This window comes from Streptomyces sp. NPDC107517 (assembly GCF_055582645.1).
Genome location: NZ_JBVJPM010000012.1, coordinates 113,861 through 228,194, shown reverse-complemented (window position 1 = coordinate 228,194; position 114,334 = coordinate 113,861). Strand labels below are relative to the sequence as shown.

96 protein-coding genes (2 of these 96 cut by a window edge) are annotated in these 114,334 nt (G+C 71.3%); 31 read left to right on the top strand and 65 right to left on the bottom strand.

Annotation, left to right across the window (positions count from 1 at the left end; translation table 11 throughout):
• Nucleotides 1-40, bottom strand: the 5' portion of a protein-coding gene (locus ACZ67T_RS26880; protein WP_227297114.1) for a hypothetical protein. It extends 284 nt beyond the left edge of the window; 40 of the gene's 324 nt are visible here — the first part of the coding sequence; it begins with the start codon at nucleotides 38-40; the stop codon falls past the left edge of the window.
• A gap of 163 nt (nucleotides 41-203) precedes the next feature.
• A complete protein-coding gene (locus tag ACZ67T_RS26875) occupies nucleotides 204-2,423 on the bottom strand; it encodes an ATP-dependent DNA helicase UvrD2 (RefSeq protein WP_469987536.1) in 2,220 nt (739 codons plus the stop codon).
• Between the two features lie 267 nt (nucleotides 2,424-2,690).
• On the opposite strand from ACZ67T_RS26875, the gene ACZ67T_RS26870 reads away from it, so the two are divergent.
• Nucleotides 2,691-2,954: a mycoredoxin gene (locus ACZ67T_RS26870; protein WP_469987535.1), complete on the top strand. Its 264-nt coding sequence runs from the start codon at nucleotides 2,691-2,693 to the stop codon at nucleotides 2,952-2,954.
• 468 nt (nucleotides 2,955-3,422) lie between these two features.
• Here the strand turns inward: ACZ67T_RS26870 and nudC are convergent, their stop codons facing one another.
• The 5 genes from nudC to ACZ67T_RS26845 form a co-directional block, all read right to left on the bottom strand.
• Nucleotides 3,423-4,373 (bottom strand): NAD(+) diphosphatase, encoded by a 951-nt coding sequence (gene nudC, locus ACZ67T_RS26865; protein ID WP_469987534.1) that lies wholly within the window; start codon nucleotides 4,371-4,373, stop codon nucleotides 3,423-3,425.
• Between the two features lie 85 nt (nucleotides 4,374-4,458).
• Complete coding sequence (locus ACZ67T_RS26860; protein WP_469987533.1) at nucleotides 4,459-5,871, bottom strand: dipeptidase; 1,413 nt, start codon at nucleotides 5,869-5,871, stop codon at nucleotides 4,459-4,461.
• Between the two features lie 10 nt (nucleotides 5,872-5,881).
• Complete coding sequence (locus tag ACZ67T_RS26855; RefSeq protein ID WP_469987532.1) at nucleotides 5,882-9,601, bottom strand: ATP-dependent DNA helicase; 3,720 nt, start codon at nucleotides 9,599-9,601, stop codon at nucleotides 5,882-5,884.
• Between the two features lie 58 nt (nucleotides 9,602-9,659).
• Nucleotides 9,660-12,995 carry an ATP-dependent helicase gene (locus ACZ67T_RS26850; protein WP_469987531.1) on the bottom strand — a complete coding sequence of 1,112 codons (3,336 nt, stop codon included), beginning with the start codon at nucleotides 12,993-12,995 and terminating at the stop codon, nucleotides 9,660-9,662.
• Between the two features lie 276 nt (nucleotides 12,996-13,271).
• Entirely contained in the window at nucleotides 13,272-13,646 is a 375-nt protein-coding gene (locus tag ACZ67T_RS26845; RefSeq protein ID WP_469987530.1) for an MGMT family protein, read from the bottom strand.
• A gap of 162 nt (nucleotides 13,647-13,808) precedes the next feature.
• Here ACZ67T_RS26845 and ACZ67T_RS26840 point away from each other — a divergent pair, with 162 nt between their 5' ends.
• The 3 genes from ACZ67T_RS26840 (at nucleotide 13,809) to ACZ67T_RS26830 (ending at nucleotide 20,235) form a co-directional block, all read left to right on the top strand.
• Complete coding sequence (locus tag ACZ67T_RS26840; protein WP_469987529.1) at nucleotides 13,809-16,724, top strand: lysylphosphatidylglycerol synthase domain-containing protein; 2,916 nt, start codon at nucleotides 13,809-13,811, stop codon at nucleotides 16,722-16,724.
• Nucleotides 16,725-16,959: 235 nt separating this feature from the next.
• The gene (locus ACZ67T_RS26835) at nucleotides 16,960-18,504 is read left to right on the top strand and encodes an alpha/beta hydrolase (RefSeq protein ID WP_469987528.1); all 1,545 of its coding nucleotides are present in this window, start codon (nucleotides 16,960-16,962) and stop codon (nucleotides 18,502-18,504) included.
• Between the two features lie 141 nt (nucleotides 18,505-18,645).
• Nucleotides 18,646-20,235, top strand: a complete 1,590-nt coding sequence (locus tag ACZ67T_RS26830; protein ID WP_469987527.1) for an alpha/beta hydrolase — start codon at nucleotides 18,646-18,648, stop codon at nucleotides 20,233-20,235.
• A gap of 106 nt (nucleotides 20,236-20,341) precedes the next feature.
• Here ACZ67T_RS26830 and moeZ read toward each other — a convergent pair whose 3' ends face one another.
• The 7 genes from moeZ to ACZ67T_RS26795 form a co-directional block, all read right to left on the bottom strand.
• Nucleotides 20,342-21,520: an adenylyltransferase/sulfurtransferase MoeZ gene (moeZ, locus tag ACZ67T_RS26825; RefSeq protein ID WP_383088543.1), complete on the bottom strand. Its 1,179-nt coding sequence runs from the start codon at nucleotides 21,518-21,520 to the stop codon at nucleotides 20,342-20,344.
• Nucleotides 21,521-21,583: 63 nt separating this feature from the next.
• A complete protein-coding gene (locus tag ACZ67T_RS26820; RefSeq protein WP_469987526.1) occupies nucleotides 21,584-22,333 on the bottom strand; it encodes a spherulation-specific family 4 protein in 750 nt (249 codons plus the stop codon).
• Nucleotides 22,321-23,280 carry an NAD-dependent epimerase/dehydratase family protein gene (locus ACZ67T_RS26815; RefSeq protein ID WP_356276855.1) on the bottom strand — a complete coding sequence of 320 codons (960 nt, stop codon included), beginning with the start codon at nucleotides 23,278-23,280 and terminating at the stop codon, nucleotides 22,321-22,323. Before ACZ67T_RS26815 ends, ACZ67T_RS26820 begins: the two co-directional genes overlap by 13 nt.
• Before the next feature lie 213 nt (nucleotides 23,281-23,493).
• A complete protein-coding gene (locus ACZ67T_RS26810; RefSeq protein ID WP_469987525.1) occupies nucleotides 23,494-24,729 on the bottom strand; it encodes a hypothetical protein in 1,236 nt (411 codons plus the stop codon).
• 395 nt (nucleotides 24,730-25,124) lie between these two features.
• Nucleotides 25,125-26,993: a DUF3492 domain-containing protein gene (locus ACZ67T_RS26805; protein WP_469987524.1), complete on the bottom strand. Its 1,869-nt coding sequence runs from the start codon at nucleotides 26,991-26,993 to the stop codon at nucleotides 25,125-25,127.
• Between the two features lie 367 nt (nucleotides 26,994-27,360).
• Complete coding sequence (locus tag ACZ67T_RS26800; protein WP_469987523.1) at nucleotides 27,361-28,890, bottom strand: DUF3152 domain-containing protein; 1,530 nt, start codon at nucleotides 28,888-28,890, stop codon at nucleotides 27,361-27,363.
• Entirely contained in the window at nucleotides 28,877-29,896 is a 1,020-nt protein-coding gene (locus tag ACZ67T_RS26795; protein WP_469987522.1) for an alpha/beta fold hydrolase, read from the bottom strand. The genes ACZ67T_RS26800 and ACZ67T_RS26795 overlap by 14 nt, the downstream gene beginning before the upstream one ends.
• A 147-nt stretch (nucleotides 29,897-30,043) precedes the next feature.
• On the opposite strand from ACZ67T_RS26795, the gene ACZ67T_RS26790 reads away from it, so the two are divergent.
• From ACZ67T_RS26790 to ACZ67T_RS26775, 4 genes are all read left to right on the top strand, one after another.
• Complete coding sequence (locus ACZ67T_RS26790; protein WP_100596648.1) at nucleotides 30,044-30,262, top strand: hypothetical protein; 219 nt, start codon at nucleotides 30,044-30,046, stop codon at nucleotides 30,260-30,262.
• Nucleotides 30,263-30,406: 144 nt separating this feature from the next.
• Nucleotides 30,407-31,048 (top strand): TetR/AcrR family transcriptional regulator, encoded by a 642-nt coding sequence (locus ACZ67T_RS26785; RefSeq protein WP_100596647.1) that lies wholly within the window; start codon nucleotides 30,407-30,409, stop codon nucleotides 31,046-31,048.
• Nucleotides 31,049-31,197: 149 nt separating this feature from the next.
• The gene (locus ACZ67T_RS26780; protein ID WP_469987521.1) at nucleotides 31,198-31,425 is read left to right on the top strand and encodes a DUF3107 domain-containing protein; all 228 of its coding nucleotides are present in this window, start codon (nucleotides 31,198-31,200) and stop codon (nucleotides 31,423-31,425) included.
• A gap of 205 nt (nucleotides 31,426-31,630) precedes the next feature.
• A complete protein-coding gene (locus ACZ67T_RS26775; protein WP_469987520.1) occupies nucleotides 31,631-31,897 on the top strand; it encodes a hypothetical protein in 267 nt (88 codons plus the stop codon).
• A 28-nt stretch (nucleotides 31,898-31,925) separates the two neighbouring features.
• Here ACZ67T_RS26775 and ACZ67T_RS26770 read toward each other — a convergent pair whose 3' ends face one another.
• Nucleotides 31,926-32,660 (bottom strand): ferritin-like fold-containing protein, encoded by a 735-nt coding sequence (locus ACZ67T_RS26770; protein WP_469987519.1) that lies wholly within the window; start codon nucleotides 32,658-32,660, stop codon nucleotides 31,926-31,928.
• Nucleotides 32,661-33,178: 518 nt separating this feature from the next.
• Between ACZ67T_RS26770 and ACZ67T_RS26765 the strand changes: the two genes are divergently transcribed.
• Nucleotides 33,179-35,326, top strand: a complete 2,148-nt coding sequence (locus ACZ67T_RS26765; protein ID WP_469987518.1) for a DEAD/DEAH box helicase — start codon at nucleotides 33,179-33,181, stop codon at nucleotides 35,324-35,326.
• A gap of 138 nt (nucleotides 35,327-35,464) precedes the next feature.
• Nucleotides 35,465-36,346: an alpha/beta fold hydrolase gene (locus tag ACZ67T_RS26760; protein ID WP_469987517.1), complete on the top strand. Its 882-nt coding sequence runs from the start codon at nucleotides 35,465-35,467 to the stop codon at nucleotides 36,344-36,346.
• Between the two features lie 24 nt (nucleotides 36,347-36,370).
• Here ACZ67T_RS26760 and ACZ67T_RS26755 read toward each other — a convergent pair whose 3' ends face one another.
• Complete coding sequence (locus ACZ67T_RS26755) at nucleotides 36,371-37,270, bottom strand: NYN domain-containing protein (protein ID WP_469987516.1); 900 nt, start codon at nucleotides 37,268-37,270, stop codon at nucleotides 36,371-36,373.
• Between the two features lie 263 nt (nucleotides 37,271-37,533).
• Here ACZ67T_RS26755 and ACZ67T_RS26750 point away from each other — a divergent pair, with 263 nt between their 5' ends.
• Nucleotides 37,534-37,686, top strand: coding sequence for a hypothetical protein (locus tag ACZ67T_RS26750; protein ID WP_165914635.1), 153 nt, complete (start codon nucleotides 37,534-37,536; stop codon nucleotides 37,684-37,686).
• Between the two features lie 122 nt (nucleotides 37,687-37,808).
• On the opposite strand, the gene ACZ67T_RS26745 is transcribed toward ACZ67T_RS26750, so the two are convergent.
• From ACZ67T_RS26745 to ACZ67T_RS26730, 4 genes are all read right to left on the bottom strand, one after another.
• On the bottom strand, nucleotides 37,809-38,414 hold the full coding sequence (locus tag ACZ67T_RS26745) for a MarC family protein (RefSeq protein ID WP_376257925.1): 606 nt from the start codon (nucleotides 38,412-38,414) through the stop codon (nucleotides 37,809-37,811).
• Nucleotides 38,415-38,538: 124 nt separating this feature from the next.
• A complete protein-coding gene (locus ACZ67T_RS26740; RefSeq protein WP_469987515.1) occupies nucleotides 38,539-39,402 on the bottom strand; it encodes a PHP domain-containing protein in 864 nt (287 codons plus the stop codon).
• Nucleotides 39,403-39,497: 95 nt separating this feature from the next.
• The gene (locus tag ACZ67T_RS26735; protein WP_469987514.1) at nucleotides 39,498-40,136 is read right to left on the bottom strand and encodes a DUF6758 family protein; all 639 of its coding nucleotides are present in this window, start codon (nucleotides 40,134-40,136) and stop codon (nucleotides 39,498-39,500) included.
• A gap of 170 nt (nucleotides 40,137-40,306) precedes the next feature.
• Nucleotides 40,307-40,903 (bottom strand): suppressor of fused domain protein, encoded by a 597-nt coding sequence (locus ACZ67T_RS26730; RefSeq protein WP_469987513.1) that lies wholly within the window; start codon nucleotides 40,901-40,903, stop codon nucleotides 40,307-40,309.
• A 462-nt stretch (nucleotides 40,904-41,365) separates the two neighbouring features.
• Between ACZ67T_RS26730 and ACZ67T_RS26725 the strand changes: the two genes are divergently transcribed.
• Both ACZ67T_RS26725 and ACZ67T_RS26720 read left to right on the top strand, forming a co-directional pair.
• Nucleotides 41,366-42,481, top strand: coding sequence for a magnesium and cobalt transport protein CorA (locus ACZ67T_RS26725; RefSeq protein WP_469987512.1), 1,116 nt, complete (start codon nucleotides 41,366-41,368; stop codon nucleotides 42,479-42,481).
• 91 nt (nucleotides 42,482-42,572) lie between these two features.
• Complete coding sequence (locus ACZ67T_RS26720) at nucleotides 42,573-43,073, top strand: hypothetical protein (RefSeq protein ID WP_469987610.1); 501 nt, start codon at nucleotides 42,573-42,575, stop codon at nucleotides 43,071-43,073.
• A gap of 19 nt (nucleotides 43,074-43,092) precedes the next feature.
• Here ACZ67T_RS26720 and ACZ67T_RS26715 read toward each other — a convergent pair whose 3' ends face one another.
• Nucleotides 43,093-43,842 (bottom strand): hypothetical protein, encoded by a 750-nt coding sequence (locus tag ACZ67T_RS26715; protein ID WP_469987511.1) that lies wholly within the window; start codon nucleotides 43,840-43,842, stop codon nucleotides 43,093-43,095.
• Nucleotides 43,843-44,019: 177 nt separating this feature from the next.
• Here ACZ67T_RS26715 and ACZ67T_RS26710 point away from each other — a divergent pair, with 177 nt between their 5' ends.
• Genes ACZ67T_RS26710 through ACZ67T_RS26700 form a run of 3 tightly spaced genes read left to right on the top strand, consistent with a single transcriptional unit; the run spans nucleotide 44,020 to nucleotide 47,045 of the window.
• Nucleotides 44,020-45,306, top strand: a complete 1,287-nt coding sequence (locus ACZ67T_RS26710; protein WP_469987510.1) for a magnesium transporter MgtE N-terminal domain-containing protein — start codon at nucleotides 44,020-44,022, stop codon at nucleotides 45,304-45,306.
• A complete protein-coding gene (locus tag ACZ67T_RS26705) occupies nucleotides 45,293-45,868 on the top strand; it encodes a DUF1003 domain-containing protein (protein WP_469987509.1) in 576 nt (191 codons plus the stop codon). Before ACZ67T_RS26710 ends, ACZ67T_RS26705 begins: the two co-directional genes overlap by 14 nt.
• A 43-nt stretch (nucleotides 45,869-45,911) precedes the next feature.
• Nucleotides 45,912-47,045: an Mrp/NBP35 family ATP-binding protein gene (locus ACZ67T_RS26700; RefSeq protein ID WP_326774235.1), complete on the top strand. Its 1,134-nt coding sequence runs from the start codon at nucleotides 45,912-45,914 to the stop codon at nucleotides 47,043-47,045.
• A 66-nt stretch (nucleotides 47,046-47,111) separates the two neighbouring features.
• Here ACZ67T_RS26700 and ACZ67T_RS26695 read toward each other — a convergent pair whose 3' ends face one another.
• From ACZ67T_RS26695 to sigE, 6 genes are all read right to left on the bottom strand, one after another.
• A complete protein-coding gene (locus ACZ67T_RS26695; protein WP_469987508.1) occupies nucleotides 47,112-47,771 on the bottom strand; it encodes a hypothetical protein in 660 nt (219 codons plus the stop codon).
• Nucleotides 47,772-48,005: 234 nt separating this feature from the next.
• Nucleotides 48,006-48,449 (bottom strand): sec-independent translocase, encoded by a 444-nt coding sequence (locus ACZ67T_RS26690; protein WP_469987507.1) that lies wholly within the window; start codon nucleotides 48,447-48,449, stop codon nucleotides 48,006-48,008.
• Between the two features lie 283 nt (nucleotides 48,450-48,732).
• Nucleotides 48,733-50,301, bottom strand: coding sequence for a S1C family serine protease (locus ACZ67T_RS26685; RefSeq protein ID WP_469987506.1), 1,569 nt, complete (start codon nucleotides 50,299-50,301; stop codon nucleotides 48,733-48,735).
• A gap of 17 nt (nucleotides 50,302-50,318) precedes the next feature.
• Entirely contained in the window at nucleotides 50,319-50,630 is a 312-nt protein-coding gene (locus ACZ67T_RS26680) for a hypothetical protein (RefSeq protein WP_469987505.1), read from the bottom strand.
• A gap of 377 nt (nucleotides 50,631-51,007) precedes the next feature.
• Complete coding sequence (locus ACZ67T_RS26675) at nucleotides 51,008-51,991, bottom strand: zf-HC2 domain-containing protein (RefSeq protein ID WP_469987504.1); 984 nt, start codon at nucleotides 51,989-51,991, stop codon at nucleotides 51,008-51,010.
• Nucleotides 51,988-52,761: an RNA polymerase sigma factor SigE gene (gene sigE / locus ACZ67T_RS26670; RefSeq protein ID WP_469987609.1), complete on the bottom strand. Its 774-nt coding sequence runs from the start codon at nucleotides 52,759-52,761 to the stop codon at nucleotides 51,988-51,990. The genes ACZ67T_RS26675 and sigE overlap by 4 nt, the downstream gene beginning before the upstream one ends.
• A 156-nt stretch (nucleotides 52,762-52,917) precedes the next feature.
• Between sigE and ACZ67T_RS26665 the strand changes: the two genes are divergently transcribed.
• Nucleotides 52,918-53,616, top strand: a complete 699-nt coding sequence (locus tag ACZ67T_RS26665) for an O-methyltransferase (RefSeq protein WP_100596628.1) — start codon at nucleotides 52,918-52,920, stop codon at nucleotides 53,614-53,616.
• A gap of 116 nt (nucleotides 53,617-53,732) precedes the next feature.
• On the opposite strand, the gene ACZ67T_RS26660 is transcribed toward ACZ67T_RS26665, so the two are convergent.
• Nucleotides 53,733-53,900 (bottom strand): DUF3117 domain-containing protein, encoded by a 168-nt coding sequence (locus ACZ67T_RS26660; RefSeq protein ID WP_003966491.1) that lies wholly within the window; start codon nucleotides 53,898-53,900, stop codon nucleotides 53,733-53,735.
• Nucleotides 53,901-54,211: 311 nt separating this feature from the next.
• Between ACZ67T_RS26660 and chcB the strand changes: the two genes are divergently transcribed.
• Nucleotides 54,212-55,015, top strand: coding sequence for a 2-cyclohexenylcarbonyl CoA isomerase (gene chcB / locus ACZ67T_RS26655; RefSeq protein ID WP_469987503.1), 804 nt, complete (start codon nucleotides 54,212-54,214; stop codon nucleotides 55,013-55,015).
• Between the two features lie 38 nt (nucleotides 55,016-55,053).
• On the opposite strand, the gene ACZ67T_RS26650 is transcribed toward chcB, so the two are convergent.
• Nucleotides 55,054-55,647, bottom strand: a complete 594-nt coding sequence (locus ACZ67T_RS26650; RefSeq protein ID WP_469987502.1) for a DNA-3-methyladenine glycosylase I — start codon at nucleotides 55,645-55,647, stop codon at nucleotides 55,054-55,056.
• A complete protein-coding gene (locus tag ACZ67T_RS26645) occupies nucleotides 55,644-56,003 on the bottom strand; it encodes a DivIVA domain-containing protein (protein ID WP_469987501.1) in 360 nt (119 codons plus the stop codon). The genes ACZ67T_RS26650 and ACZ67T_RS26645 overlap by 4 nt, the downstream gene beginning before the upstream one ends.
• Nucleotides 56,004-56,153: 150 nt before the next feature.
• Between ACZ67T_RS26645 and folP the strand changes: the two genes are divergently transcribed.
• Nucleotides 56,154-57,014, top strand: coding sequence for a dihydropteroate synthase (folP, locus tag ACZ67T_RS26640; protein ID WP_469987500.1), 861 nt, complete (start codon nucleotides 56,154-56,156; stop codon nucleotides 57,012-57,014).
• Nucleotides 57,015-57,032: 18 nt separating this feature from the next.
• Here the strand turns inward: folP and ACZ67T_RS26635 are convergent, their stop codons facing one another.
• Nucleotides 57,033-57,782 (bottom strand): LOG family protein, encoded by a 750-nt coding sequence (locus tag ACZ67T_RS26635; protein WP_469987499.1) that lies wholly within the window; start codon nucleotides 57,780-57,782, stop codon nucleotides 57,033-57,035.
• A 73-nt stretch (nucleotides 57,783-57,855) separates the two neighbouring features.
• Entirely contained in the window at nucleotides 57,856-58,935 is a 1,080-nt protein-coding gene (dapE, locus tag ACZ67T_RS26630; protein ID WP_326711321.1) for a succinyl-diaminopimelate desuccinylase, read from the bottom strand.
• A gap of 62 nt (nucleotides 58,936-58,997) precedes the next feature.
• Between dapE and ACZ67T_RS26625 the strand changes: the two genes are divergently transcribed.
• Together ACZ67T_RS26625 and ACZ67T_RS26620 are read left to right on the top strand one after the other, a co-directional pair.
• On the top strand, nucleotides 58,998-59,924 hold the full coding sequence (locus tag ACZ67T_RS26625; protein WP_469987498.1) for a heavy metal transporter: 927 nt from the start codon (nucleotides 58,998-59,000) through the stop codon (nucleotides 59,922-59,924).
• Nucleotides 59,925-60,224: 300 nt separating this feature from the next.
• Nucleotides 60,225-60,683 carry an ATP-binding protein gene (locus ACZ67T_RS26620; RefSeq protein ID WP_469987497.1) on the top strand — a complete coding sequence of 153 codons (459 nt, stop codon included), beginning with the start codon at nucleotides 60,225-60,227 and terminating at the stop codon, nucleotides 60,681-60,683.
• Nucleotides 60,684-60,778: 95 nt separating this feature from the next.
• Here ACZ67T_RS26620 and ACZ67T_RS26615 read toward each other — a convergent pair whose 3' ends face one another.
• Complete coding sequence (locus tag ACZ67T_RS26615) at nucleotides 60,779-61,882, bottom strand: bifunctional succinyldiaminopimelate transaminase/glutamate-prephenate aminotransferase (protein ID WP_469987496.1); 1,104 nt, start codon at nucleotides 61,880-61,882, stop codon at nucleotides 60,779-60,781.
• 115 nt (nucleotides 61,883-61,997) lie between these two features.
• Nucleotides 61,998-62,318 (bottom strand): ferredoxin, encoded by a 321-nt coding sequence (fdxA, locus tag ACZ67T_RS26610; RefSeq protein ID WP_030573070.1) that lies wholly within the window; start codon nucleotides 62,316-62,318, stop codon nucleotides 61,998-62,000.
• A gap of 140 nt (nucleotides 62,319-62,458) precedes the next feature.
• Here fdxA and ACZ67T_RS26605 point away from each other — a divergent pair, with 140 nt between their 5' ends.
• Both ACZ67T_RS26605 and ACZ67T_RS26600 read left to right on the top strand, forming a co-directional pair.
• The gene (locus ACZ67T_RS26605) at nucleotides 62,459-63,484 is read left to right on the top strand and encodes a GNAT family N-acetyltransferase (protein WP_469987495.1); all 1,026 of its coding nucleotides are present in this window, start codon (nucleotides 62,459-62,461) and stop codon (nucleotides 63,482-63,484) included.
• 11 nt (nucleotides 63,485-63,495) lie between these two features.
• Complete coding sequence (locus ACZ67T_RS26600; protein WP_469987494.1) at nucleotides 63,496-64,335, top strand: transglutaminase family protein; 840 nt, start codon at nucleotides 63,496-63,498, stop codon at nucleotides 64,333-64,335.
• A 4-nt stretch (nucleotides 64,336-64,339) separates the two neighbouring features.
• Here the strand turns inward: ACZ67T_RS26600 and ACZ67T_RS26595 are convergent, their stop codons facing one another.
• The 8 genes from ACZ67T_RS26595 to ACZ67T_RS26560 form a co-directional block, all read right to left on the bottom strand.
• Nucleotides 64,340-64,954: a response regulator transcription factor gene (locus ACZ67T_RS26595; protein ID WP_127831307.1), complete on the bottom strand. Its 615-nt coding sequence runs from the start codon at nucleotides 64,952-64,954 to the stop codon at nucleotides 64,340-64,342.
• Nucleotides 64,951-66,123, bottom strand: a complete 1,173-nt coding sequence (locus ACZ67T_RS26590) for a sensor histidine kinase (protein WP_469987608.1) — start codon at nucleotides 66,121-66,123, stop codon at nucleotides 64,951-64,953. The genes ACZ67T_RS26595 and ACZ67T_RS26590 overlap by 4 nt, the downstream gene beginning before the upstream one ends.
• A 5-nt stretch (nucleotides 66,124-66,128) precedes the next feature.
• Nucleotides 66,129-66,869, bottom strand: a complete 741-nt coding sequence (locus ACZ67T_RS26585) for an ABC transporter permease (RefSeq protein WP_469987493.1) — start codon at nucleotides 66,867-66,869, stop codon at nucleotides 66,129-66,131.
• Nucleotides 66,866-67,786: an ABC transporter ATP-binding protein gene (locus ACZ67T_RS26580; protein ID WP_469987492.1), complete on the bottom strand. Its 921-nt coding sequence runs from the start codon at nucleotides 67,784-67,786 to the stop codon at nucleotides 66,866-66,868. The genes ACZ67T_RS26585 and ACZ67T_RS26580 overlap by 4 nt, the downstream gene beginning before the upstream one ends.
• Nucleotides 67,787-67,930: 144 nt before the next feature.
• Nucleotides 67,931-69,877 carry a hypothetical protein gene (locus ACZ67T_RS26575; RefSeq protein WP_469987491.1) on the bottom strand — a complete coding sequence of 649 codons (1,947 nt, stop codon included), beginning with the start codon at nucleotides 69,875-69,877 and terminating at the stop codon, nucleotides 67,931-67,933.
• A 143-nt stretch (nucleotides 69,878-70,020) separates the two neighbouring features.
• Nucleotides 70,021-70,500: a DUF6113 family protein gene (locus ACZ67T_RS26570; protein WP_469987490.1), complete on the bottom strand. Its 480-nt coding sequence runs from the start codon at nucleotides 70,498-70,500 to the stop codon at nucleotides 70,021-70,023.
• Complete coding sequence (mshB, locus tag ACZ67T_RS26565; RefSeq protein ID WP_469987489.1) at nucleotides 70,500-71,393, bottom strand: N-acetyl-1-D-myo-inositol-2-amino-2-deoxy-alpha-D-glucopyranoside deacetylase; 894 nt, start codon at nucleotides 71,391-71,393, stop codon at nucleotides 70,500-70,502. Before mshB ends, ACZ67T_RS26570 begins: the two co-directional genes overlap by 1 nt.
• Before the next feature lie 30 nt (nucleotides 71,394-71,423).
• A complete protein-coding gene (locus ACZ67T_RS26560; protein ID WP_100596611.1) occupies nucleotides 71,424-71,618 on the bottom strand; it encodes a hypothetical protein in 195 nt (64 codons plus the stop codon).
• 165 nt (nucleotides 71,619-71,783) lie between these two features.
• Here ACZ67T_RS26560 and ACZ67T_RS26555 point away from each other — a divergent pair, with 165 nt between their 5' ends.
• The gene (locus tag ACZ67T_RS26555) at nucleotides 71,784-73,919 is read left to right on the top strand and encodes a S9 family peptidase (protein ID WP_469987488.1); all 2,136 of its coding nucleotides are present in this window, start codon (nucleotides 71,784-71,786) and stop codon (nucleotides 73,917-73,919) included.
• A gap of 156 nt (nucleotides 73,920-74,075) precedes the next feature.
• Here the strand turns inward: ACZ67T_RS26555 and ACZ67T_RS26550 are convergent, their stop codons facing one another.
• From ACZ67T_RS26550 to ACZ67T_RS26490, 13 genes are all read right to left on the bottom strand, one after another.
• On the bottom strand, nucleotides 74,076-75,149 hold the full coding sequence (locus ACZ67T_RS26550; RefSeq protein ID WP_469987487.1) for an ABC transporter ATP-binding protein: 1,074 nt from the start codon (nucleotides 75,147-75,149) through the stop codon (nucleotides 74,076-74,078).
• Nucleotides 75,142-76,116: an ABC transporter ATP-binding protein gene (locus ACZ67T_RS26545; RefSeq protein ID WP_469987486.1), complete on the bottom strand. Its 975-nt coding sequence runs from the start codon at nucleotides 76,114-76,116 to the stop codon at nucleotides 75,142-75,144. The genes ACZ67T_RS26550 and ACZ67T_RS26545 overlap by 8 nt, the downstream gene beginning before the upstream one ends.
• Nucleotides 76,117-76,122: 6 nt before the next feature.
• On the bottom strand, nucleotides 76,123-77,136 hold the full coding sequence (locus tag ACZ67T_RS26540) for an ABC transporter permease (RefSeq protein ID WP_469987485.1): 1,014 nt from the start codon (nucleotides 77,134-77,136) through the stop codon (nucleotides 76,123-76,125).
• A complete protein-coding gene (locus tag ACZ67T_RS26535) occupies nucleotides 77,129-78,052 on the bottom strand; it encodes an ABC transporter permease (RefSeq protein ID WP_469987484.1) in 924 nt (307 codons plus the stop codon). The genes ACZ67T_RS26540 and ACZ67T_RS26535 overlap by 8 nt, the downstream gene beginning before the upstream one ends.
• A gap of 63 nt (nucleotides 78,053-78,115) precedes the next feature.
• Nucleotides 78,116-79,750, bottom strand: a complete 1,635-nt coding sequence (locus ACZ67T_RS26530; RefSeq protein ID WP_469987483.1) for a peptide ABC transporter substrate-binding protein — start codon at nucleotides 79,748-79,750, stop codon at nucleotides 78,116-78,118.
• 84 nt (nucleotides 79,751-79,834) lie between these two features.
• Nucleotides 79,835-81,148 (bottom strand): serine hydrolase domain-containing protein, encoded by a 1,314-nt coding sequence (locus ACZ67T_RS26525; protein ID WP_469987482.1) that lies wholly within the window; start codon nucleotides 81,146-81,148, stop codon nucleotides 79,835-79,837.
• A 141-nt stretch (nucleotides 81,149-81,289) separates the two neighbouring features.
• Nucleotides 81,290-82,420, bottom strand: coding sequence for an ABC transporter ATP-binding protein (locus ACZ67T_RS26520; RefSeq protein ID WP_469326229.1), 1,131 nt, complete (start codon nucleotides 82,418-82,420; stop codon nucleotides 81,290-81,292).
• Nucleotides 82,421-82,447: 27 nt separating this feature from the next.
• On the bottom strand, nucleotides 82,448-83,509 hold the full coding sequence (locus tag ACZ67T_RS26515) for an ABC transporter ATP-binding protein (RefSeq protein ID WP_469987481.1): 1,062 nt from the start codon (nucleotides 83,507-83,509) through the stop codon (nucleotides 82,448-82,450).
• A 10-nt stretch (nucleotides 83,510-83,519) separates the two neighbouring features.
• Nucleotides 83,520-84,497, bottom strand: coding sequence for an ABC transporter permease (locus tag ACZ67T_RS26510; protein WP_469987480.1), 978 nt, complete (start codon nucleotides 84,495-84,497; stop codon nucleotides 83,520-83,522).
• A 109-nt stretch (nucleotides 84,498-84,606) separates the two neighbouring features.
• A complete protein-coding gene (locus ACZ67T_RS26505; RefSeq protein WP_469987479.1) occupies nucleotides 84,607-86,403 on the bottom strand; it encodes an ABC transporter substrate-binding protein in 1,797 nt (598 codons plus the stop codon).
• Nucleotides 86,404-86,507: 104 nt separating this feature from the next.
• Complete coding sequence (locus ACZ67T_RS26500; RefSeq protein ID WP_266673792.1) at nucleotides 86,508-87,539, bottom strand: ABC transporter permease; 1,032 nt, start codon at nucleotides 87,537-87,539, stop codon at nucleotides 86,508-86,510.
• Nucleotides 87,540-88,453: 914 nt separating this feature from the next.
• Nucleotides 88,454-90,328, bottom strand: a complete 1,875-nt coding sequence (gene typA / locus ACZ67T_RS26495) for a translational GTPase TypA (protein ID WP_469987477.1) — start codon at nucleotides 90,326-90,328, stop codon at nucleotides 88,454-88,456.
• 337 nt (nucleotides 90,329-90,665) lie between these two features.
• A complete protein-coding gene (locus ACZ67T_RS26490) occupies nucleotides 90,666-93,140 on the bottom strand; it encodes an ABC transporter family substrate-binding protein (protein WP_469987607.1) in 2,475 nt (824 codons plus the stop codon).
• Between the two features lie 435 nt (nucleotides 93,141-93,575).
• Between ACZ67T_RS26490 and ACZ67T_RS26485 the strand changes: the two genes are divergently transcribed.
• From ACZ67T_RS26485 to ACZ67T_RS26470, 4 genes are read left to right on the top strand one after another with little or no spacing between them, the layout of a single operon-like run.
• Nucleotides 93,576-93,863, top strand: coding sequence for a hypothetical protein (locus tag ACZ67T_RS26485; RefSeq protein WP_469987475.1), 288 nt, complete (start codon nucleotides 93,576-93,578; stop codon nucleotides 93,861-93,863).
• 20 nt (nucleotides 93,864-93,883) lie between these two features.
• On the top strand, nucleotides 93,884-94,711 hold the full coding sequence (locus ACZ67T_RS26480; protein ID WP_469987474.1) for a hypothetical protein: 828 nt from the start codon (nucleotides 93,884-93,886) through the stop codon (nucleotides 94,709-94,711).
• A gap of 17 nt (nucleotides 94,712-94,728) precedes the next feature.
• On the top strand, nucleotides 94,729-96,657 hold the full coding sequence (locus tag ACZ67T_RS26475) for a fumarate reductase/succinate dehydrogenase flavoprotein subunit (RefSeq protein ID WP_469987472.1): 1,929 nt from the start codon (nucleotides 94,729-94,731) through the stop codon (nucleotides 96,655-96,657).
• Nucleotides 96,654-97,427 (top strand): succinate dehydrogenase/fumarate reductase iron-sulfur subunit, encoded by a 774-nt coding sequence (locus tag ACZ67T_RS26470; protein WP_469987470.1) that lies wholly within the window; start codon nucleotides 96,654-96,656, stop codon nucleotides 97,425-97,427. Before ACZ67T_RS26475 ends, ACZ67T_RS26470 begins: the two co-directional genes overlap by 4 nt.
• Nucleotides 97,428-97,433: 6 nt before the next feature.
• On the opposite strand, the gene ACZ67T_RS26465 is transcribed toward ACZ67T_RS26470, so the two are convergent.
• The gene (locus ACZ67T_RS26465) at nucleotides 97,434-98,126 is read right to left on the bottom strand and encodes a hypothetical protein (RefSeq protein WP_469987468.1); all 693 of its coding nucleotides are present in this window, start codon (nucleotides 98,124-98,126) and stop codon (nucleotides 97,434-97,436) included.
• Between the two features lie 124 nt (nucleotides 98,127-98,250).
• Here ACZ67T_RS26465 and ACZ67T_RS26460 point away from each other — a divergent pair, with 124 nt between their 5' ends.
• Both ACZ67T_RS26460 and ACZ67T_RS26455 read left to right on the top strand, forming a co-directional pair.
• The gene (locus tag ACZ67T_RS26460) at nucleotides 98,251-100,347 is read left to right on the top strand and encodes a TPM domain-containing protein (protein WP_469987467.1); all 2,097 of its coding nucleotides are present in this window, start codon (nucleotides 98,251-98,253) and stop codon (nucleotides 100,345-100,347) included.
• Between the two features lie 54 nt (nucleotides 100,348-100,401).
• A complete protein-coding gene (locus ACZ67T_RS26455) occupies nucleotides 100,402-101,115 on the top strand; it encodes a PspA/IM30 family protein (protein WP_469987465.1) in 714 nt (237 codons plus the stop codon).
• Between the two features lie 20 nt (nucleotides 101,116-101,135).
• Here ACZ67T_RS26455 and ACZ67T_RS26450 read toward each other — a convergent pair whose 3' ends face one another.
• The 6 genes from ACZ67T_RS26450 to ACZ67T_RS26425 form a co-directional block, all read right to left on the bottom strand.
• Entirely contained in the window at nucleotides 101,136-103,829 is a 2,694-nt protein-coding gene (locus ACZ67T_RS26450) for a SpoIIE family protein phosphatase (RefSeq protein ID WP_469987464.1), read from the bottom strand.
• Nucleotides 103,830-104,130: 301 nt separating this feature from the next.
• Entirely contained in the window at nucleotides 104,131-104,613 is a 483-nt protein-coding gene (locus ACZ67T_RS26445) for an ATP-binding protein (RefSeq protein ID WP_469987462.1), read from the bottom strand.
• Between the two features lie 135 nt (nucleotides 104,614-104,748).
• Nucleotides 104,749-105,144, bottom strand: a complete 396-nt coding sequence (locus ACZ67T_RS26440) for a (deoxy)nucleoside triphosphate pyrophosphohydrolase (protein ID WP_469987460.1) — start codon at nucleotides 105,142-105,144, stop codon at nucleotides 104,749-104,751.
• A 31-nt stretch (nucleotides 105,145-105,175) separates the two neighbouring features.
• On the bottom strand, nucleotides 105,176-105,367 hold the full coding sequence (locus ACZ67T_RS26435; RefSeq protein ID WP_469987458.1) for an SPOR domain-containing protein: 192 nt from the start codon (nucleotides 105,365-105,367) through the stop codon (nucleotides 105,176-105,178).
• Nucleotides 105,368-105,568: 201 nt separating this feature from the next.
• A complete protein-coding gene (locus tag ACZ67T_RS26430; RefSeq protein ID WP_469987456.1) occupies nucleotides 105,569-107,254 on the bottom strand; it encodes a purine-cytosine permease family protein in 1,686 nt (561 codons plus the stop codon).
• A 154-nt stretch (nucleotides 107,255-107,408) separates the two neighbouring features.
• Nucleotides 107,409-108,161 carry a GntR family transcriptional regulator gene (locus ACZ67T_RS26425; protein ID WP_469987455.1) on the bottom strand — a complete coding sequence of 251 codons (753 nt, stop codon included), beginning with the start codon at nucleotides 108,159-108,161 and terminating at the stop codon, nucleotides 107,409-107,411.
• A 308-nt stretch (nucleotides 108,162-108,469) separates the two neighbouring features.
• On the opposite strand from ACZ67T_RS26425, the gene ACZ67T_RS26420 reads away from it, so the two are divergent.
• Entirely contained in the window at nucleotides 108,470-111,139 is a 2,670-nt protein-coding gene (locus ACZ67T_RS26420; RefSeq protein WP_469987454.1) for a glycosyl hydrolase family 65 domain-containing protein, read from the top strand.
• An 81-nt stretch (nucleotides 111,140-111,220) separates the two neighbouring features.
• On the opposite strand, the gene ACZ67T_RS26415 is transcribed toward ACZ67T_RS26420, so the two are convergent.
• The 3 genes in view from ACZ67T_RS26415 to ACZ67T_RS26405 are tightly spaced (at most 30 nt apart) and all read right to left on the bottom strand, a layout consistent with a single transcriptional unit that may run on beyond the window.
• A complete protein-coding gene (locus ACZ67T_RS26415) occupies nucleotides 111,221-112,648 on the bottom strand; it encodes a sodium:solute symporter family protein (RefSeq protein WP_469987453.1) in 1,428 nt (475 codons plus the stop codon).
• Nucleotides 112,645-112,875 (bottom strand): hypothetical protein, encoded by a 231-nt coding sequence (locus tag ACZ67T_RS26410; RefSeq protein ID WP_469987451.1) that lies wholly within the window; start codon nucleotides 112,873-112,875, stop codon nucleotides 112,645-112,647. The genes ACZ67T_RS26415 and ACZ67T_RS26410 overlap by 4 nt, the downstream gene beginning before the upstream one ends.
• 30 nt (nucleotides 112,876-112,905) lie before the next feature.
• Nucleotides 112,906-114,334, bottom strand: partial view of an amidase gene (locus ACZ67T_RS26405; protein WP_469987449.1) — the 3' portion only. 23 nt of this gene lie beyond the right edge of the window; 1,429 of the gene's 1,452 nt are visible here — the last part of the coding sequence; the start codon falls outside the window, past its right edge; the stop codon is at nucleotides 112,906-112,908.

Below are 114,334 nucleotides of genomic sequence, written 5' to 3'. Positions count from 1 at the left end.
TTTTGGCGGTGCTGATGAAGCTGGCGTTGATGCTGATCACTGGAATTCGCCTCCTCTCGGCGTCTCTGGGACCGGGGTGAACCGGTCCGACGGCTTTAGTACAGCACGGAACCAGGGCCTCGGAGAAGAGGCGCTGTTCCCGTGCTTAAGAACCTATGGGGATTGCTGGGGCATGCGCAAACTATTTTTTCGACGAGTTTGCATCAGTCGTCCTCGTCGACTCCTCCAACGCCCGCATCCGGGTCCCCACCTGCGCAGATGGTGAGCACGTCGGTGCCGAACCGGTTGAGCTTGCGCATGCCGACGCCGGGGATGCGGGCGAGTTGGGCCGCGTCTTCGGGCATGGCTTCGGCGATGGCGATGAGGGTCTTGTCGGTGAAGACGCAGAAGGCGGGCTGTCCGAGCTGTTGTGCCTGGTCGGCGCGCCAGTCGCGGAGTCGCTCGTAGAGGCCCTCGTCCATGTCGGAGGGGCAGTCCTCGCAGCGCATGAGCTTCATCTCGCCGGCGTCGGTGAGGGTGCGGCCGCAGACGTGGCAGCGGGCGACGGTTCGGGCGGTGCGGCGTCGGACGGGTCCGGTGGTGGTGCGGGGCGTTGAGGGTGTGCCGTGTTCGATGCCGCCTTGTCCGGTGCCGGTGGTGCGGGCCGCGGCTCCTGAGGTGCCTGGCCGGATGCCGTCGAGGAAGCGGCTGGGGCGTCGGTTGGGGCGGCCGCCGGGTGAGCGGGAGAGGGCCCAGGACAAGCTGAGGTGGTGGCGGGCCCGGGTGACGCCGACGTAGAGGAGGCGGCGTTCTTCCTCGATTTGTTCGTCGGTCTTGGCGTAGGTGATCGGCATCATGCCTTCGGCGAGGCCGACGAGGAAGACGGCGTCCCATTCGAGGCCCTTGGCGGCGTGCAGGGAGGCGAGGGTGATGCCTTCGACGGTGGGTGCGTGTTGGGCGGCGGCGCGCTCGTCGAGTTCGGCGACGAGGTCGGTGAGGGTGGCGGTGGCTTTGGCGCGCGCGAAGTCTTCGGCGAGGCGTACGAGGGCGGCGAGCGATTCCCAGCGTTCGCGCACGGCTCCGGAGCCCTCGGGGGGTTGGCTGGTCCAGCCTTCGCCGGAGAGGACGGCTCGGACCTGGGAGGGCAGGTCGACGGCGTCGTCGAGGAGGGAGTCGTTGTTTCCGAAGCGGGCGGCGCTGCGGAGGGCGTGGCCTGCTTTGCGTACTTCCGCGCGCTCGAAGAAGCGTTCTGCGCCGCGTAGCTGGTAGGGGATGCCGGCGTCGGCGAGGGCTTGCTCGTAGGTCTCGGACTGTCCGTTGGTGCGGAACAGGATGGCGATTTCGCCGGCGGAGACGCCGCTGTCGATGAGGGTGCGGATGCGGCGGGCGGTGCCTTCGGCCTCGGTGGGTTCGTCGGCGTAGTCGGTGTAGGCGGGTTCTGGTCCTCGGTCCCGTTGGGAGATGAGTTCCAGGCGGTGTTCGGCGGCACGGCCCTTGGCGTGGGAGAGGAGGGTGTTGGCGAGGTGGACGACCTGGGGGGTGGACCGGTAGTCGCGCACGAGTTTGACGACGGTGGCGCCGGGGTGGCGGGTGCGGAAGTTGAGCAGGTGGTCGGGGGTGGCGCCGGTGAAGGAGTAGATGGTCTGGCTGGCGTCGCCGACGACGCAGAGGTTGTCGCGGTCGCCGAGCCAGAGGTCGAGGAGTCGCTGCTGGAGGGGGCTGACGTCCTGGTATTCGTCGACCACGAAGTGCTGGTACTGGGAGCGGACCTGTTCTGCGATGTCGTGGCGGTCCTGGAGGATGCCGACGGTGAGCAGGAGGACGTCCTCGAAGTCGATGAGGGTGCGGTCGCGCTTGAGCGTTTCGTAGGTGGCGTAGATCTGGGCGGTCTCTGCGTTGTCGCGGGGCGTGAGGCGTCCGGTTTTGGCGGCTGCTGCGGCGTAGTCGGCGGGGACGGTCTGGGTGACTTTGGACCATTCGATTTCGGCCGTGACGTCGCGGAGCTCGCCGCGCTCGAGGCGGATGCGGCAGGCGGCGGCCGCGTCGGCGACGAGCTGGATCTTGCGGTCGACGATGCGGGGGAGTTCGCCGCCGACTGCTTTGGGCCAGAAGAACTGGAGCTGGCGCAGGGCTGCGGCGTGGAAGGTGCGGGCCTGGACTCCGCCGGCGCCGAGATGGCGGAGTCGGCCGCGCATTTCGCCTGCTGCGCGGTTGGTGAAGGTGACGGCGAGGATGCTGTTGGGCTGGAGGATGCCTGAGCGGACGCCGTAGGCGATGCGGTGGGTGATGGCGCGGGTCTTGCCTGTGCCCGCGCCGGCGAGGACGCACACCGGTCCGTGCAGGGCGGTGGCGACGGCGCGCTGTTCGGGGTCGAGCCCGTCGAGCACCGCGTCGGCCGTGTCCGGAACCTGCGGGAAGAGGGTGGAGTGCGTTGCTGCTGTCACCCCGCCATGCTGCCAGGTCGGTGGGGGCGGGTGCGTCGCGTTGTCCACAGGGGGCGGGTGCAGTCGTATTAATGCGGCGCGTGTCACGTCCGCGGGTGTGGTGAGCGTCACGCCGGGGCGGTGGCGGGTGCTCGGGCGGGGGCGGTGGTGGGGGTTCGGGCACGGGCGATGGTGGGGTGCTCGGGCGGGTGCGGGAATGGTGGCCGGGTCACGTACGTTCGAGTCACTGCGAACAAGCATTCCGAGCCGTGAAGGAGCATGAGGAACATGCCGGGGACTGTGACGATGTACAGCACGACGTGGTGCGGCTACTGCCGTCGGCTGAAGGGCCAGATGGACCGCGAGGGCATCGAGTACAACGAGGTCAACATCGAGCAGGACCCGGATTCTGCGGCGTTCGTCGAGAAGGCGAACGGCGGAAACCAGACGGTTCCGACCGTTCAGGTCCTTCCCGCCAATGGTGGGGCCGAGGTCATCATGACGAACCCGAGCCTGGCCCAGGTCAAGCAGGCGCTGGGCGGCGCCGCCTGATCGCTCCGTCCGTACAGACTGGCCCCTGCTTCGGCGGGGGCCTTCTGCATGTCGTGGTCGCATTCCCTTTGGCCTGTCCCGGGTCAGCGTCCGCCTCCAGGGGGTAGCCGATCTTGGTCGCCTATGGCGCGAGACCGACGATGAACAGTGGCGCACGGGAGATCCGGAGCCGTTCCTCGTCGAAGCGATCTGGTCCGTGTCCGACCAGGTGCGGCTGTACGAGGAGTACCGCTCGTCGTCCGGGTTCAGTACCGCTTCCAGCGTCGCGATCGAGCGGCACAGGTCCCGCAGTGTCGGGATGTCGGGAAGGCCGCGAGCTACGTCGTGAACGGTCATGCGGCCCATCCGAGCGGATGCCCTGTCTGATCCGGCCTGGGTGGCGGCCTGGGTGGCGGCCTGATGCGGCCTGCCCGGTTGAGCCCCGGGGCAGGCCGGATCAGATCAGGTCAGATCTCATTCGAGCTGGGCTCATACGGCGTCGCCGGGCTTGGGGAGGGGCTTGCCGTACCAGAGTTCGATGAGGCGGGCCGCGATCGAGATCCCGTAGGGGGGCATGACCTCTCCGGACTCGAACGCGGCGCGCAGGTCTTCGCGGGAGAACCAGCGGGCCTCGTGGATCTCTTCGCCGTCGACGTTGATCTCGGACGAGGTGGCGCGGGCCATGAAGCCGAGCATGAGGCTGGAGGGGAACGGCCAGGGCTGGCTGGCGACGTACTCGACGTCGGGTCCGACGACGACTCCGGCTTCTTCGAAGACCTCACGGCGTACGGACTGCTCGATGGACTCTCCGGGCTCGACGAAGCCGGCGAGGGTGGAGAAGCGGCCCTCGGGCCAGTGGACCTGGCGGCCGAGGAGTGCGCGGTCCTCGTCGTCCGTGACGAGCATGATCACTGCGGGGTCGGTGCGGGGGTAGTGCTCGGCCCCGCAGGCCTGGCAGCGGCGGATGTGGCCCGCGGCGGCGATGACGGTGCGTTCGCCGCAGCGGGAGCAGAAGCGGTGCAGGCGCTGCCAGTTCTCGAGGGCGACGGCGTGCACCATGAGGCCGGCGTCCCGGGGGGACAGGAGGAGTCCGGCTTCGCGCAGGCCGGCGGGGCGCGCGGACTGGTCGATGCGGCCGGGGAGGGTGTCCTTCTGGAGGGCGAAGTAGCTGATGCCGTCGTCGTCGGTGCCCAGGAAGTAGCGGTGGGCTTCGGTGAGGGGCGCTTCGAAGGACGGGGTCATGACCAGTTCGGTGGCGCCGTCCGGCGTCTCGTCGATCAGTACCTGTCCACCGGAGACCACGAAGACGCGGGTGGTGGGGTGGCTCCAGGCTGCGGCGAGCCAGGCCTCGTCGAGGCGGTGGTGTGCGGCGCGGTCGATGCCGCTGGGCGCGGAGAGCGAGAGCGGACGGTCGGCTGTGCGGTCGGTCCAGGTGGTCACGGGTGCTTCCAACTCCCCCGGTGGAATGGGTGTTTCGGTGGGACGGTTCGGCTGAGCGGGTGCGTGGTGCGGCCGGTGGGGTGGCTCAGTGTGCATCGCGCCAGTTCTCCGCGAGGTCGCCCCACAGGTGGGCGGCGGTTTCGACGCCCTTTTTGAGGAGGTCGAGTTCGACTTTCTCGTTGGGTGCGTGCCAGCCGTCGGAGGGGACGGAGATGCCGAGGAAGAGGACGGGTGCGTCGAGGACGTCCTGGAGGTCGGCGGCGGGGCCGGAGCCTCCTTCGCGCGTGAAGCGGATCTTCTGGTCGAAGGCGAGGTTCATGGCGCGGACGACGGACTGGAGGGCGGGGTGGTCGAGGGGGGTGAGGCAGGGGCGGGTGGCGGCGCCGAAGGTGATGGTGTGGCGGATTCCGGCGGGGAGCTGTTGGGCGACCCAGTCGGTGACGGCCTTTTCGACGTGGTCGGGGTCCTGTCCGGCGACGAGGCGGAAGGACAGCTTCAGCGTGGCTGAGGAGGGGACGATGGTTTTGCCGCCGGGGCCTTGGTAGCCGCCGCCGATGCCGTTGACCTCGGCGGTGGGGCGGGCCCAGATCCGTTCGAGGGTGGTGTGGCCGGCCTCGCCGTGGGTGGCGTGCGACTTGGCGGTGCGCAGCCATTGGGCTTCGTCGAAGGGGAGCTCGGCGAAGAGTTCCCGTTCGCGGTCGGTGAGGGGGGTGATGCCGTCGTAGAAGCCGGGGACGGCCACACGTGCGTGGTCGTCGTGGAGGGCCGCGACGAGGCGGGCGGCGGCGGTGGCGGGGTTGGGTACGGCGCCGCCGAAGGATCCGGAGTGGATGTCCTGGTCGGGGCCGTGGAGTTCGATCTCGCAGTCGGCGAGGCCGCGCATTCCGGTGCAGACGGTGGGGGTGTCCTCGGACCACATGCCGGTGTCGGAGACGATCACGGCGTCGGCGGTGAGGCGGTCCCTGTGCTGCTCGACGAGGGCGCGGAAGTGGGGGGAGCCGGATTCCTCTTCGCCTTCCACGAGGAGCTTGAGGTGGACGGCGGGGGTGGTGCAGCCGGTGGCGGCGAGGTGGGCGCGGACGCCGAGTGTGTGGAAGAACACCTGTCCCTTGTCGTCGGCCGCTCCGCGCGCGTGGAGACGCTTTCCGATGACGACGGGTTCGAAGGGGTCGGTGTTCCAGCCGTCCTCGCGGGCCGCGGGCTGGACGTCATGGTGCCCGTAGACGAGGACGGTGGGGGCGTTCGGGTCGTCGGAGGGCCAGTCGGCGAAGACGGCGGGGGCTCCGGGTGTTTCCCAGACCTCGGTGGTCGGGAAGCCGGTCTCCCGGAGTTTGGCGGCGAGCCAGTCGGCGCTGCGGCGTACGTCGGGTGCGTGGTCGGGCTGGGCCGACACGGACGGGATTCGGAGCCATTCGGCGAGGTCCTGGAGGAACGCGTCGTGGTGGGTCTCGATGTACGCACGGACGGTGCTGACGGCGTTGTCAACGGGCTTGCTCATGCTCCCGAGCCTATCCGTCCGCCGGGGCGTGCTCGTGCGGTGGTTCCGGTGCCCTCCGGTCGCCGGGGCCGGGGGTCGGGTCTTCGAGGAGGAGACGTTCCAGTTCGGTGCGTCCGGGGAGGTCGCGGGGGGTGACGGTTTCGCCGTCGCGTACGTAGACGAAGGTCGCCTTGACGGCCTCGGGCGCGAGGCCGTGCTGCTCGGCCCAGGCGAGTCGGTAGACGGCGAGCTGGAGGGGGTCGGCGGTGCGGCCTCGGGTGGTCTTCCAGTCGACGATCTCGTACGTGGTGTCGTCGCCTTCGTCTTCTTTGTAGACGGCGTCGATGCGGCCGCGGATGACGCGGCCGGCGATGGCGAGCTGGAAGGGCGTTTCGACGCGGTGGGGGGTGCGGTGGGCGTAGGGCGTGCGGTCGAAGGCTTCCTTGAGGGCTTCGAGGTCGCGTTCGTCGGCGATGTCGGCTTCGCTGCCGGGGAGCTCTTCGGGGTCGTGCATGGGCAGGCGGAGCTCTTCGAAGCGGGATTCGACCCAGGCGTGGAAGCGGGTGCCGCGGCGGGCGGCGGGCTGGGGCGGGCGGGGCATGGGGCGGGCCAGGTCCTGGGCGAAGCCGTCGGGGTCGGCGGCGAGGCGCAGGAGCTGGGAGGCGGTGAGGGTGGTGGGGAGGGGGACGTCGCGGACGGCCTGGCGGGAGCGCAGGAGTTCGCCGGTGAGGGCGTCGAGGTCGCGGTCCCAGGAGGCGAGTGTGCGGGTCTCCTCCGGGGTGAGCGGGTGGCGCTCCGGGGGCGCGGTCTTTGTGGGCGCCGGGTCGGGGTGGGGGCGGGGGTCGGCGTCCCGGGGCGGGGTGGGGTGCGGGATGGCACCCCGGGGGTGCGCGTCGGCGGGCGCGTGCGGGGCGTCGTGCACGGGCGCGGACGGAGCACCGGGCGTGGGGCGGGCGTCGTCCAGGTGGGGGTGCGCGTCGTTGTGCGGGGCGTCCGCCGCGGGCTGCGCGGGCGTGCCGGTCGGGTGCGGGAGCGTGGGGCGTTCGTGCGGCAACGCGTCCCAGTCGTCCCACTCGTCCCAGTCCGGTCCGGGTCCGTCCTCCGGCGAGCTGAAGAAATCGCCCTCTTCATCAAGAGGCTCGTCTTCGTGAAAGGGCTCGTCTTCGTAGAGCGCCCCTTCGTCCGGCGGGGCCGGCCAGTCCGGGTCGGTGTAAGTGGCCGGGTGGGCCGTCTCGTGGGTGCGGTCGTCGGCCGGGGTTTCGAGGTGGGCGAGGACCGTGGCCGCGGCCGCGCGGCGGCGCGCCATGGCCTCGTCGTCGAGCGGGAGCGGCCACGCGTGTTCGGCAGATGCCTCCTGGAGCGCGGGGTTCTCCTCGTCCTGTGCCGGTTCGTCGGCCCAGGCCTCGATCTCCCCGTGTCCGGCGGCGCAGTGGTCGTACAGCGCCTGGAGGAAGTCGGAGGGGCCGCGGGAGCGCTTCTGGGCGGGGCCCCACCAGTGGCCGGAGCCGAGGAGGAGGCTGCGGGGGCGGGTGTAGGTGACGTAGCCGAGGCGGAGTTCCTCGATGCGCTGGTGTTCCTTCATCTCTTCGTGGAAGGCCTTCATGCCCTTGGAGTCCCACGCTTCGATGTCGGGCAGTGTGGCGGCGTCTCCGCGCAGTTCGTGCGGAAGGACCTTGCTCTGGGCGGTCCATTTCTCGCGGCCCTGGGCGCTGGGGAACGTCCCGGTGACGAGGCCGGGGACGGCGACGACGTCCCATTCCAGGCCCTTGGACTTGTGGGCGGTGAGCACCTTCACGGTGTTCTCGCCGCCGGGCAGCGCGTTGTCGAGGCCCTTTTCGTACTGGGCGGCGGTGCGCAGGAAGCCGAGGAAGGCGAGGAGGGTCGCGGAGCTGTCGTTCGCGGCGAACGAGGCGGCGATGTCGAGGAAGTTGGACAGGGTCTCGCGGCGGCGGGCGGCCAGGGCGTGCGGTGAGGCGGCCAGTTCGACTTCGAGGCCGGTGACGGCGAGGACGCGGTGGAGTACGTCCATCAGCGGGTCGGCGAGTGAGCGGCGCAGGTCGCGCAGCTCGGTGGCGAGGCGTGCGAAGCGGACGCGGGCCTGCGGCGAGAAGGGCAGCTTGTCGTCGGCCGGTTCGTCGAGGGGCGTTTCGAGGAATGTGTCGAGGGCGTCGGCGAGCGATATCACTTCGGAGGGGTCGACCCCCTCGACGGCTTCGGCGAGACGGCGGTCGAGGTCGTCGTCGGGGCCTCCGCGCGCGTGGGCGACGAGGAGGCGGGCGCGGCGGCCGAGGAGGGCGAGGTCCCGGGGGCCGATGCGCCAGCGGGGGCCGGTCAGGAGGCGGACCAGTGAGGCGTTGGCGCCGGGGTCCTGGAGGACTTCGCAGACGGCGACGAGGTCGGCGACCTCGGGGAGGTGGAGGAGGCCGGAGAGGCCGACGACCTCTACGGGGATGTCGCGTGCGACGAGGGCGCCCTGGATGGCGGCGAAGTCGGTCGCGGTGCGGCACAGGACGGCGATCTCGCCGGGGGCGGTGCCGGTGCGCACGAGGTGGGCGAGGGAGTCGCCGAGCCAGTCGATCTCCTCGGCGTGGGTGCGCAGGAGGGCGCAGCGGACGATGCCGTCGCGTTCGGCGCCGGGGGCCGGGCGCAGGGCTTCCACGCCGGCGTGGAGTGCGCGCAGGGGCTGGGCGAGGCCGTTGGCGAGGTCGAGGAGGCGGCCGCCGCTGCGGCGGTTCTCGCTGAGGGAGAGGCGGGTGGCGGGGCGGCCGTCGGCGTGGGCGAAGTGTTCGGGGAAGTCGTCGAGGTTGGCGACGGAGGCGCCGCGCCAGCCGTAGATCGCCTGGCAGGGGTCGCCGACGGCGGTCACGGGGTGGCCGGTCCCCGCTCCGAAGAGGCCGGCCAGGAGGATCCGCTGAGCGACCGAGGTGTCCTGGTACTCGTCGAGGAGGACGACGCGGAACTCGTCCCGGAGGATGGCGCCGACCTCGGGGCGGGTGCGGGCGAGGGTGGCGGAGAGGGCGATCTGGTCGCCGAAGTCGAGGAGGTCGCGGGCGCGCTTGGCTTCGCGGTACCGGGTGACGAGGCCGGTGAGGTCGAGGCGGGCGGCAGCGGCCTCGGGGACCTTGCGCAGGTCGGCGTTGGTGAGTTTGCGGTCTTCGAGTGCGTGCAGCAGGCGGGTGTCGTAAGCGCGGAGTTCGTCGGGGTGGACGAGGTGTTCGGCGAGCTCGCCGTCGAGGGTGAGGAGGTCGCTGACGAGGTCGGCGAAGGAGCGGGTGAGGGCCGGGTAGGGGCCGGGGGCCTCGCGCAGGACGCGGGCGGCGAGCTGGAAGCGGGTGGCGTCGGCGAGGAGGCGCGCGGTGGGTTCGAGGCCGATGCGCAGGCCGTGGTCGGTGAGGAGGCGGCCGGCGAAGGCGTGGTACGTGGAGATCACGGGCTCGCCCGGGGGGTTGTCCGGGTCGACGGCGTCGGGGTCGGTGACGCCTGCCTTGATCAGTGCCTTGCGGACGCGCTCCGCGAGTTCGCCGGCGGCCTTGTTGGTGAAGGTGAGGCCGAGGACCTGCTCCGGGGCGACCTGGCCGGTGCCGACGAGCCACACGACGCGGGCGGCCATGACCGTCGTCTTGCCGGATCCGGCTCCGGCCACGATCACCTGCGGGGCGGGCGGCGCGGTGATGCAGGCCGTCTGCTCCGGGGTGAACGGGATCCCGAGGAGCTCCTTGAGCTGCTCGGGATCGGTGAGGCGTGTGGTCACCTCATCGAGGCTAACCGGCCCCACTGACAGCGCCGGCCCGTTCCGGCGGAGGCGCACGTCACTCGACGACGTGTCTGCCCTCGGGGCGGGCGCTGCACGAGGCGCGGAAGGCGCAGTGGGTGCAGTGCTGTCCGGTGGTGGGGGTGAAGCGTTCGTCGAGGACCTTGCCGGCGGCGGTCGCGAGGAGGTCGCCGACCCACTCCCCCTCGTCTCCGTCGGCGACCTTCCCCAGGGGTTGCTGGGACTGCACCTTGGGGAGGGCGTCACCGCCGTCCTTCTTGGCGGCGCCCTGGCGCAGCTGGACGAGTTCGGCGCCGCCGGGTTCGGGGCGTTCGCCGTCGAAGGGCCCGTCGACGGCGCCCTCGCGGACGGCGAGCTGGTAGACGGCGAGCTGGGGGTGGCGGGCGACGTCGGCGGCTGAGGGCGCCTGCTTGCCGGTCTTGAAATCGACTACGTAGGCGCGGCCTTCGGTGTCGCGTTCGACGCGGTCCATGGAACCGCGGATGCGTACGTCGTAGGGGCCCGCTTCGAGGGTGACGTCGAAGGCGTGTTCGCTGGCTACGGGGGTGCGCACGGTGCTGGAGTCGACGTGCCAGCGGAGGAAGCGTTCGAGCGCCACGCGCGCGTGCTCCTTCTCCTGGGCGGACTTCCATGGGGCGTCGAAGGCGAGGGCGTCCCAGACGGAGTCGAGGCGTTCCATGAGGACGGCGAGGTCGGCGGGGGTGCGTCCGGAGGCGACCTCGTCGGCGAGGACGTGGACGACGTTGCCGAAGCCCTGGGCGGCGGTGGCGGGGGCGTCGGCCTTGACCTCGCGGCCGAGGAACCACTGCAGGGAGCAGGTGTTCGCGAGCTGGTCGAGGGCGCTTCCGGAGAGCACGACGGGCTGGTCGCGGTCGCGCAGGGGGATCCTGCTCTCGGTGGGGTCGTCCATGCCCCACCAGCGGTAGGGGTGCGCGGAGGGGACGAGGGGGCGGCCGTCGTCGTCGGTGAGGGCGGCGAGGCGGGCGAGGCGGCGGGCGGCGGCGTCGCGCAGCGTGGCTGAGGCGCGGGGGTCGACGGTGGTGGCGCGCAGTTCGGCGACGAGCGCGGCGACGGACAGGGGGCGGCGGGGGCGGCCGGTGACGTCCTGGGGGTCGGCGCCGAGTTCGGTGAGGAAGCGGGACGGCTGGTCGCCGTCGTCGGCGGGTGCCTTGACGGCGGTGACGACGAGGCGTTCACGCGCGCGCGTGGTGGCTACGTAGAACAGGCGGCGTTCTTCGGAGAGGAGCGCTCCGGGGGTGAGGGGTTCGGCGAGGCCGTCGCGTCCGATGCGGTCGGCTTCGAGGAGGGAGCCGCGGCGGCGCAGGTCGGGCCAGAGGCCTTCCTGTACGCCGGCGACGACGACGAGGCGCCATTCGAGGCCCTTGGAGCGGTGGGCGGTCATGAGGCGTACGGCGTCGGGGCGTACGGCGCGTCCCGCGAGGGTGTCGGCGGCGATGTCCTGGGCCTCGACCTCTTCGAGGAAGTTGAGGGCGCCGCGGCCTCCGGTGCGTTCCTCGGCGCGGGACGCGGTCGCGAAGAGGGCGCATACGGCGTCGAGGTCGCGGTCCGCGTTGCGTCCCGCGGCGCCGCCGCGGCGGGCGGCGCGTTCCAGGCGCTGGGGCCACGAGGTGCCGTTCCACAGCTGCCAGAGGGCTTCCTCGGCGGTGCCTCCGGAGGTGAGGGTGTCGCGGGCCGCGCGCAGCAGGGCGCCGAGGCGCTGGGCGCCGCGGGCGTGGGCGGGGTCGTGGGCGGCGAGGCGTTCGGGCTGGGCGAGGGCGCGGGCGAGGAGTTCGTCGGAGGGCGGCGGTAGGTGGTTCCCGGCGGCGCGTTCCTCCTCGCGCAGGGCGCGGCCGAGGCGGCGCAGGTCGGCGGCGTCCATGCCCGCAAGGGGTGAGGCGAGGAGGGTGAGGGCGGTCTCGGTGTCGAGCCAGACGGGCGGTTCCTGGTCCTGGTCGCCGTCGGGTTCGGGGTTGTCCTGCGCGACGCCGAGGGCGACGGCCCTGAGCGCTGTCAGCAGGGGCGTGACGGCCGGTTCGTGGCGCAGCGGCAGGTCGTCGCCGTCGATGTCGAGGGGGACGCCCGCTGCGGTGAGGGTGCGGCGGATCGCGGGGATGGAGCGGGCGCCGGCGCGGACGAGGACGGCCATGTCGCTCCAGGGGATGCCGTCCTCGAGGTGGCCGCGGCGCAGGATGTCCGCGATGTTGTCGAGTTCGGTGCCGGAGGTCGGGTACGTGTAGACCTCGACGCGGCCGCCGTCCCGCGCGGGGGTCAGCTCGCGGTGGGCGCGGACCTTGTCGGCGGGCAGGCGGGTCAGGGGCATGCGCCGGGTGATGCGGCGGGTGGCGTCCAGGAGGTGTGCTCCGGAGCGGCGGGACGTCGTGAGGACCTCTACCGGGGCGGGGCTTTTGTCGGCGCGGGGGAACTGGTCGGGGAATTCGAGGATGCCGTTCACGTCGGCGCCGCGGAACGTGTAGATCGACTGGTCGGGGTCTCCGAAGGCGAGCAGGGTGCGGCCGCGGCCGGCGAGGGCGTGCAGCAGCCGGACCTGGGCCGGGTCGGTGTCCTGGTACTCGTCGACGAACACGGCGTCGTAGCGGGTGGCGAGTTCGTCGGCGACGGGGGCGCGGTGGGCGAGGAGGACCGCGCGGTGGACGAGTTCGGCGTAGTCGAGGACGCCGTGCAGGTCGAGGATGTCGAGGTATTCGGCGAGGAAGGTGGCGGCTGCTTTCCAGTCGGGGCGGCCTATGCGGCGGGCGAAGGCGTCGAGTGCGGCCGGTCCGAGGCCCAGTTCGCGGCTGCGGGCGAGGACGGCGCGGACCTCGTCGGCGAAGCCGCGGGTGGTCAGGCAGGCCCGCAGTTCGTCGGGCCAGCGGACGTGGGCGAGGCCGGCCCGCTCGAGGTCGATCTGGCCGGCGAGCAGTTCGCGTACGGCGACGTCCTGTTCGGGTCCCGACAGCAGCCGCAATGGTTCCTCGAACAGGCCTGCGTCCTGGTGGGCGCGGACGAGGGCGTAGCAGAACGAGTGGAACGTGGTGGCCTGTGGTGCGTGGGCGGCGCCGATGCGCAGGGCCATGCGGTCGCGCAGTTCGACGGCTGCCTTGCGGCTGAAGGTGAGGACCAGGATCCGCTCGGGGTCGGTGCCCTTGGCGATGCGTGCGGCGACGGCCTCGACGAGCGTGGTCGTCTTGCCCGTGCCCGGTCCCGCGAGGACGAGCAGCGGGCCGTGCGGGTGGTCAACCACCGCGCGCTGGCGTGCGTCCAGACGAGGGGGGTCCACCTGGGCCGGCGGGGTGCGCACCAGTCGGTACGCGCCGGGGATCCCCTGTCGTACCTGGCGGTGCGACAGGTTCCGGGTGGAGGAAGAGGAGCTCACGTGGATCGCTGGTCCTGGTGGTTGTGCTGGGGGGAACTGGGAGGCAGCCGGCCGTCCGAGCGGGGCGGTGGCTGCGGGGTGAGGGAGGTGTGCGCCGTCGACGCTACGCCGTCGAGTGTGGCGGAAGTCGGGCTTCCGCCGGGTCTCCCGGGTCCCGTGCGGCACTGGTGTGCCGCGATTCACGAACGTACGCGGTGGGGGCGAAGTGCCCCTCTCGCCCCGTTTCCCCCGTACGGGCCACAGGCCGTTCGAACGGGGGCGCGCTGGCGGAAGCGGTCAGGTGTGAGATTCCGCGCGTTCTTCGCCGTCCCATCGCGCGCGCCTCATGTCGAGGCGCGGGACGTGCCCCTCGGACGTACGGGAGGCTTCGCGCAGGGGGGTGCTCTCCGTGCGGTAGTGCGCCATGGCGTCCAGTTCGTGGCCGGGCAGCAGCACGCCGTCGGAGCGCACCACGCGCCACCACGGAACGGCTCCTCCGTAGAGGGCCATCACGCGGCCGACCTGGCGCGGGCCGCCCTCACCGAGCCATTCGGCGACGTCCCCGTAGGTCATGACGCGCCCGGGTGGGATCAGCTCCGCGACCTCGAGCACCCGCTCCGCGTACTCCGGCAGCTCTCCCGCCGCACCGCTCTCCTCGCTCATCCGACCCATCCTGCCGCACCCCACCGACACTGTGACGGCCCGGTCACGGGGCGTGGAGAGGCGTATGAAGAAGCACGAATCCGCGGTTGCGGGATACTTTGCTCCCCCGCATTGCACCCTGATGCCCCCCTGTGTCAGTGGGACGTGCCACCATCGTGCGGGCGGTGACCGGTGATACGAGATCAAGAAGAAACGACGGAGCAGCAGGGCGTGCATCCCGATAAGGCGGAGGGCACCTCTGGGGCTTCGGCGCGCCCGGACGGCGAAGAGGCCGACCACTCTCCCGTGACCGAGCGCCGTGGCCACCGGCCCCCGGCGCCGCAGGCGGACGTGCCCGCGAAGGCCGCGGAGACCGGGCCCGAGCGGACCGAGGTCCCTCTGGTCGACCCGGAGTGCATCGACGCCGACGCGCACTCCGAGCGGGTCGACGGCGACGAACCCCTCCTCCCCGCGCGCGTGCACCGCCCCTCCGACCTGATGCGGCTCCTGGTGGGCGTGCTCGCGATCGCCGTTCTGCTGTCGATCGCGGCGTTCGCCCATGGCACGACGTCGGGTCTTCAGCAGGACATCAGCAAGGGCACGGGCGCCGCTCCCGACCTCATGATCAAGTTCGCGGGGCTCGCGTCGAGCATCGCGATCCTTCTCGTACCGGTCGCCTTCGCGATCGAGCGGCTGATCAAACGCGACGGCCTGCGGATCGCCGACGGTGTACTCGCGGCCGTCCTCGCGCACGGAGTGACGCTGGCGACGGACCTGTGGGTCGCCCAGGGCGCCCCGTCGTCGATCCAGGACGCGCTCACCCGCCCGTCGCCGGGCGACATCCACGCACTGACAGATCCGGTGCACGGCTATCTCGCGCCCGTCATCGCCTATATGACGGCTGTGGGGATGTCCCGCAGACCCCGCTGGCGCGTGGTGCTGTGGGTGGTGCTGCTGCTCGACGCGTTCGCGATGCTGGTCACCGGGTACACGACACCGTTCTCGATCGTCCTGACGGTCCTGATCGGCTGGACGGTCGCCTACGGCACGCTCTACGCGGTCGGTTCGCCGAACGTGCGTCCCACCGGTCAGACGCTCCTGGCGGGCCTGCGACACGTCGGCTTCCACCCCGTCAGCGCGGCCCGCGAAGAGGCCCACGAGAGCACCACGGAGAACGGCGACAGAGGGCGGCGCTACTTCGTCACCCTGGAGGACGGCCCCCCGCTCGACGTCACCATCGTCGACCGCGAGCAGCAGGCCCAGGGCTTCTTCTACCGCGTGTGGCGCCAGCTGACGCTGCGGGGCATCACCACGGGACGCAGTCTCCAGTCCCTGCGCCAGGCGCTGGAGCAGGAGGCACTTCTGGCGTACGCGGCGATCGCGGCCGGGGCCAACGCCCCGAAGCTGATCGCGACGTCCGAGCTCGGCCCCGACGCGGTGATGCTCGTGTACGAGCACACGGGCGGCCGTTCGCTGGACTCGGTGCCGGACGAGGAGATCGACGACGAGCTGCTGCGCGACACCTGGCACCAGGTGCAGGCGCTCCAGTCGCGGCGTATCGCCCATCGGCGGCTCACCGGCGACGCGATTCTGGTGGATCGTTCCGGCACGGTGATCCTCACGGATCTGCGCGGCGGCGAGATCGCGTCCGGCGACCTGATCCTGCGCATGGACATCGCACAGCTCCTGGCCACGCTGGGCCTGCGCGTGGGCGCCGAGCGGGCCGTGGCGTCCGCCGTGGGCGTGCTCGGCCCCGACGCGATCGCCGACTGTCTGCCGCTGCTCCAGCCCATCGCCCTGAGCCGTACTACTCGCTCGACGCTGCGCAGGCTCGGCAGGGAGCGTTCCGAACGCGAGCGCGAGGCCGTGCTCGAGGCTTCGCGCAGGGCGAAGCAGGCCCGCCTGGACGAGGCCTCCGAGGCTGCGGCCTCCCTTGCCGAGGCCTCGGCGGCCGAGAAATCAATGTCCACCGAGACGGCAGCCGAGCACGCGGCACCCCCGTCGGCCAAGACCTCCGCGAAGGCGGAACGGCAGACCGAGAAAGCCGAGCGGCAGGCCGAAAAGAAGGCCATGGACGAGGCTCTGGACGAAGCGCGCGAGGAGGATCTCCTCACCCAGATCCGCCACCAGGTGCTCCGCATCCGGCCTCAGGCACCCGTCGAACCGGCCCGCCTGGAGCGCGTCAGACCGCGCACCCTCGTGAGCTTCATCGCGGGCGCCATCGGCGCGTACTTCCTGCTGTCGCAGCTCACCCACATCGAGTTCGGCACGCTGTTCGACCAGGCCCAGTGGGGCTGGGTCGCCGCCGCCGTCCTGTTCTCGGCACTGAGCTACTTCGCCGCCGCGATGAGCCTGCTCGGCTTCGTGCCGGAGCGGGTGCCGTTCCTGCGGACGGTCGCCGCCCAGGTCGCCGGCTCGTTCGTGAAGATCGTGGCACCGGCCGCCGTAGGCGGTGTGGCGCTCAACACCCGCTTCCTGCAGCGCTCGGGGGTGCGCCCCGGGCTCGCGGTGGCCAGTGTCGGCGCCTCCCAGCTCTTCGGTCTGGGCGCCCACATCATGATGCTGCTGACCTTCGGCTATCTGACCGGTACCGAGAAGACCCCGTCCCTGTCGCCGTCCCGGACGGTCATCGCGGGTCTGCTGACCGTCGCGGTCCTCGTGCTCGTGGTGACGTCGATCCCCTTCCTGCGGAAGTTCGTCGTCACGCGCGTACGGTCCCTGTTCGCCGGCGTCGTACCGCGCATGCTGGACGTGCTCCAGCGGCCGCAGAAGCTGGTCACCGGCATCGGCGGCATGCTCCTGCTGACGGCCTGCTTCGTGATGTGTCTGGACGCGTCGATCCGCGCCTTCGGGGACGAGACGACGACGCTCAGCCTGGCCAGCGTCGCGGTCGTGTTCCTCGCCGGCAACGCGCTCGGCTCCGCCGCGCCGACACCGGGCGGTGTGGGCGCCGTCGAGGCGACCCTGACGGTCGGACTCATCGCGGTCGGCCTGCCCAAGGAGGTCGCGGCCCCGGCCGTGCTGCTCTACCGGCTCATGACGCTGTGGCTGCCGGTCCTGCCGGGCTGGCTCTTCTTCAACCACCTCTCCCGGAAGGGCTCCCTGTAGGGACGGCTCCCTGCAGGGGCGGCTCCCTGTAGGGGCGTGTTTACGGGGAGGGGCCACCGTAGGGGCACGTTTCCTGGGCGGGTCCCCGTAGAGGCACCTTTCCCGAGCGGGCCCCCGTACAGGCACCTTTCCCGAGCGGGCACCGTGGAGCCCCCGCCCCCGTGTCCGTCGTCGTCGCTCACCCGCACGGCCCACGCCCCGAGCGCCCTGTGGGCTGTCGCCGCAGGATGGGTTCATGCCCAATCCGTCCCGGCCGCGTGCCGCTGCCCTGGCCGCCAGCGCCGTCCTCTTGGCCTCCGCCCTCGCGGCGTGCGGCAGCGAAACGAATGACGTGGACCTGAGGTCCCAGTCCCTCAGCTGGAAGGACTGCTCCGCGCCCTCGGAGTCGGAGGGCGGCGGCCCCGCGCCCTCCCCGCTGCCAGGCGGCGCCGCCTGGCAGTGCGCCACCATGAAGGCGCCCCTCGACTGGGACAAGCCCGAGGGCGACACGATCGGCATCGCGCTCATCCGCGCCAAATCCTCCGGCGCCAGAGACAAGCGCATCGGATCACTCATCTTCAACTTCGGCGGCCCCGGCGGCTCCGGGGTCACCACGCTGCCCGCGTTCGGCAGCGAGTACACGAAGCTGCGCACCCGCTACGACCTGGTGAGTTTCGACCCGCGCGGCGTCGGCCGCAGCGACGGCGTGAAGTGCGAGAACGACGCACAGCTCGACAAGTACTTCCAGCAGGACGCCATCCCCGGCAACACCGCCCAGGCGAAGACGCTCGTCAGCAACGTCACCCAGTTCAACAACGCCTGCGAGACGAACTCCGGGCAGGTCATCCCGCACGTCGCCACGACCGACGCCGCCCGCGACATGGACCTGATGCGACAGGTGCTCGGCGACGACAAGATGCACTACTTCGGGATCTCCTACGGCACCGAACTGGGCGGCGTGTACGCCCACTTGTTCCCGGAGAACGTGGGTCGCGCCGTCTTCGACGGTGTCGTCGACCCCACCCAGAACGCCGAGGAGAGCTCACTCGGCCAGGCCAAGGGCTTCCAGCTCGCTCTCGACAACTACGCGAAGGACTGCACCTCCAAGGTCGAGGACTGCCCGGTCGGCGACACCCCCGCGGAGGTCAAGGCCAAGATCGCGAAGCTGCTCAGGGACCTCGACTCCAAGCCGATCCCGGGGGTCTATCCGCGCAAACTGACACAGACCGCCGCGACGAACGGCATCGCGCAGTCGCTGTACTCCAAGGACTTCTGGGAGTACCTCACCGAAGGCCTCGTCCAGGCCTACGACGGCGACGGCAAGATCCTCATGCTGCTTTCGGACTCCATGAACGGCCGCAACGAGGACGGCACGTACAGCAACCTCCAGGCCGCCAATGTCGCCATCAACTGCGCCGACGACAAGCCCCGTTACACGCCGGCCTACGTCCGGTCGAAGCTCCCCCAGTTCCGGGCCGCCTCGCCCTTGTTCGGCGACTTCCTCGCGTGGAGCATGCTCAGCTGCACGGACTGGGCGGTCCCCGGCGCCGCGAACCACCCCGACGTGAGCGCGGCCGGCTCGGCGCCGATCGTCGTCGTCGGCAACACGGGCGACCCCGCCACCCCGTACGAAGGCGCGAAGAAGATGGTCGACGCGCTCGGTGATGGTGTCGGGGTGCAGGTCACGTACGAAGGCCAGGGGCACGGCGCGTACGACAGCGGGAACAAGTGTGTGCGGGGTGCCGTGGACGGTTATCTGCTGAACGGGACGGTGCCGAAGGCGGGCACGGTCTGCAAGTAGCCGCAGGCGTACGGGCGTTCGGCAGTGCGCCCGGTTGCCGGCGGCGCTCCGCCGCAGGCGATTGTCAGTGGCGCTGCCTAGGATGGTCTGACTGTCTTCGGACCGGGGCAGGCGAGGGGGATCGCCAGGGGGGAGGTGCCTGTGTCGCGTCATGTTCGTTCGTTCGCTCTGCTGGCCGCGGGACTGCTGGTGGCGGGGGCCGCCGTGGGCTGCGACGGGCCGGGAGACAAGGCCGGACACGGCGACGGGAAGGGACAGACACAGCCACCGCGTCCGTCGCCGCCCTCACCGCCCCGCCCGGACAAGGCCGCCCCCGGCGCGCTGCCCCGGCTGCCCGCCGCGCTCACCTCGCAGCGGCTCGACTGGGGCCGCTGCAAGGCCACCGACGACGGCCCCGCACCCGGCTCCGACTGGCAGTGCGCGACGCTGAAGGCGCCGCTCGACTATGCGAAGCCGGACGGGGAGACCATCGGCGTCGCCCTCATCCGCGCCAGGTCCACGGGCGGGAGCGGGCGTTCCGGTTCGCTCCTGTTCAACTTCGGCGGGCCGGGCGGCTCGGGGGTCTCGATGCTGCCCGCCTTCGCACCCGACTACGCGAAGCTGCGCGAGCGCTACGACCTGGTGAGCTTCGACCCGCGCGGCGTCGGCGCGAGCGAGGGGGTGCGCTGCCGCGACGACAAGGCGATCCAGGCCGCCGAGTCCGTCGACCTCACGCCGGACACCTCCGCCGAGGAACGGGCGTACTTCAAGGACGCCGCCGACTTCGGCGCGGGCTGCGCGCGGCAGGCCGGCAGGCTGCTCGGGCACGTGTCGACGGACGAGACAGCCCGCGACATGGACCTGGCGCGACAGGCGCTCGGCGACGACAAGCTGCACTACATGGGCGTCTCGTACGGGACCCAACTGGGCGGCGTGTACGCGCACTTGTTCCCCGGCAAGGTCGGCAGGCTCGTCCTGGACGCCGTGGTCGACCCGGCCGCGGACACCGTGGGCCACTCCGAGAACCAGACGAGGGGCTTCCAGCGGGCCCTCGACAACTACCTCAAGTCCACCGGCCAGGACCCGGATCAGGGCTCCCGGAAGATCGCCGCGCTGCTGAAGCGGATCGACGCGAAGCCGCTGCCGGCCTCGGGCGGCCGCGTGCTCAACCAGTCGCTCGCCACGATCGGCATCACCGTCACCCTGTACAGCAAGAACAGCTGGCCCGCGCTGACGCGCGGCCTGGAGGCGGCGGAGCAGGGGGACGGTGCGGCGCTGCTCGCGCTGGCCGACGCGTACAACGAGCGGAGTCCCTCCGGGCATTACGGCTCGCAGAGCCATGCGCAGCGGGCGATCTCCTGCCTCGACGACAAGGAACGGCCGACGCCGCAGGAGGCGCGCAAGCGCCTCGCGTCGTTCCGCGGGATCTCGCCCGTCTTCGGGGAGTTCATGGCCTGGGACACGGCGGGCTGGTGCCACGACTGGCCGGTGCCGGGCCAGTACGAGACGCCCGAGGTGAGCGCGCCGGGCGCCGCTCCGATCCTCGTCGTGGGGAACACGGGCGACCCGGCGACCCCGTACGAGGGCGCCCGCAGGATGGCGGACGAGCTCGGCAAGGGCGTCGGCGTCGAGCTCACCTGGAAGGGCGAGGGGCACGGCGCGTACGGCAGCGGGTCGGACTGCGTCGACTCGACGGTGAACGGCTATCTCCTGGAGGGCCGAATACCGCGCGACGGGAAGGTCTGCTCCTGAGGCGGACGTCCACGCGGCGCCCTATGACGAACGGGCCCCGCACGCGAGGTGCGGGACCCGTTCGGAAAAGCTGCCCCCTGACCGGCGGCGCCGGCCGGCGGGCGGTCTAGTAGACCGGCTTCTCGGGCTCGATCTGGTTGACCCAGCCGATCACGCCGCCGCCGACGTGCACGGCGTCCGCGAAGCCCGCGGACTTCAGCACGGCGAGGACTTCCGCACTGCGGACACCCGTCTTGCAATGCAAGACGATCTTCTTGTCCTGCGGGAGGCTCTCCAGGGCGGTGCCCATGAGGAACTCGTTCTTCGGGATCAGCCGGGCGCCGGGGATCGAGACGATCTCGTACTCGTTCGGCTCGCGGACGTCGATGATCTCGATGTTCTCGCCGTCGTCGATCCACTCCTTGAGCTGCTTGGGAGTGATCGTCGAGCCGGCGGCCGCCTCCTGGGCCTCCTCGGACACGACGCCGCAGAAGGCTTCGTAGTCGATGAGCTCGGTGACGGTGGCGTTCGGGCCGCAGACCGCGCAGTCGGGGTCCTTGCGGACCTTGACCTGGCGGTACTGCATCTCCAGGGCGTCGTAGATCATCAGGCGGCCGACGAGCGGCTCCCCGACACCCGCGAGGAGCTTGATCGCCTCGGTGACCTGGATGGAGCCGATGGACGCGCACAGCACACCCAGGACGCCGCCCTCGGCGCAGGAGGGGACCATGCCGGGGGGCGGGGGCTCCGGGTAGAGGCAGCGGTAGCACGGGCCGTGCTCGGACCAGAAGACCGAGGCCTGGCCGTCGAAGCGGTAGATCGAGCCCCACACGTACGGCTTGTTGAGCAGCACGCACGCGTCGTTGACGAGGTAGCGGGTCGCGAAGTTGTCCGTGCCGTCGACGATCAGGTCGTACTGGCTGAAGATGTCCATCACGTTCTCGGCCTCGAGCCGCTCTTCGTGGAGGATCACGTTCACGTACGGGTTGATGCCGAGGACGGAGTCCTTGGCGGACTCGGCCTTGGAACGGCCGATGTCGGCCTGGCTGTGGATGATCTGGCGCTGCAGGTTCGACTCGTCGACCTCGTCGAACTCGACGATGCCGAGCGTGCCCACACCGGCCGCGGCCAGGTACATGAGCGCCGGCGAACCGAGGCCACCGGCGCCCACGGCGAGCACCTTGGCGTTCTTCAGCCGCTTCTGCCCGTCCATCCCGACATCGGGGATGATCAGGTGGCGGGAGTACCTGCGGACCTCGTCTACGGTGAGCTCAGCAGCTGGCTCTACCAGGGGTGGCAGCGACACGGGGGCTCCGTTGATCGTCATTTCCGAACAGTGGTGATTCCGTCAACACTGCCACGCCCCTCTTCATTCCGAGACACCCGTTCCGACCCGCGAGACGATGTCGTCCCAGTACCCGGGCATGGCCTCCCAGGGGTCGGCGGCGCGGCCGCGGTCCGTGCGGTCGGTGAAGTAGATCGTCCCGGCGCCCTGCCAGCGGGCGATGCGCAGCGCCTCGTCGAGATGCCCGCGGGGCACGCCGTGCACGAAGTGACAGAAGCGCTCGGGCGGGTAGTCGGCCGTCCACTCGGCGACCTGGGACCAGCGGTAGTCGCTCCACGGCCCGGAGAAGGTCACCAACTGATCAGCGGTCTCGGCGTAGCCCGGATACGGGTGCGTGCCGTGCCCGAGGACGATGTGGGCGTCCTCACACAGGGCGCGCAGCGTGGTGACGATGCGGCGGACCTCGGGGAGGGCGGCCCGCTCGGTCGGGCAGCGGTCGAGGGAGAACCCGTCGACGCGGTACCAGTCGAGATAGCGGTGGGCGTCGGAGACGACCTCGCCGAACGAGCGGGCGCCATAGGTGAGATCGAGGTGCCCGAGGACCCGTACGTCGCGGTTGCGCAGCCTGCCCGCGGCTTCGAGGCAGTGCGGGTCGGGGCGGGCCCCGGGGCCGTCCGCGACGTTCAGGACGACCCAGTGCAAGGGAGCGCCGGGACGGGTGAGTTCGGCCCATTCGACGGGCGCCACGAGGGGGTGTGCGTAGCCGGGGATGCCGAAGCCGAGCCGTATGTCGGTGCTCGCGGTCCCGGGGGCGGTGGGGGTCAGATACGGCATGCCGCTTCCATCCAGATGTCGGCGAGGGATTCCTCGAGGTTGATGCGGGGGCGCCAGCCGAGCCGGTCGCGTGCGGTGCGCACGTCGGCCTGCTGCCAGCTGCCACAGCCGTCCGGGTACGGGTACGCGGCGGGTGCCACGTGGTCGGGGTCGGAGCGGGGATGGCCGAGCGTCGGGCGGACGGGGCCGCCGGGTGAGTCGAGCTCGTGGAGCGCGCCGCCGAAGCCGGCGACGCGGGCGAGCACGGACGCCGCGTCCCGCAGCCGGACGGCACGGCCCGAGCCGATGTTGATGACGCCCTGCGCGGCGGAGAGCGAGGCGGCGTGGACGGCGCGGGCCACGTCGCGTACGTCGATGAAGTCGCGCTGCGCGCCGAGTCCGCCGAGCTTGAGTTCGCCGTCGCCGGACTGCATGGCGCGGCGCATGGCCTCGGCGAGACGGCCGAGGGGCGAGCCTGCGGGGGTGCCGGGCCCGGCCGGGGAGAACACACGCAGGACGACGGCGTCGAGGCCGGAGCCGAGGACGAGTTCCGTCGCGGCGAGCTTGCTCACGCCGTACGGTCCACCGGGCCGCGGCACGGCGTCCTCGGCGGTGGAGGAGCCGGGCTGCGAGGGCCCGTACTCGGCGCCGCAGCCGATCTGGACGAGGCGCGCGCCGCAGCCGCTGCGCCGCAGGGCCTCGCAGACGGTGGCGACGGCGACGGTGTTGTGGCGGGTGAGGTCGCGCGCGCCGCCGCGGGTGGCTCCCGCGCAGTTGATGACGACTCCGGGGTGGACCGCGTCGAGGAAGCGGGTCAGTGCGCCCGGGCTTCCCGTGGCCAGGTCGAACCGTACGTCCGCGTCGTCTCCCCGGCCGAGCGCGGTGAGCTGCACGGCGGGGTCGGCGAGCAGGCGGTCGGCGACGAAGCGGCCGAGGTATCCGTTGGCTCCGATCAGCAGCACCCTCATCGGGCGGCTCCCCGGGTGAGCTCTCCGAGTGCTCCGGGAAGTCCTGGACGCCCGGCGTGTCCGGATGGTCCGGGGCCTCCGGGGGGAGGGGTGGTCATCTCGCGTTCTCCTTAGGGGTGTTGCCGTGGGTCTTCGGAAGGCCCGCGGTGTCGGCCCCGCGGGAGGGGAGCGGCCGGCCGGCCGCTTCGTGTGGTCGTACGGCGTCGGGCGCGGTCACGGCGTGGCGTCCGTGGGCGCGTGGGCGGAGGCCCGGGTGAGGGTGCGGGCCGCGTGGACTAGGAGGGTGAGCGTGGCGGCGCCACAGGCCAGGGCGGGTACGGTGCCGGGCCCCCATGCGTCGACGGCCGTCTCCACGGGGACGGCGAGGAAGCCGCAGCCGGGAAGGCGTCCTGCGAACACGGTGGAGACGGCGAGCACCTCGGCCGCGGCGGCCGCGCCGAGGACGACGGCGGGGGCGTGGGTGCGGCCGTGCACCGTGAGGAGGCGGGCGAGCAGCAGGAGCGCGCCGAGCGCTCCGGCGCCGGCGTATGCGGCGTCCTGGCCGAGTACGGCGGCGGCCACCCCGATGAGGGCGCACAGCGCGCACAGGAAGAGCGCGAAGACGGCGAGGAGGAGGGGGCGCACGGAGGCGGCGAACTCGTCGAGGCCCCGGCTGGAGGCGAGCCTGCGCCGGGCGACCGCGCCGAAGAGCTGGGCGCACCAGGCGCCGGGCGCGACGGAGAAGGCCAGGGCGAGGAGGGGGGCGGTGGCGGGGGGCCAGGCCTCGTCGGGGCCGCCCGCGACAGCGGCGGTCAGGAGTCCGTCGCCGAGGAGGGCATAGGCGAGGAGGCAGCAGGTCCAGGCGCGGGTGGCGGGCACGGTGTGTGCGGTGGCGCGCAGCGGGCCCCGGCGCAGGGCGGCGCGGAGTGCGGCGGAGACGGCGAGCACGCCGCCGGCCCCGACCGCGAGCCGCATCCGTCCGTCGGTGAAGTCGAGCCCTACGAGGGTGAGGGCGCCCAGCGCGCCGGGCAGCAGCGTGAGGACGGCCCAGACGGGCCGGCCGCGAGGTGTGTCGGACGGAGCGTGCCGGGTTTCCGGTTCGATGAAGCTGTCGCGGGGCACGCGCGCGTACATCTCTTCGGCGAGCGAGAAGACGTCGCGGTGCCGGAAGCGCGCAGCGGTCCGGTCGGTGACGCCGTGGGCTTCCAGACCGGCCGCGATCTCCAGGGGGTCGACGGCACGCTCGCAGAGCTCGCGGTGCCGGTGCATCAGGGCTTTCACGGGATCCACGCCGGTACGGCGTCGGCTGCCGCCGGTGACCTCGGCGGCCTTGGAGGGGCTGCCGGGGTGGGCGGTGCCGACGGAAGGGGAGGCCGTCGCGGGGGGTGTGTCGGGGAGCGGGCCGCCGGTCGACGCGGATACAGATACGGATGCGGCGTCGGCGCGCCAGGCCGCAGGTTCGTTCAGCAAGGCTTCGTCGGCAGGCGCGGAGTCGAGCCCCCGGGCCGGAAACTCCGGTCCAGCCACCGGCTCCAGCCCAGGCCCAAGCTCCGCCCCCGGCTCCAGCCCAAGCTCCGGCTCCGCCCCCGGCTCCAGCCCAAGCTCCGGCTCAGCACGCCGCTCCGATTCCGGCTCGCCGTCCGGCCCCGCGACCGGCTCAGCACCCGCCCCCGGCCCCACGCCCAACCCCGCCTCAGGCGCCCGAGCCAGGCCCGACTCAGCGCCGGCCCCCGCCCCGGGCCCAAGCCCAGGCCCAGCCTCCCCCAACGCCTCCTGCGACCCCGTCCCCCACGCGTCCGCGCCACCCGGCACCTGCGGCGCGTCCAAGCCCGCGCCCACGACCGTCTCGCCCGACTCCCGCCCGCTCACGCGTCTCCCTCCCCACCCGGAAACGCCCCGGCCAACTGCCCGTGCTCACCGGCCGGCCGCTCCCCGCCACCGCCCGAGCCGGTCCCCTCAGCCGAACCAACGCCCCCGCTCAAACCGCGGCCCCCGCCCGGGCCGGCGGTGTCCCCCTCCCCCTCCGCCCAACTGGGCGCACTCCCAGAGGCGGCTCTCCCTGCCAGCCACGTCGCGAAGCCCCCGCCCGACTCACTCGTCGGTGCGGTCCAGCGGCCGGGTACATGGGCCTCCAGAGGGTTGGCGAAGGGCAGGGGCTCGCCCGCGTCGTCCACGGGTTCACGGCGCACGGGGCAGTGGGAAACGATCTCCAGGTAAATGCCGTGAAATGCCGTGATGTTCTGCTCGACGGTGAAGAGTTCGAGCGCCCGTGCCCGCGCGGCCGCGCCGAGGCGCTCGCGGCGCCCCGGGTCCCGCAGCAGCGACACACACGCCTCGGCGAGCGCCCGGGGGTTGCGCGGCGGGACCACCAGGCCGGTGCCGCCGATGACCTCGACGACGGCACCCGCGTCGGTCGAGACCGTGGCGCGTCCGCAGAACATCGCCTCGACGAGGCTGATCGGGAACCCCTCGACGATGCTCGACAGGACGACGACGCTCCCGGCGGCGTACGCGTCCGCGAGGTCGGGCGTCTCGGGTCCGCCGATCTCCTCGAAGGAGACGGGGTTGTCGCCCATCGCGTGGGCGCCCTCCGCCTCGTCGGGGAAGAGCTGGGCGGCGAGGGCCTTGCAGTGGGCGAGGTAGGCGGCGGCCTCGGGTCCCTCGGCGGGCGCTCCGACGAGGCGCAGGCGGGCCTTGGGCTCGTCCTTGCGGATCTCCGAGAAGGCGTGGAGGAGGGAGATCAGGTCCTTGGAGGGTTCGATGCGGCCGACCCAGACCAGGGTGCCGGGCTCCCCCGGCTCCTCGCGTTCGCCGATCTCGGCGAAGCGGGAGGCCTCCATTCCGGGGTGGACGGTGCGCAGTTTCGCGCGGTCGGCGCCGCACCGCTCCTGCCACCGCCGGGCGTGCGTGTTTCCGGGGGTGATGATCGCGGCCTGCCGGTAGGTCTCGGCGGCGAGGCGGCCGTGGAAGGCGGCGAGCATCGCCCGTACGGGGGCGCTCAGTTCGGCGTCGCCGGCCGCGATGTAGTGGGCCCGCAGCTGTACGCCGTACTCCGTGACGAGGAGGGGGACGCCGGCGAAGTGGCGGGCGACGAGTCCGGGCAGGGCGGCGGTGCCGCCGGAGGTGGCGTGGCACAGGTCGACCGAGCCGAGGCCGTCGTCGCCGTACCAGTCGAGGGAGAGCGGGCGCAGGGCGCGTTCGATGTGTCCGGCGACGGCGAGGAGGTCGGGGACGCGGGTGGCGCGGGCCGCACGCAGGGCGCCCGGTGCGCGGCAGGCGCGCTCCAGCGTGCGCACGGCGGTTTCGGAACGCAGGGCGCCTACGAGTCCGCCTTCGTCGCGGGCGAGTTCGGCGAACTCGTACAGCGCGTTGCCGAAACGGTCCGCCTCGGCGCTGACGGAGTCGGCGGGCACGCCCGCGAGGCCGGCGGTCTCGGGGGAAGCGCCCGCACAGACGGCCGCCGCCAGCTCCGCGTACGCGTCGGCGAAGCGCCGCCTGCTGCGGCGCCCGTAGCCGATGCCGTCCTCGTCGGCGGTCCAGACCGGAGCGGTGCGCACCCGGTTGACCTGTGGCGGCAGTTCGATCCAGCCGCGGTCCTCCTGGTCCTGGCTGCGGCTGAGCGCGTAGAGGTCGAACTCGTGCTGCTCGAGCCCGCGCACGAGCCGGTCGCACCAGAGTCTGGCCTCACCGCTCACATACGGATAGCCACCCTCCGTAAGCAGTCCGATGCGCACGAGTACACCCCCGATCTCCCGTCTGGGGAGCCGCCGTTGGTCCGGTGGCTCAGCGGGACGAACGTATGCGGACATGCCGGTGGCGTGATGGACGGTTGTCCATCACGCCACCAAAAGGGGTGAACGGCCGTAACTTTCCCACGCGGGTAGCGTTCTGTCGCGCTACACGCCCATTCGGTCACGGAGTGTCATGCTGCGGCCAGCTCCCTGCGAGCGGTGCGTCACCGCGCGGCGACGGCCGGACCGAGCGCCGGCACGGCGGCGGGCAGCTTCCGGGTGTACGGGTCCTGCGACGCGCCGCAGAACTCGCACACGGTGCCGCACGCGGCGGCGCGTCCCTTGCGCCGCGCGATCCCCGGGCCGCGAATCAACTCTTGGGAAAGGCCCAGGGGTTGGGCTTGCAGGTGATTCCGTCGAAGGTCAGGAACTTGGTCTGCTGCTGCATGACGGGCGCGAGCGCGCCGTTCTTCGTGCAGGTCACGTGGTTGAACCCGAGCCGGTGCCCGACCTCGTGATTGATGAGCATCTGCCGGTACAGATGGATCTTGTTCCCGTACGTCGTCGATCCCTGCGCCCACCGATAGGCGTTGATCATGACGCGGTCGGTGGCGGCGGAATCGCAGGACACATTGTCCTCGGTCGTGTCGAGCCCGGATTTCTCGCACCAGACGCCGGTGGTCCCCGGGCTGGCGAGCGTAATCACGAAGTCGGGCTTTCCCGAGGAGATCCGTTCGAAAGTCCTGCCGCCGTCATGGGCCCAACTGCGGTCGTCGTTCAGGGTCTTCTGCACGGCCTGCGCGAAAAGCCCGCCGTCGAGCCCGAGCCCGTTCTCGACGTCGATCCGGTACCGGAATTTCTGCCCCTTGCCCGGCGCCTTGTCGAATCCGGGCACCGCCGTGAACTTCCCGGAGCCCTTGAGCTTGGCGGACAGGGGATACGTCTTGCCCATCTTCTGGTCGTACGTCAGCGGGATGACGGGCCGCGCCTTGCCCCCGGGGGTGGCCCGGTCGTCCGAACGCGACGCCGACCCGTTCGTCGACCGCTTGCCGGGCCCGCCCGCGGGCTGCGCCTGGGCGTCGGCCTTGTCGCCGCGCCCCTGGACGACATGTCCGGCGACGACGACGGCGAGCACCGTGGTCACGGCGGCGGCCGCGATGCCGGTGTACGTACGGCCCTTGCGCCGTTTGTCACCCGGCTCCTCGTCCTCGGCGGACCCGGCGGCGGCCTCGTCGGGTCCGCCGCCCTTCGCGTCCCGGTCGGTGACGTCGGTGTACGGGTCAAGAGAGCGCCCGGGCCGCGGCGGCTGGGCGAACGCGTCCACGTAGTCCTGCCGCGGCCTGCTGCGCGGCGCCGGCACGACCGGCGCGGCCGCGTACCCGACGCCCATCCGGGTCTCGCCCCGGGCGCCTCCCTCGAACTGCTCAGGATGCCCTCCCCGCACATGCGGAACCCCGTGCGCGGGCGTGCCCTGCGGAAATCCATGGGACGGCGTCACACGGGGCGACCCTTGAGCCGGGAAGCCGTGCGGCGGGGTCGCCTGCGGAAAGCCATGTGCGGGGGTCGCCTCGGAGAACCCACGCGACGCGGGCCCCTGCGGCGGAGCCGGCTGCGGGAAACCGCGCGGCGGAGTCGCCTGGGGAAAACCGTGCGCGGGCGTCGCCTCGGAGAGCCCGCGCGGCGGCCCGGCGTTCGGCGGTGCGCCGCGGTACGGGGCCGGCCCCGGCTGGGCCTGCCCGCGCGGTACGCCCTGCTGTGCCTGGGGTCCCGGCGTGGCGGGACGTGGGACATCGGGGGCGCCGCGTCGACGACGGCCGCGGCCTGCCGCGACCGCCTCCGCGTCGCCCGGGGGTGCGGGCGCCGGTGCCGGTGCCGGCCCCCGGCGGCTATGCCGTCCCACTCGCCGCCTCAGCTCCCCGCCCGCTCGTCCTGTCGCCCTCGGTCAGTTCCCCCGCATCCGCGAGGAGTTCACGCATCGCCGTGGCGACCGTCTCCGGATACTCCATCATCGCCACGTGCCCCGCGTCCGGCAGGGTCAGGAGCCGCGAGGAACGGAACGTCCGTGCGGCCCGCGCCGCCATCCGGTAGGACACGAGCTGATCGCGTCCACCGTAGACGAGGAGCGTGGGCGCGAGGACACGTTCGGCCTGACGCCAGAGCCCATGCTGCCCGCCCAAGGTGTACGCGTTCACGACGCCACGCGCCGAACGGGCCATCGCGTCCCAGAAATAAGGCAGTTGAAGCCGTCGCTCCATCTCCTCGACGGCCGCCCGGTACCCCTCGGGGTTGACCCGGTCGGGATCCCCGTAACAGAGCGCTGTGACGCCGCGCACCCGCTGTTCGGCGGTCCAGTCCCTGGTGAGGCGGGTGAAGAGCGAGGCCACGCCCGGTACGGCGAGCAGTGCGGTCGGTACCGCCGTGCGCTGCACGCGGATCTCGGGCAGTGCGGGCGAGACGAGTGTGAGGGTGCGCACGAGGTCGGGCCGTACGGCCGCGACCCGGGTCGTGATCGCCCCGCCGAGGGAGTTGCCGACGAGGTGGACGGCTCCGCGGCCCGCCGCGTCGAGGTGGCGGATGACGGCGCGGGCGTGCCCGGTCACCGAGTAGTCGCCGTCGTCCGGCGGCGGTGAGTCGCCGAAGCCGGGCAGGTCGAGCGCCTCGCCGTCGACGACGTCCTCCAGGAGCGGCATGAGGGCCGACCAGTTCTGGGAGGAGCCGCCGAGGCCGTGCACATACAGCGCGGGCGGCAGCCCTGCGCGGGTGCCGGGGCGGGAGCGGATGGTGAGCGTGAGCCCCGGAAGGCCGACCGAGCCGAGCCGCTCGCCCTCCGCGACCCGGACGGTGGCCGGCTTGGGCCCCACGGCCGCGACGGCGGCGGGCACACGCGGCGACTCGGTCGAAGACATGCGGGATATGTTACGAGACGATCACGCAGTGGATCGTGTGTTCGCCGTCACAGATCGCATCGCGCCCCGTTCTGGTGTCTCCTACGCTCGGATCTGGGCACTCGCCCACATGAGGACGCACAGGACACATGAGGGAAGGGAGCCGCCATGACGGTCGACCCATCCGACCCGGACACATTCGAGGCTCAGGAGGATGACGCGGAGTTCGGCGTCGAGGCCCCCGAGGCGGACGCGGCCGAGCAGCTCACGGAGCTCGCGCCGCACCGGGACGACCCTCCGGCGGACGCCGACCCGGACGCCGCGAACGAGGCGGACCGTGCCGAACAGGCCCGCGTGGTGGAGCTGGACGAGGACGACTATCGGTGACCTGCCCGTATTTGCCCGCATGCGGACGGTTTCCATAGCTGTCCGGTCCATGAAATTGTGCGTTCGCACCGCGCACACCACGGTTACCGAAAAGTACGATGGCGAAGCGGCGCACACCGCACACGGACAATCTTGGGAGGCGGCGTGACAGCCATCGAGCAGACAGAGGCAGCGCGCCCTCGGGGCACGCGCCTGCCGCGCCGTGCCCGACGCAACCAGCTCCTGGGCGCGGCCCAGGAGGTATTCGTCGCACAGGGCTACCACGCGGCGGCCATGGACGACATCGCGGAGCGGGCGGGCGTCAGCAAGCCGGTGCTCTACCAGCACTTCCCCGGCAAGCTCGACCTCTATCTGGCCCTGCTCGACCAGCACTGCGAGGCGCTCCTGCTGGCCGTGCGCACGGCACTGGCCTCCACGTCCGACAACAAGCAGCGGGTCGCGGCCACGATGGACGCGTACTTCGCCTACGTGGAGGACGAGGGCGGCGCGTTCCGCCTGGTCTTCGAGTCGGACCTGACGAACGAGCCCGCGGTGCGCGAGCGCGTGGACCGCGTCAGCCTGCAGTGCGCGGAGGCGATCTCCGACGTCATCGCCGAGGACACCGGCCTGTCCAAGGACGAGTCGATGCTGCTCGCCGTCGGCCTGGGCGGTGTGTCGCAGGTCGTGGCGCGCTACTGGCTCTCCAGCAAGTCGACGATGCCGCGCGACAAGGCCGTGCAGCTCCTGACATCCCTGGCCTGGCGGGGCATCGCCGGCTTCCCGCTGCACGGCACCGACCACCACTGACGAGGCGCGGCGCACGGCGCGCGGCGTTTGCGGTCCTGTTCGCTCCTGGCGTGCAGCGTGGACGCCGGGTACGTCCCCTCACCGGGCTAATGTGTGGTGGTACGGCGCGGTCGTCCGCGCACATCACGGATCGTCGGAGGGACAAGGCCGTGGAGGTCAAGATCGGCGTGCAGCACACGCCCCGCGAGATCGTTCTGGAGAGCGGCCAGACCGCCGAGGAAGTCGAGAGCGCGGTGTCCGAGGCACTGTCCGGCAAGGCGCAGGTGCTGACTCTGGTGGACGAGCACGGCCGCAAGGTCCTGGTGCCGGCCGAGCGCCTGGCGTACGTGGAGATCGGTGAGCCGGCGGTGCGCAAGGTGGGCTTCGGCCCGGTGTAACCACACGTTCGGCGGCACGGAAGACATAACGGGAAAGGCCCGGTGGCAGCAGCCACCGGGCCTTTCCCGTGCGTGTCCGCGACCGCCCCGGCCTTCACAGCGCGAGCACAGCGGACCCATACGGGGAGGATTGCGTTCCGCGGCCCGGGGGTACACCGGTCAAGACCGATTTGCACCACGGCCAATGCGGGAGGGACCCCACACAATGCTCCTGGAAGCGCTCGGCTCCGCCCTGCTCGGCTTCGGCCTCGCCTGGGCCGCGACGGTCCGTCTGCCCCGCCGGCTCCCGCCGCGGGCGCTCGTACTGCCGACGGGAGTCGCGGGTGCGCTCTTCGGGGCATTTCTGACCCACACCGCGCTCGGCTCCGGCCACGCCCTTGCCACGCTGATCGGAGCGGTCGTCGTGGGCGTGGCGCTCCTGTCGCTGCTGCTCCGCCCCTCTGCCCCAGTCCGCCGGTCGGCGCCGGCCTAGGCCGTGACCGGCCGGCGGTGAGACGACCTCAGGCCGCGAGCCCCAGCGCGGCCATCCTCTTGGTGTGCGCCTCGGTGATCCGCGAGAACATCCGGCCGACCTCCGCGAGGTCGAAACCGTCGGCCACGCCACCGACGAGCATCGTCGACAGGGCGTCCCGGTCGGCGACGACCCGCTGCGACTGCGAGAGCGCCTCACCCATCAGTCGCCGCGCCCACAGCGCGAGCCGCCCGCCCACGCGCGGATCGGCCTCGATCGCGGCCCGCACCTTCTCCACGGCGAAGCTGGCGTGCCCGGTGTCGTCGAGGACGGCGAGGACGAGGGAGCGGGTGTCCGAGTCGAGGCGCGCGGCCACCTCGCGGTAGAAGTCACTGGCGATCGAGTCGCCGACGTACGCCTTGACCAGGCCTTCCAGCCAGTCCGACGGCGCGGTCTGCTTGTGGAAGCCGTCGAGCGCGGCGACGAAGGGCTCCATCGCCTCGGTCGGCGCGACGCCGATCGCCGAGAGCCGGTCGTGCAGCTGCTCGAAGTGGTGGAATTCGGCGGACGCCATTTTCGCGAGCTCGGCCTTGTCGCCGAGCGTCGGCGCCAGCTTCGCGTCCTCGGCGAGCCGCTCGAAGGCGGCCAGCTCTCCGTACGCGAGTGCGCCGAGCAGATCCACGACCGCTGCGCGGTAATGGGGGTCGACGGATGCCTTCGCCCAGTCCTGGGCGGCGATTCCGGTGGGTTCGTCGGCTGCGGCGGCGGTGTCGGGCGTCTCCATGAAGCGCACAATAGCCCGCCGACCGCCGCACGGAAGTCCCTGGTCAATGACTGTGACCACGACTACGTGACCAATTCGGCCATCGCACATGCGCGATTCCGGGGTATGGTGGTAAAGAGCCCGCCGGGTACGAGCAACGCTTTTACGTGTGTGTTTGTACGCGTTTTCGACGGGCTTCATGAATGAGGATGCCCGGTCGGTGGCCCGATCGGCTCCGACCCGACAGCCCTCCGGGCGGTACGTCACACGACGTACGGCATGAGGAGGGGCCCTCAGCGGCACGAGCGCTCGAGCGTCGGCAGTGGTCCCGCGTCACCCGGCCCGCCCGCCTCTCGCTGGCGACCGGCGATCAATCGGCACGGTCACGACCCCCGCGTTCGCCTCGCACCGCGTCTCACAGAAGAGGCAACACCCTGACTACGCAGCAGCTTTCCACGTTCCGAGAGCTCGGGATCCTTCCCGAGACCGCCGAAGCCCTCGAGGCCGTCGGCATCATCAACCCCTTCCCCATCCAGGAGATGACGCTCCCCGTAGCGCTCTCCGGCACCGACGTCATCGGCCAGGCCAAGACCGGCACCGGCAAGACGCTCGGCTTCGGGCTTCCGCTCCTCGAGCGCGTCACCGTCCCCGCGGACGTCGAGGCGGGCCGGGCGCGGCCCGAGCAGCTGACCGACGCCCCGCAGGCGCTCGTCGTCGTCCCCACCCGTGAGCTGTGCCAGCAGGTCACGAACGACCTGCTGACCGCCGGCAAGGTGCGCAATGTGCGCGTCCTCGCCATATACGGCGGCCGTGCCTACGAGCCGCAGGTCGAGGCCCTCAAGAAGGGCATCGACGTCGTCGTCGGCACCCCGGGCCGTCTCCTCGACCTCGCGGGCCAGAAGAAGCTCAACCTGAAGCACATCAAGTCCCTCGTCCTCGACGAGGCCGACGAGATGCTCGACCTGGGCTTCCTGCCCGACGTCGAGAAGATCATCAACATGCTTCCGGTCAAGCGCCAGACCATGCTGTTCTCCGCGACGATGCCCGGCGCCGTCATCGGCCTGGCCCGTCGCTACATGTCGCAGCCGACGCACATCCGCGCCACCTCGCCCGACGGCGAGGGCGCCACGGTCGCGAACACCTCGCAGCACGTCTACCGCGCGCACAACATGGACAAGCCGGAGATGGTCGCGCGCATCCTGCAGGCCGAAGGCCGCGGGCTCGCGATGATCTTCTGCCGTACGAAGCGGACCGCCGCGGACATCGCCGACCAGCTGCAGAAGCGCGGCTTCGCGTCCGGCGCCGTCCACGGTGACCTCGGCCAGGGCGCGCGTGAGCAGGCCCTGCGGGCGTTCCGCAACGGCAAGGTGGACGTGCTCGTCTGCACCGACGTCGCCGCTCGCGGCATCGACGTCGAGGGTGTGACGCACGTCATCAACTACCAGTCCCCCGAGGACGAGAAGACGTACCTGCACCGCATCGGCCGTACGGGCCGCGCGGGTGCCAAGGGCATCGCGATCACGCTGGTCGACTGGGACGACATCCCGCGCTGGCAGCTGATCAACAAGGCGCTGGACCTGAAGTTCCCCGACCCGGTCGAGACGTACTCGTCGTCTCCGCACCTGTACGAGGAGCTGAACATCCCGGCCGGCACGAAGGGCGTGCTGCCGCGCGCCGAGCGCACCCGGGCCGGCCTTGCCGCCGAAGAGGTCGAGGACCTCGGCGAGACCGGCGGCCGTGGCGGGCGCGGCGGCCGAGGTGGCCGCACGGCCGCTCCGGCTCCGGTCGAGGAGCGCGAGCCGCGTCCGGCGCGTACGACGCCGCGTCGCCGTCGCCGTATCCGTAACGGCGAGCCGGTGGCCGCCCCGACGGCGAACGAGCCGAAGACGGCTCCGGCCGAGGCGGTCGCTGCCTCGGAGGCCGTGGACGCCACGGTGACGGAGCCGCGTACGCCGCGCCGTCGCCGTCGCACCCGTTCGGGCGCCGCGCCGGAGGCCGCCGTCGAGACCGCCGCCGTCGTGACAGCCGAGGCCGTCGCCGACACGGTCGAGGCGCTCGAGGCCGTGGAGACCAAGCCGAAGCGCACCCGCAAGGCAGCAGTCCCCAAGGCAGCCGCCTCCGAGGAGGTCGCCGAGACCGTCGAGGCGACGGTCCCGAGGCCGCGCCGCCGCACCCGCAAGGCCGCACAGGCCGTCGTCGACACGGTCGAGGCCGTCGAGTCGGTCGAGGCGGTCGAGGTTCCCGCGGAGGCCAAGCCCAAGCGCACCCGTAAGGCGGCGCCCAAGGCCGAGGCCGTGGCGGACACCGTCGAGGTGACGGAGGTCGCCGAGGTCAAGCCGAAGCGCACCCGCAAGGCCGCCGCCCCGAAGGCCACCGCCGACGCGGTCGTCGCCGAGGAGGCCGCCACCAAGCCGCGCCGCCGCACCCGCAAGACGGCGGAGGCTGTCGTCGACACGGTCGAGGCCGTCGAGTCGGCCGAGGCTCCCGCTCAGACCAAGCCCAAGCGCACCCGTAAGGCCGCCGCCCCCAAGGTGACCGCCGACGCGGCTGCCGAGGTCACGGAGACGAAGCCGAAGCGCACGCGCAAGGCCGCGGCCCCCAAGGCCACCGCCGACGCGTCCGCCGAGGAGGCGCCCGCCAAGCCCCGCCGCCGCACCCGCAAGGCCGCGGAGCCGACGGAGCGCTGAGCAGGACCGCGTAACGAGCAATGGCCCGGCACCCGCGAAAGCGGGGCCGGGCCATTGGCGTTCGCGGTCACGGAGGCCCCAAAGACCCCTGCTCCGTCCCCGAATGACCTGCGGCGGCGCTGCCGTTAGCCTCGTCGCATGAGTCGGCCTCCCGTTTTCGTCCCGCCGCCCGGCGCCGTCGCCCACGCCCTTCGGACCGAGCGCGGCGACTTCGCCGCCATCAGTGCCGGTCCGCAGGAGGCCGGGCACACCGGCACCGCCCTCCTGCTGCCCGGGTTCACCGGCAGCAAGGAGGACTTCATCGCCCTGCACATACCGCTCGCCGCCGCCGGGTACCGCACGGTCGCCGTGGACGGGCGCGGGCAGTACGAGTCCACGGGGCCCCTCGACGACGAATCCCCTTACGCACAGCGGGAGTTGGCCCGCGATGTGCTCGCGCAGGCGGCCGTCGTGGACGACGGGACGCCGCTGCATCTGGTGGGGCACTCGCTCGGCGGGCAGATCGCCCGGGCCGCCGTGCTGATCGACGCGACGCCGTTCGCCTCGCTCACCCTCATGTCCTCGGGCCCGGCCCAGATCTCGCCGTCGCAGCAGGAGCGCGTCAAGCTGCTGCGGGACGCGCTCGCCGTGCTCGACATGGCCCAGGTATGGGACGCGATACAGGCGCTCGACGCCCCGGAGGACACGGACACCCCGGCGGGAGCGGGCGCGGACGACGCCGCCGCCCTGCGGCACCGCTGGCTGCTCAACAGCCCGGCGCAGCTCATCGCGACCGGCCGTCAGTTGTGCACCGAGCCCGACCTGGTCGACGAGCTGGCGGCCGTCCGGCTGCCCAAGCACGTGCTGTCGGGCGAGCGCGACGACACCTGGCCGGTGCAGCTCCTCGACTCGATGGCCGTACGCCTCTCGGCCCGCAGGACCGTCGTCACGGGCGCGGAGCACTCCCCGAACACGGACCGCCCCCAGGCGACCGCGGCGGCCCTGGCGGAGTTCTGGGACCTGCACCCACCTGTGGTCTAGCCGGTCCAGCCGGCGGACGCCGTACTAGTACTGCGCCTGGAGATGGCTCCAGAAGCCGTCCCGCAGGGCGCGGCGCAGATCGGACTGCCCCCGCAGCGAGTACTGCAGCAGGGCCTCCGCCTCGACGAGCAGCTCCTGATCGACGGGCCCGGGCAGATACGGATGCCCCGGCAGCAGCTCCGCCAGCGACTCCCTGCCGCGCGCGGCGAGCCACTTGGCGGCGACCTGCGCGCCGACGAAGCGCACGTCCTCCCGCGAGGGGCGGGGCGTGCCCGCGTTCTCGTACGTCGCCGTGGCGATGCGCCGGGACACGTACGGCTTGAGGAACGCCAGGTCGAACGTGCGCTGGCTGTCGACCTCCCACCGGAGCGGGTCCGCCTGGTTGGGGCCCTCGGGCGCCTCGATGCCCCACAGGTGGACGCGTGCGCCGTAGCCCTGCGCGGCCTCGACCGCGGAGACGAGGTCCTCGTCCCCGCCGATGAGCGCGGCGTCGCTGATGGCGCGGTGCCGGGCGAGCGACTCCAGGTCCGTGCGGATCAGGGAGTCGACGCCCTTCTGCTGGTTGTTGGCGTTGAGGTTGCCGAGCCTGACCTTCACGTCGGGCAGCTCGGCGATCGACTGCTGCTCGTTCGTGTGGATGCGGCGCCGGGCGCCGTCGTACCAGTAGACGCGCAGCAGCCGGCTGTCCGCGAAGATCGTGCGGGCCTTGTCGATGAGGGCATCGACGATCCCTTCGGCGTCCAGATCGAAGGCTCTGCGGTCCTCGGTCCCGGTGACGAGGCGGCCCGCGGCGGCGTAGAGGTATCCGGCGTCCACGAAGATCGCGTGGGTGGACGGAGTCTTGGCCACTTCGGCGAGCATCCGCTTGAGCAGCTCGTTCGTACGGTCGAGCTCCGCGCGGATGGCCGTCAGATCGTCGTTCATATGCGGCCCATTGTCCCGGCCGTCACGCTGCGAACACAACCGGTCCCACTACCCGCGGGTAATTAGCCTCGCGAAAAATTTCCTTAGCGTAGGGAATGTTTGCTGGGGGCAACCCGTTGATCCCTGTAGAACGCGGGGCACTGAAGCCGCGCAATCCACTCTTAACGGTCAGGCAACCGCCTGGCCGTTCGTCGGGGCAAGACTGTTGCCCCGTACCAGTAGTTCTCCTCCAGGAGGATGACCAGACGAAGGGAGAAGCGGGTATGCGCTTCGAAATCATGCGACTCGACGATGTCGACGGAACCGCCGTGGACAGCACTGTCGTGGACGCCGCCTCCGTCAACCGGATCGTTCAGCAGGCGGCCGCCATAGGGCAGCGCCTCTACATCCGCCCGGCCGAGTCGCCGGCCTCGTAACGCGACGACGACTCCTGATACACCGTACGTAATCGAATAACACGCTGCAGAGCCCCCGTACGAGATCCGTACGGGGGCTCTTCTGTGTGCGCGGGGCGGGGCTCGGCGGCAGGGGCTCGGCGTCAGGAGCCCTGGATCACCTGGGTCACGCCGTTGATGATCTGCTGCACGGCGATCGCGGAGAGCATCATGCCCGCGAGGCGCGTCACCAGGACCACGCCGCCGTCCTTGATGACGCGGATGATCAGCAGCGAGTAGCGCATCACGAACCACAGGACGACGTGGATGGCGACGATCGCCGTCCACACCGACACCTGCGTCGCGGCACTGTCCGCCTTCTGCACGGCGAGGATGACGGACACGATCGCGCCGGGGCCCGCGAGCAGCGGCATGCCGAGCGGCACGAGCGCGACGTTCACGTCCTTGGTCTGCTTCGGTTCGTCGGTCTTGCCGGTGAGCAGGTCGAGCGCGATGAGAAGCAGCAGCAGTCCGCCCGCGATCATGAGTGCGGGGACGGAGACATGCAGGTAGTCGAGGATCTGGTGGCCCAGGAGCCCGAACACCGCGATGACGCCGAAGGCGACACAGACGGCCTGGAAGGCCATCCGCTTCTGCACCTTGGCGGGCCGGCCCGCGGTGAGCGCGAGGAAGATCGGGGTGATCCCAGGGGGGTCCATAATCACGAATAGCGTGAGAAAAAGGGATCCGAAAACAGCGACATCGAACACGGGTGTGGCCTTGCGAGTGAGGTCCGCGGGATCAGCCGGGACGCGTTGTGCGTGGGGGTGCGGTGCATGAGCCCGCACCGGGGCATGAAGGGGAGCGGCCCGCCGGATCGCGGCAGGGCGCGGGTTACGCGGTGGTTCCGCCGGCCCCCGGCACGGGGAACGCCCCGGTCGCCCGGCGCGTGATCTCCCCGTACACCTCGGGGTCGGTGGTGAACTCGCCGAGTACGCACGTCTTCCGGCTGCCGTGGTAGTCGGAGGAGCCCGTGGCCAGGAGGCCGAGGTCGGCGGCGAGGCCGCGCAGGCGGGCCCGCGTGGCCGGTTCGTGGTCCATGTGGTCGGCCTCGATGCCGTCGAGTCCGGCCGCGGCCAGGTCCGCGATCACCGACTCGGGCACGACCTGCCCGCGCTTGACGGCCGCCGGGTGCGCGAAGACGGTGACCCCGCCCGCGGCCTTGACCAGGCGGATCGCGTCGAAGGGGTCGAGTTCGTGCTTGCCGACGTACGCCCGGCCGCCGTCGGCGAGCCAGTCGGGCGTGAAGGCCTCGGAGACGGATCCGACGACGCCGAGCTCGACGAGGGCCTCCGCGACGTGCGGGCGGCCGACGGACCCGTCGCCGGCGATGCGGGCGACCTGTTCCCAGGTCACGGGCACGCCGAGGTCCTGGAGCTTGGTGACCATGCCCCGCGCGCGCGGCACCCGGTCGTCCCGTACGAGCTCGCGCTCGCGCAGCAGCTCGGGCTCGTCGGGGTCGAAAAGGTAGGCCAGCATGTGCAGGCCCACGCCGTCGAGGCGGCAGGAGAGTTCGGCGCCGGTGACGAGCGTGAGTCCGGCCGGCAGCGCGGCGAGGGCCTCCGCGTACCCGCGGCTCGTGTCGTGGTCGGTGAGCGCGACGACGTCCAGACCGGCGGCGGCCGCGTTGCGGACCAGCTCGGCCGGGGCGTCCGTGCCGTCGGAGGCGGTGGAGTGGGTGTGCAGATCGATGCGCACGCGCGTACTCCAGGCTCTGAACGGACGGAAGGGGACGCTCAAGGATAACGGGGATCCGGAGCGATCCCGTCACCCCCGTCCACCGGTATGACCCCTTACGTCAGGATGCGCGGCGACAGTGCGCCGCAGGGCACCAGATCGACCTCGGCGCCCACGTCGCGCAGGTCGGTCAGGACCAGCTCGTCGTACATCAGGAGCCCGGTCTGCTCGGGCCACACGATGGCCCACACCCACAGTCCGCGCGCCTCGCCCGCGAAGACCGCGCGGTCGTCGGGAGTGCCGGCGACGTGCCACATCGGGGTCGGGCGTCCGGCGGCCAGAACCTTGGCCTGGGGCGGCTTCTCGACGGTCATGTGCGGGCCGGGGTCGGGGCCGTCGATGCCCGCGTACCGGGCGCCGAGGCCGACGCCGAGCTCCTCCGCGACGAACAGCATCTCCCCCACGCCGCCGAGCGGCCCGGGGCCCGAGCAGGCCACGGCGGTCGCCCTGCCGCCCGTGCGGTCGTCGCCCGCGCTGACCACTCCGGTGAAGAGCCACCCGACGGGCAGCGGCCACGGCATCCACACCGGCACCTCGGCGCGGTGCGCCACGACGGTGAGCGCCTCGACGCTGGGCGGGATCACGGGCTGCAGCGGATGCACCGCCCCGTGCACGTCACACTGCCAGGAGTCGGAGAAGAGGCCGGGAGCCCTGACCCGGCCACCACACTTCGGGCAACTGGGTTCGCCCCTCATAAGGACCAACGGTCCTCCCCGACTCCCACTCCGTCAAGGACGATCACCCTTCCGAGGGCGGGACCTCGCAACGCTTCCCCGGGAAGAATCAGATGCAGCCCGCAGCAGTCAGCCGGGCCGATTCACTGCGTGTGCGCGCCGACGCTCTCCGTGCGAGCCTCGCGCGCCGGTCACTGGTCCAGCGGAACGGACCTGCGCAGCGGATCGCGCAGGTCCGTTCCGCTGTTCAGCCACTTCTCCTCGAGGGCGGCAGCGCCGTGCACCCGCTTCCACGCCGCCTCGTTCTGCGTCATCGGCAGCAGCGGCAGGAACCGTACGGGATCCAGCGGATCGTCCAGTTCCAGATCCTCCACGAGGCCCCCGGACTCCGCGACGAGCACCGATGTGAACGGGGCGCCGGGCCACAGGGGTTCGCCCACGTCGAGCGAGGCGCCCGCGGCCACGACGACACCCTCGACCTGCGGCGACGCGGCGAGTACGGCGAGGGGGCGCAGCACCTTGTCGGTGTCGGCGCGGCCGGTGCGCACCGACAGCACGAGCTCCGCGCGCGGGCCCTTGAGCGGGTCGGCGAGCGCGGACGTCGGGTCGGCCATGGGGGCGGCCGACATACCGAGCGTGGCGTAGCGCACGAGGCCGGTGTCCGCCGGGTCCGTGAAGCGCAGCACCTCGATGCGGTCGGTGCCGAGGAACGTGACCGCGGCGCGCGCGTCCGGTTCACCGAGGGCCGTACGGAGCCGGGCCTCGACCAGAGCAAGAACATCTCCCATGTCGCGAGCATAGAACTCGTATCCAATGGGTAGAGGGTGGGCTCGCTTCTCCGGTCGGCTGATAGTCTTGGCCGCTGGCAGGGGCAGCACGCCAAGCGTTGCTTTCAAGCCCCTGACCTAGATGCGTCCCCTGCGAGGGACGAGACGTCGTCCCTCACGGGGGACCGGCTGGAGGAGGTGGGGCTGCAATGGACCGAAGTCGACCGTGCAGTACCACCCGCTCTTCCGGCCACTGAGCCGCGTTTTCCCGGCTTTCCGCGCACGCTCCAGTCTGTCTGCGCACCACGGAAGAGCACTTCGTTTCCGCCTGATCTGAATCAGTAGCGAAGCCGCCACCGCGCCGGTCGCGGTGCTCCCCGCTTTGTGGACGTGCACACAGGATCCGCAGTCAGGACGTCCTCATTCCGGTTAGCGCCGACCCGTATGGCCACCGGCGGCTCCCGCCCGCGAAGGAGCCTGCCCATGTCGATGATCCGTGACCTGCGTGCCGCTGTCCGCCCCTCGCCGCGCGAGACCGGCAGCACGTCAGCCCCGTACGACACCACCCGCGACCCCTCGACGTCCACGGCCGTCGTCGACTGCGCCGTCTACCGCGACGGCGCCCGCGTCCACGACAACGACTGCCTGACGCCCCGCGGCGCGATCCGCAAGGCGCGCCGCGAGGGCGGCTTCGCCTGGATCGGGCTGCACGAGCCGACCGAGTCCGAATTCGCCGGTATCGCGGCCGAGTTCGGGCTCCACCCGCTCGCCGTCGAGGACGCCGTCCACGCCCACCAGCGCCCCAAGCTGGAGCGCTACGACGACACCCTGTTCACCGTCTTCAAGACCATCCACTACGTCGAGCACGCCGAACTCACCGCGACCAGCGAGGTCGTGGAGACCGGCGAGGTGATGTGCTTCACCGGACGGGACTTCTTCATCACCGTCCGGCACGGCGGCCAGGGCTCGCTGCGGGCGCTGCGGCACCGGCTCCAGGACGACCCCGAGTTGCTCGCCAAGGGCCCGTCCGCCGTCCTGCACGCCATCGCGGACCACGTCGTCGACGGCTATCTCGCCGTCGCCGACGCGATGCAGGACGACATCGACGAGGTCGAGACGGACGTCTTCTCGCAGACGGGCAAGGGCGCTCCGCGCGGCACCGACGCCGGGCGGATCTACCAGCTCAAGCGCGAAGTCCTGGAGTTCAAGCGGGCGGTGGCACCGCTCCAGCGGCCCATGCAACTGCTGAGCGAGCGGCCGATGCGGCTCGTCGACCCGGACATCCAGAAGTACTTCCGTGACGTCGCCGACCACCTCGCGCGCGTGCAGGAGCAGGTCGTCGGCTTCGACGAACTGCTCAACTCCATCCTCCAGGCCAACCTCGCGCAGGCGTCCGTCGCGCAGAACGAGGACATGCGCAAGATCACGTCCTGGGCGGCGATCATCGCCGTACCGACGATGGTCTGTGGCGTCTACGGGATGAACTTCGAGCACATGCCGGAGCTCCACTGGCGGTTCGGCTACCCGCTCGTCCTCGGCGTCACGGTCGGCGCCTGTTTCGCGATCCACCGCATCCTGAAGCGGAACGGGTGGCTCTGAGCCGCCCGGATAGGCTGGCGCCATGACGGATCAGGCCAGCCCCTCTCCCGACGACGACCCCTCGACGAGCCGCTCCACGGCACCTGGGCCGATGGACCAGGCCCTCGTCGAGGAGGCCACCAAGAAGTCCGGCCTCATCTGGGTACGGGGGGCCGCAGGCCCTGAGCGCGCCCTGTGGCACGTGTGGCACGAGGGCGCGGCGAACCTGGTCGGCGACGGGCCCGGCGAGCAGCCGCTCCCCGGCCTCACCGACGGCGGGGCGGCGACCGTCACCGTGCGCAGCAAGGACAAGGGCGGGCGCCTCGTGGGCTGGACGGCCGGCGTCGTCGAGCTCGCCCCGCACTCCGAGGAGTGGGAGGCGGCCGTCGCCGAGCTGAAGGGCAAGCGCCTGAACGCGCCGGACGGCGAGGCGATGCCGGAGCGCTGGGCGCGTGAGTGCCGGGTGCTCCGCCTGGAGCCGACGGGGTCCACGGTCCCGCCGTCGTCCGACGCGCTGGCCGCCGCACCGCTCGCCACGACGGCAACCACCCGCCGCGAGGCTCCCCGGGCACTCCCCCACCTCCTGCTCCGCCGCAAGCGGCGCGGGAAGTGAGGGTCCTTCCAAGAGGGCCTCAGGACGTCGGGAGCTGCGCCCCGTAGTCCACCATCTCGCCCTTGCCCGGCTCGCGGAGCGTGAAGTCCTTGCCCCAGTCGGTGAGTTGGAGCGTGCCGGCGCCGCCCGCTCGCTCCAGGCGCAGCGGGTACGGGGTGCCCTCGAGGGAGACGTCGAGGGTGCCGCCTGAGCCCTTGTCGCCGGTGAGTTCGACCGTGCGTACGCCGCCCGACGAGCCCCGGTCCCCCTTCTCCACCTTGCCGTGGAGCGTGAGCAGGCCGTCCAGGAGCGCGCCCTTGACGGTGAAGCCGCTCAGGCGTTTGTAGGCCGGGTCACCCTGCGGGACCTTGACGTACTTGCCGTCGAGCTTGTCCGCGGCGGCCGTGCCCCCCTGCTCCGTACTGCCCGAACCCTTGCCGTCCTGGTGCGTCCAGAAGTCCGCGTCGGCCTTGAGGAACAGATGCTCCTTGACCCGCAGCAGCTGGAAGGTCCGGCCGCCCGTCGTGACGGATCCCGAGCCACCCTCGTCCTTGAGCCGCATGTCGATCTTGTACGAGTGTCCGTTGCTGACGACCGTGCCGGACAGACGCACGGCACCGGCCCCCTGCGCGGCCTTGACGGTGCGGCTCTGGATCTTCGGGGCGGTCAGTTCGGCGACGCCGTTCGTGCCCGCGTCCGGATCCTCGCTGCTGCACGCCGCGAGCCCGAGGCACATCACTCCCACCAGAAAAATCCCGTGGGAACGGCGGGCCAGGGGAAGAACGGTCACGGCTCGCGCTACCTCTCGTACGGCGTCTTGCTCGGCGGCAGAACGGCAGCGTACCCGTGTCACCTGCGGTGAACGGAGCCAGTCCGTCCGGACGCAGCGCAAAGGCGCACGGGACCGGGACGGGCTAGCCTGAAACACACCTTCAGAACAAATGCGGATGTAAAGGAGGCGCGGCGCATGGCGGCAGGCGCCCCCCGGATCTTCGTCTCGCATCTCTCCGGCATCGCCGTCTTCGACCCCAACGGCGACATGGTGGGGCGCGTCCGCGACCTCGTCGCCATGCTGCGCGTGGGCCGCCGCCCGCCCCGGCTGCTCGGGCTCGTCGTGGAGCTGTCCACGCGGCGCCGCATCTTCCTGCCCATGACCCGCGTGACCGGCATCGAGTCCGGCCAGGTCATCACCACCGGCGTACTGAACGTGCGGCGCTTCGAGCAGCGGCCCACCGAGCGGCTCGTCCTCGGCGAGATGCTCGACCGGCGGGTGCGGCTCGTCGAGTCCGGTGAGGAGGTGACGGTCCTTGACGTCTCCGTCCAGCAGCTGCCGGCGCGCAGGGACTGGGAGATCGACCGGGTCTTCGTACGGAAGGGCAAGGGCGGCGGCGCGTTCCGGCGTGCCAAGGGCGAGACGCTCACCGTCGACTGGTCGGCCGTCGACGGGTTCTCGCTGGAGGAGCACGGGCAGGGCGCCGAGAACCTCCTCGCCACGTTCGAGCAGCTGCGCCCGGCCGACCTCGCCAACGTCCTGCACCACCTCTCCCCCAAGCGCCGCGCCGAGGTCGCGTCGGCCCTCACGAACGAGCGGCTCGCGGACGTCCTCGAGGAGCTGCCCGAGGACGACCAGATCGAGATCCTCGGCAAGCTCAAGGAGGAGCGCGCCGCCGACGTCCTGGAGGAGATGGACCCGGACGACGCCGCCGACCTGCTCGGTGAGCTGCCCGAGGACGACAAGGAGCGGCTGCTCGCGCTGATGCAGCCCTCGGACGCGGCCGACGTGCGGCGGCTGATGGCGTACGAGGACAAGACGGCGGGCGGTCTGATGACGACCGAGCCGATCGTGCTGCGGCCCGACGCGACCGTCGCCGACGCGCTGGCCCGGGTCCGCAACCCCGACCTCTCCCCCTCGCTGGCCGCGCAGGTGTACGTGTGCCGGCCGCCGGACGAGACGCCCACCGGCAAGTACCTCGGCACGGTGCACTTCCAGCGGCTGCTGCGCGATCCCCCGTACACGCTGGTCTCGTCGATGCTCGACGAGGACCTCCAGGCCCTCGCGCCGTCCGCCGCGCTCCCGGTCGTCGCCGGGTTCTTCGCGACCTACGACATGGTGGCGGCGCCCGTCGTCGACGAGAGCGGTTCGCTCCTCGGCGCGGTCACTGTGGACGACGTCCTCGACCACATGCTGCCGGAGGACTGGCGAGAGCAGGAGTTCCACCTGGCCGACGGGGAGGTGAGCCATGGCACCGGCTGAGCGCGAGCGGGACGGCCGTCCCGAGGCCGCGCGGGCGCCGCGCTTCCGGCTCGACCTGCCGCGCCCCCCGCGCCGCAAGCTGCTGCCCGACTACGACCCGGAGGCCTTCGGACGCCTCTCGGAGCGCATCGCGCGCTTCCTGGGGACGGGCCGGTTCATCGTCTGGATGACGGTGATCATCATCGCGTGGGTCGTGTGGAACGTCACGGCGCCGGGCAATCTGCGCTTCGACCAGTACCCGTTCATCTTCCTGACCCTGATGCTCTCGCTCCAGGCCTCGTACGCCGCTCCGCTCATCCTGCTCGCGCAGAACCGGCAGGACGACCGCGACAAGGTCAACCTCGAACAGGACCGCAAGCAGAACGAGCGGTCCATCGCCGACACCGAGTACCTCAGCCGCGAGGTCGCCGCCCTGCGCATGGGCCTCGGCGAGGTCGCCACCCGCGACTGGATCCGCTCCGAACTCCAGGACCTGCTCAAGGAGCTGGAGGACCAGCGCGTCGCCTTCCCGGCGGGCTCTTCTTCCGACGCGGCTCACCGACGTGACGTAGACGACCGCTGACAGGGCTTTCCGGACAAGGGTTACCGCGCCGTACTATCGGCGTATGGCTACGGAAGACGCGGTGCGCGAAGCACTGGCGACGGTGAACGACCCCGAGATCCAGCGACCCATCACCGAGCTGGGGATGGTCAAATCTGTGGAGATCGGCGCGGATGGCGCGGTCGCGGTCACCGTGTACCTCACCGTCTCCGGCTGTCCCATGCGCGAGACCATCACGAAGAACGTGACCGACGCGGTCGCGGCCGTCGAGGGCGTCACGCGCGTCGACGTCACGCTGGACGTGATGGGCGACGAGCAGCGCAAGGAGCTCGCCGCCGCGCTGCGCGGCGGCACGGCCGAGCGCGAGGTGCCCTTCGCCAAGCCCGGCTCGCTGACCCGTGTGTACGCGGTGGCGTCCGGCAAGGGCGGCGTCGGCAAGTCCTCGGTGACGGTGAACCTCGCGGCCGCGATGGCCGCCGACGGCCTGAAGGTCGGCGTCGTGGACGCCGACATCTACGGCCACAGCGTGCCGCGCATGCTGGGCGCCGAGGGGCGTCCCACCCAGGTCGAGAACATGATCATGCCGCCGTCTGCGAACGGCGTGAAGGTCATCTCGATCGGCATGTTCACGCCGGGCAACGCGCCGGTCGTGTGGCGCGGCCCGATGCTGCACCGCGCCCTCCAGCAGTTCCTCGCCGACGTCTTCTGGGGCGACCTGGACGTCCTGCTCCTCGACCTGCCGCCGGGCACGGGCGACATCGCGATCTCCGTCGCGCAGCTCGTCCCGAACGCGGAGATCCTCGTCGTCACGACGCCCCAGCAGGCGGCGGCCGAGGTCGCCGAGCGCGCCGGCTCCATCGCGGTCCAGACCCACCAGAAGATCGTCGGCGTCGTCGAGAACATGGCGGGGCTGCCCTGCCCGCACTGCGGCGAGATGGTCGACGTGTTCGGCACGGGCGGCGGCGAGCGCGTCGCCGAGGGCCTCACGCGCACGACCGGGGCGAACGTCCCGGTGCTCGGCTCCATCCCGATCGACGTCCGGCTGCGTGAGGGCGGCGACGAGGGCAAGCCGGTGGTCCTCACCGACCCCGACTCCCCCGCGGGCTCGGCCCTGCGTGCCATCGCCGGCAAGCTGGGCGGCCGCGCGCGCGGCCTGTCGGGCATGTCGCTGGGAATCACCCCGCGCAACAAGTTCTGACCCACTGGGCTCAAGCCGATGGGGCACGGTCATCGTGACCGTGCCCCATCGGCGTACTCGGAGCCCTTAGGCCTCGTAGGCGCCGATGTCCTTGATCATCGAGAATCCGAGGCCGTACGCGCTCATGCCGCGCCCGAACGCCCCCAGGTGCACGCCCTCCTGCGTCGAACCGGCGAGGACCCAGCCGAACTCCGACTCCCGGTAGTGGAACGTCATCGGGACGCCGTCCACCGGCAGGGACAGCGTCGTCCAGTCCGCGCTCCCGAGGTCGTCCGCGAGGGTCCACGCCGTCTCGGTCTGCTGGTCCAGCCAGTCGTCGCGCAGGGTGTGGTCCATCTGCCCCGGCCACGTGACGTTGAGCAGGCCGACACCCGCGAGCCAGGCCGCCGAGGAGACCGAGGTCGCCTCGAGCACACCCGTACCGTCGGCGCTGCGCCGCACGGGGCTGGCCGCCACGGTCACCACGACCGCGAACCGCTCCTTGTCCTCCGCGCCTTCGCTCCGCACGGTGGGCTCGTCGCCGTGCCCGATGGAACCGTGCTCGACGGCGCCCTCCGCCGAGGTGCCGACCTGCATCAGCCACCGCGGTCCCGTGAACGCCTCGTCGAGGCCGTACCACGGGAAGGGCGCCTGCAGGTAGCCGTCGACCGTGCGCCGGGCCGTCAGGACCTCGGGGGCCCCTTGCGCCGCGGGCGCCTGCGCGCCTACCCGACTCGTCGTCTCCATGTACCCGGCCGCCTCCTCGCTCAGTCGGACCGCGGCGGCCCACCCCCCTCGGGCGTCCTCGCCACCGATCCGCGCAACAACAAGGCAGGATGCCACACCCGGGCTGGGCACTCCGGGTTCCGACAGTTACGCGGGGCGGGTCGCCGGGGCGTCCGGGCGGGTCGGCCCGGCGCGTCCGGGCGGGTCGCCGGGGTGCCGGGCGGCGAGTCGCGACGCCGTCAGGTCACGCAGGCGTCAGGTCGCGTCGGCGTCGTACGGCGGGTGATCGTCCGCCGCCGGCTTCTTCTGCATGTCGATCTTGGCGGGAGCCGAACCGGACGACGCGGCGGCGGACCCGGAGCCGGACGAGGACTCGTCCGCGCTCTGCACGGCCTCCGTGACCTCGGCCATCTCCTTCTTCAGGTCGAAGCCGTTGCGGATCTCTTTCAGCCCGAGCTCGTCGTTGTCCAGCTGCTTGCGGATGAACGTCTTCGGGTTGAGGTCCTCGAACTCGAAGTCCTTGAACTCCGGGCCCAGTTCCTCGCGGATGTCCCGCTTGGCGCTGTCCGAGAACTCGCGGATCTTACGGATCGTGCGCGTCACGTCCTGAATGACCTTCGGCAGCTTGTCCGGGCCGAAGACGAGCACAGCAAGAACGACGAGCGTCAGCAGCTCGAGTGGGCCTATGTCGTTGAACACCTTGCGCTCCTAGCGTGTCCTCAGGCCCGCAGCAGGTCTCCGTGGCAGGTCTTCCGGGTTCCGGACCGGGTCCACGGTACCCGGCGTTGCTGTCCGTCCGGTAGCCACTGGGCTACGTCTGGACCCAGCCGTCGCACAAGCGCTTGCGGCCGGCGCTCCGGCGGGGCGCGGCACGGCCCCGACGAGGCCCGGGACCGGCCTCTGCCTGGCCCCGGCCCGACCCCGCCGGAAGGGTCCGGGCGGGGCCATGGCGGAGTGCCTGCCGAGCGCCTTCAGTCGTCCGTCAGCTGCCGTCCGCGGAGCCCAGGACAAGGGTCACCTCGCGCTCCTTGCCGTCCCGTTTCACGGTCAGGGCCAGACGGTCCCCGGGCCGGTGGGACCGGATCTTGACGATGAGCTCCTGGGCGGAGTGGACGGGCGCCCCGTCCACTGCGGTGACGACGTCGCTGCCCTTGATCCCCGCCTTGGCGCCGGGGCCGCCCGGATTCACCGGCGAGCCGCCGTTGTTGCCTTTCGTGGCGACACGGGCTCCGTCACCCGAGTAGTCCATGTCGAGCGTGACGCCGATCACAGGGTGGGTCGCGCGGCCGGTGTTGATCAGCTCCTCGGCGACGCGCTTGCCCTGGTTGATGGGGATGGCGAAGCCGAGGCCGATCGAGCCGGACTGGCCGCTCTCCAGGTCCGAGCCGCTGTCGGCGGAGCGGATGGCGCTGTTGATGCCGATGACGCGGCCCTGCGCATCGACCAGCGGGCCGCCCGAGTTGCCCGGGTTGATGGGTGCGTCGGTCTGCAGCGCGTCGACGTAGCTGATGTCGCTGCCGTCGCCCTTCTCGCCGCCGGCCGTGATGGGCCGCTCCTTGGCGCTGATGATCCCGGAGGTCACCGTGTTGGCCAGGTCGAAGGGGGCGCCTATGGCCACGACGGGGTCGCCGACCTGCACGTTCTCCGAGTTGCCGAGGGCGAGGGGCTTGAGCCCGCGCACGCCGGTGACCTTGACGACAGCGAGGTCGTAGCCGGAGTCGTGGCCGATCACCTCGGCCTTGGCGGTCTCGCCTCCGCTGAAGGCGACCGATATGTCACCGCTGCTGCCGGCCGGTTCGACGACGTGGTTGTTGGTGAGGATGTGGCCCTGGGCGTCTAGGACGAAACCGGTGCCGGTGCCCTGGGTGTCGGAACCGCTGACATGGATCGTGACGACGCCCGGCAGGGCGCGGGCCGCGATTCCGGCGATGCTGCCGGGGTCGCGCTTCGCCGACTCGGCGTCGGTCTGCGGCAGTTCCACGTCGGCGGACGAGCCGTTGCGCTCCAGATACGTGCCGACGAGGCCACCGATCCCGCCCGCGACGAGCGCGACCACGGCGGTCCAGGCGACCAGCAGCCGCCGCCCCCGCTTGGTCCCCTGCCGGCGCCCGCCCACGGGCACGGGCGTTTTCCAGGGGTCATACCGCTGCCAAGGCCCTCCGGGCGGGGGCGGGTTGATCCCGGGTCCGCCGGGGACCGTCCCCGGCCCCTCCGGGCCACCCGCTAGCGGCGGCGCCCCATGGTGCGCGTGCTGTTCGACAGGCACCGGTGCGTGATCCGCCGGGTGCGGGCCGGGCTGAGCGGCTGCGGCAGGGTGCGGGACGTACGGGGCGGCCTGGGGTATCGCTCCGCCGGCGTACGGCGGCGGAGCGCCGTGCTGCGGCGGCACGGGCGTGCCGTGGGCAGGGGACGGCATGGCCGTGCCCTGCGCGGGCGTGGCGGCGGCCGGGTGCTGCACCGGCGGCGCGGGCGCCCAGGGCCCGGGCTCACCGTACGGCGGCGTGCCGTAGGGATCCGGCGCATGCAGAGGACGCGGCCGCGCCTGCGGCACGGCACTCTGATCAACCGTTACGGGTTCACTGGGCACCCCAGCAGATCCCTCGGCCACAACTGCGTCAGCAACCGGAACGGGATCACTGGGATCTTCGGCAGCCGGGACATCGGCAACGGCACCACCGCCACCCGGAGCTTCGGCAGCCGGGACATCGACGACGGCAGCGCGATCACCCGGAACGTCAGCAACCGGGGCATCGACAACGGCACCACGGCCACCCGGAACGTCAGCAACCGGAACACCGACAACGGCACCACGATCACCGGAACCCTCACCAGCACCGGCACCAGTGCCCGCAACCGACGCCCCGTCACCCGGAGCTTCACCGCTCCCGACGAGCACGTCTGCGGTAGCGGCTCCCGACCGGGTCTCGGCCTCGGCCTCGGCCTCGGCCTCGGCCTCGGCATCCCCCGAGCCCGCCGCAGGCATCGCCGCCGGCCGGGCCAGCTCGAAGTCCCCGTCATCGCGCGGAGCGCCCCCGTTGGGCCGGGGGCGGCTCCACCACTTCGCCTTTGTGGGCTTCCCCTCGTCCATCTTCCGCCGCTCTCCCCACACCTGGCCCGCGGCAACGACCCGCGGGCAGCCACACGGCGATCGCCCCAGTCGGACCGCCTGTCGGCGCCGCGCTCCGGGATCGCCCGGCGGGCGCGGCCGCTCACCATGGATTCAACCAGGTTCGCGGACCGGCGCGCAGAGAGCAGGGTCAGCGGGCGGAGGCCGTGGGCGTGCCGGAGGGCGACGCCGCGGGGGCCGCCGCGAGGCTGGACCCGGGGCCGGTCTCCGGGCTGGACCCGGGGCTCTCGAATGCCGTGCCGACTCCGGACCGGGGCAATGCGGGGACGGGTGCGGCGGGACGTATCAGCGGAGACAGCGTCGTGGTCCCGCTGAGGAGCGGGGCCGCGAGCGGGTAGACGGCGCTCTGCGCGCCCCGCTGCGTGGCCATGCCGGACAGCAGGGGTGCGCCCGACTCCGTGGCGGCGACCGGTGCGTTCAGCGCGCCGCCCGCCCGCTGTCCGAGCATCGGCGACATGTTCCGGCGGCGCTGTGATTCGGCCGCCGTGGCGACGCCGGCGCTCTGGGTGCGCAGTGGCGTCGCGTTGCTGCCCGAACCGCCGCCCCGGACGTCACCACCCGTGTCGGCGGGAACGCCGGTGGAGACGCCGCCGAGCGCGATCGCGGCGAGCGACACGGCACCGGCAGCGGCGAACGCGAAGCGGCGCCCGCGCGAGGCCGCGCGGTCGGAGTCACCGCGGCCGACCTCATGGATGCGGAAGCCGCGCTCCGCGGCGGGGGCGCCGGCGAGCAGTGCGTCGTGGCGGCCGGTCGGGGCGTAGCCGAAGGGGTCGGGGTCTACTCCGAAGACTCCGTTCCCGAAGCCTCTGCCGCCGAGTCCTCCCCCGCCGAACGGGGTGCCGCCGCCGTATGAGTCGTCACCTCCCCCGGGGAGCCCCTGGAGGCGGGCCAGGAAACTCTCGGTGGGGGGCGGGGGTGCCGCCTCGGCGAAGACGCTCTTCAGTCGCCGTTGTGCGTCGGCCTCGGCCTTGCACTTCGGACAGGTGGCCAGATGGGCGAGTCCCCGCTCGCGGGCGTCATGGCCCAGCTCGCCGTCGACAAGGGCGGCGAGCCGGTCTCCGAGATGCTGCTCGGTGAGCTGACGCTCGGCGGGGTCCGGACGTGATCCACTCACGCGCTCGCGCCCCCTCCTCCAAGCGCGGGAACGCCCGTGGCCGCGAGCGAGCGGCGCTCGGCGCGTGCCTCGGGCGAGCGGTGCTGCAGGGCCTTGCGCAGCTGCGAGCGACCGCGGTGGATCCGGCTGCGGACCGTGCCGAGCTTGACGCCCAGGGTCGCGGCGATCTCCTCGTACGAGAGGCCCTCGATGTCGCACAGGACGACGGCCGCACGGAATTCGGGCGCGAGGGTGTCCAGCGCCTGCTGGACGTCCGCGTCGAAGTGCGTGTCGTGGAAGACCTGCTGCGGCGACGGCTCGCGGCTCGGCAGGCGCTCGGCCGCGTCGTCCCCGAGGGCGTCGAAGCGGATGCGCTGCTTGCGGCGCACCATGTCGAGGAAGAGGTTCGTGGTGATGCGGTGCAGCCAGCCCTCGAAGGTGCCGGGCGTGTACGTCGACAGCGAGCGGAAGACGCGGACGAAGACTTCCTGTGTGAGGTCCTCGGCGTCGTGCTGGTTGCCCGTCAGACGGTAGGCGAGTCGGTAGACCCGGCCGCTGTGCGTGCTGACGATCTCCTCCCAGGTCGGGGGAGTCCACGCCTGTGATTCCGCATCATCGGCAAAGGTCGCGGTCTGCGCGGGACGAGCGGCGTTGGAACGGTCAGCGTTGTTGGTCACGGATTTCGGCTCACCCGCCGACCTGAGAAAGCGCCGCAGCGCTCCTCCCCGATCCACAGGCGCAGCCGCACCTCCCCTGTCGGCTCTGGTGGTGTCCAGCGGAGCCCCTACCATAGCCACCTCGCCCGTTAGCTCCGGATAAGCGTTTTTACTGAGATTTGCCTGAGGACGCCGGGCGCTTCGCCTGCGTTGTTCGGTCCGTCGGTCCACCGGCCACCCCCGCGCTCTTTTCCACGCCGTTCTCTCCTGCCCTCTTAAACGCCCGGTCCCATCTGCGAGTTCCCGCCACCAACGGATACAGTCACGCGCAGGCAACCACGGGGACAGGAGAGGGCCATTACCGGCAACCGGCAGACGAGCTGGGCGTTCGCCGACGCCTTTGTCGCCGAGGACGACGCGCTGCGCTGGGCCCGGGACCGGGCCCGTGAGGCCGGCACCCGCCCGGTGTCCCCCGGCGCGGGCGCCGCGCTGCGGATGCTCGCTGCCACCGTGGGCGCCAAGGCGGTGGCCGAGATCGGCACGGGGACCGGGGTGTCCGGAATCCATCTGCTGCACGGCATGCGGCCCGACGGCGTCCTGACCACGGTGGATCCGGAGCCGGAGCGGCAGCAGTTCGCCCGGGAGGCGTTCCGCGCCGCCGGATTCGCGAGCAATCGTGCTCGTTTCATCCCCGGACGGGCCCTCGACGTGCTGCCGCGGCTCGCTGACAGCGGCTACGACCTCGTCTTCTGCGACGGCGACCGCACCGAGTGCCTCGACTACCTCGCTGAATCGTTGCGCCTGTTGCGTCCTGGCGGGCTCGTCTGTTTCGAGGGCGTCTTCGCCGACGGCCGGACGGTCGATTCCGGCCCCCAGCCGGTGGAGGTCCTGCGGATGCGGGAGCTGCTGCGGGCGGTGCGTGAGGCACAGGATCTGGTGCCTTCGCTGCTCCCGGTCGGCGACGGGCTGCTCTGCGCCGTCAAGCGCTGACGCCGCGCTCCCAGCCCCGTAAATGATCTTTCATGTGTGCTCTGACCTGCGGATACACGACTGCCCCGGCACCGCTTGCGGTACCGGGGCAGTCGACAGGTATGGTCGCTTCCGCGTTAGCCGACGACCTTCTTGAGGGCATCGCCGAGTGCATCGGCCTCGTCCGGAGTCAGCTCGACGACAAGCCGACCGCCGCCTTCGAGCGGAACGCGCATGACGATGCCCCGCCCCTCCTTGGTCACCTCGAGCGGGCCGTCGCCCGTCCGCGGCTTCATGGCCGCCATGCTCGTTCCCCTTCCTGAAACCAGCTCATCGCAGCCGACAACCCAGGTGTCACCGGCATCGAACACATTGCTTCTTGGCCATTATCCCGCATCGCGGGACCCGATGACCAACTCCGGTCTGCATCGCTTGCGCAACGCGCTTGAGCAAAACCACTCAATTCGGCGATGTGACTGCGATACTGCGCCTCCTTCGCGACTCCGCCGAGACGAATTTCTTTGACGCAGGTCACATGCGCGGGCTCCGCCGCAGACCGTGATCTCCGTCATGCTGAGCACTGACGACGACCGAGCCGCACCAGTTGGAGGGTTCCATGGCCGACAGCGTTCTCTACGAGGTGAGCGACGGGCTCGCGACCATCACGCTCAACCGCCCCGAGGCGATGAACGCGATGAACACCGAGTCCAAGGTCGCCTTCCGGGACGCGGCGCAGGCGGCCGCGGCGGACGGTGCGGTGCGGGCCGTACTGCTCACCGCCGCGGGCGACCGGGCGTTCTGTGTGGGCCAGGACCTGAAGGAGCACGTGGGCTCCCTGACGGCCGACCGCGAGGCGGGCACGGGCCGCACCATGAACACCGTGCGCGAGCACTACAACCCGATCCTGCGGGCCCTGACGCAGATGCCGAAGCCCGTCGTGGCCGCGGTCAACGGTGTGGCCGCGGGGGCCGGTTTCGGCTTCGCGCTCGCCGCCGACTACCGGATCGTCTCGGACACAGCTGCCTTCAACACGTCCTTCGCGGGCGTCGCCCTGACCGCGGACTCGGGGGTGTCCTGGACGCTGCCGCGCGTCGTGGGCCCCGGGCGCGCCGCCGACCTGCTGCTGTTCCCGCGCTCGGTGAAGGCGCAGGAGGCGTACGAGCTCGGGATCGCGAACCGGGTCGTGCCCGCGGCCGAACTGGCCGAGGAGGCACGGAAGTTGGCGCGTTCGCTGGCCGAGGGTCCGACGGTGGCGTACGCGGCGCTGAAGGAGTCCCTCGCCTTCGCGGCGGGTCACACCCTGGACGAGTCCCTCGACAAGGAGGACGAACTCCAGTCGAGGGCGGGCGCGTCGGAGGACCACGCCATCGCGGTCCAGGCGTTCATCGCCAAGGAGAAGCCCAAGTACCTGGGCCGGTAGGACGCGTGCGTGGCCCGTGGCGCGTGTGAGGTCCGTCCTCAGCGCTCGCGGGCCGTGCAGTCCACCAGGTGATCGTTGACCAGGCCGCAGGCCTGCATGAGCGCGTACGCCGTCGTCGGGCCGACGAAGCGCAGGCCGCGCTTCTTGAGCGCCTTGGACAGGGCCGTCGACTCGTCCGTGATCGCGGGTACGTCTCCGATGACGCGCGGCGCCGGGCGGGCGGCCGGGTCCGGGGCGTGCGACCAGATGAGGGTGTCGAGCTCGCCCTCGGGCCAGTCCGCGAGCACGCGCGCGTTGGCCAGCGTCGCGTCGATCTTGGCGCGGTTGCGGATGATGCCTTCGTCGGTGAGGAGCCGCTCGCGGTCGGTGTCCGTGAACGCGGCCACGTCGGAGATCTTGAACCCGGCGAACGCGGCGCGGAAACCCTCGCGGCGCCGCAGGATCGTGATCCAGGACAGGCCGGACTGGAACGCCTCCAGGGAAACCCGCTCGAACAGCGCGTCGTCGCCGTGGACGGGGCGGCCCCACTCCTCGTCGTGATACTTCACGTAGTCCTCGGTGGACAGGCCCCACGGGCAGCGCAGCGCCCCGTCCGGGCCCGGTACTGCGCCGCCGGCGCTTTCGTCGCTCACTGGTGGCCCTCTCCGGGGTGCAGGCCGAAACCGGGCCCCTGGGGTCGCATCTGGGCCCGCGCGCCCGACAGGGCGGTCTCGAGGTCGGAGATCCGCTGGTCCCGCTCGGCGAGCTCGGCGCCGAGCCGCCCGAGGGCGTCGTCCACCTCCGCCATGCGGTAGCCCCGCAGGGCGACGGGCAGGCGCAGGGCCTCCACGTCGGCGCGGCCGACGGGCCGGTCGTGGGGCAGCGGGTCGGTGAACTGCTCGGGCGGCGCCTCCGGGAGCGCCCCGCTCTCGCCGCCGCCGAGCACGGCGAGCGTCACCGCGCCGACGACCACGACGAGCGCGACGACGAGAAACAAGAACATGACCATCTTCGCTGTCCCCTGGCTCGAAGCCCGGATCCGGTCCCGATCCCGGTCCGGAAACTGTCAGGGTCCGATCGTGCCATGAGGGTGTGACAGTTAAGGTCGCAGGCGACCGGTCGACAGGTTTCACAGCAGCCACAAGGAGAGTCACAGGGGATGCTCAGGCTTGGCCCGCGCGAGTTCGGCGCACACGAGCCGGTGATCATGGCGATCGTGAACCGGACCCCCGACTCGTTCTACGACCAGGGTTCGACGTTCCACGACGAGCCCGCTCTCACCCGGGTCGAACAGGCCGTGGCGGAGGGCGCCGCGATCATCGACATCGGCGGGGTCAAGGCGGGCCCCGGCGACGAGGTGAGCGCGCAGGAGGAGGCCCGCCGCACGGTCGGCTTCGTGGCCGAGGTGCGCCGCCGCTTCCCGGACGTCGTCATCAGCGTCGACACCTGGCGGCACGACGTGGGCGAGGCGGTCTGCGAGGCCGGCGCCGACGTCCTGAACGACGCGTGGGGTGGCGTCGACCCCAAGCTGGCGGAGGTCGCGGCGCGTTACGGGAAGGGCCTGGTCTGCACGCACGCGGGCGGCGCCGAGCCGCGCACGCGCCCGCACCGTGTCGCGTACGACGACGTGATGGCGGACATCCTGGAGGTGACCGTGGGGCTCGCCGAGCGGGCCGTCGCGCTGGGGGTGCCGCGCGAGTCCGTGCTCATCGACCCGGGTCACGACTTCGGCAAGAACACCCGGCACAGCCTGGAGGCCACGCGCAGGCTGGGCGAGATGGTGGAGACGGGCTGGCCGGTCCTGGTGTCCCTGTCGAACAAGGACTTCGTCGGGGAGACGCTCGACCGGCCGGTCAAGGAGCGGGTGATCGGGACGCTGGCGACGACGGCGGTGTCGGCGTGGCTGGGCGCGCAGGTGTACCGGGTCCATGAGGTGGCCGAGACCAGGCAGGTGCTCGACATGGTCGCCGCCATCGCCGGCCACCGGCCCCCGGCGGTCGCCCGCCGAGGGCTCGCGTAGGCGCCTGTTCTCAGGGCCTTACTTGCCGACTTCCTTGGTCACGAGGGAGATCGCCTCTTCCACGTCGTCCGTGACGTGGAAGAGGAGCAGGTCGGCCTCGGAGGCCTTGCCCTGGGCGATGACGGTGTTCTTCAGCCAGTCGACCAGGCCGCTCCAGTACTGCGTGCCGAAAAGGACGATCGGGAAGCGCGTGACCTTCGTGGTCTGGACGAGGGTGAGCGCCTCGAACAGCTCGTCCAGGGTGCCGAGGCCGCCCGGCAGGACCACGAAACCCTGGGCGTACTTGACGAACATCGTCTTTCTGACGAAGAAGTAGCGGAAGTTCAGGCCGAGGTCGACGTACTGGTTGAGGCCCTGTTCGAAGGGCAGCTCGATGCCGAGGCCCACGGAGATGCCCTTGGCCTCGACGGCGCCCTGGTTCGCGGCCTGCATCGCGCCGGGCCCGCCGCCCGTGATGACCGCGAACCCGGCCTCGACGAGCGCCCTGCCGATGGCGACTCCGGCCGCGTACTCCGCCGAGTCCGGCTGCGTACGGGCCGAGCCGAACACGCTGATGGCGGGCGGGAGTTCGGCGAGCGTGCCGAAACCCTCGATGAACTCCGACTGGATGCGCAGGACCCGCCAGGGGTCGGTGTGCACCCACTCGGAGGGACCTTCGGAGTCGAGGAGGCGCTGGTCGGTCGTGCCCGCCTGGACCTGGTCGCGGCGACGGATCACCGGGCCGAGCCGCTGCTCCTTGGGGCGCTTCCTGCCCTCGGGGTTGCTCATTCGCTGCTCCCTCCACTGCGTACGTGCAGCAAGGGTAGGTCTACGCGGGTTACGCGCGGGGGACCTCGGAGTGTCAGGCCGTGAGCCAGGAACGCAGACGTTCCTCGGCGGCGAGGATCTTGCGGGTGTCCACGTGCTCGTCCCTCTTGTGGGCGAAGATCGGGTCGCCGGGACCGTAGTTCACGGCGGGGACACCGAGCGCGCTGAACCGGGAGACGTCCGTCCAGCCGAACTTGGGGCGGGCCTTGCCGCCGACGGCCGCCATGAACGCGGCGGCGGCCGGGTGGTCGAGGCCGGGACGGGCGCCGCCGGTGTGGTCGTCGACCACGTAGTCGTCGATGTCGCAGCCGGCGAAGAAGTCCCGGACGAAGGCCTCGGCCTCCTCGGCGCTGCGGTCGGGCGCGTAGCGGAAGTTGACGGTGACCGAACAGGCGTCGGGGATGACGTTGGTGGCGACGCCGCCCTCGATGCGTACGGCGTTGAGGCCCTCGTGGAACCGGAGTCCGTCGACGACGGGCTTGCGGGGCTCGTACGCGGCGAGGCGTTCGAGGATGGGGGCGGCCTTGTGGACGGCGTTGGAGCCCATCCACGCGCGCGCGGAGTGCGCCCGCTCGCCCTTGGTCGTCAGGATGACGCGCAGGGTGCCCTGGCAGCCGCCCTCGACCTCGCCGTCGGTGCCCTCCAGGAGGATCGCGAAATCGCCCTCCAGCCAGTCGGGGTGGGCTTCGGCCACGTGTCCCAGACCGTTGAGGTGCGCGGCGACCTCTTCGTTGTCGTAGAAGACGAACGTGAGGTCGCGGTTGGGCTCGGTGACGGTCTGCGCGATGCGCAGCTGGACCGCGACGCCCGACTTCATGTCGCTGGTGCCGCAGCCCCACAGGACGCCGTCCTCGTCGAGCCGCGAGGGGACGTTGTCCGCGATCGGGACCGTGTCGATGTGCCCGGCGAGGATGACCCGCTCGGCGCGCCCCAGGTTCGTGCGCGCGACGATGTTGTTGCCGTACCGGTCGACCGTGAGGTGCGGCAGGGCGCGCAGGGCCGTCTCGATGGCGTCGGCGAGGGGCTTCTCCTGCCCGCTCGGCGACGCGAAGTCGACCAGCTGGGCGGTGAGCAGCGCGGCGTCCCGCGTGAGGTCAAGGGCGGTGAGGTCCATGGCGTCGACCCTAATGCCCGGCGGCCTCGGGCCCTGTCGGTGGCCTCCAGTACCTTTGACGCGTGCCTGAGCCCCCCACCCTTGTCCGGCGCGGCCGTCTCCTCCGTATCGGGGCGGCCGTCGTGGTGCTGCTCGCTGTCGCCGCGTATCTGATCGTCCAGTACGTCTCGGGTGGCAGACCGGCCCCGCGCTGCACGGTCGTCTCGGGGAACGGCGACGGCGCGTCCTACGCGTTCACCTCCGAGCAAGCGGTGAACGCGGCGACGATCTCGGCCGTCGGCACCTCGCGCGGCATGCCCGAGCGCGCCGTCACGATCGCGCTCGCGACCGCGCTCCAGGAGTCGGGCCTGCGGAACATCCACCACGGCGACCGCGACTCGCTGGGCCTGTTCCAGCAGCGCCCGTCGGAGGGCTGGGGCACACAGGAGCAGATCATGGACCCGGTGTACGCGGCGGGGCGGTTCTACGAGCACCTGGACAAGATCCCGGGCTATTCGCGGCTGCCTCTGACGGTCGCCGCGCAGCGGGTGCAGCGCAGCGGCTATCCGCAGGCGTACGCGAAGCACGAGCCGGACGCCACGCTGCTCGCCGCGGCGCTGACGGGCCGGGCGGGTGCCTCGCTGACCTGCGAGGGGCGGCCGAGCGGCACGGAGGTCAGGAAGCCGGGCGATCCGGCGAAGGTGCGGGCGGCACTGGTGCGCGACTTCGGGCGCGGGGTGTCGCCGGCGGCCGGCGCGGGCGGACATGACGTGACCGTCCCGGTGCCCGCCACGATGGACTCGGCCGAGGGCGGGGAGCGGCAGCGCGGCTGGGAGCTGGCGCACTGGGCGGTGGCCAACTCCTCGGCGCTGCGCATCGAGCGGGTGTCCTACGCGGGCCGCGACTGGATCGCGGGCGACGACGGCGGCAAGTGGAGCGGGGCGGCGGCGCAGGCCGCGGCGGGGGCCGAGAAGGGCCTCGGAGAGGTCCGGATCGTCACCGCGCAGTAGTGCGGTTGATAGCTCGATCGGGCGATGTACGTCAGCTGAGGACGACGCCCCTCGCGGTTCTTCGCAGGACCCGTGGGCATATGCGGAAATCCCTTGCGGGCAAAGGGGCGTAGGCGTTTTACGACGTCGCGGAGCGCGTGGCGTTTGCCCGTTTTTCGCCGCAGATGATAATGCGACACATTGCCAACTCTTTACGTTGCGCGGGCGAAACCTTCGCGACCTTCGAGCGGTAGTCACTGCGTCCGAGCGCCGGGCACCCGACGCCGGACACCACCGTTCTCTCCCGTCTAAGGAGCATCAATGTCCCTCCCCCTGACCCGCCGGATCGCCCGTGCCGCGCTGCTGATCGCAGCGGGAGCGGCTCCCGTGGTCGGAGCGGCCGGATCCGCGAGCGCCGTAGACCTCCCGGCCACCCCGAACGTGGGCGGCCTCACCGCGCTCGACGGCGCGAACGTCGGCAACACCGTCGACGGCGCTGCCCGGAACGCCAGCGGCCTCGCGGGCGACACGGCTAGCAAGGCCGTGAAGAAGGCCGTGCCGACCGCCGGCAAGGCCGTGGGCCAGAGCGCCAAGACGGTCGCCCCCGCCGCCCAGAAGGCGGCCGGTGACGTCGCGGGCAGCGCCGGTGACGTGGTCGGCAAGACCGCGGGCACGGCCACCGGCGGCGGCCTCCCGACCGACGCGCTCGGCAGCGGCCTGCCCACCGGCGCACTCCCCGCCACGGGCGAGCTGCCGACGCAGGGCCTGCCGCTCGGCTGAGCATCCGGCACACAGTGAAAGGGGGCGGGGAGCCTGTGACGACAGGCTCCCCGCCCCCTTCGCTGTGCCGTGAGCCCCGGCTCAGGCGCCCCGGCTCAGGCGCCCTGGCTCAGGCGCTCGACCGCCGCGGCCACGCGCTCGTCGCTCGCCGTCAGCGCCACACGGACGAAGCGGTCGCCCGCGGGCCCGTAGAAGTCGCCGGGCGCGACCAGGATCCCCAGCTCCGCCAGGTGCGCCACGGTGTCCCAGCAGGACTGGTCGCGCGTCGCCCACAGGTAGAGGCTCGCCTCGCTGTGCTCGATGCGGAAGCCGTGCTTCACCAGGGCCTCGCGCAGGGCCGTGCGGCGGGCGGCGTAGCGTCCGCGCTGCTCCTGCACGTGCTCGTCGTCCCCGAGGGCCGCGACGACGGCCGCCTGCGTCGGGGCGGACGTCATCATGCCGCCGTGCTTGCGGATCTCGAGCAGGTCGCCGAGGACGGCGGCGTCTCCGGCCAGGAAGGCGGCCCGGTAGCCCGCGAGGTTCGACCGCTTCGAGAGCGAGTGGACCGACACGATGCCCTCGTACGAGCCGCCGCAGACGTCCGGGTGCAGGACCGAGACCGGGTCCGCCTCCCAGCCGAGCTCGATGTAGCACTCGTCGGAGAAGACGAGGATGCCGTGCTCACGCGCCCAGGCGACGATCCGGGTCAGCTCGTCCTTGGACAGGACGCGGCCGGTCGGGTTCGAGGGCGAGTTGAGCCACAGGAGCTTGATCCCCGCCGGGTCGAGCTCTGTCGGGTCGTCGTACGAGACGTGGTCCGCGCGGGCCAGGCGGGCGCCGACCTCGTACGTCGGGTAGGCCAGACGCGGGTAGGCGACCTTGTCTCCGGGGCCGAGGCCCAGCTGGGTGGGGAGCCAGGCCACGAGCTCCTTGGAGCCGACGATCGGCAGGACGTTGCGGTGGGTGAACCCGCGCGCGCCGAGGCGCCGCTCGCTCCAGCCCACGAGCGCGTCCCGCAGTTCGGGCGTGCCCCACACCGTGGGATAGCCGGGCGAGTCCGCGGCCGCCAGCAGCGCTTTCTGGATCAGCTCGGGCACCGGGTCGACCGGTGTGCCGACGGAGAGGTCGACGATCCCGCCCTCATGGGCGGCGGCCGTCTTCTTGTACGGCTCGAGCTTGTCCCAGGGGAACGTGGGAAGGCGGTCGGAGACTGCGGACACCTGACTCACTTCTTTCGTACGTGTCGCTCGTACGTGCATGCGTACTTGGGTAAACGCCTCGGTCCCGTACGGCGGGTGTGCCGTACGGGACCGGGGCGGTGCGATATGCGGCCGCTTACTGGTTCTGCGGCGGAAGCGCGGCGATGAAGGCGTGGTCGCGCTCGATCAGGCCGAGCTTGCTGGCGCCGCCGGGCGAGCCGAGCTCGTCGAAGAACTCGACGTTCGCCTTGTAGTAGTCCTTCCACTCTTCGGGAGTGTCGTCCTCGTAGAAGATCGCCTCGACCGGGCAGACCGGCTCACAGGCTCCACAGTCGACGCATTCGTCCGGGTGGATGTACAAGGACCGGGAGCCCTCGTAGATGCAGTCGACCGGGCACTCCTCGATGCACGCCTTGTCCTTCACGTCGACACAAGGCTGCGCGATGACGTAGGTCACGCTGTCGTTCCTCCTCGGTAGGGCGCGGCGGGCCGATCTGCGGCTCGTCCGCGTGGCGCGCGGGAGCGCGGCGTCGTCGATGCCCGCACCTAGTATCTCCGTTCCTGGGCATGATCCGAACAGGAGGGGTGGACAGAGCTGTGGAATTCACTGCGGGCGGACGGCTCGAGCTTCGCTTGACGGCCTCTGACGTGGGAAAACGTGTCTCAGTGCGACGACTGACCGAGGTCGGCTCGCCGGGTGCGAAGTTCACCGACACGGTCGGGGTTCTCACATCGTGGAACGATGGTGTGCTGCTCATCACAAAACGAGACGGAGAGCAGGTCCACATTCCGGAATCGTCGCTGGTCGCGGGCAAGGTCGTACCGGCCGCGCCCGCCCGGCGCCGCGGGCCCGCCGCGTCGTACGAGGAGCTGGCGCGGGCTGCCGCGCGCGCGTGGCAGCCGGTGGAGAGCGAGCGGCTCGGCGGCTGGGAGCTGCGGGCAGCCGGCGGGTTTACGAGGCGGGCCAACTCGGTGTTGCCGCTGGGCGATCCGGGGCTCCCCCTCGACGAGGCGCTCACGCGCGTCCGTGCCTGGTACGAGCGGCGCGGGCTGCCCGCGTACATCCAGACCGCGACCGGCGCCGAGGGCACGCAGGAGCTGCTGTGCGCGGAGCTGGAGGCGCGGCGGTGGGTGCGTGAGGTGAGCGCGGAGATGTGGGTCGGCGGGCTCGCGCCGGTCGCGGACGGCGTGGACCTCGGCGACCGGGTCGGGCTGACGCGGGAGCCGGGCGAGGCATGGCTCGGCCGGTATCAGCGCAAGGGCGCGAGCGAGGTGGCCCTGAAGGTGCTGACGACCGGGCCGTCGGTGTGGTTCGCGACCGTGCCGGGAGAGGGCGGGGAGCCCGACGCGATCGGGCGATGCGTCGTGGACGGGCGGTGGGCCGGTTTCGCGGCGGTCGAGGTGGCCCCGTCGCGGCGGCGCGAGGGCCTGGCGTCGGGCGTGATGACGGCGCTCGCGCGCCGCGCGCTGGAGGAGGGCGCGTCGGCGGCCTGGCTCCAGGTGGAGGCGGACAATGAAGGGGCCCGGGCGCTGTACGGGCGGCTCGGCTTCGCCGCACACCACGCGTACCACCACTACCGCGCCCCGGAACCGGACCGGGACCCGGATTCGGCCGGACACTGAGCGAGGCACCCATGTCCCCCATCTCACCCCGCTCCGAGGAACTGCGCCGGCGGTTCGCCGAGGAGGCGCGGGCGGAGCGGCCCGATCTGTCTCAGCTGTGCCTGCTGGTGGCCGCCGAGGCGGACGGCTCGCTCGACGAGGCCGGGATGGACGCCGTCCAGATGGACCTCGACCGGCTCGCCGGGCAGGTGCCGTTCCGTCCCGGCGGACCGCGGGCGTGGGCGACGGCGCTGGCCGAGCTGCTGGGGGACCGCTGCGGTTTCCGTGGCACGCCGGGCGACTACGAGCGGCTGGAGTCCTCGCTCCTGCACGAGGTGGTGCGGCGCAGGCGGGGGCTGCCGATCCTGTTGTCGGTGGTGTGGATGGAGGTCGCGCGGCGGGCCGGGGCGCCGGTGTACGGGGTGGCGCTGCCGGGGCACTTCGTGGTCGGGTTCGGACCCGCGCAGGATCAGGTGCTCGCCGATCCGTTCGACGGGGGCCAGGTGCTGACCGGGGCGGACGCGGAGCTGCTCGTGGCCGGTGCGACGGGGGCGCCGCTGAACGCGTCGATGCTGCAGCCTGCCGATCCGCTGGACGTCGTGATGCGGATCCTGAACAACATCCGCGCGTGGGCTGCGGCCCGGCCGGAGCGTTCGGACGTGGCGATGTGGGCGGTCGAGCTGTCGCTGCTGCTGCCCGCGCACCCGGCCCGGCTGCGCTACGAGCGGGCCCAACTCCTCGTCCGCAGCGGGGACTTCCTCGCGGGGGCGGCGGAGCTGGACGCGTACGCGGATGTGGTGGGCGCCGTGGACGCCCCGGCGGCCGAGACCGTACGCGCGCAGGCGCGGGCGGCCCGGGCGATGCTCAACTGACCGGCTACAGCCACCCCTTCTCGCGGGCGATCCGCACCGCCTCCGCCCTGTTGCGCACGGCGAGCTTCTGGATGGCCGTCGAGAGGTAGTTGCGGACCGTGCCCTGGGACAGGTGCAGGGCCGCCGCCAGCTCGGCGTTGGTCGAGCCGTCGGCCGCCGCGCGCAGGATCTCGCGTTCGCGGTCCGTCAGCGGGTTGGCGCCCTCGGCGAGCGCGGCGGCCGCGAGGGTGGGGTCGATGACGCGCTCACCGGCGAGCACTTTGCGTACGGCTTCGGCGAGTTGGGCCGCGGGGGCGTCCTTGACGAGGAACGCGTGGGCGCCGGACTCCATCGCCGTACGGAGATAGCCGGGGCGGCCGAACGTGGTGAGGACGACGACCTTGAGGGCGGGCAGGTGCTCGCTGAGCTGGGCGGCGGCCTCGATGCCGGTCATGCCGGGCATCTCGATGTCCAGGAGCGCCACATCGGGGCCGTGGGCGCGGGCCGCCGCAAGGACCTCGTCGCCGCGCGCCACCTGGGCGACGACCTCGATGTCGGGTTCGAGGCCGAGGAGCGCCGCGAGGGCCTCCCGCACCATCGACTGGTCCTCCGCGAGCAGGACCTTGATCTGAGCGCTCATGCGCCGGATCCTACGGAGCCCACCGGCACCCGGGCCACCAGCAGGAACCCGCGGTCCCGCCCGGGCCCGGCATCCAGGGTGCCGCCGACGCCCTCGACGCGTTCGCGCAGGCCCGTCAGGCCGTTACCGGGTACGCCGCTGCCGCCCCCCGCGGCACCGGCCCCGTCGTCCTCCACCGTCAGCTCCATGACGGGGCCGCCGAGGGTCTGGCGCAGGGCGATGCCGACCGTGCAGCGGTGGGCGCCGCTGTGCCGTACGGCGTTGGTGACGGCCTCGCGCAGGGTCCAGGCGAGGGCGGCCTCCGGTTCGGCGGGCAGGTCGTCGGGCGCGTCCGCGGGGACGTCGGCCTCGATGCCGGCGGCGGCCAGCGCGGCGCGCGCTCCGGCCAGTTCGGCGCCGAGGCGTGCGCGGCGGTAGCCGGTGACCGCCTCCCGTACGTCCACGAGTGCCTGGCGGCTGACCTGCTCGATGTCGGCGACCTGCTGGGCCGCCTTCTCAGGGTGGTCGGGGAGCATGCGGCCGGCGAGCTCGCTCTTGAGCGTGATCAGGGAGAGCGAGTGGCCGAGGAGGTCGTGCAGGTCGCGGGCGAGGCGCAGGCGCTCCTCGTTGGCCGCGAGCTGGGCGACGGTGGCGCGCGCCCGGCGCAGTTCGACGGTCGTGCGCACGAGTTGCCGTACGCCCGTCATCGCGAAGCCGCCGAGGAGGGCGGGCACGACGAGGCCGAGGTCCCAGCCGCGGCCGAGCGGGATCCCGAGGAGGACCATCGCGGCCGTGACCGCGACGATCGACCAGCGGGCGTACCGCATGGGCAGCACTGCCCCGCAGGACACGGAGACGTAGACGAACAGGACGAGCCAGGGGGCGCCGAGCGTGAGGGACATGACGACGGCGACCGCGGCGAGCGCCCCGAGGACCGCGGCCAGCCGCCACAGGCGCATGGCGCGGGCCGTGTGGCGGAAGACGAGGGCCAGGTAGACGCCGACGAAGGCGACCAGGCCGAGCCAGCCGAGCGCGGTGGCCCAGGCCGTGTGGTCGCCGTTGACGAGGTCGTCGATCGGATCCGCCATGAAGACCAGCCAGATGCCGATCCACAGCAGCTTGCGCAGGGCTTCACGCCGGTTGCGGGGCGACTGCCCCATGCCGGTCAGCGTGATCTCGTCCGACGTCATGGCGTTCACGCCTTCAGGGTGTCCTTCCGGTACAGCCAGGCCGCGCCGCCGGCGAAGACCAGGAAGTAGGCGACGATCAGCGTGACGTCCTTGGCGTGCGGGGCGTTGCCCAGCTCGATGGCCTGGCCGAGGGCAGCGTACGCGTGTGTGGGCAGCCACGACGCGATGTCGCTGAGCCACTGCGGGAAGCCGGTCGAGGGGAACCACAGGCCGCCCAGGATCGACAGGCCGAAGTAGACGATCATCGTGATGGGGCGGACGGCGTCGCCGGTCGCGAGGTAGCCGATGGCGACGCCGAGCGCGGCGAAGCAGAGGCTGCCGGCCCAGATCGCGACGACGAGCGCGAGCCACTGCCAGGCGTCGAGCCGTACCCCCTTGGTGACGGCCGCCACGACGAAGACGACGACGATGGACGGCAGGCTGACCACGGCGGCGCCGGCGGTCTTGGCGAGGACGTAGCCGCGCCCGGGGAGCGTCGTCAGGCGCAGCTGGCGTACCCAGCCGCTCTCGCGCTCCTTGGCGATGCGCTCGCTGTTGCCCATGAGGACGGCGGTCAGGGCGCCGAAGGACGCCATCGACACCATCATGAACGCGGCGAGGTTCAGGCCGGTGCCGTCGACCATGGTCGAGCTGTCGGAGCTGCCCGCGATGAGCAGGAACAGGACCGACGGGTAGACGACGGAGAAGAACAGGAACTTCTTGTTGCGCAGCGCCCGGGTGATCTCGAGCTTGATCAGGCTGTTCATGACGTCCTGGCCTCCTCGGCCGTGGTGATGGCTACGAAGGCCTGCTCCAGGCCGAGGCCCGCGACCTCCAGGTTGCGCGGGTAGAGGCCGAGTCCGTACAGGGCGTGCACGGTGGCGTCGGCGTCGCTCGACTGGAGGCGGACGGTGCGGCCCGACACGTCGAGGGTGGTGAGGAACGGCAGGGCGCGCAGGGCCGGTTCGTCGATGTCGCCCTCCAGGTCGAAGGCGACCTTGCGGGCACCCGCCCTGGCCTTGATCTCGGCGGCGGTGCCGTCGGCGAGGAGGCGGCCGCGGTGCAGGACGAGGACGCGGTCGGCGATCGCGTCGGCCTCCTCCAGGTAGTGCGTGGCGAAGAGGACCGTGCGGCCCTGGTCGGCCTGTTCGCGCATCGTGGCCCAGAACGCCTGGCGGGCCGAGACGTCCATGCCGGTGGTCGGCTCGTCGAGCACGATGAGGTCGTTGGCCCCGGCGGTGGCGAGGGCGAAGCGGACGCGCTGCTCCTGGCCGCCGGAGAGCTTGTTGACCTTGCGGTCGGCGATCTGCGCGATGCCCGCCCGGGACAGCACCTCGCCCGGCGTGTACGGCTTGGGGTGCAGGGCGCAGGCGAGCTTCACGAGCTCGGCCACGGTGACCTCGTCCATCAGGCCGCCGCTCTGCAGCATGGCGCCGACGCGGCCCTGGACGATCGCGTCCCGGGGGCTGGTGCCGAAGACGCGGACGGTGCCGGTGTCGGCCGGGCGCAGGCCGAGGAGGAGGTCGAGGGTGGTGGACTTGCCCGCGCCGTTCGGCCCGAGGAGGGCGACGGTCTCGCCCGGGTGCAGTTCGAGGGTGAGCCCGTCCACGGCCCTGACGTCCCCGTAGCTCTTGCTCACCTGCTCGAAGCTGACCACCTCGGTGGCCTGTGCTGTCGTTGTCATGGCATCCATGCTGGCGGGCGGGGGCGGGTGCCCGGCAGTGTCGGGAGGCCGGTGTCCGGGATGACAGATGTCATGTCCGCCTGCGGCAGCACAGCGGGCGGGCCCCATGAAGGGGACCCGCCCGGTATGTGACGTACGTGCCGGCTAGCCCGGGTTGGTCTCGATGGTCCCGGTGCGCTCGGCGGGCGTCTTGCCCCTGAGCGCCTGCCGCATTGCGCCAGCCACGTCGGCCGGGGTCACCGGCGTCTTCTTGCCGGTGCCGCGCGTGATCAGGACGCCGTCGAACGTGTTGCCGTACAGCTTCTTCAGGGCCGGCAGGTCGTAGACGTCGACGAGCTTGCCGTTGACCGCCTTGACGCCGAGGATCTGCGGCAGCGACTTGGCGGGGCCGAGCGGGATCTGGGCGTTGCCCGCCTTGATGACGACGTTCGCGGACATGGCGGGCTGCGCGAACTCCTTCATCATCCGGTCGACCTCGGCGTTCGAGACGGTGGGCTTGCGGGTCGTCGTCGCCATCGGCACGGCCCGCGCGGCGCCCGTCTCCACGTGCGTGCGGTACGCCTCCTCGACGGACGAGGCGGAACGGGCGACGTCGATGCCCTTGCCCGTCTTTCCGTACACGGCGATGGCCTTGCCCGGGACGAACTTGATCGTGCCGTCGCCCGTGGAGGCACCGCCCGCGGCCCGCTCGAGGGCGGCCTGGAGCTTCTCCTCGTCCACGGGCATGACCGGCTCGACGACGCGTTCGTTGCCGAACAGCGAGCCGATCACGGAGACCGGGTTGTAGTCGCTGCCCGCGGCCGCCGCCACCGTCGCCGTGCTGTCCAGGCTCAGGCCCGCCTGGTCCGGCCTGAGCGGCACGGACTTGCCGTCGACCGACAGCTGGAGCGGGTCGGTGGTGCGCTTGGCGAAGGCGGTGTCGAGCTTGGCCGCGGCCTCGTCACGCGTGCCGCCGCCGATGTCGACGCCGAGCACGGTGGTGCCCTTGGGCACGTCCGAGTGGTTCATCAGCAGTCCGGCGCCGTACGCGACACCGACCAGGCCCACGACACCCGCGCCCGCGAGGACGAGCTTGTTGCGCCCCTTCTTCTTGCGGGGCGCTGCCGGGGAGCTCTGCCCGACCGGGTCGGGGAGCTTCGGCGGGGTGTGCGGCAGCGGGCCTTCGGGGCGCGGGCCGGGCGCGAACGGCGCGTTCGGTCCACCGAGGCCCGGCGGGACGACCGGGATGCCGCTGGTCAGCGTCTCGCCGGAGACATGACCGCCCGGGCCCGGCTCGGGCGCGGGCTTCTGCGGCGTCAGGATCGCGGTGTCGTCGCTCATCTGCGGCGGCCGCTGACCGCCGGGAGGGCCGCCCACAGGACCTCCGGGAGGGCCGCCGACAGGTCCGCCGGGGCGGGCCATCGGGCTGTCGCCGCCGGGGCGCGCCATGGGGCTGTTGCCGCCGACGGGTCCCGTGGTCGGTCCCGCGGGGCCGCGCGGGGGGACGCCGGGGCCGGTGCCGTCGGCGTTCCCGGCGAAGTAGGGCAGATCGGCGCGGTGCGGGTCGCCGGAACTCCCGGGCTGCGGCGGGCGGCCGTGCGGCACGGTGGCGCCGCCCGACGGGCCGGGCACCGCACCGGAGTTGCCCGGAGCGGGGCCGTCGGCGGAGGCACCTCCCTGAGGCGGGCCCGACTTGCGCGGCGCGAACCAGCTGCTCGTCTTCTCCTCCGCGGCCGGTGCGCCCTGGCCGTCACCCGAAGGAGCGGCCCGGGGAGCAGGGGGAGCGGGGGTCTCGGGTGCCGGGACCGGCGCGGCGGCCGGGTCCGGGGTGGCGGGTCCCGCGTCCACGTCACTCATGGGCGTGCGCATCACTACGGGGGGGATGGGGCGCGATCCGGGGATGTTGATCCGGATCCGCGTCGTCAGCGTGGTCTCCGTCTTGCGTTCCTCGGGGACGGGCCGGCCGTCGGCGGGCTGCCCGGCATCGCCGGGCGCACCGTCGCCGGACCCGGCGCCCTGGGCGGGGGTGCCGTACGGAGGCGTACCCGAGGGGTACGCGGCACCGCCGCGCCCCTGGGGCCCGGAGGACGAACTGTCAGTTTCACGACTCAAAGCAGGTTCTCCCGGTTGGCTCCGCCGCCCGTCTCGACCTCACGCGGGCTGCTCGGCGGCGCGCACCACCATACTGGCCGCGGCCGGAACGCATCCGGTGACCGCCGACGAAACCCGTGCGGGGCACGGGCCGAAGTGGTACGTCACTTCCCAAGTCGGGCGGCGGGTCGGGGTGGTTGCTGCGGCAGACCGAGCGTGGCGCACATCACAGCGACGGCCATCCCGCCGAGAAGGAACAGATAGGAGCCGGTTCCCGCGCCGAAGAGGAAGTCGCCCTCGGGCCTGGTCGACGTGAGCAGGATGACCGTGACGGCCCAGCCCACGGCGGGCGCGACGGCCCCGCCCCGGGTGCCCGTCGCCCGCGCCCCGCCGAGGAACGTGCCGGCCGCGCCGAGCAGCGCCAGGAGCAACCCGCCCGGAAACAGGCCGCCTTGGACCAGGGAACCCGCCACCCCGACCAGCGCGCCGAGCACGAGGAGCCCCGCCAGTACGGCGATGCGCCCGGCGCCGGGGCCGGTGCCCACCGGCTGGACCGCCGGGCCGGCCGGGGGCTTCGCGGCGCCGCTCGACGCCGCCGCCCGCCCGGACTTGGCCGGGTTGCCCGACTTTCCTGCGCCACTCATCACGCCACCACTCCCGCGAACAGGTCCTTCTCGTAGGGCTCCCCCGCCTCGCCCCGCGCCAGCTCGTAATACTCCACGTCGAAGACCGGCTGGGCGAGTCCGTTCGACAGGGCGAAGACCGGTTCGCCGCCGGGTGCGATCTCGACCTGGGTGGCATGGGCGCGCATCGCGGCGGTCTTGGCCGCGGCGAAGGCCCTGCCGTCGATCTCGGCGGTGACCCGCTCGTCGTCGACGACGCCCGGTACGTCGCCGATCTCGGCCGCGGCCTCGTACGGGGTCGAGCCGAGGACACCGGCCAGCCGGCGGAAGCGCTCCTCGACCACGGAGCGGGGCACGCGGTTCCAGTAGATCTTCGCGACGGTGTGGGTGTCGCCGAGATCCCGGCGGAACGCGGGCTCGGCCGCGAGCTCGGCGGCGCGCATGGCGACGCGGTGGGCCTTGATGTGGTCGGGGTGGCCGTAGCCGCCGTCCGGGTCGTAGGTGACCAGGACCTGCGGGCGGACCTCGCGGATCACCTCGACGAGATGGGCCGCGGCCTCGTCCAGGTCGGCGGCCCAGAAGGCGCCGGGCCGGTCGTTCTGCTCGGCGCCCATCATCCCGGAGTCGCGGAAGCGTCCGGGGCCGCCGAGGAAGCGGTGGTCGGTGACCCCGAGCTCCTCCATGGCGGCGGTGAGCTCGCCCATGCGGTGCGGGCCGAGAATGTCCTCACGGTCCGGGGCGAGGTGCGCGAGGACGTCCGGGATGACCTCGCCCTCCTCGCCGAGAGTGCAGGTCACCAGGGTGACGTGGGCACCGTCGGCCGTGTACTTGGCCATGGTGGCGCCATTGTTGATCGACTCGTCGTCGGGGTGCGCGTGCACGAGGAGCAGACGCCGGCCGGGCAGTTCCGTCATGCGCCCCAGCCTAGGACGTCACGACCGGGCCTAGAACTTGATCCCGCCGATCATGCCCGCGACGTTCGTCGTGAGCTCGCTGATGGTGGGCGCGATGGAGGAGCTGGCGAGGTAGAACCCGAGCAGGACGCAGACGATCGCGTGTCCGGCTTTCAGACCCGACTTCCTGATCAGAATGAAGACGATGATCGCGAACAGCACCACTGCCGAGATCGAGAGTGCCACAGCGGTCCACCTCCCTTGATCCGAGTCCAACTGCCGTACGCCACGCGGGAGCCGACCGGTTCATACCCACGCAGCGCTATGGATCATAACTATCCGTCCCGCCGCATGAGTCGGTGCATGGCAGCAAGGGGGGCGCACGGCGGCACGGCCCCATAGGGTCGGGGGATGACCACCGAGCCTCTCTCCTTTCCGCGCCAGCACGCCCGCACCCAGCGCTTCACGCTCGGCGCACCACGGGCGTTCACGGTGGCGCCCGACGGCGAGCGCGTCGCGTTCCTGCGGTCCGGATCCGGTACCGATCGGGCGAACGCCCTGTGGGTCCTCGATGTGACGTCCGGCGAGGAGCGGATCGCCGCCGATCCCCGGGCCCTTCTGGGCGGCGCCGAGGAGGATCTGTCGCACGAGGAGCGCGCACGGCGCGAGCGCAGCCGCGAGGGCGCCGCGGGCATCGTCGCCTATGCGACGGACGCGGCCGTGGAGCTGGCCGCGTTCGCACTGTCCGGCCGGCTGTTCACGGCGGAGCTGCGCGCGGGCACGACCCGCGAACTCCGCGAGCCCGCACGTCATGGCCCGCTGATCGACCCCCGCCCGTCTCCGGACGGCCGCCAGATCGCGTACGTGTCCGGGGGCGCCCTGCGCGTCGTCGGCGCCGACGGCGAGGGCGACCGGGCCCTCGCCGCTCCGGGCGAGGACGAGACGTCGACGGTCACGTACGGGCTCGCGGAGTTCATCGCCGCCGAGGAGATGGGCCGCTCGCGGGGCTTTTGGTGGTCGCCCGAATCGGACCGGCTGCTGGTGGCCCGGGCGGACGACGCGGCGGTGCGGCGCTGGTGGATCGCGGATCCGGCGCATCCGGATCGGGAGCCTGCCCGCAACGCGTACCCGGCGGCGGGCACGCCCAACGCGCAGGTGCGGCTCTTCGTCGTCGGTCTGGACGGGGCGCGCACGGAGGTGTCGTGGGACCGGGCGAGGTACCCGTATCTGGCGCGGGTGCACTGGTCGGCCGACGGGGCGCCGCTGATCCTCGTCCAGGCCCGTGACCAACTCAGTGAGCTGTATCTCGCGGTGAACGTCGAGGACGGTTCGACGCGCATGGTGCACGCCGACGAGGACGGGCAGTGGCTGGAGCTGTTCCCCGGTGTGCCGTCGTGGTCGCCGAGCGGGCAGCTCGTGCGGATCGCGGACGAGGGCGGGGCGCGGGTCCTCGCGGTCGGCGAACGGCCGCTGACCGGGCCGCAGTTGCACGTGCGGGCGGTCCTGGACGTGGGCGAGGGCGACGTGCTGATCTCGGCGTCCGCGGGCTCGGCGGCGGCGGTCCGGGAGACCGGTGAGGTGCATGTGTACCGGGTCAACGAGCTGGGCGTGGAGCGCGTCTCGGACGAGCCGGGCGTGCACTCCGCGGTGCGCGCGGGCGGCGTGACCGTCCTGGCGTCGGCGCGCACCGACGAGCCGGGCACGCGGGTGCGGGTGATGCGGGACGGCAAGCAGATCGCGTCGGTCGCCTCGCACGCCGAGCGCCCCTCGCTGAGCCCCCGCCTGACGCTCACGGAGGCGGCCGGCATCCCGTGCGCCGTCCTGCTCCCGTCCTCGTACGCGCAGGGCGACGGGCCGCTGCCGGTGCTGCTCGACCCGTACGGCGGCCCGCACGGGCAGCGGGTGCTCGCCGCGCACAATCCGCATCTGACGTCGCAGTGGTTCGCCGATCAGGGCTTCGCGGTGGTCGTCGCGGACGGCCGCGGCACCCCCGGCCACTCCCCCGCCCGGGAGAAGGCGGTCCGCGACGACCTGACGCTCACGCTCGACGACCAGATCACGGCCCTGCACGCGCTGGCCGACGCCTTCCCGCTCGACCTGAACCGGGTGGCGATCCGCGGCTGGTCGTACGGCGGCTATCTGGCGGGGCTCGCGGTCCTGCGCCGCCCGGACGTCTTCCACGCGGGCATCGCGGGCGCCCCGGTCACGGACTGGCGGCTCTACGACACCCACTACACGGAGCGCTACCTGGGCGACCCGAAGGCCGCGCCGCAGGTGTACGCGAAGAACTCGCTGGTCACCGACGACGGTCTGGCCGAGGCGGCGGAGCGGCACCGGCCGCTGATGATCGTGCACGGCCTGGCCGACGACAACGTCGTGGTGGCGCACAGTCTGCGCCTTTCGTCGGCGCTCCTCGCCGCGGGCCGGCCGCACGAGGTGCTGCCGCTGTCGGGCGTGACGCACATGACGCCGCAGGAGCAGGTAGCGGAGAATCTGCTCCTGCTCCAGGTGGACTTCCTGAAGCGCTCGCTGGGGCTGGTCCAGTAAGGCGACCGGCCGGGGCGACATGGCGCGCCCCGGCCGGTCCACGGCACCCGCACGGCCGTACGCTGTTCAGCCTGACGCGTTCGTATATCGGTGCCGCGACGGCCAAGTTGCCTGCGTGTTAACGCAGTTGATGTGCATTTGCCACGACACGTACGCCTACTCGCCGGGAACGACGTGCTTCTCCTCGGCGAAATGGCAGGCCGAGTCGTGCTTCGCCGGTGACTCCCCGATGCGGAACACGGCGGGCACCGCGAGCGCCGGCACCTCCAGTTCGCACCGCTCCTGCGCCTTCCAGCAGCGGGTGCGGAAGCGGCAGCCCGAGGGCACGTTGGCCGGGGACGGCACGTCGCCGGTGAGGATGATCCGCTCGCGGTGCTCGCGCGCTTCCGGGTCGGGGACGGGCACGGCGGACAGGAGCGCCTGGGTGTAGGGGTGCGTGGGGTGTTCGTAGATCTGCTCGTCGGTGCCGGTCTCGACGATCCGCCCGAGGTACATGACGCCGACCCGGTCGGAGATGTGGCGGACGATCGACAGGTCGTGGGCGATGAAGACGTAGGAGAGGTCGAACTCGTTCTGGAGGCTGTCGAGCAGGTTGATGACCTGCGCCTGCACGGAGACGTCAAGTGCGGAGACCGGCTCGTCGGCGACGATGATCTCGGGGCGCAGGGCGAGGCCGCGTGCGATGCCGATGCGCTGGCGCTGGCCGCCGGAGAACTGGTGCGGGTACCGGTTGATGTACTCCGGGTTGAGCCCGACCACGTCCAGGAGGTCCTGCACCTTGCGGCGCCGGTCGCCCTTGGGAGCGACCTCGGGGTGGATCTCGTACGGCTCCCCGATGATGTCGCCGACCGTCATGCGTGGGTTGAGGGACGTGTACGGGTCCTGGAACACCATCTGGATGTTGCGGCGTACGGCCTTCAGAGCGCGCCCGGACAGCTTGGTGATGTCCTCGCCCCGGTACTTGATCTGCCCGGCGGTCGGCCGCTCCAGGTTGACCAGCATCCTGGCGACGGTCGACTTGCCGCAGCCGGACTCGCCGACGATGCCGAGGGTCTCGCCCCGGCCGAGCACGAAGTCGACGCCGTCGACGGCCTTGACCGCGCCGACCTGCTTCTTGAACAGGATTCCCTGAGTGAGCGGATAGTGCTTGACCAGCCCGCTGACCTCCAGGATCGGCTCGCCGGCCGGCACGGGGGCGGCGGCGTGCGCCTCTTTCGCCAGGTCAGCCATCGAGCGTCTCCTTCCAGAAGTAGCAGGCGCTCCGGCGCGTCGGGCTCACCTCGAAGAGCGGGGGGACGTCCGCGCGGCACACGTCCTGGGCCAGCGGGCAGCGCGGGTTGAAGGCGCAGCCGGGCGGGATGTGCATCAGGTTGGGCGGCAGGCCCTTGATCGCGTACAGCTCCTGGCCCTTCTGGTCCAGGCGCGGGATCGATTCGAGCAGGCCCTTGGTGTACGGGTGGGCGGGCGCCTTGTAGATCTCGTGCACGGGCGCCGTCTCGACGATGCGGCCCGCGTACATGACGGCGATCTTGTCGGCGACGTCGGCGACCACTCCGAGGTCGTGGGTGATGAGGATGAGGCCCATCCTGAGTTCGCGCTGGAGATCGGCGAGCAGCTCCATGACCTGGGCCTGGACGGTGACGTCGAGCGCGGTGGTGGGCTCGTCGGCGATGATCAGGTCCGGTTCCAGGGCGAGCGCCATCGCGATCATGATGCGCTGGCGCATGCCGCCGCTGAACTGGTGCGGGTACTGGCCGACCCGCTCCTTGGCGGCGGGGATCCTGACACGGTCCATCAGCTCGACGGCCTTGGCCCTGGCGTCCTTGCGGGACATCCCCTTGTGGACGGTGAACATCTCGCCGAGCTGATCGCCCACGGACAGCACGGGGTTGAGGGAGCTGAGCGCGTCCTGGAAGATCATCGCCATCTTCGCGCCGCGGATCTTGCGCCGCTCGTCCTCCTTGAGCTTGAGGAGGTCGGCGCCCTGGAAGAGGATCTCACCGCCGGTGATCTTCCCGGGCGGGACGTCGAGGATGCCCATGATCGCCTGCGCGGTCACGGACTTGCCGGATCCCGACTCCCCGAGCACGGCGAGGGTCTCGCCCTCGTCGACGGTGTAACTGACGCCGTTGACGGCCTTGGCGATCCCGTCGCGCGTGCGGAACTCCACGTGCAGATCACGCACTTCGAGCAGCATGGGCGCCTACCTCAGCTTGGGGTCGAGGGCGTCGCGCACCGCGTCGCCGAGCATGATGAACGCGAGCACGGTGATCGCGAGGGCGCCGGCGGGCCAGAGCAGCATGTGCGGGGCGTTGCGGATGTACTGCGACGCCGAGGAGATGTCGATGCCCCAGCTCACGGTGGGCGGCTTCAGGCCCACACCGAGGTACGAGAGCGTCGCCTCGAGGGAGATGTACGTGCCGAGCGCGATGGTGGCGACGACGATGACCGGCGCGATCGCATTGGGCAGGATGTGCCGCAGCATCATCCGGGAGTTGGAGGCGCCGAGCGCCCGCGCCGCCTGCACGTAGTCGTTCTGCTTCGCCGTGATGACGGAGCCGCGGGCGATGCGGGAGAGCTGCGGCCAGCCGAGCAGCACCATGAACCCGATGACCGGCCAGACGGTGGAGCTGGTGACCACGGACAGGAGCACCAGGCCGCCGAGCACGACGGGGATGGCGAAGAAGACGTCGGTGATGCGGGACAGGATCGCGTCCCACGGCCCGCCGAAGAACCCGGCGAGTCCGCCGAGGACGCTGCCGAGCAGGGCGACGCCGACGGTGGCGCAGACGCCGACGGTGACGGAGGCGCGGGCGCCGTACACGGTGCGTGTGTAGACGTCGCAGCCCTGGCCGTTGAAGCCGAACGGATGGCCGGGCTGGGAGCCCTCCTGGGCCTTGGCGAGGTCGCAGGAGAGCGGGTTGCCGGAGGCGATCAGCGAGGGCCAGATCGAGATGATCACGAGGAAGACGATGATCAGACCCGAGATGATGAAGATCGGGTTGCGGCGCAGATCGCGCCAGGCGTCCGACCAGAGGCTTCTCGGCTTGCCCGCGGGTCCCGTGCCTTCGGGGCCGCCCGGAGTCCGCTCCAGCGTCCTCCCCTCCTCCGCCGCGAGGTCCATGGCGCCTCCCATCCCTGTCGCGGCGATGGCTCCGTCCTCCGGTACTCCACCCCCGCCCGACGAGTAGGGCTCCGGCGGCTCGGGTTCAGGCATAGCGGATCCTCGGGTCGAGTACGGCGTACAGGAGGTCGACGATCAGGTTGGCCGCCAGGAAGACGAGGACGAGCACGGTCACGAAACCCACGACGGTCTGGGTGTTCTGCCGGAGGATGCCCTGGTAGAGCTGGTAACCGACGCCGTGGATGTTGAAGATCCGCTCCGTGACGATGGCGCCGCCCATCAGGGCGCCGATGTCGGTGCCGATGAAGGTGACGACCGGGATCAGCGAGTTGCGCAGCAGGTGCCGGACGATGACGCGGCGGCGCGGGAGGCCCTTGGCGATGGCCGTACGGACGTAGTCGGCGCGGCGGTTCTCGGCGATCGAGGTCCTGGTGAGCCGGGTGACGTACGCGAGGGAGACCGACGCGAGCACGAGGCCGGGGACGATGAGTTCGGAGAACGTCGCCTCGGTGGACACCGCGGGTTTGATGATCCCCCACTCGACGCCGAGCAGGAGCTGGAGCAGCAGGCCGGTGACGAAGGTCGGGACGGAGATGACGACCAGGGTGAGCAGCAGCACGGTGGTGTCGACGGGACGGCCGCGGCGCAGCCCTGTGACGACGCCGAGCGTGATGCCGATGACGATCTCGAAGAGGATCGCCACGATGGTCAGACGGATCGTCACCGGGAAGGCGGCCGCCATCAGTTCGGTGACCTTCTGGCCGTTGAACGCGGTGCCGAAGTCTCCGGTGAAGACGTTCCCCATGTACGTCAGGTATTGCTGCCAGACGGGCTTGTCGAGGCCGAACTCCTTCTCGAGCTGGGCGGCCGTGGCGGGGTCGCACTGCTTGTCGCCGCACAGTCCCGCGATGGGGTCGCCCATCACGTTGACCATCAGGAAGATGAGCAGCGTCGCGCCGAAGAAGACCGGGATCATCTGCAGCAGACGCCTGATCACATAACGTCCCATACGGGGCTCCGGAATCGGGGGGAGCGACCGTCCGTCAGTGCCCGGACCGCCGCTCCCCAGGCGTCATTTGACCTTGATCTCGTTGTAGACCGGAACGCTGAACGGGTTGAGGGCGACGTTGGAGACCTTGTCGGAGTAACCGGCACTGCCGTTCTGGTACCAGAGCGGGATGGCCGCCATGTTGTCCCTGACGACGCCTTCGGCCTGCTGGAAGATCTTGACGGCCTTGGCGCGGTCGGACTCGGCGTTGGCCTGGTCGACGAGCTTGTCGAACTCCTTGTTGGACCATTTGCCGTCGTTGGACGAGGCGTTGGTGTAGTACAGCGGCTGCAGGAAGTTCTGGATGAGCGGGTAGTCCATCTGCCAGCCGGCGCGGAACGGGCCCGCCATCTTCTTCTGCGTGATCTTGTTACGGAAGTCGGCGAAGGTGCCGGTGGGCAGGCCGACGCAGGCCTTGTCGTTCCCCAGGGCGTTGTTGATGCTGTTGCAGACGGCGTCGACCCACTCCTTGTGGCTGCCGGTGTCGGCGTTGTAGCCGATCTTCACCTGACCGCCGGGCAGGCCGCCGCCCTCCTCGACCAGCTTCTTGGCCTCGGTGGGGTTGTAGTCGCACCCGTCGCCGCACAGCCCGTCCTGGAAGCCGCCGTCCTTGCCGAGGACCGGCGAGGTCCAGTCCGTGGCCGGAGTCCGGGTCTTCTGGAAGATCGTCTCGGTGATCTGCTTGCGGTTGATCGCCATCGACAGGCCCTTGCGGACCTTGTCGCTGTCCGGCTTGTTCCACGCGGGGTCGTAGAACGGGAAGGCGAGCGTCTGGATGATGCCGGCGGGCGTGTTGATGTACCGGCCGCTGAGGTCGGCGTTGACGTTCTTGAGCTGCGAGGCCGGGACGTCGTCGACGAGGTCGAGGTTGCCGGCCGTCAGGTCGGTGTACGCCGTGTTGTTGTCGGTGTAGACCTTCAGGTCCACGCCGCCGTTCTGCGCCTTGTCGGTCCCCGGGTAGGCGTCCCACTTGCGCAGGGACATCTGGGAGCCCTTGGTGTAGCTGTCGATCGTGTACGGGCCGTTGCCGACCGGCTTGCTCACCCACGCGTCGTGGTCGTCGAAGAAGGCCTTGGGGAGCGGTGCGAAGGCCGCGTAGCCGAGGGTGTCGGGCCACAGCGAGAACTTCTGGTTGAGCTTGACCGAGAAGGTGAGGGGGCCGGTGACCTTGAGCCCGGACAGATTGGTGGCGCTCGGGGTGCCGGAGTCGGGGTGGACCTTGTCGTAGCCGTCGATCTGGCCGAAGAAGTAGGCGTTCTTCTGGTTGTTCTTCAGGTTCGCGCCGTAGTTCCAGGCGTCCACGAAGGACTTCGCGGTGACCTTCTCGCCGTTGGAGAACGTCCAGCCGTCCTTGACCGTGATCTTGAAGTTGACCGAGTCCGTCGTCTCGATCTTGTCCGCGAGCATGTCCTCGGCGGCGCCGGTCTTCTCGTTGTACCGCTTCAGGCCGCGGAAGATCATGTCCAGGACCTTGCCGCCCTGCACCTCGTTCGTGTTCGCGGGTTCCAGCGGGTTCTGCGGGTCACCCCAGGACGAACGGACGATCCCTGAGCCTTCGCCACCACTGCCGCCGCCGTCGCCGCCACCGCCACAGGCCGTCGCCGCGAGGGCGACGGCCACCGCGCATACGGCCCACTTGGCGTGCGTGGCTCCACGCATGGAGTGCCTCCTCGGAGTGCTTCTGGGTCCGCGCCTTACGGCACGTAGGCCCAAATATCATCCTTAAAGGCGCATTACGCACTCTCAGCCCGCCCGTACGAGCCGCAGTTCGCACGGGTGGGTCAGCAGGTTGCCGATCAGCCCCTCCCGGTCGCCCTCCTTGTACGCACGGGCCACCCCGGTCAGCCGCCCCTCGTCCGGACGCAGTTCCAGACCGAGCACCGGACTGCTGACCCTCGCGTCGGCGGTGGGCAGCTGTACGGGGAAGGTGCCGCGCAGCGCGAGGGTGGCCGTGGCCTCGACGGGCGCGGTGGCGCTATCGTCGCCGGTGATGAGTTCGGCGCGGGCGCCCGGCAGGATCCGCAGCCGCAGCGGGATCTCGCCCTCCGGTGTCGAGGCGTGGCCCGCCCACTCCCCCTCCTCCAGGGTCAGCGTGCGCACGGGCACGGAGAACACCGGTGAGATCAGTTCGGGCCTGAACCCGGGCACCAGCTCGCCCAGGACGTGGGCGACGACCGCGTCACGGGCCGCCTTCGCCGTCGTGTTCGTCAGGACCGCCACCGACAGGCCCGGTTCCGGCGCCGACACCGCCATCACGGCCACGCCGCCCATGCCTCCGCCGTGGCTCACCAGGAGCGGCCCCGCACCGCGCGAGACGCACCAGCCGAGGCCGTACCCGAGGTGCTCGCCGATCGGGACGGCGTCGAGGACCGCGGCGGCCGTCTCCGGCTTCAGGAGCCGCGGCCAGGACTGGGCGAAGAGGGCGAGCTGAGGTGCCGTCGCCCAGCCGAGCGTGGCGCCGGGATGGCTGGTGCGCAGGCCCTCCGGGTAGGGGCGCCCGTCGGGGGTGTAGCGGGTCGCGGCTCCCGGACAGGCCGTGGCGATGCGGAAGCCGTCGAGCCCGAGCGGCCCGAGGACCCGCTCCCGGGCGTACGTGGCGAGGTCCTGTCCGGTGGCGTCCTCCAGGATCCGGCCGAGGAGCCGGTAGCCGAGGTTCGCGTACTCGAAGCCGGAGCCGGGCGCGCGGTGGAGCCGCGTGTACGGCTCCGCGTCGATCGCCGGCTCGCCCTCCTCGCCGTAGTGGAAGTCGTAGTGCGCACCGAGCCCGCCCCGGTGCCGCAGGAGCTGACGCGGGGTCGCGCCGAGGGGTCCCGGCGCGTCCAGGTCGAGCAGCCCCTCGTCGGCCGCGACGCAGACCGCCGCGGCCGTGACCGGCTTGGTGACGGAGGCGAGGGCGTACGGGGTGCCGACGGCGGCGGGGATCCCGGCGCCGGTGTCGGCGAGCCCGTACGCCTCGGCCCGGATCACCTCGCCCCGCACGGCGACCGCGACCGAGACGGACGGGCACCCGTGCTCCGCCATCGCCTCCGCGCACCGCGCCTCAAGATCGTCCAGCATGTGTGGCCCCTCCCCCTCGCCCGCTCGTTCCTGGATCATCGCCCACACCGTGGCCGCCACGACCGCCGGCCCGGGACACGCCGACGGCCCGGCACCGGTGTGTCACCGGTGACGGGCCGTGGCCGGGCGGAGCGTGGACGGTCAGGCGTCCTGGCCGGACTCGTCCTCGAGGGCCGCAAGTGCCGGGTCGAGGACGATGTCCTCGCCGCGGTCCGCCGTCGTCGGGTCCTCCGGGAAGTGGCAGGCCGTGAGGTGACCCTCGCGGCTGCCGGAGATCTGGACGAGCGGCGGCTCCTCCGTGGCGCACTTGTCCTGCGCCTTCCAGCACCGGGTGCGGAAGCGGCAGCCGGACGGCGGCGAGATCGGCGAGGGGACGTCGCCCTCCAGGCGGATCCGCTCCTTCTTCACCGCGTCGATGTCCGCATCCGGCACGGCCGACATCAGCGCGTGCGTGTACGGGTGACGGGGGCGGTTGTAGAGCGAGTCGCGGTCGGCGATCTCCACGATCTTGCCCAGGTACATCACCGCGACGCGCTGCGAGAAGTGCCGCACGATGGCCAGGTCGTGGGCGATGAAGACGAACGCGATGCCCATCTCCCGCTGCACCTTCTGCAGCAGGTTGACGACCTGGGCCTGGATCGACACGTCGAGCGCGGAGACCGGCTCGTCCGCGACGATCAGCTTGGGCTCCAGGGCCACGGCCCTGGCCACGCCGATGCGCTGCCGCTGGCCGCCCGAGAACTCGTGCGGGAAGCGGTTGTAGTGCTCCGGGTTCAGGCCGACGATCTCCAGCAGCTCCCGCACGCGCGCCTCGCGGCCACCGGGCGGGTTGATGCCGTTGATCTCCATCGGCCCGGAGATGATCGAGCCGACCGTCTGACGCGGGTTCAGCGACGCGTACGGGTCCTGGAAGATCATCTGGATCTCGGACCTGATGGGCGCCAGCTGCTTGCGGTTGGCCGTGCTGATGTCCTGGCCGTTGTACGTGATCGAGCCGTGGGTCGGCTCGTACAGGCGGGTCAGCAGACGGCCCGTCGTCGACTTGCCGCAGCCGGACTCGCCGACGAGACCCAGGGCCTCGCCCTTGAAGACGTCGAAGGAGACGCCGTCGACGGCCTTGACGGCGCCGATGGTCCGCCGGATCGGGAAGCCGCCCTTGATCGGGAAGTGCTTCTTCAGGTCCTTGACCTGGAGGAGCGGTGCGCTGTCCGCGTCCCGCTGCTGCGGGATCGCTTCCGCGACCGCCGTGGTGGTCTGGTTGTTCTCGCTCATGGTCATGCCCCAGTCGCCGGTTTCAGCTCAGCCCAGCCGGGGCTGAATCGTCTCGATGAACACCTGCTGCTTCTGATCTGCCGTCAGGTGGCAGGCAGAGCCGCGGTCGGCCGGCAGCGTGGGCCTTTCGCCCTTGCACTTGCCGCCTTCCACCTTGTCGGTGAACGCACACCGGGGGTGGAACGGGCAACCGCTCGGCGGGTTCAGCAGCGACGGCGGCGAGCCGGGGATCGGCAGCAGCGGTTCGTCGACGTCCGAGTTGAGGCGCGGCATGGAGCCGAGCAGCCCCCAGGTGTAAGGGTGTTCGGGCGACTTGAGCACCTCGCGCACGGAGCCGCGCTCCACGGCCCGGCCCGCGTACATCACGAGCAGGTCGTCGGCCATGTTCGCCACGACGCCGAGGTCGTGGGTGATCATGATGATCGCGGAGCCGAACTCCTGCTGGAGGTCCTTGAGCAGGTCGAGGATCTGCGCCTGGACGGTCACGTCGAGCGCGGTGGTCGGCTCGTCGGCGATCAGCAGGTCGGGGTTGCAGACCAGGGACATGGCGATCATGGCGCGCTGGCGCATACCGCCGGAGAACTGGTGCGGGTAGTCGTCCACCCGCTGCTTGGGGTGGGGGATGCCCACCTTCTCCAGCATCTGGATGGCCCGGTCCCGGGCCTCCTTCTTGCTGGCCCCGGTGTGCTTGCGGAACGGCTCGGAGATCTGCCGGCCCACCGTGTAATACGGGGACAGAGCGGTCAGCGAGTCCTGGAAGATCATCGCCATCTTGTTGCCGCGCAGCTTTTCGAGCTCGGGCTCGGTGGCGGTGATCAGTTCCTTGCCCTCGAGGAGGATCTCGCCCTCGACGTAGGTGGTCTTGCGGTTGTGCAGGCCGAGCACGGTCAGGTTCGTCACCGACTTGCCGGAGCCCGACTCGCCGACGATGCCGAGCGTCTTGCCGCGCTCGATGTCGAAGGAGAGCCCGTCCACAGCCTTGACGATGCCATCCTCGGTGGAGAACTGCACCTTCAGGTCGCGTACCGAGAGGAACGCGTCGCCGCCGGTGGGAGCCGGGACGTCCTCGGTCTTGGGGATTGTGGTCACGGTCGTTCTCCTAGGACAGACGCACGCGCGGGTCGACGACGGCGTACAGAGCGTCCACGACGATGTTGCAGACGATGATGAAAGCGGCGCTGAGGATCATGACGCCCATGAGGACGGGGAGGTCCTTGCCGATCACCGAGTCACGGGCGAGACGGCCGATGCCGGCGAGGCCGAAGGTCAGCTCGGTGACCATGCCACCGCTGAGCAGACCGCCGATGTCCATGCCCAGGATGGTGATGATCGGGATGAGCGAGCCGCGCCAGGCGTAGCGGAAGAAGGCGTAACGGCTACTCATGCCCTTGGCCTTGGCAGCTCGGACGTGCTCTTCCTGCAACTGCTCGATCATCGAGGAGCGGGCCATACGGGTGTAGTTGGCCGTGAAGATGGTCGCCATGACGATCCAGGGGATCAGCAGGCCCATGAACCAGCCCCAAGGATTCTCGCTGATCGGCACGTACTTGGGCTTGTCCAGCCAGCCGGTGCTGAAGACCAGGAGGCCCATGACGACCGGGCCGATGAAGTAGATCTGGAACGAGCTGGTGACCAGCGAGGCGCCGCTGAAGGTCTTGTCGAGCCAGGTACCCCGGAAGCGGGCGGCCAGCAGGCCGGCGCCGAGACCGGCGAACAGGAAGACGATGAGGGAGCCGAAGGTGAGGGAAACCGTCAGCGGGAGACGGTCCATCATGGTGTCCCACACCATCTGGTTGTTACGGAACGAGACGCCGAAGCAGGGCGCGGAGCAGTGGCCCACGGCGAAGTCACGTCCGGCGAAGATGCCGGTGAGGTAGTCCCAGTACTGCACGGGGACCGGCTTGTCGAGGCCGAGGTTCTTGTGAATGAGCGCCAGCGCATCCGGAGTGCAGTTCTTGCCACATGCGAGCGTCGCCGGGTCCTGTGGGATGGCGAAGTACATGAAGTACGTGAAGGCGCTGATCAGCAGGAGGATGAGTGCTGCGCCGAGCGTCCGGCGTATGAGAAATCGAAGCATGGCAATGAGCTGCTCTCAGGACGGCGGCGGTGGGAGGCCAGGAGGGAGCCGGCGACCCGGGGATGAGGGCACCGCCGCGCCCTCATCCCCGGGAACTGCCTTGTACTGACTACTTCTTGAGGTAGACCGCGGTCGGGTCGGTGTAGCTCGTCACCGTCGAGTACCGCAGGCCACCGACGTTGGAGCCGGCGATCTGGAACACCTTGGTGTAGTAGATCGGGGCAGCCGGGTTGATCTTGGTGCTGATGTACTGGGAGAGGCCCTCCCACTCCTTCGCCGCCTCTGCCGTGTCCGTGATCTTCTGGATGCGCGCGATCTCGTCGTTCACGTGCTTGTCGTTCGTGTGCGAGTAGTTCGACGCGCCGTCCTGGATCTGCGCACCGTCGAAGGACGGCGGGAAGACGGTGTTGCCGGACGCCCAGTCCTGACCCCAGCCGGTCATGTAGAGGTCAAAGCCGTTCTTGACCTTGCCCATCTGCTCGTACCAGGTCGCGGCGTCGACTTCCTTCTTCTGGATGTCGAGACCGATGCGCTTCAGGTTGTTGATGATGAGGTTCGCCTGGGTGGTACGCACCGGGGTGTTGGCGTACGCGTAGACGAGCTTCTTGCCCTTGGCGCCGGCCTCGTCGATCAGCTTCTTCGCCGCGGCGATGTCACCGTTCGGCTTCTTGACCCGGTTGAACGGGTCGAAGGTCTTGTCGTAGCCCGGCGTGGTGGGCGACATCAGGCTGGTCGCGGGCTCGCCGCCGTAGGCACCGCCGTCGGCGCGGCCGGCCGCGGTGGCCGGCATCGCCAGGGCGATGGCGTCACGGATGCGCTTGTCCTTCACGCGGTCCATGTTGAAGTTCAGCTGCCACACGTACGGGGCGTAGCCCTGCACCGTGCGCTTCATGACCGCCTTGTCGGTGGTGATCTTCTGCAGCTGGGTGGCGTCGATCTGGCCGGTGAACATGATGGCGTTCTTGGCCTCGGCACGGTCGGCCAGGATCGTCTTGGTCTGCGTGGCCTTGTCCTGGTTGTAGTCGATGTTGAAGCCATCGACGTACTGGTGACGCATCGGGTCCGTCTTCGCGTCCCAGTTGGTGTTGCGGACCAGCTTCATGCTCTTGCCGGACTTGTAGTCCGAGATCTTGTACGGACCGGTGGCGACGGGCGCCTGGTCGTACTTCTCCTTGGTGTCCGTCTTCTCGGGAACGACCGAGTAGGCGGCCATGGCCATCGCCTGCGGAGTGTCCGTCTGCGGCGTCAGGAAGTGGAAGACGATCGTCTTGTCGTCCGGCGTCGCGAGGACCGAGTCGGGCAGGTGCTTGCCCTTGTAGGGACCGGCGTACGCCTTGCGGTACTTGGTGCCCGTGCCGGACAGCCACTGCTGGACGTAGCTCGGGCCGTCCGTCTCGAAGGAGGCGTACAGGCGCTCGAACGTGTGGCGGATGTCGCCCGACGTGATGACGTTGCCGTTCTGGTCCTTCACGCCGTCCTTCAGCGTGTAGGTCCAGGTCTTGCCGCCGTCCGAGGACTTGCCGGCGTCGGTGGCGAGGTCACCGACGACCGTGGAGTTGCCCTTGTCGTCCTCGACGTACGTGGTCAGGCCACGGTAGAGGAGCTTGGAGAGGAGACCGCCGTCGGAGACGTAGATCTGACCCGGGTCCAGGTGGGAGAAGTCCGTCTCCTGGTAGACCTGCACGGTGCCGCCCTTACGGGCGCCCGGGACCTCCTTGGCGGGGCCGACCGACTGCTGGGCGGTGCCCATGATGACCGGCTTGGCCTGCGCGAGGGCGTCCTTCTGGGACTTGCCCGCGGGCTTGTCGGAGCTCTTGCTGCCACTGCTGCAGCCGGTGAGTGCCAGCGCGCCGGCGGTCACCGCGACGACCGTTGCCTGCGCCGTGCGCGTACGAAGGATGCTCATGGAGTTAGATCCACCTGCCTGTGAGTAGTGATCCTTTGGTGCTGCCTGGCGCATCCGGTGTGGGCCGGCGCCCGGGTGGCAGCTCCCCCTCGGATGTGCTGGGTTCAGCGGCCCGTCTTGGGATCGAACGCATCCCGGACGGAGTCCCCGAGGAGGTTGAACGCCACGAAGAAGACGACCATGGCGACACCCGGGAAGAACATGTAGGTCGGGTCCTGCTCGTAGATGTTCGCGCCGGTGGCGAACATCAGGCCCCAGTCGGGGGTCGGGTCCTGATACCCGACGCCGACGAAGGACAGGAACGCGACCGAGAGGATGGTGCTGGGGAGCAGGTACGTGCCCTGCACGATGATCGGCGTGATCAGGTTGGGCAGCAGCTCCTTGCGGATGATCCGCCAGGGCGAGGCGCCCGCGACCTTCGCCGCCTCCACGAACTCGCGCTCACGCAGGGACAGCGTGACGGCGCGCACCAGGCGGGACAGGCTCATCCAGGTGAGGAGCCACATCACGCCGAGGATGGCGAGGAAGCGGATGTAGACCGGGGTCTCCTCGTCGGGCGCCACGAACACCGTGACGACGACGGGCATCACCGCGACCATGAACAGCTGGCTGGGCAGGGCGAGCATGAAGTCGGTCAGCCGCCCGAGCCAGTAGTCGATCTTGCCGCCGAAGTACCCGGAAACGAGACCGATGAGCACGCCCACGATGACGATGCCGATCGTGGCGAGCAGTGCCGTGTAGAGCGACGTACGCATGCCGTAGAGCAGGTACGAGAACACGTCGCGGCCGTAGTTCGGGTCGATGCCGAACCAATGCTCGGGCGAGATACCGCCATTGGGACCGGCCGGCAGGTTGAACTCGTTGAGGAGTGTGGGGTCGTCCTGCCCGTAGAAGGTGTACGGGTCCTTGCCGTACACCTTCGCGATGACCGGCGCGAGCGCGGCTATCAGGAAGAAGAACAGAACGATGAAGGCGGAGATGACGCCCGTCTTGTCCCGTTTGAAGCGACGCCACATCAGCTGTCCGGGGCTGCGCCCCTCGAGCTTCTTGGGCTCCTTCGCGTCAGCCTGCGGCGCGCTGTCCTTGTCCAAGGCGGAAGAGGTCTCGGCGCCCTCAATCTCGATTGGACTCGTCATGATTCGTCCATTTCACAGGTGTTGGAGGTCGTCGGCACACGGCGGGCTCCTCCCTGTGGGACGGAGCACCGGACCGACGGCCGTCGCACGGCGTACGCCACTCCAGCTGGATTTGCCACCAGGGGGTACGACGACCTACGGGCGGTACACGGCAACCCAAGGCCGGATGCGCGCGGTTGAGCTACGACTGGGGTGAACTCACCCCGGGGGAACCTGACCCGACCGGGCAGGCCTTGCCGTCAGAGACTGTCGCGGCGCTTGAGCGCCGTGCCGACCACGGACCTACTGCCCGCGAGTCCTGTACCTGCCATCGGGGACGACGCGACCCATATGGCGCTTGTGGCACCTCGCATGGGTTCCTCCTCATGAGTCCACTTTTGTTCACTACAAGTGGAGGCACATGCCACCTGGCCGACACCCCTGACGGCGAGGATTGAAAGTGCCTCAGTGTGCTCGCGAGTCGGCACTCCCCACAGTGCGTGACCCATTGACCCGAGCTCTACGCGCTCAACTATCTGGCATCAGAATCGGACCGACCACAGTCTTTTGGTCTCGGTTCGATCACACCTGATGCGTACTTAGCCCAAAATCCGGACAAACTGATCCTAGATAGATCCCTGCGAAACGGACTCGTTACACATCTATCGGTCAATGGAGTCCGGATACCGGACGGTCACCTCTGGAAATCGAGTTGCACATCACGAGCCGTTGCGCAGGGCCGTGGGAAGACTCTCGACAGGCGAATCAACGCGCGTGGATCGCGCGGGACGGCGTCCAGGATGCCACGAGGGTAGTGAAGTACCACCTGGAGTGGGCGATGATCCTGTAAAAACTCCTGCGCGGACCTCGCGGCGCAGGACATACGACAAAGGCCCGGGCCCCCCGAAGGGGACCCGGGCCCTGCTGTCTCGGGATCAGCCGTTCTTGGCCTTCGAGGCCGCGCGGCCGCGCAGCTTCTGGTCCAGGACGACCTTACGGATACGGACCGTCTCCGGGGTCACCTCGATGCACTCGTCGTCGCGGCAGAACTCGAGGGACTGCTCCAGCGAGAGCTTGCGGGCGGGCACCACGTTCTCCGTGGTGTCCGCGGAAGCCGCACGCATGTTGGTGAGCTTCTTCTCCTTGGTGATGTTCACGTCCATGTCGTCGGCGCGCGAGTTCTCGCCGATGATCATGCCCTCGTAGACCTCCGTGCCGGCCTCGGTGAAGATGACACCGCGCTCCTGGAGGTTGACCATCGCGAAGGGGGTCACCGAGCCCGAGCGGTCCGCGACGAGCGAGCCGTTGTGACGGGTGCGCAGCTCGCCGAACCACGGCTCGTGGCCCTCGAAGATCGAGTGCGCGATGCCGGTGCCGCGGGTCTGCGTGAGGAACTCCGTGCGGAAGCCGATGAGGCCGCGGGACGGGACGATCCACTCCATGCGGATCCAGCCCGAACCATGGTTCGTCATGGTCTCCATACGGCCCTTGCGGGTCGCCATGAGCTGGGTGATCGCGCCGAGGTGCTCCTCGGGGGAGTCGATCGTCATGCGCTCGATCGGCTCGTGCGTCTTGCCGTTGACCTGCTTGGTGACGACCTCGGGCTTGCCGACGGTCAGCTCGAAGCCCTCGCGGCGCATCTGCTCGACCAGGATGGCGAGCGCGAGCTCACCACGGCCCTGGACCTCCCAGGCGTCGGGGCGCTCGGTGTCGAGGACACGGAGCGAGACGTTACCGATCAGCTCGCGGTCGAGGCGGTCCTTCACCTGGCGGGCGGTGACCTTGTGGCCCTTGCCGCCCTTACCGACGAGCGGCGAGGTGTTGGTGCCGATGGTCATCGAGATGGCCGGCTCGTCGACCGTGATGAGCGGCAGCGCGATCGGGTTCTCGGGGTCGGCCAGCGTCTCGCCGATCATGATGTCCGGGAAACCGGCGACGGCGCAGATGTCGCCCGGGCCCGCCTTCTCGGCCGGCTTGCGGGTGAGAGCCTCGGTCATGAGGAGCTCGGTGACGCGCACGTTGGACATCGTGCCGTCGCGCTTGATCCACGTGACGGTCTGGCCCTTGCGCAGCTCGCCCTGCTCGACGCGGCAGAGCGCGATACGGCCGAGGAAGTTGTCGGCGTCGAGGTTCGTGACGTGCGCCTGAAGGGGGGCGTCCTCGTCGAACTCGGGGGCCGGGACGTGCGCCAGGATCGTGTTGAAGAACGGCTCGAGGTTCTCGCTGTCCTGCGGGACGCTGCCGTCCTCGGGCTTGGTCAGCGAGGCGACGCCGTCACGGGCGCAGGCGTAGACGATCGGGAACTCGATCTGGTCCTCGTCCGCGTCCAGGTCCAGGAACAGGTCGTACGTCTCGTCGACGACCTCGGCGATCCGGGAGTCGGGGCGGTCCGTCTTGTTGATGCACAGGATGACCGGCATCTTGGCCGCGAGCGCCTTGCGCAGCACGAAGCGGGTCTGCGGCAGCGGGCCCTCGGAGGCGTCGACGAGCAGCACGACCGCGTCGACCATCGACAGGCCGCGCTCGACCTCACCACCGAAGTCGGCGTGGCCGGGGGTGTCGATGATGTTGATCGTGATGGCGTCGCCGCCATCCTTCGGGTGGTACTTGACCGCCGTGTTCTTGGCCAGGATCGTGATGCCCTTCTCACGCTCCAGGTCGTTCGAGTCCATCATGCGGTCGTCGAGCGACTCGGCGGCGTGCGCCGCGAAGGCGCCGGCCTGCTTGAGCATGGCGTCGACCAGCGTGGTCTTGCCGTGGTCGACGTGGGCGACGATGGCGACGTTACGGATGTCGTGGCGCGTGGCCATATTGCGGCGTACTCCCGGAGTGAGTGGACGGCTGCGCGTACGTCTCTTCGTACACGCGCCCTGCCGGGCTGGACACGCCACGGCCTCACCCCATCGTACGGGGCTTCGGCCGAGTAGGCCTTCTGGGGCTCTGGGGTCAAGGATGCACAGTGAGTGAACGCCGCGGAGAGGCGTGGGGGGCGCCCCGAGGAAACCGCAGGTCAGCGGCGATACGAACCTTGCCCGCCGGAGGGACCGGCGGGCAAGGGACTTGAGCGAGATCTGAGCTGGGCGATCTTCGGGACTCTCCCCCAGGGGCGCTCAGGGCCGCTTCGGCGCGCTCAGGGTGCGATCTGCGTCACTTCTTCTCGGACGGGCTCGCGGACGGCTTCTCGGCCGGGTCCGCGGACGGGTTCGTTGCCGGGCTTCCGGCCGGGTTCGCTGCCGGAAGCTCCGCAGGGCTCGCGGCCGGGCTCGCCGAGCCCGGGACGTTCGGCCGGGCGCCTGGCCGCGCGCCCGGCTTCAGGAAGCCGATGTCCTCGTAATTCGGCTCCTGGAAGCCGAAGGCCCCCGCGTTGACGACGGTGCGACGGGCGGCCACCAGCTCCGGGCGCTGGTAGAGAGGAATCGATCCTGCAGCGGCCCAGATACGGGCGTCGGTCTGCTTGACCAGGGAGCGCTCCTCCCCCTCGTCGAGCTCACCGATCGCCTGGTCGAAGAGCTGGTCGATGTGGTCCGTGCCGACCCGGGTGTAGTTCTGCTCGACGGTCAGCGAGCCGTCCGCGGCGGGCACCGGCTTGGCGTAGATCGGGCGGGCGTCGGTGGCCGGGAAGGCCGAGACGGGCCACGAGTAGAGCGCCAGGTCGTACTGCCCGGACGCGATGTGGTCCTTGAAGTAGCTGGTGTCGGCGACCCTCGTCGTCTCGGTGCCGATGCCGATCTTCTGCAGCATCTGCGAGATCCGGTCGGCGACCGCGCGCAGCGAGTCCGAGCCAGGGCCCGACGGGAGCACGAAGCGCAGGGTCAGCGGCTTGCCGTCCTTGGCGAGCGATCCGGCGGGGGCGACGGCGGGTGCGGCCGTCCCCTTCGGGGCGTACGCGCCCGGAGCGCCGCCCTGGGCGGCCTCCTTCGCGTACTGATCGGCGTGCTTCTTCTCCTTGTCGGCCTCGTGCAGCTGCTGCGCGTCGGCCTGGCGCAGGGGCGCGGCGTACCGGTGGGCGGCGGTGCGCTCGGGGGTGAAGAAGGGGGGCTGCCGGTCGCCCGGCTTCTGGTCGCTCTCGCCCACGTCGTACGTGCCGTCGCCGGGGCCCTTCGAGGCGGCCCCCTTCTTGTCCTCGGTGTCCTTCTTGCCCTCCGCGCCGTTCTCGTTCTTGGCGCCCTCCTTGTCGGTGTCGGACTCACCGCCCGCCGTCTTCGGCTTGGTCTTCCCGGACTCCTCCTTCAGAGGACCGCCCGGCACCCAGCCCGCGTCCGAGAGCAGCGCCCGTGCCTCGTTGGCGTCCTGACTGCCGAGGGCACCACTGTTGTCGGCGTACGCCTGCTGCCCGGCGAGGGCGAGATGGCTGCCGACGGTGTGCGCGGGCAGGCCGAGCGGCTTGAGGACGACCTCGGCGAGCTTCTTGCGGTCGATGGCGCGGGCCACGGCGCGGCGCACGCGCTCGTCGGCCAGCGGACCCTCGGCGCCGTTCAGAGCGAGCTGCGTGAAGGCCGGTTCGAGGGACTTGCGCACGACGTAGCTGTCCAGGCGCGACTGTTCGCCCTCGTACTGCGTGGCGGCCGCACGGGTCTTCCCGCGGGCGTCGAGTTCCTTGTCGGCCGCCTTCTTGTCGCCGCCGTGCGCGACGGCCCAGGACCGCATCGACTCGCCGGGCGTGAGCGCGGCGCCGGGGCCGTGGGCGAGCGGGCCCGAGCCGCCCTTGTCACGGTCGGCGAGGGAGATGCGGGACGCGTCCTGTGGGTCGACGGCGGCGAGGTCGACCTTCCCCGCGACCAGTGCGGCGGCGCGCTCCGCGCGGGGCACGGTCCGCAGGACGATCTGGTCCAGCTTGGCCTGGCGGCCCCACCAGTGCGGATTGCGCACCAGCGTGATGTCCTTCGCGCTGCGGTCGACCTTCTTGACCGCGAAGGGGCCCGCGGTGACCTTGAGCGCGCGCCGGGCTCCCTCGTTGAAGGCGTCCGGGGTCCCCATGACGTCCTTGGGATACAGCGGAGAGAACAGTGAGCGCCAGTCCGCGTACGGCTTCGCGAAGGTGACGCGCACCTCCAGGTTGTTCTTGCCCCGCTCGACCTTCTCGATCCGGTCGTAGCCCGCGTTGTGGGCCGTCCAGTACGCGGAGTCCTTGCCGGACAGGGCGCGCCACTGGGCGGCGAAGTCGGCGGCTCCGATCTCGCGCCCGTCGCTCCACACCGCCTGCTGGTTGAGCTTGTACAGGACGACCTGCTTGGGCTCGCGCTCGATCACCTCGGCCTTCTCCAGGAAGTCCGGGTCGCGCACCGCCCTGCCCTGACTGTCGAGCCGGAACATGGAGGGCAGCACGGCGCCGGCGACACGGGTCGTACCCGCGTCGGCGTCGGCCTGGAAGGAGTTGAGGGTCCCCGGCAGGGCGTCGACCGCCCAGCGCAGGGTGCCGCCGTCGGCGATGTCGCCGCGGGACGTGGGCGCGATGTCCTGGGGGGCGGCCTGACTCGTGGTCTCTTCTTCGTCATCGCCCGAGCTGCAGCCGGCCAGGGCCGACACCGCGAGCGCCCCCGACACGAGGAACGCGGCCGAGCGCAGGACGGGACGCCGCGCGGGACGCCTGGCGAGGCGCGATGTGGCGCCGTCATGGGACATCACGGGAACCTCCGGGGCTAGCCCGGCCGCCCGCTTACCAGGACCGGGCCGGGTTTGATCACGTTTGGCCGTATATGGAGCTGATCACATCTATCGCCCCACTGAAGAGGACGGGTCCAGCGGGCAGGAGGCGACACGACCGTGTGCGCCCGGAACCCCACTCGTGCGGCCCAATGCGGCGCGCAGAGGGCGCGGCGGGGCTGTCTCGTGGGCGGGTGCCGGCGGTCGCCGGCCGGTCGCGCGGTTCCCCGCGCCCCTGGCGAGCGCAGCCGCCGACATACCGGGACCCCGCCGCCCCGGAGAGCGCAAAACAGGGGCGCACGCCCGTGCGCGCTTCAGGAATCCGCGCAGATCCCTTCACAAGGCGTGATGTGACGCGCGACACTCGCAGGCGCATGAGCATCTCCGCCGCACCAGCGGAATCGAGGGCAAGTCATGTCCCTGAACAACGACTTGGCGGCAGCCGAGCGCTGCCTCGACGAGCTGTGCCGGACCGTGGGGCGCCTCGAGCGGCAGCTCGACGGCGGCCTCGACGTACGGCGCGTACGCACCGACGCCGACCATCTGCGCGAGAGCGTCGCCCTGCTGCGGGCGGCCGCGGCCGACGCCTCGCCACCGCGCCGGCCCGAGCTCGTGCCCATCCCCGACACCCCGTACGACAGCTCGCTCTGGACCGACTCGGACGACGAAGGACTCGGCGCCCGGGACCGGCACGCCCCCTGACCCTCTGAGCGGAGGCTTCGTTGGCCACCGGCACGGAACCCCATCCCCCGTCGGACGCGCACGGCGTCCGGGACAGGACGCGCGCCGCGATCGCGTCCGGGCACCTGCGCACCGACCGCTGGTGGCTGGCGCCCGCCAGTACCGCCGCGGGACTGCTCGCCTTCATCGTCTACTCGACGTGGCGGGCCTTCGCGAACACGGACTACTACCACGCGCCGTACGTCTCGCCGTTCTACTCCCCGTGCATCGCGGAGAACTGCAAGCCGATGCACGCGGGCCCCAACTGGGAGATATTCGGCGGCTGGTGGGGTCTGTCCCCCGCGCTGCTCATCCTGATCTTCCCGCTCGGCTTCCGGCTGACCTGCTACTACTACCGGAAGGCCTACTACCGCGGGTTCTGGGCGTCTCCGCCCGCCTGCGCGGTCGCCGAGCCGCACAAGAAGTACACGGGCGAGACCCGCTTCCCGCTGATCCTGCAGAACATCCACCGCTACTTCTTCTATGCGGCGATCCTCGTGGCGGGAATCCTGACGTACGACACCGTGCTCTCGTTCCGCAACGAGCAGTACGAGTGGGGCCACATGGGTCTCGGCACGCTCGTCTTCCTGCTGAACATCACGCTGATCTGGGCGTACACCCTGTCCTGCCACTCGTGCCGGCACATCGTCGGCGGCAAGCTCAAGCACTTCTCCAAGCACCCGGTGCGCTACCGGATGTGGCAGTGGGTCGGAAAGTTGAACCACCGTCACATGCTGCTTGCCTGGGCGTCGTTGATCAGCGTCGCGCTCGCCGACTTCTACGTGTTCCTGCTGGCGTCCGGCGCCTTCGACGATCCGCGCTTCTTCTAGATGGGGTGGCACTTCTGATGTCTCAAGTGGAGCGGCAGCAGTGGGACGTTGTCGTGGTGGGGGCGGGCGGCGCCGGCCTGCGCGCGGCGATCGAGGCGCGCGAGCGCGGCGCGCGTACGGCCGTGATCTGCAAGTCCCTCTTCGGCAAGGCGCACACCGTGATGGCCGAGGGCGGCATCGCCGCGGCGATGGGAAATGTGAACTCCGGCGACAGCTGGCAGGTCCACTTCCGGGACACGCTGCGCGGCGGCAAGTTCCTCAACCAGTGGCGGATGGCCGAGCTGCACGCGCGCGAAGCACCCGACCGGGTCTGGGAGCTGGAGACCTGGGGCGCCCTGTTCGACCGGACGGCGGACGGCCGGATCTCGCAGCGCAACTTCGGCGGGCACGAGTACCCGCGCCTCGCGCACGTCGGTGACCGCACGGGCCTGGAGCTGATCCGCACGCTCCAGCAGAAGATCGTGGCGCTCCAGCAGGAGGACTTCAAGGAGTTCGGCGACTACGAGGCACGCCTCAAGGTCTTCCAGGAGTGCACGGTCACCCGCGTGCTCAAGGACGGTGACCGCGTCTCCGGCGCGTTCTGCTACGAGCGCGAGAGCGGCCGCTTCTTCGTCCTGGAGGCGCCGAGCGTGGTGCTGGCGACGGGCGGCATCGGCAAGTCCTTCAAGGTGACGTCGAACTCGTGGGAGTACACGGGCGACGGCCACGCACTCGCGCTGCTCGCCGGGGCGCCGCTGCTGAACATGGAGTTCGTGCAGTTCCATCCGACGGGCATGGTCTGGCCGCCGTCGGTGAAGGGCATCCTCGTCACGGAGTCGGTGCGCGGCGACGGCGGGGTCCTGCGCAACTCCGAGGGCAAGCGGTTCATGTTCGACTACGTCCCCGACGTCTTCAAGGAGAAGTACGCCGAGTCGGAGGACGAGGGCGACCGCTGGTACGACGACCCGGACCACAACCGGCGCCCGCCCGAGCTGCTCCCCCGCGACGAGGTGGCGCGCGCCATCAACTCCGAGGTGAAGGCGGGCCGCGGCTCCCCGCACGGCGGCGTCTTCCTCGACGTCTCCACGCGCATGCCGGCCGAGCGCATCCGGCGCCGGCTGCCGTCGATGTACCACCAGTTCAAGGAGCTGGCGGACGTCGACATCACGGCCGAGCCGATGGAGGTCGGCCCGACCTGTCACTACGTGATGGGCGGCATCGCCGTCGACTCGGACACGGCGGCGGCGCGCGGCGTGCCGGGCCTGTTCGCGGCCGGTGAGGTGGCGGGCGGCATGCACGGCTCGAACCGCCTCGGCGGCAACTCGCTCTCCGACCTCCTCGTCTTCGGCCGCCGCGCCGGACTGCACGCGGCGCAGTACGCCGCCGGGCTCGACGAGCGGCCCGCCATCGACTCGGTCCAGGTCGACACGGCGGCGGCGGAGGCGCTGCGCCCGTTCTCCGCGGAGGGTCCCGCGGACGGGGGCGTCGCCGAGAACCCGTACACGCTCCACCAGGAGCTCCAGCAGGCGATGAACGATCTGGTCGGCATCATCCGCCGCGAGGAGGAGATGGCCGAGGCGCTCGACCGGCTCGCCGGGCTGCGGCTGCGGGCGCGACGGGCCGGGGTGGAGGGGCACCGTCAGTTCAACCCCGGCTGGCACCTCTCGCTCGACCTGCGCAACATGCTGCTCGTCAGCGAGTGCATCGCGCGCGCCGCGCTGGAGCGTACGGAGTCGCGCGGCGGCCACACCCGTGAGGACCACCCGACGATGGACCGCGGCTGGCGGCGCACCAACCTGCTGTGCCGGCTCGTCGATCCGACCGGCGGCCTCGCGGCCACGGATCCGGTGCGGGGACAGATCGACCTCGTGCACGAGACCACCGAGCCCATCCGCCCGGACCTGCTCGCCCTCTTCGAGAAGGAAGAGCTGGTCAAGTACCTCGCCGAAGAGGAGCTGTACGAGTGAGTTCGTACGATGCGCGTTTCAGGGTCTGGCGCGGGGACGCCGAGGGCGGTGGCCTGACGGACTTCTCCGTCGAGGTGAACGACGGCGAGGTCGTCCTCGACATCATCCACAGGATCCAGGCGACCCAGGCGTCCGACCTCGCGGTCCGCTGGAACTGCAAGGCGGGCAAGTGCGGTTCGTGCTCGGCGGAGATCAACGGCCGGCCCCGCCTGATGTGCATGACCCGCATGTCGGTCTTCGACCGCGAGGAGGTCATCACGGTGACGCCACTGCGCGCCTTCCCCGTGGTCCGCGACCTCGTCACGGACGTCGGCTTCAACTACGCGAAGGCCCGGGAGATCCCGGCCTTCGTCCCGCCGGCCGGGGTCGGCCCGGGCGAGTACCGCATGCAGCAGGAGGACGTGGACCGCTCGCAGGAGTTCCGCAAGTGCATCGAGTGCTTCCTGTGCCAGGACACGTGCCACGCGGTGCGCGACCACGAGGAGAACAAGGCGGTGTTCGCGGGCCCGCGCTTCCTGATGCGGGTCGCGGAGCTGGACATGCACCCTCTCGACGCGGCGTCGGACTCCGGCCTCGACCGCAAGCGCACGGCCCAGGAGGACCACGGCCTCGGCTACTGCAACATCACGAAGTGCTGCACGGAGGTCTGCCCGGAGGGCATCCACATCACGGACAACGCCCTGATCCCCCTGAAGGAGCGAGCTGTCGACCGCAAATACGACCCGGTGGTCTGGCTGGGGAACAAGATCCGACGGAGGTCGTCCTCCTGAGCCGCGCTAGCGCGAGCCGACCCGGCGCATCAGCGCGGCGGCGTCCCCCGCCACGAGCGGCCGCAGCCGCTCCGGTGTGACGCGTCCCGCGGACGGTCCGGCGCTCACGCTCAGGGTGAACTCCGCGTCGCCGTCCAGGACGTGGACTGTCGCCGTCCGGCCATGGACGACCGTGTACGCCCGGTCGCCCAGACCCTTCGCCGTACGCACCTCGGCCCGACCCGGGATCCGCTCGGCGGCCGTCGTGCGCGCCGCCTCGAACTCCGCGCCGGGGTCGGTCCGCTTGTGCAGGACCACGGACGCGGAGAGCGTGGCGGCGCGCGCCGCGCCCTCCTTGCGCTCCAGGTCCCCCGAGCAGTCCGCCGTGTCCACCGCCTCGCTGCTGCTCCGCGTGGACTCCCAGCGGGATCCGCGGTCGAAGACCGTGGCGAGATGGGGTATCGCGAGGAGGGAACAGAGGCGGTCGCTCACTCGGTAGCCCCTGAGGTCGGGGCCCTGCGCGCCGAACGCGTACAGGCCGGCGCCCCAGACGGCGGACGCGGCGAGCGCGCCGACGAGCAGCGCGCCGAGAGGGCGCCGCCCCCTGCACCGCTGGGGGCCGTCGAGGGGATCCGGCCGGACCGGGGAGCCGGCGGGTCCGGACACCACAAGCTCCGGCTCGCCGATCGCGCCGCCCGCGGCCCAGGGTCCGTTCTCCATGCCGGAAACCTACGTTGAGCAGCGGTTTTGCCGGAAGGGCCGGCGATAACAATGCGGATTCGCCACAACCGGACCGGGCCGATCCCGGTCGCGGTACCCCAGATCCGGTCATACGCTCCCAACTGTGACGCCGCCTCCGAGTCGCCCCCGTCCGGTACGGATAGCCGCGCGGTCGGCCGTGGCCGCCCTGCTCGCGCTGTGCTGGGTGCTGCTGCCCGCCACTGCCGCCCGCGCCGACGACCCCGTCACCCTGTCGAGAACCGGCCAGATCACCGACAAGGTGGACGCCCTCCGGGACCGTGAGCCCGAGGTCGCCTCGGCCCTCGACTCGCTCGACAGCAAGCGCAACACCCAGCTCTTCGTGGTCTATGTACGCGACTTCTCCGGCCGCTCCGCCCAGGACTGGGCCGACGACACGGCCTCCAAAAACGGCCTCGGCCTCAACGACGTACTCCTCGCCGTGGCCACGCACGACCGGCAGTACGCCTACTCCGTCGACCAGGACTCGCAGCTCACCGACGCGCAGCTCAAGGACATCGCGCAGACCGCGATCGAACCGGCGCTGCGCAGGAACGACTGGGCGGGCGCCGCGATCGGCGCGGCCGACGGCATCTCCGCCACTCTCGCGGGCAGCCCGGTCCCCACTCCGACGATCACCCCGGGCCCGGCCGACCCCGGCGGCTCGGACACGCGTCCCAGCGCGGCCGATCTCGCCCTGCCCCTCATCGTGGTCGGCGGCGCGGGTGCCGTCGCGGCGTTCGCGTACACCCGGCGCAAGAGGCGTACGCATACCCGCACCACCCCCGGCGGCGGCTGGGGCGGCGGGGGCACGGGGCCGCGGGTCACACCGCTGCCCGAGCTGGACAAACAGGCCAGGCAGATGCTGGTGGAGAGCGACGACTCGATCCGCACCAGCACGGAGGAACTCGGCTTCGCCACCGCGCAGTTCGGCGAGGAGGCCGTCAAGCCGTTCACCGAGGCGGTGGCGTATGCGCAGTCGGAGCTGACGGCGGCTTTCCGGCTGCGTCAGCAGCTCGACGACGCGTACCCCGAGGACGACGCGACGAAGCGGCAGATGCTGGACGAGATCATCAACCGCTGCACCGAGGCGGGGCGCAGGCTCGACGCCGAGGCCGCGGACTTCGACCGGCTGCGGGCCCTGGAGCGCACCGCCCCCGACGCCCTCGCGCACGCGGAGCGCGCCTCCCGTGACCTGGCCACCCGCACCACGACGGCCGAGGAGACGCTGACGGCGCTCGGCGCCCGCTACGCACCGTCCGCGCTGGTTCCCGTGGCGGGCAATATCGAGCAGGCCAAGGACCGGCTGGTGTTCGCCAGGACGAACCTCGAACAGGCGCGTACGGGCGTCGACGCGGGCGACAACGGCAGGGCCGCGGTGTTCCTGCGGGCCGCCGAGTCGGCCGTCGACCAGGCGGGCACCTTCGTGGACGCGATCGACCGGCTCGGCCACGAGCTGGCCGAGGCCGCCGAGAAGCTGCCGTCCGCGCTCACCGAGTCCGACTCCGACCTCGCGGACGCCCAAGGACTGCTCGAAGGGACGGCCGAGGGCGCGTCCACGGCCGATCTGCGCGGGCGCATCGCGCGCGTGCGGACCGTCGCCGCGGGCGTGCGCAAGGAGATGGCCGCCGGCCCCTACGACCCGATCGACGCGTTGCGCCGCGTGGAGGAGGCCGACTCGGCGCTCGACGCGTCCCTGGACGAGGCGCGCGAACGCGAGTCGGGCTCGGCCCGCGCACGCTCCCTGCTCGACCAGGCGGAACTCACGGCCCGCAGCAGCGTCGGCGCCGCGTCGGACTTCATCACCACGCACCGCGGGGCGGTCGGCAGCGAGGCCCGTACGCGCCTGGCAGAGGCGCAGCGGCACCTGGAGTACGTCCGGACGACGGCGGAGGCGGATCCCACGGCCGCCCTGGCCGGTGCCCAGCGGGCCGACGCGCTGGCCCGGCAGGCGCAGCAGCTCGCCGAGCAGGATGTGCGGTCCTTCGGGAATCCGTACGGCGGGGGCGGCGGGCGTGGTGGCGGGGGCATGGGAGGCGCGGTGCTCGGCGGGATCATCCTCGGCGAACTCCTGGGCGGCGGTCGTGGCGGTGGTGGGTTCGGCGGGGGCGGGGGCTTCGGGGGCGGGTTCGGCGGCGCCGGTCCGGGGAGTTTCGGCGGGGGCGGGACCCGTGGCCGCAGGGGCGGCGGGGGACGGTTCTGACCCGGCGGCATTCACCCAGTTCCTGCGTAACTCCCTTGTACAAGGAGCACTCTCATGACCAAGCAGACCGTTCTCGGCCGCGTCACCCAGCTCGCGAAGGCGAACATCAACGCCCTTCTGGACGGTGCCGAGGACCCGCAGAAGATGCTCGACCAGCTGATCCGTGACTACTCGAACAACATCGCCGAGGCCGAGCAGGCCGTGGCGGCGACCATCGGCAATCTGCGGATGATGGAGCAGGACCACAAGGAGGACGTAGAAGCGGCCGGCGAGTGGGGCCGCAAGGCGCTCGCCGCGAGCAAGAAGGCCGACGAGCTGCGGGGGGCGGGCAGCGTGGCGGAGGCAGACAAGTTCGACAACCTCGCCAAGGTGGCGCTCGGGCGGCAGCTGAGTTCCGAGAAGGAGGCGGCGGACGCCGAGCCGACGATCACCGCGCAGAACGAGGTCGTCGGAAAGCTGAAGTCCGGCCTCGACCAGATGAAGACGAAGCTGGTCGAACTCCAGTCGAAGCGCGACCAGTTGGTGGCGCGCTCGAAGACGGCGCAGGCCCAGAACCAGATGATGGACGCCGCCAGGAACATCAACGTCCTCGACCCGACGAGCGAGCTGAGCCGCTTCGAGGAGAAGGTGCGCCGCGAGGAGGCCAGGGCACTGGGCAAGCAGGAGCTCGCCGACTCGTCGCTCGACGCGCAGTTCGAGCAGCTGGAAGGCCTGGGCGACACGGCCGAGATCGAGGCGCGCCTGGCGGCGCTCAAGACGTCCGCGTAGCGGCGGGACGGCGGCGCCGGTCAGTACAGGCTGAGCAGCGCCTCCGTCGGGTCCACGGCCGCCGAGTCGCCGTCGGGCAGCGGGAGTTCGAACCAGACGGTCTTGCCGCGCGGTGTCCTGCGCGAGCCCCAGGACGCGCTGAGCAGGCCGACGAGCTGAAGCCCGCGGCCGCCCTCGTCCGTGTCGCGGGCGCGGCGGCGGCGCGGCTGGACGAGGCCCGCGTCCCACACCTCGCACACGAGGGTGCGGTCGAGCAGGAGGCGCAGCCTGATGTCGCCCTCGCCGTACCGCAGAGCGTTGGTGACCAGCTCGCTGACCAGGAGTTCCGTCGTGTCGACGAGCGGCTCCAGGTCCCATTCGGTGAGCTTGGCGCGGGTGAACTCGCGGGCGCGGCCCACCGAGCGCGGCTCGCGCGGCAGCGTCCAGTCGCCGACGGCGTCGGCCGGCAGGCCCTGCACCCGGGCCATGAGCAGCGCGATGTCGTCCTCGCCGTGGTGCGTGTCGAGCGTGGCCAGCACGTGGTCGCAGACGTCTTCGAGCGCGGGCGAGGGATCGTCCAGGGCGCTGCGGAACGCGGAGAGGCCCTCGTCGAGGGGATGGTCGCGGGACTCCACGAGCCCGTCGGTGTAGAGGGCGAGGAGTGAGCCCTCGGGCAGCTCGACCTCGACCTCCTCGAAGGGTTCCCCGCCGACGCCGAGCGGCATCCCCGGCGGTACGTCGAGCATGAGCGCGCCTTCGCCGGGCTCGACCAGGACGGGCGGCAGATGGCCCGCGTTGGCGAAGGTGCAGCGCCGGGTCACGGCGTCGTAGACCGCGTACACGCAGGTGGCGAGGTAGACCTCGGACAGGTCGGCGTCGCCGGTTCTGCGGGCGGCGCGGGTGGCCTGCTGGACGCCGCCGCGGGGGCCGAGGGCCGGCGACGACGGGCCGCCGGGCGCGCCGAGGCCACGGGCGATCTCGTCGAGCGCGGAGAGCACCTCGGCGGGTTCGAGGTCGAGGAGGGCCAGGGTCCTTACGGCGGTGCGCAGTTCACCCATGGCGACGGCCGCGCGCAGGCCGCGGCCCATGACGTCGCCGACGACGAGCGCGGTTCTGTGCCCCGGCAGCTCGATGACGTCGAACCAGTCGCCGCCGACCTCGGTGGCCGCGTTGCCCGGCAGGTAGCGGCAGGCGATGTCGAGGCCGGACGCCTCGGGGTCGTCCGGCGGGAGCAGCGACCGCTGGAGTATCAGGGCGCGCTCGTGCTCACGCCGGTAGAGGCGGGCGTTGTCGATGCAGACGGCGGCGCGGGCGGCGAGTTCCACGGCGAGGGCGCGGTCGCGGTCGTTGAAGGGCTCGCTGCCCTTCGTGCGGGCGAAGCGCGCGAGGCCGACGACGGTGTCGTGGGCGACCATCGGCACGGCCAGCGTGGACTGGACGAGGCCGCCGGACGCGGCGGGGACGAACTGGGGGCGGGCGGTGCGCAGGGCGTCCGCGCAGGGCGAGTTGAAGGCGTAACGGTGGACCGCTCCGACCTCGACGACCCCGTCACCGCCGGACGCCTCGAGGTACGGCACGTCGGCGACGGCGCTCGCGGCGGCGACCCTGCGCAGCTCGGCGCTGCCGTCGGCGAGGCTGCGGCTGTTGAGCGCCGACTCGTCGCCCGCGAGGAGGCCCTGGTAGAGGTCGACGGAGGCGAGGTCGCAGAAGCCGGGGACGACGACGTCGAGGAGCTCGCGGGCGGTGGTCTCCAGGTCGAGCGAGTTTCCTATGCGGGCGCCCGCCTCGTTGAGGAGGGCGAGGTTGCGGCGGGCGTGTGCCGCCTCGCGGGCGGCGGCGTGCCGCCGGGTGACGTCGGTGGCGAGCCCGGCGACGCCGATGGGCCGGCCGCTGCCGCTGTGCACGCGGTAGAGGTTGATCGACCAGTGGCGGCGCTCGGCGGAGTCGGGCGCGGGCCCGACGAGCTGCATGTCGGTGACGGAATCGCCGGTCTCCAGGACGCGGCGCAGCGCGGCCTGCACGCGGTCGGCCTCGCCGCGGGGCAGATAGTCGTGGACGGTGCGGCCGCGGTGGTCGTCGGCCCGGCCGCCGAAGACGGCGGCGAACGGCCGGTTGGCCCGCTGCACCTTCAGGTCGGTGCCGAACAGCAGGAAGCCGAAGGGAGATTGGCCGAAAATGGCCTGCGACGCGGCGAGATCCGTCTCGATACGGCGCAGGGCGCGGACATCGACGACGATGCAGACGGCGGCGCGCTCGCCGGACTCCGTCTCGGTCGGCATCACATAGACCTCGGCGATGCCCTCCGTATACGGCTCGGGGCCGTGCCGGTCAGGGACGTGCGGATCGCGCTCGTCGGACCCGGTGCCGACCGAGTCCGGCCGCCGGCCCCTCGGCATCCGGAAGGGGACGACGCCGGTCCACTCGCGGCCGTCGAGGATCTCCGCCATCTTGCGGTGGCCGCGTTCGCGCAGTTCCGTGGAGACGAAGGCCTCGATGGGGTCCTTGCCCACGGCTTCCTGCGCGGAGACGCCGAAGAGCTGCGCGGCGCGCCGGCTCCACTGGTCGACCAGGCCGTCGGGGCCGATGGAGAAGGAGGCGACCTTGATGTAGTCGTACATGGAGCCGGGCGGACTGCTCTGCCATGTCTCGGCCCGGGGCGGGTCTGCCGCATCGCGCGCGGGCGTCCCGCCCGAGGTGTCCTCGGACGCACTGGCCTTCGCTGGTATCTCGCTCACGCGAACCGTCCCCTCCAGCTCACCGCGTCCGGCACCGGTCACCGGGGCGGCTGCCCGCAGTATCCAGCACTACGGAGCCGCGCAACACGGTGTTCACGATCACACCACGGTCCCGACGCTTTTTGGCCCGTCCCCGCATAACGGGACGGCAACCAGATCCGCGACTGTTCCGTGCCTTTTCCTGGCCGGCCTCATCGCCGGTCGGCATGCTCCCTGTCTCCTAACCAGGGAGGGTTCCTCTTAACCGGCGCGGCACCATCGGTTCCGGCCGCCGGGTCCAGCCGCACTTTCCGGCCGCCCGTCAGTGCCGGCCGGGCAGCGACAGTTCGAACCACACCGTCTTGCCCGTGTCGCCGGGCCGCGTCCCCCACCGCCGCGCGGACCCCGCGACCAGCTGGAGCCCCCGTCCGCTCTCCTCGTCCGGTCCCGCGACCCGCTCCAGCGGTGGATCCGGAAGAGGATCGGAGACCTCCACCCGCAGGGTGTGGGCCGGCTCCGCCGACCGCAGGAGACGTACGCCGATGGGGCCGGAAGCGTGCCGGAGGGCGTTGGTCACCAGCTCACTGACGAGCAGTTCGGTGACATCGCCGAGCGAATCGAGATCCCAGACGCCGAGCTGGCCGCGGACCGCGGCACGAGCGGAACGGACTGCGCCCGGCTCCTCGGGGAAGACCCACTCGGCGCACTCCCCGTCGGTGTCGATCACGCCGATCACTTCCCAGGCAGCAGTAGAACCCCGTCCGCCCCTTCGGAACCCGTCCGATTTCGTAGGGTTAATCGGCATATACCCGGGTGGGCGTGGGAGCTACCGTCTCACGCGAACACTCCGCGAACGGAGCACGTGGGGCCCGGCCGGCGGTACGACGGGGGCACAACCCGCAGCACGGCGGGCCCTGCGGACCGGTCCCCGGCTTACGGGTCACGGCTGCCGCGCCGCGAGCACCGCCTTCACCGCCGGCACGTCCTGGTCGAGCCAGCCCACGGACCAGATCTCCTCGGGCCCGAGCCAGCGCAGGTCGTCGTGGTCCTCCAGGGGGCGCGGCCGGCCGGACAGCAGGCGCGCCGTCCATACCCGCAGCACATATCCGGGCTTCAGGGGCCACTCCCCCGGGACGCGCGCCACGAGTTCGGCTCCGATCCCGAGCTCTTCGCGCAGTTCCCGTACGAGCGCCCGCTCCGGGTCCTCGCCGGGTTCGACCTTGCCGCCGGGGAGTTCCCAGCGGCCCGCCAGTTCGGGGGGCGCACTGCGTCGTGCGGCGAGCAGGCGGCCGCTGTCGTGGAGGGCCGCCGCGACGACGACGGTCGGTTCAGTCATGTGCCGGAGCCTACGGCCGCGGACGGGAACGTCAGCGCGCGGTGCCGTTCTGCGCCTGGCCGAGACGCTCGACCCAGTAGAGCTGCTTGTGGCCGCGGTCATCGAGACTGTCGGCGATCTGCTGGGCTTCCGCCCTGGTCGCGTACCTGCCGACGCGATAGCGATTGCCGTTGTCGTCCTGGCGTATGACGAGCCACACAAGCGTGGTCGCGCCCTCGTTCATCTCGCCCCTCCACTCCCCGACCCCGGCTCGCACAGCGCCCCGCTTTCTGAGGAAACCCCACTACGCATATGCCCGAGCGTACGCCTGACCTTCACGCAGCGGATACGCATTGGCACAAAGAGATAGCAACCAGCCAATCCAAAGGGGGCGCACTCCGAAGAGTGCGCCCCCTGGACGTTCCGTGGCCTCCCGCTCCGGGCGTCAGCCCGTACGCACTGTCGGCATCGGCATGAGCACCGGACCCGCTTGCGGCTCCTTGCGGCAGACGTCGCCGCACTCCGCGTCGAGCGAGCAGCACAGCGAGCAGATCGGGCCCGACCGGACGGGGCAGTCCGCGATGTCGGGGAGTTCGTAGGCCGTCTCGCAGACGCTGCACGTGTGGGTCGCCGTGATGTCGGCGATCTCGGCGTCGGGGCCGTTCACGGGGTTGGGCCTGGCCAGGTAGTACTTGCCCTTGGTGGCCCAGGCGATCAACGGGCAGAGCGTCAGGGCGAGTCCGGCCGCGATGAACGTCGAGAAGGCCTCCGCGTACGCACCGAACACCCCGAAGAACGCGACGATCGAGACGGTCGACGCGATCACCATGGCGCCGAAGCCGGCCGGGTTCACGGCGTACAGATAGGCCCGCTTGAACTCGATGTACTTGGGGCTCCAGCCGACCCGCTTGTTGATGACGAGGTCGGCGGCGACGGCCGCGATCCAGGCGATGCCCACGTTCGAGTAGAAGCCGAGCAGCTTGTTCAGGGCCGCGAACATGTTCATCTCCATCAGCGTGAGCGCGATGGCGAGGTTGAGGAAGATGTACCAGACGCGGCCCGGGTGCCGGTGGGTGATGCGGGAGAAGAAGTTCGACCAGGACAGCGAGCCGCTGTAGGCGTTGGTCACGTTGATCTTGATCTGGGAGACGACCACGAAGAGCGCGGCGGCGGGCAGCGCGACCGAGCCGAGCCACGGCTTGAGGGCCTCGACCTGCGGCGCGATGGGTTCCAGCGCGTGGGTCTTGCCGACTGCTTCGAGGGCCACGAACGCGAGGAGCGCGCCGCCGAGTTGTTTCGCGGCGCCGATGACCACCCAGCCGGGCCCGGCCGCCAGAACGGCCAGATTCCATCGCTTCCGGTTCTGCTCGGTCTTCGCCGGCATGAATCGCAGATAGTCGGCCTGCTCGCCGATCTGCGCGATGAGGGAGAGCGCGACGCCGGTGCCGAGGCCGAAGCCGAGCCAGGAGAACCCGCTGCCCGCGCCCTCCGTGCCGCCGAAGTGGGTGAAGTCGCCGAAGGAGCCCGGCGCGTGGAAGGCCAGGATCACGAAGGGCAGGACGAGCCCGATGAGCCAGACCGGCTGCGTCCACGCCTGCACCTTGGCGAGGGCGCCCATGCCGCGGAAGACGATCGGGATGACGATGAGCGTGGTCAGCAAGTAGCCGACAGGCAGCGGCAGTCCGACCACCTCATGCATGGCCTGCGCCATGATCGAGCCTTCGAGTGCGAAGAAGATGAAGGTGAACGAGGCGTAGATGAGGGACGTGAGCGTCGAGCCGAAGTAGCCGAAGCCCGCGCCCCGGGTGATGAGGTCCATGTCCAGGCCGTACTTGGCGCAGGCGCGGGCGATGGGGATGCCGGTCAGGAAGATGATCGTCGCCGCGCACAGGATCGAGGCGAGCCCGCTCGTGAAGCCGTACGTGAAGACGATGGAGGCGCCGATCGCGAAGTCGGCGAGGTAGGCGATGCCGCCGAGCGCGGTGGACGCGACCATGGTCGGTGACCAGCGCCGGTACGAGTGGGGCGCGTAGCGCAGCGAGAAGTCCTCGCGGCTCTCGTCCGCGGCGAGCTTGGCGTACCTGCGCCGTGGCGCGGCTGCCTCTGTGTCACGGGTGACCGTGTCCGTCATGAGGGTTCCTGTCGTCCGGCCGATTGCGGGTACGGACGGAAGTTAGGAGCCGTGCATGACAACGCGGGGCGGCCGGTGATTGCCCCGGTGTTACGGGAGGCGGCGGCGCGTTAAGTCGCGGTCACACCCCGCGGACAGGGCGTTCGCCTATCGGTCACTTCACGGGCAGGTGGTATGCGATCCGGTACCGGTCGGCGGGGACGACGACGTCCGCCGTCTCGACCGGTCTGCCCGACGCGAAGTACGTGCGCTGGATGACGAGGACGACATGGCCGGGCACTCCGCCGAGCGCCATGAGCTCCTCGGCGAGGCCGGGGCGGGCGCCGACCTCCTCCGTCACGTTGTCCACGATCACGTCGATGGCGGACATGCGCTCGACGACGCCGCAGCCGCCGAGAGGGCCTTCCTCCGGGAGCATCACGGGGGTGCGCCCGGTGACCGCCAGGGGCTCCCAGGAGGTGGAGAGCATCATGACCTCTCCCGCGTCCCGGTAGACGTACTTCGTGCACATCACGCGGTCTCCGGCGCGGACGTCGAGGCGCTCGGCGATGGCGCCGCTCGCCTCGGCCTGCTCACTGCGGGACTCCCAGGTGCCGCGCGCCGTCTCGTCGGCCTGCTCCTGCTTGAAGGGGGTGGAGCCGCTGACCGGCCGGTATCCGGAGCGGGCGACGCGGCGCGGGACCGGCGTCTCGCGCACATACGTGCCCGACCCCGAGCGTCCCTCGACGAGTCCTTCGGCCATCAGCACCTTGCGGGCTTCGAGGGCGACGGTGTCCGAGACGCCGTACTCCTCGCGGATCCTGGCCTGTGAGGGGAGGCGGGTGTGCGGTGGCAGCGATCCATTGACGATCTTCCTGCGAAGATCACCCGCGACGCGCAGATACGCCGGCTGCTCACCGAATGTCACTGGCTGCACTCCCTAAGACCCATGGCGACCCATCAGATTGACAGACAGCAACAGCGTGGCAACCCTGGGTTGTGCGCCGCAAGCAAAGGCCAAAGAATCACTCGAAGTGATGACATACACGGCCGCAAGCCTTTACGCAGGGAGTTTCTCCAGGTAAGGGAATCCTTACGCCCTGGCCTCGAGCGACCTTCGACCGGCCGTCGACCGCCCCTCGACGCAGGGCGCGGCAAGCGGCACCCCCGCCATCCGTGGGACCTCCGTCGCGGGTTGCCCGACTCCCGGCCGGAGCCGCCCGCATCGTCGGTTGCGTGACCCGATCCCGCCGATCCCCCGCCCGCCTCACCGTCCTCCTCGCGCTCGCGGTGCTCGGCGCCTCACCGGGCGCGGCCCTGGCGACGCCCGGCCCCGGCCCGGCATCCGCCCCCGCGCCCGCGGGCTCCCCCTCCAAGGCCTCGCAGGCCTCCGAATCCTGCACCGGCGACCCCGCCTGGGCCCCGGCCACCACCCGTATCGACCCCGCGAACACCTATCACGCGTACACCGGCAACGGATATCTCGGCGTGCGCGTCCCCCCGTCCGGCGCGGGCTACGCCGAGCCCGGCGGCAAGACCGGCTGGCCGCTCTACACGCCGCGCTACGACGGGGCGTTCACCACCGGGCTCTACGCGCGCGGGCCCGAGAACACGGCGCACCGCGAGGCCATCGCCGCGCTGCCGAACTGGACCGCGCTCGACCTGACGGTGGGCGACGAGACGTACGGCCCCGGCAGCCGGATCTCGCACTACCGGCAGACCCTCAGCCTGCGCTGCGGATTCGTCCGTACGTCGCTGACCTGGACGCACAAGGACGGCCGGCGCACCGACCTGACGTACGACGTGCTGACCGACCGCGCACACCCGCACACCGGAGCCGTGCGGCTGCGCGTCACGCCGCACTGGAGTGGAGAGGCGACCGTCACCGACCGGATCGACGGCCGCGGCGCCCGCCGGATCGCGCCCACCGGCGGCGGCCCCGCGGGCAAACGCACGATGGCGGTGGGCTTCCGCACGGACGGCACCCGTCAGGACGGCGTCGTCGCCTCCACCCTGCGCGCCCCCGGCCGCACCCGCACGGCGGGTCGCACCAGCACGTTGACGAACCAGCAGTCCGCCACGTTCTCCGTCGACACCGGCCGCGGGTACACCGTCACCAAGTACGTCGGCGTGGACACCGCGCTGACCTCCCGCACCCCGCACGACTCGGCCGTCGGCGCCTCCCAGCGGGCGGCCGCGGCCGGATGGGCCGACCTGTTCCGCGAACACACCGCGCACTGGCGGAAGTTGTGGACGTCGGACATCGAGGTGCCGGACCGGCCCGAGATCCAGCAGCAGGTGCGGGCCGCGCGGTACGGGCTCCTCACGGCGGTGCGCGCCGGTGGCCGAGACAGCATCGCGCCCGCCGGGCTCACCAGCGACGCCTACGCGGGCATGATCTTCTGGGACGCCGAGACGTGGATGTTCCCCGTGCTGCTCGCGGACCGGCCCGACCTGGCGCGCCCCGTCCTCGAGTACCGCTACCGCACGCGCGAGGCGGCCGCCGACAACGCCCTCAAGACGTCGGTCAAGGGCCTCATGTACCCGTGGACCAGCGCGAGCCGGGGCGCCCTGTGGACGGAGTGCCAGAGCTGGTACCCGCCGCACTGCGTCACCCAGAATCACCTCCAGGGCGACATCGCGCTCGCCGCCTGGCAGTACTACCTGGCCACGGGTGACCGCGCCTGGCTGCGCTCGCGCGGCTGGCCGCTCCTCGAGGGCCTTGCCCAGTACTGGACTTCACGCGTCACGAAGAACGCCGACGGCTCGTACTCCATCAAGGACGTCGCGGGCCCCGACGAGTACAGCAACGGCGTCGACGACGGGGTCTACACGAACGCCGTCGCGGCCACTGCCCTGCGCTCCGCCGCCCGCGCCGCCCGGCTCGTGGGCGCCGCGCCCCCTGCCGCGTGGACGGCCATCGCCGACGGGCTCCGCATCCCGTACGACCCGAAGCGCAAGATTTTCCTCCAGTACGAGGGCTACAACGGCTCGACGATCAAGCAGGCCGACGCGGTCCTGCTGCTGTACCCGCTGGACTGGAAGCCGATGCCGAAGGGCGCGGCGGCGGCGACCCTCGACTACTACGTCGCGCACACCGACCCGGACGGGCCCGCGATGACGGACTCCGTGCACGCGGTGGCCGCCGCGTCGATCGGGGAGCCGGGCTGTGCGACGTACACGTTCCTGCGGCGCGCCTCGAAGCCCTTCTTCCGTGAGCCGTTCGGGCTGTTCTCGGAGGCGCGCGGCACGAAGGCGGGATCCAGCGACCCGCTCGCGGGCACGCCCGCTCAGGACTTCCTGACCGGGAAGGGCGGCTTCCTCCAGGTGTTCACGCACGGCCTGACCGGCCTTCGCCTGGAGGAGGACGCCCTGCGCCTGGACCCGTCGCTGCCGCCGCAGCTCGGCAGGGGCGTGACGCTGCGCGGGCTGACCTGGCGCGGACGCACGTACGACATCGCGATCGGGCCGGAGCGCACGACGGTCAGGCTGACCGCGGGCGAGCCCTTCCCCGTCGTCACGCCCGCCGGACGCGCCACGGTCGACCGCGGCGGGCTCGTCCTGCGCACCCGGCGCCCCGACCTCGAACCCACCTCCGACCTGGCCCGCTGCCGCACCACGACGGCGACGTCCGAGGAGCCAGGCCTGTACGCGGAGGCGGCGGTGGACGGCAACCCGGTCACCGCCTGGCAGCCGGCGACCGCGCACGCCTCCCTCACGGTCGACCTCGGCCGGACGGGGAAGGTCTCCGGCGTCGACGTGACGGGCACGCGCGCGTACGCGGTGACGACGTCGGCCGACGGGGCGGCGTGGCGGGCCTTCGCACCGGGGCAGACGGCCCGGTTCGTACGGGTCACCGAGGAGGGCGAAAAGCCCGAACCCGTGAAGGAGTTGAGGGTGACGTAGGGCCCTGCCGCCGACCGGCAGGGCCCGGGCCGCCGGGCGCCGTGCGCGGCCCCACACCGCGAGGCGGCGCCCGGCGGCCGGTCAGTTGGCCTCGGCCGGTACGGCGGCCAGGGAGCGGGACCGCACGACGAGCTGGGCGGCCGTCGTCACCACCAGGTTCAGGGCGAGCGCGATGAGCCCGGTGTCGACCGTGCCGACGTCCACGCTCCCGAAGGTGAGCCAGATCAGGGCCCCGACGCCGGTCAGGATGCCGAGCAGTGCGGGCACGGCATCCAGACGGACCTTCTTCGCCAGCCCCATGACGATCGCCGGGGCGAGCTGGGTGAGGCCTCCGTAGGTGAGCAGCAGCAGGTCGGACAGGAGTCCGGGCCTGGTCAGGCCGAGCACCAGGGCGAGCGCGGCGGCCGCGACCACGCAGAGGTGGTTGGTGCGCAGCTGCGTACGTTCGTTGCGCACACTCAGCAGATTGCGGGACAGCAGGCTGGAGATGCCCACGACGATGGCCGCCGAGGGGACCATGGCGGCCGAGGCCGCGGCGACCGCCACGACGCCGACGAGCCAGCCGGGCAGGGTCTGGCCGGCGAGGGTGAGGGCGACGGAGTTCGCGGGCGATCCCGGCTTCACCAGCAGGATTCCGGCGAAACCGACGATCACCGGGATGCCGAGGGCTATCTGGTAGAGCGGCAGCCAGACCGCGTTCTTGCGCAGGGCCCGCCCGCTGCCGGCGGCGAGGACCGGCGGCCACAGATGGGCCATGGTGCCGAGTCCGCCGCCGATGCCGGAGATGATGACGGCCGTGACGAAGAAGGTGGCGTCATAGCCCTCCTGGTCGAGCGTCAGGAGCTGCGGGTGGCTGTCCCGTACGGTCTCGAAGAGGCCGCCGATGCCCCCCTTCACGGAGACCGCGACGCCGATGAACAGCACCAGGAGCCCGACGATCATCAGGGCGTCCTTGAGGTAGGCGACGCGGGCGATGCCGCGGATGCCGGACCACAGGACGAAGCCGACGGTGAGGACGGTCGCCAGGACCATGCTGAGGTTGCCGCCCGTGCGGCTGCCGGTGGCGAGCTGGACGATCATGCCGAGGCCGGTGATCTGGAGCTGGAGGTACGGCAGCAGGAAGACCGCGCCGACGACGGCGACGACCTTGCCGAGCAGCGGGCTGCGGTAGCGGTCGGTGAAGAAGTCCGCCTGCGTCAAGTAGCCGCCCTTGCGCCCGAGTTCCCGCATCCGGGGCGCGGTGAAGTACTGCAGGACGAAGTTGATCGCGAGGTAGCACAGGGCGAAGGCGGCGGCGACGCCCCCGCCGAACGCGATACCGGCGAGACCGAGGAAGCTGAAGGTCGTGAAGGCCTCGCCGGCCTGGAGGAACCAGGTGGTGAAGGTGGAGAACTTCCGTTTCCCCACCGTCCATTCACCGAGTTCCCCCTTGCGCGGTCTGCGCCCGCTCACGCCGACGACGGCGATGGAGACCATGCCGATGAGAGTGATGGTCATGGTGGTGTTCATGCGGTGGCCTCCTCGGCCTCGTCGCGGTCGGCGCGCTCGTTGTCGGTGCGCGCGAGGTGCTCGACGAGGGCGAGCGAGGCCGTCGTACCGGCCGTCCACAGCAGACACCAGGCGAGGACGGACGGGATGCCGAACCAGAGGTGCGGGCCGTTGACGAAGGGCAGGAACGGCGTGCTGAGGAAAGCCAGTACGGGCACGAGGGCCCAGATCGCGTGCGGTTTTCTCATCAGGGCTCCATACGGCTGCGAGAGGTGCGGCTAGGCGAGACAGGGGCGGCGGCGTCCGTGTCCGGTGGCGGCCTCGTAGGCGGCGCCGACCTCGAGCACGGTCCGCTCGGCGCGGGGTGGGCCGACGATCTGAAGGCCGACGGGGAGACCGGCGGCCGAGAAGCCGGCCGGTACGGAGAGGGCGGGTGCGCCCAGGACCGAGATGAAGTACGCCGAGCGCATCCAGTCGAGATAGGTGTGCTGCGACTGCCCGTCGATGACGGTCGGGTACTCCGCCTCGACGTCGAAGGGGGTGACCTGGCTGACGGGCGCGACCAGGACGTCGTAGCGCTCGAAGAAGCCGACAGCGGCGAGGTGGATGCGGGCGTGCTCGGCGGTGGCGCGGGCGAGGTCGGCGCCGGTCAGGCGCCGCCCCTCCTCGATGTTCCAGACGAGGCTGTCCTTGAGGGAGGCGCGGTCGCTGTCGAGGAGCGCGCCGAGACCCTGGTTGAACTCCTGGGCCCGCAGCGTGCGGAAGACGTCCTCGGCGCCGTCCAGGTCGGGGCAGTCCTCGACGACGACGCAGCCGAGGTCCTCGAAGACCTTGGCCTGCCGTTCGAAGACGTCGCGCACGTCGGGGTCGACGGCGACGCGTCCGCCGAGGTCGGGCGAGAACGCCACGCGCAGCCCTGCCGCGTCCCGCCCGAGCGGCGTGCGGAAGGCGGCACCCGGCCCCTCCAGGGAGATCGGGACGCGCGGGTCGGGCCCCGCCATGACGGACAGCAGCAGCGCGGTGTCGGCGACGGTTCGCCCCATGGGCCCGGCGACGGCGAGGGTCTCCCACAGGTTGCCGGCCGGGTGCGAGGGGACGCGGCCCGGGGTGGGGCGCAGGCCGACGACGTTGCAGAAGGACGCCGGGTTGCGCAGGGAGCCGCCCATGTCGCTGCCGTCGGCCAGCGGCTGGAACCCGGCGGCGAGCGCGGCCGCGGCCCCGCCACTGCTGCCGCCCGCCGACCGCTTCGTGTCGTACGGGTTCCTGGTCGCGCCGAACACCGGGTTGAACGTGTGCGAACCGGCCGCGAACTCGGGGACGTTGGTCTTCCCGATGCGGATGGCGCCCGCGTCCTGGATGCGCCGCACGAGCAGCTCGTCCTCGTCGGGGACGTGGTCGGCGAAGAGGGGCGAGCCGTGCGTGGTGCGCATGCCGCGGGTGAGGTGGGTGTCCTTGAACGCGATGGGCAGGCCGTGCAGCGGCCCGAGCTCCTCGCCGCGCGCCTGACGCTCGTCGGCGGCGGCGGCCGCGGCGAGCGCGCCCTCGGGGTCGAGGGTGACGATCGCGTTGACGGCGGGGTTGAGGCGTTCGATGCGGTCGAGGTGGGCCCGGACGACCTCACGGGCCGACAGCTCACCACGGCGGACACGCGCCGCGAGGTCGACGGCGTCGAGGGCGCAGAGTTCGTCCGGGACGGGAGCGGAGTCG

Excerpts from the sequence above, each read along its gene's own strand:
- ACZ67T_RS26410 (WP_469987451.1), bottom strand. The coding sequence starts at position 112,875 with ATGAGAAAACCGCACGCGATCTGGGCCCTCGTGCCCGTACTGGCTTTC.
- ACZ67T_RS26555 (WP_469987488.1), top strand. The coding sequence starts at position 71,784 with ATGACCACCGAGCCTCTCTCCTTTCCGCGCCAGCACGCCCGCACCCAG.
- ACZ67T_RS26490 (WP_469987607.1), bottom strand. The coding sequence starts at position 93,140 with ATGTCCCATGACGGCGCCACATCGCGCCTCGCCAGGCGTCCCGCGCGG.
- ACZ67T_RS26500 (WP_266673792.1), bottom strand. The coding sequence starts at position 87,539 with ATGACGAGTCCAATCGAGATTGAGGGCGCCGAGACCTCTTCCGCCTTG.
- ACZ67T_RS26635 (WP_469987499.1), bottom strand. The coding sequence starts at position 57,782 with ATGAGCAACCCCGAGGGCAGGAAGCGCCCCAAGGAGCAGCGGCTCGGC.
- typA (WP_469987477.1), bottom strand. The coding sequence starts at position 90,328 with ATGGCCACGCGCCACGACATCCGTAACGTCGCCATCGTCGCCCACGTC.
- ACZ67T_RS26585 (WP_469987493.1), bottom strand. The coding sequence starts at position 66,869 with ATGAACAGCCTGATCAAGCTCGAGATCACCCGGGCGCTGCGCAACAAG.
- ACZ67T_RS26870 (WP_469987535.1), top strand. The coding sequence starts at position 2,691 with ATGCCGGGGACTGTGACGATGTACAGCACGACGTGGTGCGGCTACTGC.
- ACZ67T_RS26755 (WP_469987516.1), bottom strand. The coding sequence starts at position 37,270 with ATGAACGACGATCTGACGGCCATCCGCGCGGAGCTCGACCGTACGAAC.
- ACZ67T_RS26660 (WP_003966491.1), bottom strand. The coding sequence starts at position 53,900 with ATGGCGGCCATGAAGCCGCGGACGGGCGACGGCCCGCTCGAGGTGACC.
- dapE (WP_326711321.1), bottom strand. The coding sequence starts at position 58,935 with ATGGACCTCACCGCCCTTGACCTCACGCGGGACGCCGCGCTGCTCACC.
- ACZ67T_RS26845 (WP_469987530.1), bottom strand. The coding sequence starts at position 13,646 with ATGGGTCGGATGAGCGAGGAGAGCGGTGCGGCGGGAGAGCTGCCGGAG.
- ACZ67T_RS26530 (WP_469987483.1), bottom strand. The coding sequence starts at position 79,750 with ATGCGTGGAGCCACGCACGCCAAGTGGGCCGTATGCGCGGTGGCCGTC.
- ACZ67T_RS26725 (WP_469987512.1), top strand. The coding sequence starts at position 41,366 with ATGTCGATGATCCGTGACCTGCGTGCCGCTGTCCGCCCCTCGCCGCGC.
- ACZ67T_RS26415 (WP_469987453.1), bottom strand. The coding sequence starts at position 112,648 with ATGAACACCACCATGACCATCACTCTCATCGGCATGGTCTCCATCGCC.
- ACZ67T_RS26505 (WP_469987479.1), bottom strand. The coding sequence starts at position 86,403 with ATGAGCATCCTTCGTACGCGCACGGCGCAGGCAACGGTCGTCGCGGTG.
- ACZ67T_RS26545 (WP_469987486.1), bottom strand. The coding sequence starts at position 76,116 with ATGCTGCTCGAAGTGCGTGATCTGCACGTGGAGTTCCGCACGCGCGAC.
- ACZ67T_RS26695 (WP_469987508.1), bottom strand. The coding sequence starts at position 47,771 with ATGGAGACGACGAGTCGGGTAGGCGCGCAGGCGCCCGCGGCGCAAGGG.
- ACZ67T_RS26525 (WP_469987482.1), bottom strand. The coding sequence starts at position 81,148 with ATGCTGGACGATCTTGAGGCGCGGTGCGCGGAGGCGATGGCGGAGCAC.
- ACZ67T_RS26455 (WP_469987465.1), top strand. The coding sequence starts at position 100,402 with ATGACCAAGCAGACCGTTCTCGGCCGCGTCACCCAGCTCGCGAAGGCG.
- ACZ67T_RS26535 (WP_469987484.1), bottom strand. The coding sequence starts at position 78,052 with ATGGGACGTTATGTGATCAGGCGTCTGCTGCAGATGATCCCGGTCTTC.
- ACZ67T_RS26600 (WP_469987494.1), top strand. The coding sequence starts at position 63,496 with ATGTCCCCCATCTCACCCCGCTCCGAGGAACTGCGCCGGCGGTTCGCC.
- ACZ67T_RS26730 (WP_469987513.1), bottom strand. The coding sequence starts at position 40,903 with ATGGGAGATGTTCTTGCTCTGGTCGAGGCCCGGCTCCGTACGGCCCTC.
- ACZ67T_RS26760 (WP_469987517.1), top strand. The coding sequence starts at position 35,465 with ATGAGTCGGCCTCCCGTTTTCGTCCCGCCGCCCGGCGCCGTCGCCCAC.
- folP (WP_469987500.1), top strand. The coding sequence starts at position 56,154 with ATGCTCAGGCTTGGCCCGCGCGAGTTCGGCGCACACGAGCCGGTGATC.
- ACZ67T_RS26445 (WP_469987462.1), bottom strand. The coding sequence starts at position 104,613 with ATGCCGATTAACCCTACGAAATCGGACGGGTTCCGAAGGGGCGGACGG.
- ACZ67T_RS26770 (WP_469987519.1), bottom strand. The coding sequence starts at position 32,660 with ATGGAGACGCCCGACACCGCCGCCGCAGCCGACGAACCCACCGGAATC.
- ACZ67T_RS26475 (WP_469987472.1), top strand. The coding sequence starts at position 94,729 with ATGTCTCAAGTGGAGCGGCAGCAGTGGGACGTTGTCGTGGTGGGGGCG.
- ACZ67T_RS26510 (WP_469987480.1), bottom strand. The coding sequence starts at position 84,497 with ATGCTTCGATTTCTCATACGCCGGACGCTCGGCGCAGCACTCATCCTC.
- ACZ67T_RS26705 (WP_469987509.1), top strand. The coding sequence starts at position 45,293 with ATGGCACCGGCTGAGCGCGAGCGGGACGGCCGTCCCGAGGCCGCGCGG.
- ACZ67T_RS26720 (WP_469987610.1), top strand. The coding sequence starts at position 42,573 with ATGGACCAGGCCCTCGTCGAGGAGGCCACCAAGAAGTCCGGCCTCATC.
- ACZ67T_RS26580 (WP_469987492.1), bottom strand. The coding sequence starts at position 67,786 with ATGACAACGACAGCACAGGCCACCGAGGTGGTCAGCTTCGAGCAGGTG.
- ACZ67T_RS26795 (WP_469987522.1), bottom strand. The coding sequence starts at position 29,896 with ATGTCTTCGACCGAGTCGCCGCGTGTGCCCGCCGCCGTCGCGGCCGTG.
- chcB (WP_469987503.1), top strand. The coding sequence starts at position 54,212 with ATGGCCGACAGCGTTCTCTACGAGGTGAGCGACGGGCTCGCGACCATC.
- ACZ67T_RS26750 (WP_165914635.1), top strand. The coding sequence starts at position 37,534 with ATGCGCTTCGAAATCATGCGACTCGACGATGTCGACGGAACCGCCGTG.
- ACZ67T_RS26620 (WP_469987497.1), top strand. The coding sequence starts at position 60,225 with ATGTCCCTCCCCCTGACCCGCCGGATCGCCCGTGCCGCGCTGCTGATC.
- ACZ67T_RS26820 (WP_469987526.1), bottom strand. The coding sequence starts at position 22,333 with ATGCCGTATCTGACCCCCACCGCCCCCGGGACCGCGAGCACCGACATA.
- ACZ67T_RS26815 (WP_356276855.1), bottom strand. The coding sequence starts at position 23,280 with ATGAGGGTGCTGCTGATCGGAGCCAACGGATACCTCGGCCGCTTCGTC.
- ACZ67T_RS26430 (WP_469987456.1), bottom strand. The coding sequence starts at position 107,254 with ATGACGGACACGGTCACCCGTGACACAGAGGCAGCCGCGCCACGGCGC.
- ACZ67T_RS26590 (WP_469987608.1), bottom strand. The coding sequence starts at position 66,123 with ATGACGTCGGACGAGATCACGCTGACCGGCATGGGGCAGTCGCCCCGC.
- ACZ67T_RS26520 (WP_469326229.1), bottom strand. The coding sequence starts at position 82,420 with ATGAGCGAGAACAACCAGACCACCACGGCGGTCGCGGAAGCGATCCCG.
- ACZ67T_RS26735 (WP_469987514.1), bottom strand. The coding sequence starts at position 40,136 with ATGAGGGGCGAACCCAGTTGCCCGAAGTGTGGTGGCCGGGTCAGGGCT.
- ACZ67T_RS26835 (WP_469987528.1), top strand. The coding sequence starts at position 16,960 with ATGCCCAATCCGTCCCGGCCGCGTGCCGCTGCCCTGGCCGCCAGCGCC.
- ACZ67T_RS26710 (WP_469987510.1), top strand. The coding sequence starts at position 44,020 with ATGGCGGCAGGCGCCCCCCGGATCTTCGTCTCGCATCTCTCCGGCATC.
- ACZ67T_RS26645 (WP_469987501.1), bottom strand. The coding sequence starts at position 56,003 with ATGGTCATGTTCTTGTTTCTCGTCGTCGCGCTCGTCGTGGTCGTCGGC.
- ACZ67T_RS26435 (WP_469987458.1), bottom strand. The coding sequence starts at position 105,367 with ATGAACGAGGGCGCGACCACGCTTGTGTGGCTCGTCATACGCCAGGAC.
- ACZ67T_RS26595 (WP_127831307.1), bottom strand. The coding sequence starts at position 64,954 with ATGAGCGCTCAGATCAAGGTCCTGCTCGCGGAGGACCAGTCGATGGTG.
- sigE (WP_469987609.1), bottom strand. The coding sequence starts at position 52,761 with ATGGTAGGGGCTCCGCTGGACACCACCAGAGCCGACAGGGGAGGTGCG.
- ACZ67T_RS26700 (WP_326774235.1), top strand. The coding sequence starts at position 45,912 with ATGGCTACGGAAGACGCGGTGCGCGAAGCACTGGCGACGGTGAACGAC.
- ACZ67T_RS26765 (WP_469987518.1), top strand. The coding sequence starts at position 33,179 with ATGACGCTCCCCGTAGCGCTCTCCGGCACCGACGTCATCGGCCAGGCC.
- ACZ67T_RS26485 (WP_469987475.1), top strand. The coding sequence starts at position 93,576 with ATGTCCCTGAACAACGACTTGGCGGCAGCCGAGCGCTGCCTCGACGAG.
- ACZ67T_RS26550 (WP_469987487.1), bottom strand. The coding sequence starts at position 75,149 with ATGGCTGACCTGGCGAAAGAGGCGCACGCCGCCGCCCCCGTGCCGGCC.
- ACZ67T_RS26440 (WP_469987460.1), bottom strand. The coding sequence starts at position 105,144 with ATGACTGAACCGACCGTCGTCGTCGCGGCGGCCCTCCACGACAGCGGC.
- ACZ67T_RS26860 (WP_469987533.1), bottom strand. The coding sequence starts at position 5,871 with ATGAGCAAGCCCGTTGACAACGCCGTCAGCACCGTCCGTGCGTACATC.
- ACZ67T_RS26540 (WP_469987485.1), bottom strand. The coding sequence starts at position 77,136 with ATGCCTGAACCCGAGCCGCCGGAGCCCTACTCGTCGGGCGGGGGTGGA.
- ACZ67T_RS26790 (WP_100596648.1), top strand. The coding sequence starts at position 30,044 with ATGACGGTCGACCCATCCGACCCGGACACATTCGAGGCTCAGGAGGAT.
- ACZ67T_RS26465 (WP_469987468.1), bottom strand. The coding sequence starts at position 98,126 with ATGGAGAACGGACCCTGGGCCGCGGGCGGCGCGATCGGCGAGCCGGAG.
- mshB (WP_469987489.1), bottom strand. The coding sequence starts at position 71,393 with ATGACGGAACTGCCCGGCCGGCGTCTGCTCCTCGTGCACGCGCACCCC.
- ACZ67T_RS26775 (WP_469987520.1), top strand. The coding sequence starts at position 31,631 with ATGCTCCTGGAAGCGCTCGGCTCCGCCCTGCTCGGCTTCGGCCTCGCC.
- ACZ67T_RS26570 (WP_469987490.1), bottom strand. The coding sequence starts at position 70,500 with ATGAGTGGCGCAGGAAAGTCGGGCAACCCGGCCAAGTCCGGGCGGGCG.